Source organism: Ruegeria sp. YTSC106, assembly GCF_059609765.1.
In genome coordinates this window covers 1-115,343 of the sequence record NZ_JBXWMI010000001.1, presented here as the reverse complement: position 1 = coordinate 115,343, position 115,343 = coordinate 1, and the positions used below count along the sequence as shown (strand labels likewise).

The 115,343-nt window shown below is 57.5% G+C and carries 103 protein-coding genes and 1 pseudogene (1 of these 104 running past the window's edge); 63 read left to right on the top strand and 41 right to left on the bottom strand.

What is annotated here, in order from left to right; translation table 11 throughout:
* Both AC2FEB_RS00520 and AC2FEB_RS00515 read right to left on the bottom strand, forming a co-directional pair.
* Positions 1–1,784, bottom strand: partial view of a TRAP transporter permease gene (locus AC2FEB_RS00520; protein ID WP_299898210.1) — the 5' portion only. Its footprint begins 430 nt before the window's first position; only the first 1,784 of its 2,214 coding nucleotides appear in the window; its start codon is at positions 1,782–1,784; its stop codon lies off the left edge, out of view.
* A 79-nt stretch (positions 1,785–1,863) separates the two neighbouring features.
* Complete coding sequence (locus AC2FEB_RS00515) at positions 1,864–2,871, bottom strand: TAXI family TRAP transporter solute-binding subunit (protein WP_496670758.1); 1,008 nt, start codon at positions 2,869–2,871, stop codon at positions 1,864–1,866.
* Between the two features lie 129 nt (positions 2,872–3,000).
* Here AC2FEB_RS00515 and AC2FEB_RS00510 point away from each other — a divergent pair, with 129 nt between their 5' ends.
* A complete protein-coding gene (locus tag AC2FEB_RS00510) occupies positions 3,001–3,945 on the top strand; it encodes a LysR family transcriptional regulator (protein ID WP_496670761.1) in 945 nt (314 codons plus the stop codon).
* A 44-nt stretch (positions 3,946–3,989) separates the two neighbouring features.
* Here the strand turns inward: AC2FEB_RS00510 and AC2FEB_RS00505 are convergent, their stop codons facing one another.
* From AC2FEB_RS00505 to AC2FEB_RS00490, 4 genes are all read right to left on the bottom strand, one after another.
* Positions 3,990–6,203 (bottom strand): hybrid sensor histidine kinase/response regulator, encoded by a 2,214-nt coding sequence (locus tag AC2FEB_RS00505; protein ID WP_496670763.1) that lies wholly within the window; start codon positions 6,201–6,203, stop codon positions 3,990–3,992.
* A gap of 3 nt (positions 6,204–6,206) precedes the next feature.
* Positions 6,207–7,376 carry an FIST N-terminal domain-containing protein gene (locus AC2FEB_RS00500; protein WP_117873359.1) on the bottom strand — a complete coding sequence of 390 codons (1,170 nt, stop codon included), beginning with the start codon at positions 7,374–7,376 and terminating at the stop codon, positions 6,207–6,209.
* 46 nt (positions 7,377–7,422) lie between these two features.
* Positions 7,423–8,106 carry a response regulator gene (locus AC2FEB_RS00495; RefSeq protein ID WP_496670767.1) on the bottom strand — a complete coding sequence of 228 codons (684 nt, stop codon included), beginning with the start codon at positions 8,104–8,106 and terminating at the stop codon, positions 7,423–7,425.
* 141 nt (positions 8,107–8,247) lie between these two features.
* On the bottom strand, positions 8,248–10,014 hold the full coding sequence (locus AC2FEB_RS00490; RefSeq protein WP_496670769.1) for a PQQ-dependent methanol/ethanol family dehydrogenase: 1,767 nt from the start codon (positions 10,012–10,014) through the stop codon (positions 8,248–8,250).
* 175 nt (positions 10,015–10,189) lie between these two features.
* On the opposite strand from AC2FEB_RS00490, the gene AC2FEB_RS00485 reads away from it, so the two are divergent.
* Positions 10,190–10,744 (top strand): hypothetical protein, encoded by a 555-nt coding sequence (locus AC2FEB_RS00485; protein ID WP_496670772.1) that lies wholly within the window; start codon positions 10,190–10,192, stop codon positions 10,742–10,744.
* A 2-nt stretch (positions 10,745–10,746) separates the two neighbouring features.
* On the opposite strand, the gene AC2FEB_RS00480 is transcribed toward AC2FEB_RS00485, so the two are convergent.
* The 6 genes and pseudogenes from AC2FEB_RS00480 to AC2FEB_RS00455 all read right to left on the bottom strand — a co-directional run bounded on the left by AC2FEB_RS00480 (position 10,747) and on the right by AC2FEB_RS00455 (position 15,152).
* Positions 10,747–11,142: a c-type cytochrome gene (locus tag AC2FEB_RS00480; RefSeq protein ID WP_496670775.1), complete on the bottom strand. Its 396-nt coding sequence runs from the start codon at positions 11,140–11,142 to the stop codon at positions 10,747–10,749.
* Between the two features lie 121 nt (positions 11,143–11,263).
* Positions 11,264–11,803, bottom strand: a complete 540-nt coding sequence (locus AC2FEB_RS00475; RefSeq protein WP_496670778.1) for a sel1 repeat family protein — start codon at positions 11,801–11,803, stop codon at positions 11,264–11,266.
* Positions 11,804–12,358: 555 nt separating this feature from the next.
* A pseudogene (locus tag AC2FEB_RS00470) lies at positions 12,359–12,448 on the bottom strand (ABC transporter ATP-binding protein); the annotation flags it as partial.
* 110 nt (positions 12,449–12,558) lie between these two features.
* Positions 12,559–13,002 (bottom strand): cupredoxin domain-containing protein, encoded by a 444-nt coding sequence (locus AC2FEB_RS00465; RefSeq protein WP_496670780.1) that lies wholly within the window; start codon positions 13,000–13,002, stop codon positions 12,559–12,561.
* Between the two features lie 21 nt (positions 13,003–13,023).
* Positions 13,024–13,986, bottom strand: a complete 963-nt coding sequence (locus AC2FEB_RS00460) for a YVTN family beta-propeller repeat protein (RefSeq protein ID WP_496670782.1) — start codon at positions 13,984–13,986, stop codon at positions 13,024–13,026.
* Between the two features lie 2 nt (positions 13,987–13,988).
* Entirely contained in the window at positions 13,989–15,152 is a 1,164-nt protein-coding gene (locus AC2FEB_RS00455) for an ABC transporter substrate-binding protein (protein ID WP_496670784.1), read from the bottom strand.
* A gap of 163 nt (positions 15,153–15,315) precedes the next feature.
* On the opposite strand from AC2FEB_RS00455, the gene pedF reads away from it, so the two are divergent.
* The 6 genes from pedF to AC2FEB_RS00425 all read left to right on the top strand — a co-directional run bounded on the left by pedF (position 15,316) and on the right by AC2FEB_RS00425 (position 21,346).
* Positions 15,316–15,996 (top strand): cytochrome c-550 PedF, encoded by a 681-nt coding sequence (gene pedF / locus AC2FEB_RS00450; protein ID WP_117873375.1) that lies wholly within the window; start codon positions 15,316–15,318, stop codon positions 15,994–15,996.
* A gap of 78 nt (positions 15,997–16,074) precedes the next feature.
* On the top strand, positions 16,075–16,911 hold the full coding sequence (locus tag AC2FEB_RS00445) for a substrate-binding periplasmic protein (RefSeq protein WP_496670787.1): 837 nt from the start codon (positions 16,075–16,077) through the stop codon (positions 16,909–16,911).
* A 71-nt stretch (positions 16,912–16,982) separates the two neighbouring features.
* Positions 16,983–17,507 (top strand): SRPBCC family protein, encoded by a 525-nt coding sequence (locus AC2FEB_RS00440; protein WP_496670790.1) that lies wholly within the window; start codon positions 16,983–16,985, stop codon positions 17,505–17,507.
* 28 nt (positions 17,508–17,535) lie between these two features.
* Positions 17,536–18,018 carry a (2Fe-2S)-binding protein gene (locus AC2FEB_RS00435; RefSeq protein WP_117873381.1) on the top strand — a complete coding sequence of 161 codons (483 nt, stop codon included), beginning with the start codon at positions 17,536–17,538 and terminating at the stop codon, positions 18,016–18,018.
* 80 nt (positions 18,019–18,098) lie between these two features.
* On the top strand, positions 18,099–20,459 hold the full coding sequence (locus tag AC2FEB_RS00430) for a xanthine dehydrogenase family protein molybdopterin-binding subunit (protein ID WP_496670792.1): 2,361 nt from the start codon (positions 18,099–18,101) through the stop codon (positions 20,457–20,459).
* A gap of 95 nt (positions 20,460–20,554) precedes the next feature.
* Entirely contained in the window at positions 20,555–21,346 is a 792-nt protein-coding gene (locus tag AC2FEB_RS00425) for an FAD binding domain-containing protein (protein WP_496670795.1), read from the top strand.
* 46 nt (positions 21,347–21,392) lie between these two features.
* Here the strand turns inward: AC2FEB_RS00425 and AC2FEB_RS00420 are convergent, their stop codons facing one another.
* The 4 genes from AC2FEB_RS00420 to AC2FEB_RS00405 all read right to left on the bottom strand — a co-directional run bounded on the left by AC2FEB_RS00420 (position 21,393) and on the right by AC2FEB_RS00405 (position 27,928).
* Complete coding sequence (locus AC2FEB_RS00420) at positions 21,393–22,280, bottom strand: FAD:protein FMN transferase (RefSeq protein WP_496670797.1); 888 nt, start codon at positions 22,278–22,280, stop codon at positions 21,393–21,395.
* Positions 22,277–24,316, bottom strand: a complete 2,040-nt coding sequence (locus tag AC2FEB_RS00415; RefSeq protein WP_496670800.1) for a 4Fe-4S binding protein — start codon at positions 24,314–24,316, stop codon at positions 22,277–22,279. Before AC2FEB_RS00415 ends, AC2FEB_RS00420 begins: the two co-directional genes overlap by 4 nt.
* Before the next feature lie 417 nt (positions 24,317–24,733).
* Positions 24,734–26,560 carry a BCCT family transporter gene (locus AC2FEB_RS00410; RefSeq protein WP_496670802.1) on the bottom strand — a complete coding sequence of 609 codons (1,827 nt, stop codon included), beginning with the start codon at positions 26,558–26,560 and terminating at the stop codon, positions 24,734–24,736.
* 423 nt (positions 26,561–26,983) lie between these two features.
* Positions 26,984–27,928, bottom strand: a complete 945-nt coding sequence (locus AC2FEB_RS00405) for a PDR/VanB family oxidoreductase (protein ID WP_496883781.1) — start codon at positions 27,926–27,928, stop codon at positions 26,984–26,986.
* Positions 27,929–28,069: 141 nt separating this feature from the next.
* Between AC2FEB_RS00405 and AC2FEB_RS00400 the strand changes: the two genes are divergently transcribed.
* From AC2FEB_RS00400 to AC2FEB_RS00385, 4 genes are all read left to right on the top strand, one after another.
* On the top strand, positions 28,070–28,975 hold the full coding sequence (locus AC2FEB_RS00400) for a LysR substrate-binding domain-containing protein (RefSeq protein ID WP_496670807.1): 906 nt from the start codon (positions 28,070–28,072) through the stop codon (positions 28,973–28,975).
* Between the two features lie 102 nt (positions 28,976–29,077).
* Entirely contained in the window at positions 29,078–30,235 is a 1,158-nt protein-coding gene (locus tag AC2FEB_RS00395; RefSeq protein WP_299898249.1) for an aromatic ring-hydroxylating oxygenase subunit alpha, read from the top strand.
* Between the two features lie 210 nt (positions 30,236–30,445).
* Positions 30,446–30,685 (top strand): hypothetical protein, encoded by a 240-nt coding sequence (locus AC2FEB_RS00390; protein WP_117873399.1) that lies wholly within the window; start codon positions 30,446–30,448, stop codon positions 30,683–30,685.
* A 45-nt stretch (positions 30,686–30,730) separates the two neighbouring features.
* Complete coding sequence (locus AC2FEB_RS00385; RefSeq protein ID WP_496670810.1) at positions 30,731–31,762, top strand: GlxA family transcriptional regulator; 1,032 nt, start codon at positions 30,731–30,733, stop codon at positions 31,760–31,762.
* On the opposite strand, the gene AC2FEB_RS00380 is transcribed toward AC2FEB_RS00385, so the two are convergent.
* From AC2FEB_RS00380 to AC2FEB_RS00335, 10 genes are all read right to left on the bottom strand, one after another.
* Complete coding sequence (locus AC2FEB_RS00380) at positions 31,721–32,284, bottom strand: sarcosine oxidase subunit gamma (RefSeq protein ID WP_496670813.1); 564 nt, start codon at positions 32,282–32,284, stop codon at positions 31,721–31,723. The two genes, AC2FEB_RS00385 and AC2FEB_RS00380, sit on opposite strands and share 42 nt — an antisense overlap.
* A complete protein-coding gene (locus AC2FEB_RS00375) occupies positions 32,277–35,231 on the bottom strand; it encodes a sarcosine oxidase subunit alpha family protein (RefSeq protein WP_496670816.1) in 2,955 nt (984 codons plus the stop codon). The genes AC2FEB_RS00380 and AC2FEB_RS00375 overlap by 8 nt, the downstream gene beginning before the upstream one ends.
* The gene (locus tag AC2FEB_RS00370; protein ID WP_117873407.1) at positions 35,228–35,515 is read right to left on the bottom strand and encodes a sarcosine oxidase subunit delta; all 288 of its coding nucleotides are present in this window, start codon (positions 35,513–35,515) and stop codon (positions 35,228–35,230) included. Before AC2FEB_RS00370 ends, AC2FEB_RS00375 begins: the two co-directional genes overlap by 4 nt.
* A 12-nt stretch (positions 35,516–35,527) precedes the next feature.
* Complete coding sequence (locus AC2FEB_RS00365) at positions 35,528–36,778, bottom strand: sarcosine oxidase subunit beta family protein (RefSeq protein WP_496670820.1); 1,251 nt, start codon at positions 36,776–36,778, stop codon at positions 35,528–35,530.
* Positions 36,779–37,066: 288 nt separating this feature from the next.
* Complete coding sequence (locus AC2FEB_RS00360; RefSeq protein ID WP_496883780.1) at positions 37,067–38,311, bottom strand: molybdopterin molybdotransferase MoeA; 1,245 nt, start codon at positions 38,309–38,311, stop codon at positions 37,067–37,069.
* Positions 38,304–38,534 carry a hypothetical protein gene (locus AC2FEB_RS00355; RefSeq protein WP_496670824.1) on the bottom strand — a complete coding sequence of 77 codons (231 nt, stop codon included), beginning with the start codon at positions 38,532–38,534 and terminating at the stop codon, positions 38,304–38,306. Before AC2FEB_RS00355 ends, AC2FEB_RS00360 begins: the two co-directional genes overlap by 8 nt.
* Positions 38,535–38,549: 15 nt before the next feature.
* Complete coding sequence (locus AC2FEB_RS00350; RefSeq protein ID WP_299898264.1) at positions 38,550–38,699, bottom strand: hypothetical protein; 150 nt, start codon at positions 38,697–38,699, stop codon at positions 38,550–38,552.
* A 182-nt stretch (positions 38,700–38,881) separates the two neighbouring features.
* The gene (locus AC2FEB_RS00345; RefSeq protein ID WP_117873415.1) at positions 38,882–40,312 is read right to left on the bottom strand and encodes an NAD-dependent succinate-semialdehyde dehydrogenase; all 1,431 of its coding nucleotides are present in this window, start codon (positions 40,310–40,312) and stop codon (positions 38,882–38,884) included.
* Between the two features lie 81 nt (positions 40,313–40,393).
* Positions 40,394–41,359 carry a LysR substrate-binding domain-containing protein gene (locus AC2FEB_RS00340; RefSeq protein ID WP_496670991.1) on the bottom strand — a complete coding sequence of 322 codons (966 nt, stop codon included), beginning with the start codon at positions 41,357–41,359 and terminating at the stop codon, positions 40,394–40,396.
* 2 nt (positions 41,360–41,361) lie between these two features.
* Positions 41,362–42,135: an aspartate dehydrogenase gene (locus AC2FEB_RS00335; protein ID WP_496670827.1), complete on the bottom strand. Its 774-nt coding sequence runs from the start codon at positions 42,133–42,135 to the stop codon at positions 41,362–41,364.
* Between the two features lie 147 nt (positions 42,136–42,282).
* Here AC2FEB_RS00335 and AC2FEB_RS00330 point away from each other — a divergent pair, with 147 nt between their 5' ends.
* From AC2FEB_RS00330 to AC2FEB_RS00295, 8 genes are all read left to right on the top strand, one after another.
* Positions 42,283–43,236, top strand: coding sequence for a dihydrodipicolinate synthase family protein (locus AC2FEB_RS00330; RefSeq protein ID WP_496670829.1), 954 nt, complete (start codon positions 42,283–42,285; stop codon positions 43,234–43,236).
* Between the two features lie 105 nt (positions 43,237–43,341).
* Positions 43,342–43,884, top strand: coding sequence for a 3-hydroxyanthranilate 3,4-dioxygenase (locus AC2FEB_RS00325; RefSeq protein WP_496670832.1), 543 nt, complete (start codon positions 43,342–43,344; stop codon positions 43,882–43,884).
* A 22-nt stretch (positions 43,885–43,906) separates the two neighbouring features.
* Positions 43,907–44,881, top strand: coding sequence for a TRAP transporter substrate-binding protein (locus AC2FEB_RS00320; RefSeq protein ID WP_496670834.1), 975 nt, complete (start codon positions 43,907–43,909; stop codon positions 44,879–44,881).
* Between the two features lie 63 nt (positions 44,882–44,944).
* Positions 44,945–45,478, top strand: a complete 534-nt coding sequence (locus AC2FEB_RS00315) for a TRAP transporter small permease (RefSeq protein ID WP_496670837.1) — start codon at positions 44,945–44,947, stop codon at positions 45,476–45,478.
* The gene (locus tag AC2FEB_RS00310; RefSeq protein ID WP_496670839.1) at positions 45,475–46,734 is read left to right on the top strand and encodes a TRAP transporter large permease; all 1,260 of its coding nucleotides are present in this window, start codon (positions 45,475–45,477) and stop codon (positions 46,732–46,734) included. Before AC2FEB_RS00315 ends, AC2FEB_RS00310 begins: the two co-directional genes overlap by 4 nt.
* Before the next feature lie 121 nt (positions 46,735–46,855).
* Positions 46,856–47,404 (top strand): thioredoxin family protein, encoded by a 549-nt coding sequence (locus AC2FEB_RS00305; RefSeq protein ID WP_496670841.1) that lies wholly within the window; start codon positions 46,856–46,858, stop codon positions 47,402–47,404.
* Between the two features lie 3 nt (positions 47,405–47,407).
* On the top strand, positions 47,408–47,785 hold the full coding sequence (locus AC2FEB_RS00300) for a VOC family protein (protein ID WP_496670844.1): 378 nt from the start codon (positions 47,408–47,410) through the stop codon (positions 47,783–47,785).
* Between the two features lie 187 nt (positions 47,786–47,972).
* The gene (locus AC2FEB_RS00295; RefSeq protein ID WP_496670846.1) at positions 47,973–51,293 is read left to right on the top strand and encodes an ATP-binding protein; all 3,321 of its coding nucleotides are present in this window, start codon (positions 47,973–47,975) and stop codon (positions 51,291–51,293) included.
* Between the two features lie 86 nt (positions 51,294–51,379).
* Here AC2FEB_RS00295 and AC2FEB_RS00290 read toward each other — a convergent pair whose 3' ends face one another.
* Together AC2FEB_RS00290 and AC2FEB_RS00285 are read right to left on the bottom strand one after the other, a co-directional pair.
* Entirely contained in the window at positions 51,380–52,387 is a 1,008-nt protein-coding gene (locus AC2FEB_RS00290; protein WP_496670848.1) for a D-cysteine desulfhydrase family protein, read from the bottom strand.
* 226 nt (positions 52,388–52,613) lie between these two features.
* On the bottom strand, positions 52,614–53,306 hold the full coding sequence (locus AC2FEB_RS00285; protein WP_117873440.1) for a Crp/Fnr family transcriptional regulator: 693 nt from the start codon (positions 53,304–53,306) through the stop codon (positions 52,614–52,616).
* 187 nt (positions 53,307–53,493) lie between these two features.
* On the opposite strand from AC2FEB_RS00285, the gene hemA reads away from it, so the two are divergent.
* Positions 53,494–54,717, top strand: coding sequence for a 5-aminolevulinate synthase (hemA, locus tag AC2FEB_RS00280; RefSeq protein ID WP_496670851.1), 1,224 nt, complete (start codon positions 53,494–53,496; stop codon positions 54,715–54,717).
* A gap of 54 nt (positions 54,718–54,771) precedes the next feature.
* On the opposite strand, the gene AC2FEB_RS00275 is transcribed toward hemA, so the two are convergent.
* Genes AC2FEB_RS00275 through AC2FEB_RS00250 form a run of 6 tightly spaced genes read right to left on the bottom strand, consistent with a single transcriptional unit; the run spans position 54,772 to position 60,189 of the window.
* Positions 54,772–55,059 (bottom strand): cytochrome C oxidase subunit IV family protein, encoded by a 288-nt coding sequence (locus tag AC2FEB_RS00275; protein ID WP_117873444.1) that lies wholly within the window; start codon positions 55,057–55,059, stop codon positions 54,772–54,774.
* A gap of 5 nt (positions 55,060–55,064) precedes the next feature.
* The gene (locus AC2FEB_RS00270; protein ID WP_496670854.1) at positions 55,065–55,613 is read right to left on the bottom strand and encodes a cytochrome c oxidase subunit 3; all 549 of its coding nucleotides are present in this window, start codon (positions 55,611–55,613) and stop codon (positions 55,065–55,067) included.
* Complete coding sequence (locus tag AC2FEB_RS00265) at positions 55,610–57,532, bottom strand: nitric oxide reductase activation protein NorD (protein WP_496670857.1); 1,923 nt, start codon at positions 57,530–57,532, stop codon at positions 55,610–55,612. Before AC2FEB_RS00265 ends, AC2FEB_RS00270 begins: the two co-directional genes overlap by 4 nt.
* Positions 57,533–57,540: 8 nt before the next feature.
* On the bottom strand, positions 57,541–58,350 hold the full coding sequence (locus tag AC2FEB_RS00260) for a CbbQ/NirQ/NorQ/GpvN family protein (RefSeq protein ID WP_496670860.1): 810 nt from the start codon (positions 58,348–58,350) through the stop codon (positions 57,541–57,543).
* A gap of 5 nt (positions 58,351–58,355) precedes the next feature.
* The gene (locus AC2FEB_RS00255; RefSeq protein WP_171169762.1) at positions 58,356–59,723 is read right to left on the bottom strand and encodes a cbb3-type cytochrome c oxidase subunit I; all 1,368 of its coding nucleotides are present in this window, start codon (positions 59,721–59,723) and stop codon (positions 58,356–58,358) included.
* A 16-nt stretch (positions 59,724–59,739) separates the two neighbouring features.
* On the bottom strand, positions 59,740–60,189 hold the full coding sequence (locus AC2FEB_RS00250) for a c-type cytochrome (protein WP_117873455.1): 450 nt from the start codon (positions 60,187–60,189) through the stop codon (positions 59,740–59,742).
* A gap of 325 nt (positions 60,190–60,514) precedes the next feature.
* Here AC2FEB_RS00250 and AC2FEB_RS00245 point away from each other — a divergent pair, with 325 nt between their 5' ends.
* Entirely contained in the window at positions 60,515–61,627 is a 1,113-nt protein-coding gene (locus tag AC2FEB_RS00245) for a Hint domain-containing protein (RefSeq protein ID WP_496670863.1), read from the top strand.
* An 18-nt stretch (positions 61,628–61,645) separates the two neighbouring features.
* Here AC2FEB_RS00245 and AC2FEB_RS00240 read toward each other — a convergent pair whose 3' ends face one another.
* Positions 61,646–62,842 carry an NnrS family protein gene (locus AC2FEB_RS00240; protein WP_496670866.1) on the bottom strand — a complete coding sequence of 399 codons (1,197 nt, stop codon included), beginning with the start codon at positions 62,840–62,842 and terminating at the stop codon, positions 61,646–61,648.
* A 246-nt stretch (positions 62,843–63,088) separates the two neighbouring features.
* Here AC2FEB_RS00240 and AC2FEB_RS00235 point away from each other — a divergent pair, with 246 nt between their 5' ends.
* The 28 genes from AC2FEB_RS00235 (at position 63,089) to AC2FEB_RS00100 (ending at position 90,130) form a co-directional block, all read left to right on the top strand.
* Complete coding sequence (locus tag AC2FEB_RS00235) at positions 63,089–64,765, top strand: cytochrome D1 domain-containing protein (protein ID WP_496670869.1); 1,677 nt, start codon at positions 63,089–63,091, stop codon at positions 64,763–64,765.
* 124 nt (positions 64,766–64,889) lie between these two features.
* Positions 64,890–66,674, top strand: a complete 1,785-nt coding sequence (locus AC2FEB_RS00230; RefSeq protein ID WP_496670871.1) for a NapC/NirT family cytochrome c — start codon at positions 64,890–64,892, stop codon at positions 66,672–66,674.
* Between the two features lie 53 nt (positions 66,675–66,727).
* Entirely contained in the window at positions 66,728–67,129 is a 402-nt protein-coding gene (locus tag AC2FEB_RS00225; RefSeq protein ID WP_496670874.1) for a cupredoxin domain-containing protein, read from the top strand.
* A gap of 198 nt (positions 67,130–67,327) precedes the next feature.
* Positions 67,328–68,089, top strand: coding sequence for a uroporphyrinogen-III C-methyltransferase (gene cobA, locus AC2FEB_RS00220; RefSeq protein WP_496670876.1), 762 nt, complete (start codon positions 67,328–67,330; stop codon positions 68,087–68,089).
* Positions 68,082–68,465, top strand: a complete 384-nt coding sequence (locus tag AC2FEB_RS00215) for a c-type cytochrome (protein ID WP_496670877.1) — start codon at positions 68,082–68,084, stop codon at positions 68,463–68,465. Before cobA ends, AC2FEB_RS00215 begins: the two co-directional genes overlap by 8 nt.
* The gene (locus AC2FEB_RS00210; protein WP_496670879.1) at positions 68,462–69,607 is read left to right on the top strand and encodes a cytochrome D1 domain-containing protein; all 1,146 of its coding nucleotides are present in this window, start codon (positions 68,462–68,464) and stop codon (positions 69,605–69,607) included. Before AC2FEB_RS00215 ends, AC2FEB_RS00210 begins: the two co-directional genes overlap by 4 nt.
* Positions 69,608–69,610: 3 nt before the next feature.
* Positions 69,611–70,600: a siroheme decarboxylase subunit beta gene (gene ahbB, locus AC2FEB_RS00205; protein ID WP_117873474.1), complete on the top strand. Its 990-nt coding sequence runs from the start codon at positions 69,611–69,613 to the stop codon at positions 70,598–70,600.
* Positions 70,597–71,046 carry an Lrp/AsnC family transcriptional regulator gene (locus AC2FEB_RS00200; protein ID WP_496670882.1) on the top strand — a complete coding sequence of 150 codons (450 nt, stop codon included), beginning with the start codon at positions 70,597–70,599 and terminating at the stop codon, positions 71,044–71,046. The genes ahbB (AC2FEB_RS00205) and AC2FEB_RS00200 overlap by 4 nt, the downstream gene beginning before the upstream one ends.
* The gene (ahbB, locus tag AC2FEB_RS00195; RefSeq protein ID WP_117873478.1) at positions 71,043–71,525 is read left to right on the top strand and encodes a siroheme decarboxylase subunit beta; all 483 of its coding nucleotides are present in this window, start codon (positions 71,043–71,045) and stop codon (positions 71,523–71,525) included. The genes AC2FEB_RS00200 and ahbB (AC2FEB_RS00195) overlap by 4 nt, the downstream gene beginning before the upstream one ends.
* Positions 71,526–71,528: 3 nt before the next feature.
* Positions 71,529–72,743 (top strand): heme d1 biosynthesis radical SAM protein NirJ, encoded by a 1,215-nt coding sequence (gene nirJ / locus AC2FEB_RS00190; protein ID WP_496670885.1) that lies wholly within the window; start codon positions 71,529–71,531, stop codon positions 72,741–72,743.
* Positions 72,718–74,271, top strand: coding sequence for a cytochrome D1 domain-containing protein (locus AC2FEB_RS00185; RefSeq protein WP_496670888.1), 1,554 nt, complete (start codon positions 72,718–72,720; stop codon positions 74,269–74,271). Before nirJ ends, AC2FEB_RS00185 begins: the two co-directional genes overlap by 26 nt.
* On the top strand, positions 74,228–74,491 hold the full coding sequence (locus AC2FEB_RS00180; RefSeq protein WP_171169778.1) for a hypothetical protein: 264 nt from the start codon (positions 74,228–74,230) through the stop codon (positions 74,489–74,491). Before AC2FEB_RS00185 ends, AC2FEB_RS00180 begins: the two co-directional genes overlap by 44 nt.
* Before the next feature lie 89 nt (positions 74,492–74,580).
* Positions 74,581–75,045: a DUF2946 family protein gene (locus AC2FEB_RS00175; protein ID WP_496670893.1), complete on the top strand. Its 465-nt coding sequence runs from the start codon at positions 74,581–74,583 to the stop codon at positions 75,043–75,045.
* A gap of 44 nt (positions 75,046–75,089) precedes the next feature.
* Complete coding sequence (locus tag AC2FEB_RS00170) at positions 75,090–77,213, top strand: 4Fe-4S binding protein (RefSeq protein ID WP_496670994.1); 2,124 nt, start codon at positions 75,090–75,092, stop codon at positions 77,211–77,213.
* A 14-nt stretch (positions 77,214–77,227) separates the two neighbouring features.
* Positions 77,228–79,135 carry a TAT-dependent nitrous-oxide reductase gene (nosZ, locus tag AC2FEB_RS00165; protein ID WP_496883779.1) on the top strand — a complete coding sequence of 636 codons (1,908 nt, stop codon included), beginning with the start codon at positions 77,228–77,230 and terminating at the stop codon, positions 79,133–79,135.
* A 3-nt stretch (positions 79,136–79,138) separates the two neighbouring features.
* A complete protein-coding gene (locus AC2FEB_RS00160) occupies positions 79,139–80,395 on the top strand; it encodes a nitrous oxide reductase family maturation protein NosD (RefSeq protein ID WP_496670895.1) in 1,257 nt (418 codons plus the stop codon).
* Positions 80,385–81,278 (top strand): ABC transporter ATP-binding protein, encoded by an 894-nt coding sequence (locus AC2FEB_RS00155; RefSeq protein ID WP_496718138.1) that lies wholly within the window; start codon positions 80,385–80,387, stop codon positions 81,276–81,278. The genes AC2FEB_RS00160 and AC2FEB_RS00155 overlap by 11 nt, the downstream gene beginning before the upstream one ends.
* Positions 81,275–82,096 (top strand): ABC transporter permease, encoded by an 822-nt coding sequence (locus AC2FEB_RS00150; protein WP_299898324.1) that lies wholly within the window; start codon positions 81,275–81,277, stop codon positions 82,094–82,096. The genes AC2FEB_RS00155 and AC2FEB_RS00150 overlap by 4 nt, the downstream gene beginning before the upstream one ends.
* On the top strand, positions 82,093–82,608 hold the full coding sequence (locus AC2FEB_RS00145; protein ID WP_117873496.1) for a nitrous oxide reductase accessory protein NosL: 516 nt from the start codon (positions 82,093–82,095) through the stop codon (positions 82,606–82,608). Before AC2FEB_RS00150 ends, AC2FEB_RS00145 begins: the two co-directional genes overlap by 4 nt.
* Entirely contained in the window at positions 82,605–83,501 is an 897-nt protein-coding gene (locus tag AC2FEB_RS00140; RefSeq protein ID WP_496670902.1) for an FAD:protein FMN transferase, read from the top strand. The genes AC2FEB_RS00145 and AC2FEB_RS00140 overlap by 4 nt, the downstream gene beginning before the upstream one ends.
* A gap of 131 nt (positions 83,502–83,632) precedes the next feature.
* Positions 83,633–84,148: a ferredoxin-type protein NapF gene (gene napF, locus AC2FEB_RS00135; protein WP_117873500.1), complete on the top strand. Its 516-nt coding sequence runs from the start codon at positions 83,633–83,635 to the stop codon at positions 84,146–84,148.
* A complete protein-coding gene (locus AC2FEB_RS00130; RefSeq protein WP_117873502.1) occupies positions 84,145–84,438 on the top strand; it encodes a chaperone NapD in 294 nt (97 codons plus the stop codon). Before napF ends, AC2FEB_RS00130 begins: the two co-directional genes overlap by 4 nt.
* Positions 84,435–86,927, top strand: a complete 2,493-nt coding sequence (gene napA / locus AC2FEB_RS00125) for a nitrate reductase catalytic subunit NapA (protein ID WP_117873503.1) — start codon at positions 84,435–84,437, stop codon at positions 86,925–86,927. Before AC2FEB_RS00130 ends, napA begins: the two co-directional genes overlap by 4 nt.
* A 27-nt stretch (positions 86,928–86,954) precedes the next feature.
* Positions 86,955–87,773: a ferredoxin-type protein NapG gene (gene napG / locus AC2FEB_RS00120; RefSeq protein WP_496670907.1), complete on the top strand. Its 819-nt coding sequence runs from the start codon at positions 86,955–86,957 to the stop codon at positions 87,771–87,773.
* Positions 87,770–88,687, top strand: a complete 918-nt coding sequence (gene napH / locus AC2FEB_RS00115) for a quinol dehydrogenase ferredoxin subunit NapH (protein WP_496670910.1) — start codon at positions 87,770–87,772, stop codon at positions 88,685–88,687. Before napG ends, napH begins: the two co-directional genes overlap by 4 nt.
* A gap of 12 nt (positions 88,688–88,699) precedes the next feature.
* Positions 88,700–89,137: a nitrate reductase cytochrome c-type subunit gene (locus tag AC2FEB_RS00110; RefSeq protein ID WP_496670913.1), complete on the top strand. Its 438-nt coding sequence runs from the start codon at positions 88,700–88,702 to the stop codon at positions 89,135–89,137.
* 29 nt (positions 89,138–89,166) lie between these two features.
* Positions 89,167–89,859 carry a NapC/NirT family cytochrome c gene (locus AC2FEB_RS00105; protein WP_496670915.1) on the top strand — a complete coding sequence of 231 codons (693 nt, stop codon included), beginning with the start codon at positions 89,167–89,169 and terminating at the stop codon, positions 89,857–89,859.
* Between the two features lie 13 nt (positions 89,860–89,872).
* Positions 89,873–90,130, top strand: a complete 258-nt coding sequence (locus AC2FEB_RS00100) for a hypothetical protein (protein WP_299898336.1) — start codon at positions 89,873–89,875, stop codon at positions 90,128–90,130.
* Between the two features lie 70 nt (positions 90,131–90,200).
* On the opposite strand, the gene AC2FEB_RS00095 is transcribed toward AC2FEB_RS00100, so the two are convergent.
* A complete protein-coding gene (locus AC2FEB_RS00095; protein WP_496670918.1) occupies positions 90,201–90,983 on the bottom strand; it encodes a DeoR/GlpR family DNA-binding transcription regulator in 783 nt (260 codons plus the stop codon).
* 150 nt (positions 90,984–91,133) lie between these two features.
* On the opposite strand from AC2FEB_RS00095, the gene AC2FEB_RS00090 reads away from it, so the two are divergent.
* From AC2FEB_RS00090 to AC2FEB_RS00060, 7 genes are all read left to right on the top strand, one after another.
* Positions 91,134–93,557: a GcvT family protein gene (locus tag AC2FEB_RS00090; RefSeq protein WP_496883778.1), complete on the top strand. Its 2,424-nt coding sequence runs from the start codon at positions 91,134–91,136 to the stop codon at positions 93,555–93,557.
* 11 nt (positions 93,558–93,568) lie between these two features.
* Positions 93,569–94,501: a phosphotransferase gene (locus AC2FEB_RS00085; protein WP_496670922.1), complete on the top strand. Its 933-nt coding sequence runs from the start codon at positions 93,569–93,571 to the stop codon at positions 94,499–94,501.
* Positions 94,502–95,244: 743 nt separating this feature from the next.
* Entirely contained in the window at positions 95,245–98,445 is a 3,201-nt protein-coding gene (locus AC2FEB_RS00080) for an adenylate/guanylate cyclase domain-containing protein (RefSeq protein ID WP_496883777.1), read from the top strand.
* Between the two features lie 54 nt (positions 98,446–98,499).
* Complete coding sequence (locus AC2FEB_RS00075; protein WP_496670927.1) at positions 98,500–99,381, top strand: encapsulin; 882 nt, start codon at positions 98,500–98,502, stop codon at positions 99,379–99,381.
* A 14-nt stretch (positions 99,382–99,395) separates the two neighbouring features.
* Entirely contained in the window at positions 99,396–100,223 is an 828-nt protein-coding gene (locus AC2FEB_RS00070; protein WP_496883776.1) for a DUF3237 domain-containing protein, read from the top strand.
* Complete coding sequence (locus AC2FEB_RS00065; protein WP_496670932.1) at positions 100,216–102,339, top strand: hydroxysqualene dehydroxylase; 2,124 nt, start codon at positions 100,216–100,218, stop codon at positions 102,337–102,339. Before AC2FEB_RS00070 ends, AC2FEB_RS00065 begins: the two co-directional genes overlap by 8 nt.
* Before the next feature lie 4 nt (positions 102,340–102,343).
* Positions 102,344–103,414, top strand: a complete 1,071-nt coding sequence (locus AC2FEB_RS00060; RefSeq protein ID WP_496670935.1) for a polyprenyl synthetase family protein — start codon at positions 102,344–102,346, stop codon at positions 103,412–103,414.
* Here the strand turns inward: AC2FEB_RS00060 and AC2FEB_RS00055 are convergent.
* From AC2FEB_RS00055 to AC2FEB_RS00040, 4 genes are all read right to left on the bottom strand, one after another.
* Positions 103,405–103,875 (bottom strand): hypothetical protein, encoded by a 471-nt coding sequence (locus tag AC2FEB_RS00055; protein WP_496670936.1) that lies wholly within the window; start codon positions 103,873–103,875, stop codon positions 103,405–103,407. The genes AC2FEB_RS00060 and AC2FEB_RS00055 overlap by 10 nt on opposite strands.
* A gap of 62 nt (positions 103,876–103,937) precedes the next feature.
* Positions 103,938–104,717: a carnitinyl-CoA dehydratase gene (locus AC2FEB_RS00050; RefSeq protein ID WP_496670939.1), complete on the bottom strand. Its 780-nt coding sequence runs from the start codon at positions 104,715–104,717 to the stop codon at positions 103,938–103,940.
* 3 nt (positions 104,718–104,720) lie between these two features.
* Positions 104,721–106,736 carry an acetate--CoA ligase family protein gene (locus tag AC2FEB_RS00045; protein ID WP_496670942.1) on the bottom strand — a complete coding sequence of 672 codons (2,016 nt, stop codon included), beginning with the start codon at positions 106,734–106,736 and terminating at the stop codon, positions 104,721–104,723.
* 2 nt (positions 106,737–106,738) lie between these two features.
* Positions 106,739–107,899 carry an acyl-CoA dehydrogenase family protein gene (locus AC2FEB_RS00040; RefSeq protein WP_496670945.1) on the bottom strand — a complete coding sequence of 387 codons (1,161 nt, stop codon included), beginning with the start codon at positions 107,897–107,899 and terminating at the stop codon, positions 106,739–106,741.
* 80 nt (positions 107,900–107,979) lie between these two features.
* Between AC2FEB_RS00040 and AC2FEB_RS00035 the strand changes: the two genes are divergently transcribed.
* On the top strand, positions 107,980–108,927 hold the full coding sequence (locus AC2FEB_RS00035; RefSeq protein WP_496670948.1) for a GlxA family transcriptional regulator: 948 nt from the start codon (positions 107,980–107,982) through the stop codon (positions 108,925–108,927).
* 56 nt (positions 108,928–108,983) lie between these two features.
* Here the strand turns inward: AC2FEB_RS00035 and AC2FEB_RS00030 are convergent, their stop codons facing one another.
* Entirely contained in the window at positions 108,984–109,586 is a 603-nt protein-coding gene (locus tag AC2FEB_RS00030; RefSeq protein WP_299898349.1) for a helix-turn-helix domain-containing protein, read from the bottom strand.
* Between the two features lie 146 nt (positions 109,587–109,732).
* On the opposite strand from AC2FEB_RS00030, the gene glyA reads away from it, so the two are divergent.
* The 5 genes from glyA to AC2FEB_RS00005 all read left to right on the top strand — a co-directional run bounded on the left by glyA (position 109,733) and on the right by AC2FEB_RS00005 (position 115,239).
* Positions 109,733–110,986, top strand: coding sequence for a serine hydroxymethyltransferase (gene glyA, locus AC2FEB_RS00025; RefSeq protein WP_496670952.1), 1,254 nt, complete (start codon positions 109,733–109,735; stop codon positions 110,984–110,986).
* An 11-nt stretch (positions 110,987–110,997) separates the two neighbouring features.
* Positions 110,998–112,380 (top strand): dihydrolipoyl dehydrogenase, encoded by a 1,383-nt coding sequence (gene lpdA / locus AC2FEB_RS00020; RefSeq protein ID WP_496670954.1) that lies wholly within the window; start codon positions 110,998–111,000, stop codon positions 112,378–112,380.
* Between the two features lie 14 nt (positions 112,381–112,394).
* Complete coding sequence (gene lipA, locus AC2FEB_RS00015; RefSeq protein ID WP_117873543.1) at positions 112,395–113,339, top strand: lipoyl synthase; 945 nt, start codon at positions 112,395–112,397, stop codon at positions 113,337–113,339.
* 25 nt (positions 113,340–113,364) lie between these two features.
* Positions 113,365–114,738 carry an alanine/glycine:cation symporter family protein gene (locus AC2FEB_RS00010; protein WP_117873545.1) on the top strand — a complete coding sequence of 458 codons (1,374 nt, stop codon included), beginning with the start codon at positions 113,365–113,367 and terminating at the stop codon, positions 114,736–114,738.
* Between the two features lie 78 nt (positions 114,739–114,816).
* A complete protein-coding gene (locus AC2FEB_RS00005) occupies positions 114,817–115,239 on the top strand; it encodes a universal stress protein (RefSeq protein WP_117873547.1) in 423 nt (140 codons plus the stop codon).
* Positions 115,240–115,343: the final 104 nt, after the last annotated feature.

Sequence of the window (115,343 nt, the reverse complement as noted above, 5' to 3'; positions counted from 1 at the left end):
ACGAACAGATGGCTTGCGATGGGCGGAACGCCAAGCTGGGCCAACGCAGGCTGCGCGACCGAAACGAGCATGATGTACAGCGCCGTGGTTGGAATGCCGGCGCCCATCAGAATGCAGACGATGGCAATGAAAACCAGCGAGATAAACAGTTGCAAGTCTTCCATCGCAAACAGTTGGAAACTGCCGAATGAGATCATGTTATAGAGATCTGCCGCCAGGTTCCCCGCACCTTGTGTCACCATGAATCCGATGCGGAAACCGATACCGGTGGTGTTGATCACCCCTACAACGATACCCACCGCAGCCGCCGCAGCGCCCACAGCCAGAGAGTATTTCACACCCAGTTCAACCGCCTGCAGCATCTCGGGCACTTCGATACGTTTCTGCGGGTTAAGCGTGGCGATCACCGACAGCCCACACAGGATTGCCGTCATGGTCAGGTCAAAGCCTCCATCCGAGAACTTCCACAGGACGAACCCAAGGAAGGCTGCTGCATAGATCAGTGTCGGAGGTTGCTTGATCCGCGACATGCCCGCGATGACAGCAAGCGAAATGCCACAGAAGGCCGACATAAATGGCGTGTAGCCGGTGAAAAGGACCACCAGCAGGCCGATCAACGGCACGATGTTGGCCCAGCCTTCAGTCCAGACAGCCTTGAGCTGCGGCAACTGTTCTTTCGCCAGACCCTGAAGGTTCAGCTTGCGCGCCATCAGATGCACTACGGCGAAAACACCCACGTAATGCAGAAGTGCCGGAAATATCGCAGCGATCACGATGGTGGTATAAGGCACCTCGAGAAACTCAGCCATGATGAAGGCCGCAGCCCCCATGATGGGTGGTGTGATCTGGCCGCCAGCCGAGGACGCGGCCTCGACGCCGCCCGCAAAATGGCCGGGGTATCCAAGGCGCTTCATGTTGGGAATGGTCAACGCGCCGGTCGAAACGGTGTTGGCCACCGAAGAGCCCGAGATCGTGCCGAAGAAGGCCGAGGATACCACCGATACTTTGGCCGGACCGCCCGTATAGCGACCCGCCAAAATTGTAGCGTTGTCGATGAACAATTGCCCCAGCCCAGTTCGCTGAGCGATCACGCCGAACAAGACAAAATGGAACACGATGGTCGATACGACCCAAAGCGTTACACCATAGATACCTTCCTGCGGAAAATACATCGATGATACGAAGGTTTTGAAGTTCACACCCGGGTGCTGCAACAGCCCGGGAAAATAGGGGCCCAGCAATGCGTAAGAGATGAATACGCAGATGATCAGAGGCAGGACCCAGCCCAACGTGCGGCGTGCAATGTCCAGTACCAGCAGGATGATCACGACCCCGAGAATCACATCATAGTTGTTCGGGTTGCCCATGCGGAAGGTCTGCTCCTCGATCCCCAGAAACGGAATGCCGCGCCAGGCGAAGCCCACGTATAGTGCGGCGATGATGCCAAGCATCATGAATACCAGGTCATAGAGAGGGATATTGCCGACGCGGAATCGGCTGATTTTGAGCGCATAGAGGCTTTTCACCCCGATAATCGGGATTGTGGCGTAGACCAGAATGAACAGCAGGGCCAGATAGATGCCCATATGCCAATGGTCGGCAGGCAAACCGAACCCAGCCGTGAAGAATTCGTAGAACGCAAAAATCAGGGCGACCACGCGCAGCACCTTGCCTGCGGTGGGCGTGACCTGCCGGACAGCGGCACCCTCGTCGAACTGTTCTTCGATTGCCGCAAGTTCCTCGGCCGTCAGTTCGTGGTCATCAAGTTTCTGGGTCTCGGACATGATGGCCCCCCGATTTCGCATAATTCCAGAGTGCGGTGCCCCGACCGGGGCACCGACGACAGGTTTCAGTCAGGTGGGGCTATTGAAGAAGACCGGCTTCTTTATAGAATTTCTCAGCACCCGGATGCAGCGGAACACCCAGTGCCTCGACGCCATCGAGGGCAGTATCAGGCGTGATCTGCTTGCCCTTTGCGTGGCCGTTGTCCAGCAGCTTGCGGGTATTATCGTTCCACATGGCTTTGGTCAGCTGATAAACCAGATCTTCGGACAGGTCCGATGACACAACCAGCATAGCGCTGACCGCTGGGGTTTTGGTTTCAGTGTCAATACCCTCATAGACGCCACCCGGAATGGCCGAGGGGATATAGGCAGGGATAATCTCGTTAATCTTTGCCAAATCTTCATCGTTGAAAGAATGCAGGTTCATCCCTTTGGTCGAAGACAGTTGCACCATTGCGGCAACCGGCCAGCCCGCCGCGTAGAAATAGGCGTCCAGTTGGCCATCGGCCAGACGTTCGGCACTCTGACTGTTGTTCAACTCGGCCTCATCCATGTTGTCACGGTTGACGCCCCAGGCTTCCAGCATTTGCAACACAGCGACCTGCGTTCCCGAACCAGCTTGCGCGATACCGACGCGCTTGCCTTTGAGATCACTCAGATCGTTGATGGTCTGACCCGCGGGAAGAACCAGGTGCAGGTCTTCGGGGAACAGGTTTGCGACGATGCGCAGATTCGGGTGGGGTTTGCCTTCAAACTTTCCCTCACCCAGATACATCGAACGGGTTACATCAGCCGCGGCCAGGCCGGCCTCAAGCTCGCCGTTTTGCACGGCGGCATTGTTGAAGACTGATGCGGTTGTTGACTGTGCGATCGCGATCAACCCGGGCACGCCGCATTGTCCGCCCTCTTCACAGGGGCGTGAGCCCGGAGGGGCCGAAATCCCGTTGGCGATGGTCCCGCCGATCGGGAAATAAGTGCCGCCTGCACCACCGGTGCCGATGCGGAAAAAAGTTGGATCCTGTGCAAACGCTGGTGCAGCCAGTGCGCCAGCCAAAGCCAAACCCGTCAGGCATTTCAAAAATCTCATCGTAAGCTCCCAGTTTTGGATCATTGGATTCGGTTTGTCCGAACTCTGATCCAATCAGCCTATGGAGTTTTATCATAAATACAAATTTGTTATATTTAACAAAACGAAAGTTTACCTTATGTATTGAGCATGAACCTTGCTCAATTGACAGTTTTTCGTGAGGTGATGGAAACCGGGTCCATATCTCAGACCGCAAAGAAGCTGAACCGGACACAACCCGCGATCAGCCTGGCAATCAAGAACCTGGAAAGAAGTCTTGGACTGACCTTGTTCGAACGAAAAGGTCGGCGTTTGATCCCGGTGCCCGAGGCGCACTACCTGTTGGCGGAAACCACTGGGATACTGGACAGATTATCAACGGTTTCCAGCACGATGCACGGGCTTCTTAAAGGAAGCTCAGGCAATCTGAATATTGCTGCAATGCCGGGACCGTCCATTTTTGCCTTTCCGAATTTCATCAGCCGCTCGGTTGGCGGGAACCCGGCCATCCGGGTTACGCTGTCGACCCGCAGTTCGCCCCAAATAATGGAACTTGCAGGCACCCAGAACATCGATTTCGGGTTTGCCGATTTCGAGCATCCGATCGGAAAGAAACCACAATTCACGGCAGAAATCATAAGTGGAGATTGCTTTTGCGCAATGGATCGAGACAATCCGCTGGCTCAAAAAAAGACCCTGACGATTTCAGACCTCGATAGCGTGCCAATGGGTGGGCTGTACGACACACACCCTTTTCAAAAGAAAGTGCAGCGTGCTTTTCAGATGGTTTCTGCGTCTTACAAACCAAGCGTGACATGCCAGTATTTTCTGCCGCTCATACCCTTTGTCGGATCGGGACAATGCTGCACTATAGTCGATCCTTTGACCGTTGCGACAGAACGAAATCTAAACATCTCAAATGGCCGTGTCGTATTCCTGCCTTTCAAGGACCCGCTCAGATATGAATATGCGATCCTTACGCCGGATCATCGCCCCCCTTCACAGTTGGCGTTGAAAATAAAGGCGGGCTGGAAGGCGGAAGTTGTGTCTATGCTGGTTCAGACCAAGGCCAATCCGCGGACAGAAGATATCTGAAAGAAACGTGGCTGACCTGCAACTCAACCGACAACTGGAAAAACTCACGCGTCGCGTACCATGGAGGCTTCCAGAGTTGATTTGAGCAGTTGTGGATCGATTGGCTTGTATAGAAGGGGCAACTTTGCTTGCTTGCATTGCTCGACAAGCTCAGGTGATCGATTGGCTGTAATAATACAGCCAGGCAGATGCCCAAATTCATCTGTCAGGGCGCGCATGGCGTCCGTCCCTGTTTTCCCGTTGTTCAATTGATAATCTGCGACGACAAAGTCTGGAAGGATGCCTATCTCGCGCAGAAGACTGATTGCTTCGTTTTCGCTTTCGCATTCAAGAACTTCGACGCCCCAGGATTCGATGGTCATAGTTAAAGCGTTGCGCAGATTTTCATCGTTTTCGATCAACAAAGCGATGGCGTTGCCGGGCACATTGAAACTTGGTTTTTGTATCGCTGAAGAGCCGAGGGAAATCTCTGGCTTCGCTTTCGTCAAAGGTATCTCGACCGAAAAGCCCGTCCCCTTTCCGACTTCGGAATGAAGATGGATGGGGTGCTGTAGCAACCCACAGGCCCGCTCAACAATCGCAAGACCCAACCCCATGCCTTCGGCAGCGCTGGCATCCGAATGCAGGCGCTGAAATTCCTGAAACACAATATCTCTTTGATCTGATGCTATGCCGATGCCCGTGTCCCAGACCTCCAGGGCAATTGCGTTTTTGCGATGCCTGACACCGACAAGAACTTTTCCGGTCTCGGTGTACCGGATCGCGTTTGACAACAGGTTCTGCAATATCCGCCGAAGATAACTGGCATCGCTTGTGACCAAAGCCTTCGTGTCGACAAAACGCAATTTCAGACCTTTGGCTTGGGCGACGGGCCGAAAAGCGTCCTCCATTTGTGAAAAAAGCTCGCCTACCGACACCGTAGACAGATGCGCCGTGGCTCGACCGGAATCCAGCTTAGATATATCCAGCAAGGCTTCCAGAATGTGTTCGACACTGTTCAGTGCACTTTCGGCTTTTGCTGCGACGCTCCGGGCGGAGTCTTTGTCCAAGCCGCTGCCCAGTGACGCAACATAAAGTTTTGCCGCAGACAGAGGTTGCAGCAGGTCGTGGCTGGCGGCTGCCACAAAGCGCGATTTTGATGCATTCGCCCGCTCGGCCTCATTTAGCGCATCCGCAAGTTCCATTGTGCGCGACGCCACACGCTGTTCTAGCATTTCCTTGGCTTCGTACAAAGCTTCAGCAGACTTTCGTTCTGCAGTCACATCAGTAAAGGAGATCACAAATCCCCGGTCAGGCATTTCCTGGGCAAAAACAGACAGTATTTTTGATCGCCCCCGATGCATCTGGAATTGAAGAGGGCGGCGAGAAGTCTGCCGGCTGACCCAATTCAGCAGATCCGCCTCGGTAATTCCTTTCTCAAAGCTGATGTTGTCGCTGAGGCGATTGGACAGGGTTTCAAATCGTGTGCCCATCTGAAACTGCGTGATCGGTATGGCCAAAAGCTCGCTTGCGCGGGTGTTCCATCCGATCATGCGGTGCTTGTTGTCAAATATGCAGACGCCCTGATCGATATGCTCAAGCGTTGCGCGGATCAGCCTTGCCTTGTCGTCAAGAATGCGAACCCTTTCCTGCCGCTCGATCCGCATGATGTCTGTTACGTCGGTTTGCAGGATCACAGTACCACCGTCTGGCGTGCGGTGTTCAGACACTTGAGACCATCGATTGCCGGCAAGACGAACATTGAACACCACGTGGTCATCTGCGTGGCGATCCAAGCGGCTTTTGGCCCAGTCCTGGGAAGTCATTGTCTCTGGCAGGGACAGGAACCCGGATTGGCTGACCAATTCTACATACTCGGTAAACCGCAAGCCGGGGCTCAGCTGTTCCTGAATGTCAGGCATATGCAGCCCAAACCGGCTGTTGCACAGCACCAGTTCTTCGTTGCGATTGAACAGAGCAAACCCTTCCTGCACCGTTTCGATCGCGTTCGCCAAATCCGCCCGCGCCGCTTCGGTTTCCTTGTTGGCCTGCGCCAACCTGGCGTTGGAGTCATTCAGAAGCTCAAGCGCGCGTTCAAGCTCATCCGTTCGGGCGCGAACTTCTTGCTCCAGAACCGCTGCGCGCTGAAACTGTGCATAAGCCGCGCCCGAGGCGTCGGTGGATTCCTCGACACGCCGCATGAGGGCCTCGACGATTTTCCTCAGCTTTTCGTTCTGACGATCAAGCGTATCCGAGGGATCTGTGAGATGCTCGATCATGCCTTACTCTTTCTCGGGCGGGTAAATAGCAACGCCGGTCAGGGTCTGGTTCACATGGATCGAATTGTATTGTTCTCCGTAGGTCGAGAAACCGACCACGTGATTGCGGGACAGGATGTTCGAGATCTCGTGCGTCTTCTGCTTTTCCTGAGCCTCCAGCCGACGAAGAATGCAGTCACAGCCCAGAATGGTGTCGGGTTGCTGTTTGTCGGTCAGTAGCCCGATTTCTTCCTGCAGGTGTTCGACCATGTCTCGGGGTTCTGCCAGAGTCAGAACCAGCCCCTCGTCAATAGCCGAGAAAAAGACGAGATCCCCGTTACCCGCCACCTGCTGAATTGCGCGAACATGGTGTTTTCCACCGATTTGCACAACGACAGGATGGGCCGCAAAGGTAAATGTCGTCAATTGTTCCGGGTCTTTGCCGAGAATACGGGCATATTCGCGCGCAGCGGGTTCGGCATTGATTTCCTGAACGATGCGTTTGGCCGGGTCCGCCTTGGTCACCACCATGCGGCGGGCGGTGGGGACGAGGTGATCGGTTTTGAACACCTTTATCGGACACCGCGTGCGAACCTGGGTCAGTATGGCGGCATTGCTCCGTGCCTGCCCCTGATGCAGAACATAGGTGCGCCCGAATTGGGTTCCATCCCCCGCCGATCCACCGAACAATGGTACCGGCCCAAGCCCTACCGCCAATTCCGACGTCAGCTCATCTTCTTTTGTCGACAACCCGTCGATCATCAGGAAGGTGAATTCATGATCCCACTCCGGCGCGTTTTCCATCATCGCGTTTCTGTTGTGGATCATCTCTTTGATGATGCTGTCGGCGTCGAACTTGTTCAAGTCCGGAACAAGAACCGTGCATATTTCGAAATGGGATCGTGGCAGGCCGATCGCGACGATCTGGTCTTCACAGTAACCACTATCCGCCAACTCTCCTGCGGTGGTGCAACCAACTACCGGGGTTGGAGCAAAGGCGTGCGCGGCTTCCACAATCACGGCGGATGCATCTGCGTTCGGGCTGACAAAAAGTATGACAAGCGCTAGCGGATCATCACCCAGCTGGCGTTCGAGCGTCTCGATTGACTGCCCGGTGTCGTGTTGTGCAAAAGCCGTTTTAACGATGCCTGGCGCACGGGCTTGGGCTGTCGCCCACCCGACTGCTTGGTCCATCGTGCCTCCTCCCTAAAAGCGCGACGATGACATGAGAGTATGACGCTTAGCCTTGGTCTTGCAAGACACTGGCAAAGGACGCCTTCTTAGCGATCAGAACCGCCTGTGTGCGGCTTTGTACACCCAGTTTTCGCATTATTGCGGTCACATGTGCCTTGACCGTGGTTTCAGCAATCGACAGGTCATAGGCGATTTGCTTGTTCAGTTTGCCTTCGCAGATCAGTTGCAGGATGCGCGCCTGCTGATTTGTCAGCGTTACAAGGCGATTTACCGCGTCGCTGTGTTCGTCCTCTTCCGTTCCGTCAATCAAAACGCAGCCTTCAGGCACAAAGACATCGCCGGAATGAACTGTCTCGAATGCAGTGCGGAACACGTCTCGCTGACTGTGCTTGGGGACATAGCCTGATGCACCGGCCTGTATCACCTGACTGACGACGCGGGTGTCGGTCAGCGATGACACGACAATTACCGGAGCATTTGCTGCCGCCTTCAAGCGGATAAGGCCATCCAGCCCGTCCACATCCGGCAGGTTGAGATCCAGCATAACGGCGTCAGGTTTCAGTCCACTTGCCAGCAGATCCATCGCGCCCTCCAGCCGGTCTGCCGTGTGGATTTCTCCAATCTGTGCCACACTTTGCAAAGTCATCGACAAGGCGTCGCAAAACAAAGGATGGTCATCAACGATCAGCACTTTTTCGAAATCGTTTCTTGCGGCGGATTCAGCAAGCATTGGGTATAGCCTTTTGCATTCAAATGGTCTCCAGCCTAACCAATCCTAGCAACGAAAGAAATCCACGCATACTGGCGGAAGGTCGTATAAAAACGCGCGCCCAGATCAGGGGCGCGCGTCAGAGCTTTGTATCGTCCTGGGTCAGTTAGCCGAAGCCAGTTCCTTCGGCAGGCGGAAGGTCCACAAGGTGCCACCCTGGTTCAGGTAGTTGACCTTCTTGGCCACCTCACCACCCCAGAGCGGAACCGCGCCGCCCCAGCCGGAAATGATCGAGACATACTGTTCGCCGTCCTGTTCCCACGTAACGGGTTGGCCGACGATGCCCGAGCCGGTCTGGAACGACCACAGTTTTTCACCGGTTTCGTCATCCAGCGCGATGAACTCACCTTCGGGCGTGCCGAAGAACACCAGCCCGCCAGCCGTCGTCATCACACCTGACCACAGCGGCGCATCGTTCTTGTATTCCCATTTCCATTCCCCGGTATCCGGATCAATCGCCTTGAGCGAGCCGATGTGATCTTCGTAGTTTGGCTTGATTGTAAAGCCTGCGCCCAGATAGGCGGCACCCTTTTTGTAGGAGATCGGCTCATTCCAGATATCCATGCCCCATTCGTTCGATGGCACATAGAAGTTACCGGTACGCTGCGAGAAGGCCATCGGCATCCAGTTTTTGCCGCCAAGGAAAGAAGGCGACGCAAAGATCACTTCACCCTTCTTGCCATCAGCCGCTGTCGCCGGATCGCCAGGGCGGTTGTCTTCGACAAAGATCGGGCGGCCGGCCTCATCAATGCCTGACGACCATGTGATATCCTTGACAAAAGGATTGGCTGAAACAAAGGCGCCATCTTCGCGGTTCAGAACATAGAAATACCCGTTGCGATCAGCGGTGGCGAAACGCTTGTTTCCTTCACGGTCGGTATAGGCCACGACCTCATTTACACCGTCATAGTCCCAACCTTCGCGTGGCGTCGTTTGGAAGTGCCACTTGATGTCGCCGGTTTTCGGATCGATTCCAATGCGGCTGGCCGCATAAAGGTTGTCTCCGGTATTTCCTTCCGTCGGCGTACCCGCGTTACGCAGCCACGAGTTCCACGGTGCCGGGTTTCCGGCCCCGAAAACAAGCGTATCCGTGTCCGCGTCATAGGAACCGCCCAGCCAGGTCGCGCCACCGCCGGTTTTCCACATGTCGCCGGGCCATGTTGCATTTAGCTCGCCTGTCATGGTGCTTTCTTCACCGTTCAGCGTACCCATATGGCCTTCGATGACCGGGCGTTCCCACACCAGATCGCCGGTGTCCACGTCACGGGCCTGCACGGTGCCAACGATGCCGAATTCACCACCGGAATTTCCGGTAATCACCAGCCCGTCGACGATCAGCGGAGCAGCTGTGTAAGAGTACCCCGCCTTGTAGTCAGCGATTTTGTCGCGCCACACAACGTCACCGGTGTCTTTGTTCAGGGCCACAATCCGGGCATCAAGCGTCCCGAATATCACCTTGTCACCGTAAATGGCGGCACCGCGATTCACCACGTCGCAGCACGGGAGAATGCCTTCGGGCAAACGCGCATCGTATTGCCAAACCTCTTTGCCGGTCTCGAGATCAATCGCATACAGGCGCGAATACGAACCGGTGATATACATCATGCCGTCATAGATCAGCGGCTGGGTTTCCTGCCCGCGCTGCTTTTCACCACCAAGGCTGAATGCCCAGGCAGGCAACAGGTTCTTGACGTTGTCCTTGTTCAGCATGTCCAGCGGGCTATAGCGCTGCAAGTGGCGCCCCATGCCGTTTGTTACGACCTGGGTCGTAATAGTCTGGTCGTTGGCCAGATCGTCCTCAGTAACTTCTGCATGGGCCACGCCCGCTGCAATCACACTTGCGACCGTCGCCATTATAAACCGGTTCATCGGTGTCCTCCCTAGACTTGTGTCTTCCCTCCACGCCGAATCCCCGACAGATCGGAGCTGTGGGCGTGAGTATTATTCGCAAGGGGGTCTTTCGGCGAAATTGCACAATGGTCGTAGGGAGGGAGTCACGGATTTCAACTAGTGTGGTGCGTGTTTTTGGGGCTCGGAGGAAACAATGCAGAAAGTTCTTGCAGGGCTTATCGTATTGGGGTGGTCCGCCTGTCTGCCGGCCAGCGCTGACCCACTAAGCGGAAAAAAGCAGGTATTTTTGATCGGCAATGGGGCGGGCAAAACCCTTGTCGGGAACATCAGCTTTAGCCCGGAAGGCACCTTTTCTGCTTACAAAATCGACCTTGCCATTGGACCGTTCACCGAACACTTCCTGTCCATGCGTCCGTTTCGATGCCTGGAAGGACCGGACAAACACTGGTGCCATGTCCCTTATCCCTACGCTCTGCAACGTAAGGTGTCTGTAGTTGATCTGACCGATCTGGAATACGACCTTTTGTTTATCCACAAAGGTGCAACCGAATACGGCATCAATATGTGGAACGGCGTTTACTATCAGCTCCGGATCGATGGTGATCGACTGGTCGGAGAGTTGCACGAAATGGATATGGGTCTGCTGGCGGTCCCGCCGGCTGAGGGTGAACTGAGGCCGGTCACAGATAAGGACATTCACCAAGCCGAACCGGACAGCCATTGGCTGCCGCGGCTTGTCATCGAATAGCTCTACTGAGCCGAGATACTGCCCAGATACGCCAAAATAAAGTCCTGAACCGTGCGATCTTCGATCCCGACATGGCGCATTTTTGTGCCAGGCATGAACCCGTCGTTATCTTCCATCCATGCCCGCAACGCTGCGGGCGTCCAGACGATCCCGGACCCGGCCAGTGCTTCGGAATAATCATACCCTTCGACGGTTCCGGCGGCCCGACCCAAGATATTGTCCAGTGGAGGCCCATAGCTGGGGTCAGTGGAATCAGGGGCGTGGCAGCGTCTGCATTCTGAGTAAAACAGCGTTTCTCCGGCTTCGACCTTGACCTTATCAAAAGTGCTTTCGGCAAAAACAGGATATGGTGAGACTGCAAATGCGGCCAAACCGAGGGAAAGGATGATGTGTTTCATGTGATCCTCCGACATTTGTGCAAGGATACATGCCGCACATCATTGGGCGGCTTGACTCACATCAAGAAATTCGCCGCCGAGCCTTATCCTTTGGTCGTAGAAATCTGACAAAAACGAGGATTCAGAATAGAGGCGCGTATTTCCACTCATCCGCATCAGGGGTTACTTCGTTCGGGTCGTAGCCCGAGTCCTGCAAGCGTTTGGCGATTTTCAATCCGTCCCGAGCAGCCGCGTCGACATAGGCGCGCCCGAGCCTTTCGTCTTTCACAACGCCATGTCCACGCAGCAGATTGAGACCGAAGTTGAACTTGCCCACCGGGTCCCCCAGGTCAGCCGCGCGTTTGTCCCATGCCGCGGCCGCGTCAGGGTCGTAGGGACCACCCAGCCCGTTATTGTCCAACTGACCCATCCACGTCATTGCGCCGGTATAACCTGCCTCAGCACAGGTTCTGAACAGGGTACGTGCCATATCATGACGGCCGGACTTCGTCATGTAATAGCCTGACGCACAGGATGTCATATCGGTGACGCCGTTTTCGATATTGCTCATGACTTTGCCCCACCCGGTGTCTTGCGGATTAAGCGTGCCGTATTCGTCCTCAACCGTCTGGGCTGAGACGGCTGTGGACAAAAGCAGTGCAACAGTGGCGGTGCGGAACATGATCAAACCCTCCATCTGGCCACCACAATAGCCGACCGGGTTCGGAAATTCACGCCTGCGATGGTCGTAGACGCGATAATCCTTTGAGCGCTTGATCCCGCGTGACGGGTCGTATCCCCACAGTGACCACCAAAGAAAAACTACTCCGGCAAAGATCGCCCCTTAAAACGCCTATGCATTGAATTGCCCGTAAGGGCGGCTCGACAGCATGGGTGAAGGGATAGAACGCGCAAATATCGCGCGATAAAACTGAACTTTTTGACATTTTCCAAAGTGCATTAATCGCGGAAGACAGATTAACCGCGGAAGACAGACAGAACATCGGCAAGATGAGGAAGTTCATCACACCCGCGAAGTTTTCAAGCTGTTTGATAACGGATGAACGCGCAAAGCTTCGCGAATGAGGATAGCGCCTAGTGCGATCAATCCGGCCTTCGTGTCGGCGCACCGATTTTCAACAGGACCCCTTGCTGCAACGGCATTCCTTTTTTGACCTCTTCACAGGCGTCTGCTGAGGAAGGCGGCCGCGATCCTGACCAGCGCCAGCCTCGGCTGCTATGTGATGTCAAAGCCAGCGATTTCGATCGATCCCTGCGTTGTAGTAAACAGCCGCGTGAGGAGGGAAAACCGTGTCGCCTTACCTGCACCGTTAGGCCCCTACAGCGCGTAAACCCGCCTTACGGGACGTGAATACTTACGTCTTCAAGCGCGTTTTTCACCAAAGGTGTAACTGACGTTTTGGACCGAAAGCCCTGTCACTTAATGGTTATTTCGAGTCGCTGTGTTTCCCCGGTGCTTCCCGGCACCTTCAGATGGTAACTGCCTGGCTTAAGCGCGACAAAGCCTATTTCCATCTCGCCTGCTTCGTCGAACTCGATGGAATCAAGTCCCAGAGGACGGATCTCCAGACCTTCGACGACGATTTCGTCGATCCAGATCGCCCGGAAGAATTCAGAGCCGGTGATCGCCAACTCCTGACTACCGTCACCGTGAATCTCGAATTCGTAATACGTGCCGGACTTCAATTCCCAAGGGGCATCAGCCAGAGGCACACCTGCAGACAGAGTAATTGGCGATAAGTCTTCTTTGTTTTTAGCTGAGAGAATGCCAGCCAGACCAAAGCCTTTGTCATCCTGGGCCAGCGCCAAATTGGGTAGCGCCACGGCCAGCACGGCAATTGAGCGGGCAAAATGCTTCATTTTCGGGTCTCCTGAAAGTGCTTAATTCGTCGGGCGGAAAGCTGCACCCCAAGGGAAGCGCCCGACCTTGATCGTTTTGATGGGTTCACGTTTGGCGACGTCTATAACGGTGACATCCCCGGACACGCCGTTTGTGGTGAACAAAAGCGACTTGTCCGCGTTGAATTCCATGTGCCAGACGCGGCGCCCGACCAGGATGTAATCTTCGACCTCGAAAGTTTCCGAGTTAACGGCAGCCACGTGGTTCGACGGACCCAGAGCAACAAAGGCGGTTTCATCCCCGTTCGATAATTCAAAGCCCACTGGCTGGACCCGATCAGGGTGGACACCATCCACCTTGAACTCGATTTTGGCCTTCTCGGCCTGTGTCGCCACATCAAAAACAGTGATTGTGCCGCCGATTTCAGAGCTGACCCAAAGCTCGGTTCCATCTTTGACGAATTCAGCGTGGCGAGGGCGTGAGTCGACCAGAGTGTTGGCGAACAACTCCTGTGTTTCGGTATCAATCCAATGAGCCATATTGGTGGTTTCGGAAGTGGTGATGGCGATCTTTCCATCGGGTGAAACCGCCATTCCTTCCGGTTCGATACCCACGTCAATCTGGGCAATCACGCTCCGCGACACCGTATCGACGACAGTTGTGATCGCGTCATCTTCGTTGGCTATGTACAGATGCCGATCATTGGGATGCAAAACGAACTGTTCAGGGTCTTCGCCCGACGGCAGATCATGAAGGATTTCTCCGGTTTCGGGGTCCATTACCTGCACCGAATCGCTGTCTGACGCACAGATGTAAAGAACGGAGTAGTCCTTGGAAAACGTGATCCCTCGTGGTCGTTCACCGGTTTCAAGGGTGCGGATCACTTCAAACGTTTCGATGTCGATCACACTGAGCGTGTCGTCTTTTTCGTTGCTTACCCAGATTTCATCTGCGGCTGCCGGAGCGCAAAATGCTGTTGCAGCCAAAAGGGTGGCTACCTTCATCTTCATTCCTCCTTAAAGGCCGTGCACTGGCTTTCGGGCTCATCAATGCCAAGCGTATCCAGTTCCGTTCGTTGATGCAGGAAACCCTCGAGCGGTGCGAGGGCCACGACAGCCCGTTCTGTCACCAAAGGGATTGGTTGGCGCAACTGGCCATTCCAGGCACGAAAGTTCATCGCCCGGCCCTTGAAACCCGCCAATTCAAATCTATCCGACAGAATGTATTCCCGCAGAACAGCAGGATCGCCAGATTGTGTTCGGGTCACGGCCTCGCCCAATGACCGAAATGCAGCCCATGCCGCGTAGTCGATTGACCTCATCGGTCGTCCTGTTTGATCGGCGAACCGGCTCTGCAACTGAACCGCCCCCCATTGCTCGACCACGGGCGACCACGTCACCGGTCGCAACCCTTCCGAACCTGCAACCGGTCTTGGTTCCCACGTGTTGAACGGTATGTAACGGGCAAAGTCGTTCAGTTCATCAGCTACCAGCAAGACATCGTAATCCCCGAAATCCTGAGTAAAAACTGGAACTTCCTGGGCCGCATTACGTCTCAGGTCAGCATCAAAACGCCAGGTCTTTTCTGCACGAAGTTCCAGTCCGAACTTGGTCAGCGACTGTCTGAAGGCGTCTGCAAAGGCCACGTCCGACAAGTGCTCTCCGGTGATCAGAACCAGATCGTCCCAGCGCCTTTTGACCAAAAACTGTGCCAGTGCGTCCGTGCGCATCGCGTCAGACGGCATAGTGTGCAGCAGGTTGGCGCGGCAGGTGGTATCTCTTAAGTCGCGATCAGGTGCAGACGCGTTGAACAAGATGGCTTCGGCAGCCTCCGGAAGGTCAGCCACAGCCAGTTGCGCCCGCGCCGGAGCGTCCAAAATCAAGAAGCCTGTCTGGGACAGGGCCTGACGCGCTGCGGCCAGCCAATCACCGTCTTGAGGGACCGTCATAACTGTCAGTTCGTACTTGTGACCCAGAAACTTGGCCGTCGTCAGATTGTCTGTCAGTGCCAGTTCCGCACCTGCCGCACCAAGGTCTTCAGGTATTTGATCAAGGTTGGACAAAACCGGTGGGCGCTCAACCTGTTGCTGCAGGTAGACAACAGAAACGGCAACCTCAGCCGCGGCCACCATTGGTAACAAAACAAGAGTTGCAAAGACGCGAAAAAACATGGCCGTGTTTGCTCCTCCTCCGATGCTGCTCCACTAAAATGGGTCCTTGGGTGGCATGCCATTCGACCTTAGTCGCAAGCATTGGCTCATCTGCAACCAAGGTCGAATTTCATGGCGTTTGTCCCTGGGCTATGACCGGGGTAAGCATCAGAAGGAGGAGACGATGCGTCTTGTTTTTTTTAACACAGCGCTGGCTGCCCTGACCGCAGGCGGTATGGCGTTTGCGCACGGAGATGTCGCCCCGCAACCTGTGAATACAGATGCCTTACCGGATGTGGGTGAGGAATGGTTGATCGAAAACCCCTATCGCGATCAGGGTGAGGACGTTTGGCAAGCCGCCATCGAAATAGGCGATTCCGGATACAATCAAAACTGCGCGCGCTGCCATGGGTTGGGCGTGGTTTCCGGCGGTTTGGCACCTGATCTGCGCTACCTCGAGGCTGAAGAATACGGCGACGAATGGTATATGGAGCGGTTCCGCGAAGGGTATACTCAGAACGGGATCACTAAGATGCCGGCCTTCGGAGAGTTATTGGGGCAAAAGGCCGCCTGGGCCATTCGCACCTATATCGAAACGCGACCCGATGACGGCGCGCTGGACGATCATAGTGACCGCCTGAAGGAAATCCGCGACCTGCTGGCCTCTATGGCCGATGGCGGTGAAGGCGATGCCGCTGCCCTTCAGTCTGAGCTCAACGAGATTGCAAGCACCATAGAAACAGGATCGGGTGCCCCTGTGGCTGACAGCGTGGCCTTCCGTGCCGCTGTTCTTATCTCGGGCGACAGTCCTGATTTCGCGGAAGCAGCAGAACAACTGACAATTGGATTGTCTGCCGCGCAATAGGGCGGCAGACTGAGGCACATGATCGGACGCTCACTTTTTCTCTCCCTGTTGGCTGCCACCCTTTCAACCGGGATGGCTATGGCTAGATGCGAGGATCATGTGCCTCAACCCAAACCACAAAACGCCAGCCGGGATATCGTTGGCGCCGATCTCGATACCATTGTCGAGCGTGGCTATATCGAATTCGCCGCCTATGACGATTTCCCACCATGGTCCTATGAGAAGGACGGCAGGATACAGGGCGTGGACATCGACATAGGCAGGTTGATTGCCGAGGAGCTGGATGTTGAAGCGCGTTTCAATCTGGTGGCTGCCGGAGATAACCTTGAGGCCGACCTACGCAACTGGATCTGGAAGGGACCCCTGATCAACGGGCGGGTCGCAAATGTGATGTTGCACGTTCCGTATGACAGCGAATTCGCCTGCCGGGTCGAACAGGTGGTTTTCACCGGGCAATACCATGACGAGGAAATCGCCATCGCATATAGCCGCGATGCCTATCCAGACGACCCGCCAGTTCCTGCGTATTTCCGGTTCGACACCGTCGCAGTAGAGAATGATTCGATTGCTGATTTCTATTTGTCGGCATTTCCTGGCGGTCAATTGGCCCAAAACTTGCACAGATATCCTACCGCTGCTGAGGCAATGCAGGCGCTTGCCGTCGGCGAGACAATGGCGGCCATGGGACCACGTGCCCAACTTGAAGCCGGACTGACCCCGGCGCTGGACATCCATGCCCCACCCCTGCCCGGCTTCGCAGTCAGCTCATGGACCAGCGGTGTGGCAGTTCATTTCGCTTACCGCGGTCTCAGCTATGCTGTTGATGATGCCATCAATGCAGCATTGCAGGACGGGCGCATCGCCGAAATCTTCGAACGTCATGGTCTTACGCATTTGCCCCCGGCGCTGCGGTGACTACACCCAAGGTCTTATAGGCATGGCGGTGAACACCGCGTAGCGTAACAAAAATTACTGGGAGAAGTGAAATGGAACTTAGTGACAGCCGCGTCATCGCCGCGCCGCGATCCAAGGTCTGGGACTCGCTTTTGTCGGCAGAGGTTCTGAAAGAATGCGTGCCGGGATGTCAGGAGATGACAGGCTCGGTCGAAGACGGGTTCGAGGCCACCGTCGTGCAAAAAGTAGGCCCGGTCAAAGCGACGTTCAAAGGCTCTGTGACCCTTTCTGATCTCGTGGCGCTTGAAAGCGTGCAGTTATCGGGTGAAGGTAAGGGAGGAGCCGCCGGATTTGCCAAGGGCGCGGCCGACGTCACGTTGTCGGATGTCCCGGAAGGTACGCTGCTGACCTACAAGGTTGATGCGCGCGTCGGCGGTAAACTGGCTCAGTTGGGGGGGCGAGTCATTGATGGGGTTGCCAGAAAAATGGCCGACCAGTTCTTTGAGAACTTCCAGAATGCGGTCGAACCTCAGGATGCACCCGAGCCCGAACCCTCGGATGAGGAAGAGGCCGGGGAAGAAAAGAAAGGTTGGTTCAAGCGCGTGTTAGGCGGTTGAACCTTTGGAATTCAGGGAGGAGAAAGTCATGAAGATTTCCATGACCGTGAACGGCAAAGCTGTGAGCGGAGAAGTCGAAGGCCGGACATTGCTGTCCGGTTTTCTGCGCGATCATCTGTCTTTGACGGGGACGCATGTAGGATGCGACACCGCGCAGTGTGGCGCATGCGTGGTACATGTGAATGGCGAGGCGGTGAAGTCGTGCAACATGCTGGCTGCTGAAGCAGATGGCGCTGATGTCGGAACTATTGAAGGTCAGGCATCGCCGGATGGTTCGCTGAACGTTATCCAACAGGCCTTTCAGGATCACCACGGCCTTCAGTGCGGATTCTGCACGCCGGGCATGGTGATGAGTGCGGCAGCGCTGCTGAAAGAGAACCCACGCCCGACCGAGGCCGAAATCCGGAAGTATCTGGAAGGCAATCTGTGCCGCTGCACAGGGTACCATAACATCGTCAAAGCAATCATGGCCGCATCCGGTCAGGACGTTGGCAGCATAGCTGCAGAATGATGCCGCTACGGGCGTGATCGTTACGCCCGTGGGATGAGTAAGGGATGCTACAGCATCCGTTTATGGGAGGAGAACAAGCAATGCCCAAAGACAGTGGCATCGGAGCCAGTTCCAAGCGGCGTGAAGACGTACGCTTTCTGACCGGAGCAGGCAATTACACCGACGACATCAACGTACATGGCCAGGCCTATGTACATTTTCTGCGGTCCGACATCGCACATGGCCGTATCAAATCCCTGGATACATCGGCAGCCGAAGGGATGCCGGGCGTGGTCAAGGTTTTTACCGGCAAGGATTTTGAAGGCGTGGGCGGGATGCCCTGCGGCTGGGAAGTGACCGACAAGCACGGCGCGCCGATGCAGGAGCCGCCTCACCCCATTCTGGCGCAGGGCAAAGTACGCCATGTGGGTGATCCCATTGCTGCCGTTGTGGCCGACAGTCTGGAACAGGCACGCGACGCGGCTGAGGCAATCGATGTGGACATCGAAGAGCTTCCTGCCGTGATCGACATGAAAGCCGCCGCGCAAGAGGGTGCGACGCTGGTCCATGACGATCTGAAGAACAACGTCTGCTATGACTGGCAGCTGGGTGAAGCGGACGACGCCAAGGTGAATGAGGTGTTTGCCAACGCGGCCCACGTCACCACTCTGGATCTGGTGAACAACCGGTTGGTTGCCAACCCGATGGAACCGCGCGTCGCTGTAGGCGAATACAAGCGTGGCACGGATGAATATACGCTGTTCACCACGTCGCAGAACCCGCATGTGATCCGCCTGCTGATGTGCGCCTTTGTTCTGGGCCTACCCGAGCACAAGGTGCGTGTAGTGGCCCCGGATGTGGGCGGTGGCTTTGGCACCAAGATCTTCCACTATGCGGAAGAGGCATTCTGCACCTTCGCTGCCAAGGCCTGCAATCGCCCGGTCAAATGGACATCGAGCCGGTCCGAGGCGTTCATGTCCGATGCCCATGGCCGTGACCATGTCAGCAAGATCGAGCTGGCACTGGATGCCGACAACAATTTCGTAGGGCTGCGCACCAACACATACGCCAATCTGGGTGCATACCTGTCGACATTCTCCAGTTCGGTTCCGACCTGGCTGCACGGCACGCTGATGGCAGGAAACTACAAGACGCCGGTCATTCAGGTGAACGTGAAGGCGATGTTTACCAATACGGTGCCGGTGGACGCCTATCGCGGTGCAGGCCGCCCCGAGGCGACGTACCAGCTGGAGCGAGTGGTCGATAAAGCCGCACGCGAACTGGGTGTCGATCCGATCGCTCTGCGCCGGCAGAACTTCATCACTCAGTTCCCCTACGACACGCCGGTAGCGCTGACCTACGACACCGGGGATTACAACGGAACGATGGACAAGCTTGAGGCCGCCGCCGATCTGGCAGGTTTTGCAGCGCGACGGGCGCAAAGCGAAGCCAAGGGCAAGCTTCGGGGCCTGGGCATCAACTGCTATATCGAGGCTTGCGGCATTGCGCCGTCGAACATCGTCGGCATGCTGGGGGCCCGGGCGGGTCTTTATGATGCCGCGACCGTTCGGGTGAACGCCACCGGTTCGATCAGTGTCATGGTCGGCGCGCACAGCCACGGTCAGGGCCATGAGACGGCCTTCCCGCAGGTTGTGGCAGACATGATCGGCATCGACGAATCGATGGTCGAGATCGTGCATGGCGATACGTCCAAGATTCCGTTTGGCATGGGCACCTATGGCTCGCGTTCGCTCGCGGTTTGTGGTTCGGCGATGGTCAAGGCGACCGAAAAGGTGATCGACAAGGCCAAAAAGATCGCCGCCCACCTGCTAGAAGCGTCCGAGGCAGATATCGAGCTGAAGGACGGTCAGTTCAGCGTTGCGGGTACTGATAAATCAGTGGCCTGGGGTGATGTGACTCTGACAGCTTATGTCCCGCACAACTATCCGCTGGAGGTAGAGCCCGGGTTGGAAGAAACTGCTTTCTATGACCCGGCCAACTTTACCTTCCCATCCGGGGCCTATGCCTGCGAAGTCGAGGTTGATCCCGAGACCGGCAAAGTCAGCATCGAAGCCTTCACAGCCGCAGATGACTTCGGCAACATCGTTAACCCGATGATCGTGGATGGTCAGGTGCACGGTGGTATCGGTCAGGGTATCGGTCAGGCGCTTCTGGAAAACTGCGCCTACGATGAAAACGGTCAGCTTCTAAGCGCGTCCTTCATGGACTACGCGATGCCGCGTGCGGATGACGTGCCATTCTACGGTGTCGATCATTCCAGCCAGACACCCTGTACGCACAACCCATTGGGCGTGAAGGGCTGCGGCGAAGCCGGCGCGATTGGCTCGCCTCCTGCAGTGGTGAACGCGGTTATTAATGCGCTGAACTCGGGGGGCAAGGCGGTGGACCACATCGACATGCCGGTAAGCCCGTCGCGCGTCTGGGCGGCGATGAACAGCTGAGAGGAGAGGGCGGACCGGGGGCCAGCCCCCGGACCCCCGAGATATTTTTAGCCAGATGAAGGGCGGATCCGAGCCTTTCGGAAAGGAAAAACGAAATGTACAGTTTCGAGTTTGAGAAACCCTCGACCATTGCTGATGCGGTTGCCGCACTGACGGCCGAAGATGCGCAGGCGTTGGGAGGCGGACAGACGCTGATCCCCACGTTGAAGCAACGGTTGGCGGCCCCCTCCAAGTTGGTGTCGATGAGCGGAATTCCCGAGATGCAAGGCGTTTGCGTCGAGGATGATGGATCGGTGTCGATCGGTGGGGCGACATCGCACGCCGTGGTGGCTCGCGAGGCTGCAGGAGTGCATCCTGCGCTTGCCGCGCTGGCCGGTCAGATTGGCGATCCGGCGGTGCGCAATCGCGGGACCATTGGCGGTTCGGTTGCCAACAATGACCCTGCGGCCTGTTATCCTGCAGGCGTGTTGGGATCAGGGGCAACTGTTGTGACCAATACACGCCAGATCGCAGCCGATGACTATTTCCAGGGAATGTTCACGACAGCGCTGGATGAAGGAGAGATCATCACGTCGATCCGTTTCCCGGTACCGCAAGCGGCGAGCTATCAAAAGTTCCTGCAGCCGGCGTCGCGTTTTGCGCTTGTCGGGGTCTACCTGGCTCGCTTCGCAGACGGAGTACGCGTCGCTGTAACCGGCGCGAGCGAGGACGGAGTTTTCCGGTGGTCCGAGGCTGAACAGGCGCTGAACAAAGAATTTCGCCCTGATGCCCTTATGGACCTGCGCGTGAACCCAGCAAACATGATTGCGGATCTGCATGGGAGCAAAGAATACCGAGCACATCTCGTTTCGGTCCTGACCAAACGCGCGGTTGCAGACTGCCTATAATCCACTCTCAAAGAACTCGAAAAGCCTCGGTGTAATCCGGGGCTTTTTATCCTTGCAACTTGACCACTTTTCCACTGGGGCGAACACAGATCGCGATGTAATCGCCGGCTGCTCGCGCGAGGGTCGCTGCAATTTCAGACTCTGAGGCGTAACAGAATGCTGTTGAAAGCGCATCTGCTGCCGCAGCATCCGGCGCCTGGATACTGACCGTTGACCAAAGCGGTGCGTATTCGCCCATCGGGTCGATGATGTGAGCGCCTCCAGACCGCAGGCGCATGACGCCGGGACTGGACGTAGCGATGGCGCGGTCTTTCAAATGCGTTACTTCGACAAGTCCGTGCACTGGATCCGAGACGCCCAGCAGCCACTGACGACCACTTGCAAAATACTCTCCGATATTGACCAGGACCTTTTCCCACCCGGCCTTGCGCAAGGCGTGTACGACCAGATCGGTGGCGAAACCTTGAGCGATTCCATTCAGGGTAAGCGCTTGACCTTGACCCAGCTGCACTCGGTTCTTGGATAGACGTACGCGATCCCATCCAATCAGCGCTCGAGCGTTTTGAACTTCTTTCACTGAAGTCGCTTGCCAAAGTGGCTGAACCGTCGGATCAAAGCGACCATTCGTGAGGTCGTAAGCCGCATTGCACGCTTGCAAGAGAGACACGAAAGCGGGATCGGGGCTTTTGAGATGCCCTGTTCGGTTGAGTTCAGATAGGGCGGAGTCCGGGCGGTACAGGCTGAACAACGTTTCGCATTTTCCCAAAATGGATCGCAGACTGGCAATGGCGTGTTTTGCCTCCACAGGGTCGGCATCCAGTGTCAGACCGATATCGGCCCCCATGGCGTAGCCCCGCCAACGGGTAGGCAGCGCATGAGATGGAGATGCCAATGCAGCAGCAGAAATGGCCAGGAAGCGGCGGCGATTGATCATTCGGCAGCGACCTCTCTTGTGCGACGACGAGCCGCGACGATCAGAGGAACACAGCGGTTGCGGTCATCGTGTATGGCGACGCAGTCGAGACACTGAAAACACTCATCATACTGGATTTGACCGGTTTGCTTGATCGCGCCATATTTACATTTGACCTTGCACAGCTGACAGGGTGACCCGCATTCGGCACGGCGCTCGATCCAGTCGCGGCCGCGAAGCAATCCGCCTAGCGCAAGGAACGCGCCCAAAGGGCAGACATATCGGCAAAAGCCCTTGAACAAAACCATACTCAATACCAGCCAGAAGACGGCGTAGGCGACGTAATACCATTCCCGGACAAAGAATGTCGTGATTGCCGTTTTGAATGGCTCAACCTCTGCCGCCTTGTCGACCTGATCAGGCGCAGCAAGCACAACCACCAGCAACGCCATTAGAACCGCGTATTTTAGCCACTTCAAACGGTTGTCCCATTTTGGCGTTGGTTCGAATTGGCGTATGCGCAGAGCTTTGCCGAGATGATGCGCGAATTCCTGAAGAGCGCCGAAAGGGCAGAGCCACCCGCAAAACAATCCCCTGCCCCATACGATCAGACCTGCAAGTGTCACCATCCAGATCAGCAACGAGAACGGATCATAGAGCAGGAAGGTGAAACTGCCGCCGTCCAGGGCAGTGCGCAAAGCTCCTAAAACCGTGACGATCGACAATTGCCCCTGGCCCCACCAACCAACGAATATCGTGACAAAGGCCAGAACAGCAAGACGTATGGGAGTAAACAGTGGCTGGGCGGCCAAAGCATTCATTCGTAGTACCAAACCGGCCAACAGAACAGTCAGAAACAGGCTCAGAATGATCAGATCGGATTGGCGATTTCGCAGCGCTTCAAGCCAGGGCGGTGCCGGTGCAATCTGCTCTGGTCGATCAAAGAACTTCTCAGGAGTGACGTGTGCAACCTCCAAAGTGACAGAACCAGTTTCAGGCTGGAACATGCCATGTTCGCGAACCGAAAGAACCTTTAGCACCCATTCCCGGGAAGGGTCGAAGCCCAAGCGCCGGTCAGTGCGCAAGATCATGGCGACACCATCGGGTATGTCGTCGGCCAACTCGACCAACAGATCAGCGTCCCGCAGAGCGACAGGCAAACCGCCCTGTTCTGCCGAAACCCAGTCGGGTGATGTATTGCGGACGAAATCTTCGCTGACCAAACCATGGCGTGCCGTTTCGATCACAAGGATCGGTTCGTCATTGTCCGAGATTTCCATGAAGCGCTGTAACTCTTCATAACTGTCTTGGGACAAGACAGCGCGAGCGATGGACTTCGGACCCACATCTACAACCCAGAGGTCCAGATAAGGGTCGTCGGGGTTGTCCTGCGCCTCGGGATCGTCGTCTTCCCACAGGGTGCCATCGAACAGAGCGTCAACTTCCGCATTGGTGTAAACCTTGCGTGTCGCGATGCCTTGACCGACCAGATCCTGCCAGTTGAGTTCCTCTTCATAATCTGGATTCGGAAATGCAGGCGGTGCACTTGCCAATCCCTGCATTTTCTCGCGCGCGACGGCCAAAGCCGCGCCCATGACGGTTTCATGCGCGATCCGCACACTTGCTGTCGCCTTTGTAACCCCGTCCAAATAGACCAATGAGGATCCGCGTGCTGCATCGCCGTACGGGTTTCCGACAACGATCGAATCCGATATCGAAAGGCCCCCATATTGTTCGAAAAATTTATGGAACGGGGCCTCTCCCAGCCCTGAGACAAATATCGGCTCGTTATGTTCGATCAACTGCACGTCCAGAAAACGCCCTTCAAGATCCAGCACGATCAGAATATTGATCGGCGCGCCGGAAAAACCGGGCAGCGGTACTAAAGGTTCCGACTCAAAGACGTACCCCGCTTCGGCCCCACCGGAGTTCAGCAGGCTGTAGACGCCGTTTTCGTTCAACGCCTCTCCCAAGGAGAACGGCGCACGGATGTAGGGCTCCATATCTTCACGCGACAATGGTTCGGCCAAAACCGCCAGGCTGCTGAACAGCAGCATCAGACTTCCCAGGAGCACGCGCATGGTCGAAAGACTAACTTTCCGTCCTGCAATGGGACATTCGACGAAAGTCCTAAGTGCCTGCGCGGCCACCCTCGGGCAGCCCTGCGTTCAATGCTGGCCGTTAAAGCGATTGATTGCCGCAGCCCTGCCAAAGTTGCGAGCACAAGGAACCCGACTTCAGCAGGTGTCACCGGCCCCGGTCTGCAAAAAAGTCACCACGGCACCAAGAGCGAATAAAAGCTCCGGATATGTAGCTGTCCGATGAAGAGCTGAACTTGGTTCATAGCTCAGTCCAGCACATCTTCGACCTCGGGGTGATATTGGGTTTCTTTTACTTCAAAAGGTACGCTCTGCCAAAAAAGAACAGGCCGCCCGGTTAGGACGGCCTGACCCGGTTTTTTCTTAAGCCTATGCTTACTCGGTTGCCTGCGTGCTGCTGGCAGAGTGCTTGTCACGCTGACTGTCGCGGAACAGCGCTTTGGCCAGCGATACGCACATCAGGCCCATCACCATTGTGAACGGAAGCGCACCGATGATCATGGCATTGCGCAGCGCGTCCATCGGGTTGTTTTCACCCGCCGCCAGGATCAGCGCGCCGATCACTGCCGTCAGGATCACACCCCAGATGATGCGGTGCTTGACACCGGTTTCCTGGCTACCACCCGACATGATGGTGTTCATGACCAGAATGCCCGAGTCCGCCGACGTCACCAGGAAGGTCATGATCAGGATCACGCACATGACGTTCAGCATGGACAGCAGCCCACCATCGATCATGTAGGACAGGGTTACGAACAGCTTGTTGGTGTTCGATGCACCGATGATCGCTCCTTCCGCCGCGCCTGCCAGTTCCAGATCGATCGCAGTGCCGCCCAGAACGGTCATCCAGGCAAAGCACACCAGCGCAGGTGCGAACACGCAGCCCAGGATGAACTCGCGAACGCTGCGACCCTTGGAGATGCGCGCCAGAAACAGACCCACGAAGGGCGAGAATGCGATCCACCATGCCCAGTAGAAGGTGGTCCAGCCTGCCTGCCAGCCAAACTGACGTCCTTGCTCACCCGCAGCATATGCCGCGGCCAAGGTTGCTTCGTCCAACTCGGCTGCCGCACCTTCCAGACCGCTTTTGAAGCCGTCAAAACTGCCCCATGCGTTGGTTGCGCCCCCCATCAGGTCTGCGGCGTGTGCTTGCGCTTCAGCCGGCAGGGCCGCTGCGAATGCTTCGGCCGACAGCGGGCCATAGGCATTAAAGCTGAGCGACAGGAACTGCAGGATATAATCGACCATCGCAGTTCCGTAGGTGGTCAAGGCAAAGACAAACGAACCGAAGACCACGAAAGTGCCCAGCAAGATGATCGACAGCACCAAGTTCAGGTTCGACAGGTACTTAACACCACGGCCGACACCAGAAACAGCCGAAATGATCGACAGGCACATGATGACCACCAAACCTGAGATCAGACCAACCTTGCTGGGGGTCGGCACCTCTCCGCCCAGATCCATGATCCACTGGATACCAGTGATGGCATAGAGGCCGTCGATGAACTGGCTGACGCCAAAACCGATGGTTACGGACACGCCGAGGATCGTTGCAACAACGCCCAAAACGTCGACCACATGGCCGAAAAAGCCGTTGACGAAGCGACCAAACAGCGGAGTCAACGCCGAGCGGATCGTCAGAGGCATGTCGCGTGTATAAGCGTAGTAGGCCAGCGACAGACCAGTCACCACGTAGATTGCCCAGGCGTGGAAGCCATAATGCAGGAAAGTGAAACGGTAGGCCGATTGCAGTGCTTCGGGCGTGTTACCTTCGACATCACCAGAAACGACAACCGGATTCGAGCCCCAAAGACCCAGCGGTTCTGCTGTCGCAAAGACCATGAGACCGACACCCAGACCGGCACCGAACATCATAGAAAACCATGAGAAGTTGGAGAACTCAGGCTTTTCCCCTGGCGTTCCCATGACCCGACGACCCGTGGAAGGAATAATCGCAACAACGGCAAGGAAAAGGAAGAAAAACCCGACAATGATGATGTAGAAGCTGTTGAAGACTTCAAGCAACTGGCTGTTCAGGCTTCCCAGTGTGCTGTTTGCATTCGCAGGGAAAACCAGGGCCCAAAGGACCAGCCCGACCATGATGGCCTTACTGATCAGGGCAATTGGGACGCTGTAGTTTTCATAGAATCCGGAATTAGCCGTTTCTATTTCAACGTCCGTGAAAGGTTCAGGTATCGACATATCGCGCGTTCCTCCTTGAGTGTCGTTTTTGTTCTTTAGAAAACAGTGCTGGAAGACACCGCGCTGCACGGTGTGGACCATCATGCACGATGCACAAACTGATGATGAGTTGTGTTCAGCCCAGGTGTGGGCTTGCAGTAAAAACGCGTGCTCCCATTACGTTCCTTACTGCAGATCTCCTCCCGATTATTCGCTGCCAGCCGACATCCCTGGTCCTAGTGATAAGTCAGCATGTCTTTGAACATGATCGCAGCGTCGTAAGTGGTTATTGGGCTTCCAACTGCGAAACACCTATAGCATGGGTTAAGTGTTCTAATTTGAAAATCCGACACTTCGATTACGTGAAACGACTATAAAACTCACTCGTTTTCTATGTTAGCGAGAACAGTGCGATGCTATGAATTGCGGTGGTTATCATACTGTCTATAGCTTCAGGACCAGTTTCTCGGACTTGGCCCGCGATACACAGGTGCACAGGAACTCGTGGCTTTCCTGTTCTTGCGGTGTGAGTATTCCGTCGCGGTGGTCGACCTTTCCTGACACCACGTCAACAATGCAGGACCCGCACAACCCTTCGGAACAGCCGAAATCGACCTGCACGCCGTTGTTTTGCAATACTTCGAGAATGGTCTCCTCTTTGCCGACCGGGTAGATCGCGCCGGTTGACTGAATTTCGACCTGGAATTCGGCGTTTGTGTCGTGCTCGATATCAGATGCGGCTGCAAATCTTTCAAAATGGATTGCACCGCCGCGCAAGGATGCACTTGCTTCAAGAACAGCATTCAGCATCGGTTCAGGTCCGCAGGTATACACATCCGCACCCATCGGCATCGATTGCATGACCGATGCCAAATCAAACTGACCGTCGGTGTCATCGCAGTGCAAATGATACCATTCATCCAATCCAAGCGTTCGGAACTGCGAATCCATCGCGGCATATTCCCTTGACCGTACCAGGTAATAGACCCGAAAATCCTGCCCTCGGTTCATCAATTCCCGCGCCATTGCCACCAGCGGCGTCGCCCCAATGCCGCCTGCAATCAACGTGACGTGCCGATCATGGCTTTCGAGTTTGAAGTGATTTCGCGGCCCGCCGATTTCGACCATCGACCCATCTTGCAACGCGTGCATCGCCACCGAGCCGCCACGCCCTGCGTCGTCACGTTTGACGGCGACATTGATCAAGCGACCGTCTTGGCTCCAGCTCCACAGTGAATACTGCCGCACCAGATCATCGGCCAGATGAACATCGACATGTGCCCCGGGTTGAAGGCCCGTGAAGCGGCTGTTTTCGACCTCAAAGCAAAAATCGGACGTGTCCGGGCTCAGCTGTGTTTTGCGCACGAGGCGAGCAACTTGTGTATCCATCACACGTCCTGTTCGTTCTTGATCGAATTCGATCCTGTATCAGACGGCAAACAGCAGGAAAAAAACATAGATTTCAATTGCAAATTTTCTCACATTCGGATGAATGGAACTCACCTCTATCCCTTGAGTAACGCAGCAGCCATGTCACGACGCCACTACAATCTTCCTCCGCTCACGACATTGTCGGCCTTTGAGGCCGCTGCCCGGCATCTCAGCTTCAAAGAAGCTGCAGGTGAACTGTCCGTTACGCCGGGTGCTGTCAGCCACCAGATAAAAGCGCTGGAAGGCGAATTGGGTTCAGCGTTGTTTGTCAGAAAGCACCGGGGCGTGGAACTGACCGAGGATGGTCAGGACCTGTTCGAAGTTCTCGGTTCGTCGTTCCGGCAGGTATCGAAGGTGCTTGAAAAGATACGAAGCGGTGATTCAGAGAATCCGGTGACGGTCGGGTCCACTACCGCTGTGGCGGCATTGTGGCTTTCTCCTTCGGTCATCCGGTTCTGGCAGGACTATCCGTACGTCAAAGTGAACCAGATGGCGCAGGACAAGCCATTCTCGGACAGACCGGATATCGACTTTTTCATCCGCTATGGCCGTGACGTGAACTCGCAGCTGAACCATACCAAACTGTACCGTGATACTTTGACGCCAGTCTGTAGTCCCGAGATGGCCTTGGAACTGAAGGGGGCAAGCCTGGAAGATCTGGTCGAGCGTCGCCTGATCCACCTTGAAACGCAGGACAACACCTGGACCACCTGGCCATCTTGGTTTCACGACGTTGGATACACCGGAGTTGTACCGGTGCAGTCGCGCGTGAACAGCTATGCGTTGGCGTTGCAGTTGGCCCGCAAAGGGGCTGGACTTGCATTGGGGTGGAAACGCTTGATCCAACCCATGTTGACCTCGGGAAAACTTGTTGCGCTGGAAGAATTCAGCATACCCGCCCCGAACAATTTTTATCTCGTCGGTCGCCCGGACGACCAACTGACAGAAGGTGCCCTGGCCTTGAAAAACTGGTTGCTGGATGAATTGTCCGGGAGTTCGGTTTAGTTTGCCTCAATCGGTCATTAGGTTTTTTGATATTGAATGAAGCTGGCTCGACCGGCCAATGGGGTAACGTTTAACGCATTCCGAATTACTCAGGAGCAACCGATGAACAAGCATTCAAGGCTTTCGTCTGTTCTGACCCCGGTAAACACCGCCAAGGGTCTGCCGAACGAGCATTATGTCGATCCCGCTGTCTTCGCCGAGGAACGGGATGCGGTCCTGTTTGCGAACTGGTCTGGCATCGGTTTCGGCAAGGACATTCCCGAAGCGGGTGATGCCTATCCGATCGACTTTCTTGGCACGCCGCTTCTGATGGTGCGCGACCGTGACGGACAGATAGGTGTTTTCCAGAACACCTGTCGTCATCGCGGAATGATTTTGGTCGACAAGCCGCAGAAAATCCGTGGCGCGATCCGTTGCCCCTATCACAGCTGGTGCTATGGCCTGAATGGCGAGTTGCGCACTGCGCCGCATGTCGGCGGCCCCGGACGGAACACGCATGAAGATCTGGACTTCGCCGAACTGGGCCTGATCCGCATTCGTTCTTATGTCTGGCGTGACGTTATCTTCGTCAATGTGGATGGCAAAGCCCCGGAATTCGAAGAGGTCCATGGCGAGTTGATGGAACGCTGGAAAGATTTCGATCAGCCGATGTATCATGGCGGTGCCGGCGCGTCTGTCCGGCTGGAGCTGGAGTCGAACTGGAAACTGGCGGTCGAGAACTTCTGCGAAAGCTATCACTTGCCTTGGGTTCACCCGGGTCTTAACAGCTATTCGCGCCTAGAAGACCACTACAACATCAATGAACTGGGCAAGTATTCGGGTCAGGGCACTTATGTTTATCGTCAGTTCGAAGGTCAGAACGGCGAGAAACTGGATGACTTCCAGAACCTGAGCGAACAGTGGCACGAAGGTGCGGAATACATCGTCGTGTACCCAAACACCCTGCTGGGTGTTCAGCGCGACCATGGCTTTGCCTTCATCATCGATCCGATCACCCATGAGAGGTCGAATGAGAGGATCGAGTTGTACTACACCAAAAAACCGGAAGACGCACCCGAGCACGAAGCGTTGCGCGCAAAGAACGCGCAGCTTTGGAAAACCGTTTTCGAAGAGGATGTGTTCGTGGTTGAGGGCATGCAGAAGGGCCGTCATGGTGTCAAATTCGACGGCGGCCGCTTCTCGCCTGCGATGGATGGTCCAACGCATTGTTTTCACCACTGGGTGGCAACACAGATCGAACAGGCCCGCGAAGAGGCATAGGCGACTTTCTACAGTACAGTCTGGCCCGATCCCAGGTGGTGGCGCACATGCCGAGGGCGGGTCAGATCTCTAACAGAAAGTGTTTGCTGGCGAACTCTCGACCCTGTTTGGTGGCGTTGGAAAATCCGGTTTCAGGCGCGAGAAAGGACTGAAAGCGTTGTATAAATACATGCGCACCAAAAACATCGCGATATCGCTGAAAGGCTGACCTTGGATCTTCAAGAACTCGATGACCAACTGCTGCAGGCCCATGCGGATAGCGATCTGCCGGCGCTGATCCGACTGTACCACGAAGCGGCCAGCCAGGCCGAACAACGTCGGGATCATGACGCGGCCTGTTTCTATCTGACACATGCGTTCGTATTTGCACTGGAATACGGATCCCCCGAAGCGGATGAACTGAACCGCAAACTATACGAACGCGGTCGCGCCCATCGTTTGGCGTTCTGATGAAACCGGTATAACTGGGTTATTGCGGTGGCAAAGAGACAAAGCATGACTCATTTCACATTTCTATGCCTTGAAGACTTCCCGGTTGCTGCCCTGTCCATGGCCATCGACCCGTTACGCGTGGCCAATGAGATCAGCCGCAGGGATGGTCTTGGCTGGACCGTCGTATCAGAAGATGGGCAACCGGTCATGTCCAGCTCACGCCTCAGCTTCAATCCCGACAAGGCATTGTCCGAGGTGGATGAGACAGATGTGGTATTGGTCTTTGCCGGGGCGTCAACCCGGTTCAGGGATCGCAAGGCGTCAGGCGGAGCGCTGCGACGGCTTTTGTCCCATGGCGTGCGGATCGGTTCCGTCAGCGGTTCACTTTTTGCGCTGGCGGAAGAGAGGTTCTTCGATGGTTACAGCTGTAGCGCGCATTTCTGCTATACCGCTGCTTTGAAAGAACAATTTGACAGAGTGACCCTGTGTGACACGCTCTATACCATAGATCGCAACCGAATGTCGTTTGCCGGAACTTCGGCGGTGTTTGAATTTATGCTGGGCGTAATTTCGGATGAGGTATCCGATGCGGTTGCCGTCGAAACGGCCTGCTGGTTTCAATACGCGACTTTGCGTGATGCAGGTACTTTGCAGGTTCTGCCGGGGTATAGCAAAGATCAAACCCGGAATGGCCTGCCACGCCCGGTTCGGCGGGCCATCGAGTTGTTCGCAAACAATATCGAAAACAAGATCTCAATCGAGCAGGTCTCGAAACTCGTTGGTATGTCCATGCGGCAATTGGAACGGCATTTCAAAAAAGAAACCGGAATCAGCCCCGGTGGGTATTATCGCAGATTGCGGCTGGATGCGGCGCGGCAGAAGCTGCTTTATACCGACCAGTCCCTGCAGGAAATCGCGCTGTCGGTCGGGTATGACAGCGCCAGTTCATTCTCAAGCAATTACCGGCGGGAATTCGGCCTGCCTCCAACACAAGAGCGCAAGGAAAGAAGCCGCGGTGCAAGACACGCGGCCTTGTCCTTTGGTCAACGTCCGTCAAAGGGCTTTGGCCACCTCGGTCAGCATGTGGTGAACTGAAATCGCGTAGCTGCGTGGCGCGTAGATCGAGAAATCCGTTCCTGCCTCATTACAACGCAACAGGCATCCCACATGATGGATTGCAGTGCGGTTGAAGGCTCCGGCCTGCATCTGCTCGACATCCAGAACCGTCAAGCGTTGCAGTAGGTCGATGGCACCCTGCCCGGTCATGTCGATGCGTGTAAACACGTCCGACTGATCGGTCACGGACGCTATGCCAGCGAACTCGACCGCCATCCTCCGGGCCAGCTCCAATGGGCCTGTGTATGTTTCTTCGCACAGGTACTGATCCGGGCCCAACCAGTGCAGACTGCTGGTTTCGCTCTGTTCCCATTGCCCCGCGTCAGGCGCCGGGACTCCACAAACGGTTTGAAGCCTGGCCTTCACAGCTTCTTCTTGTCCCAGTCTTGCCGAAACGGATGCCAGTGCCACATCCTCTCGTTCTTGAAAGGTCAGAGGTCCGACCACGTCCCGTTTTGGTTCGGTGCCGCCAATGGCGGTCTTGGCAACAAAATCACGCACGGAGCCGTTCTCCTTCGGGGTCAACGAAATGCGCGCTGACAAGCGTCGCTTTGATGTTGGTGTCATCCACCGGGCTGACAATCTGCACGGTGTCGCCCAATCGCTGCGCCCCGCGTTTTACAAAGGCCAGGCCGATGCTGCTGGACAGGTGCGGCGAATAGGCAGCCGAAGTGACATAGCCCAAATCATTTTCCGGCAGGTGTGGCGCACCGTCGTCAAACACATGGCCGCCTGCCAGCACGGTATCGGCGTTTCTGACCGGCTGGATGCCGACCAAAGCCAGACCATCCGGGTCTGAAAGAGCCTCTCGCCCGCTGAGGGTCGCACCGATACTGTCCTTCTTGGTTGAGACCATGCGCCCCATGCCCAGATTGTGGGCGCTAGTGGTTCCGTTCAGTTCGTTTCCGGTGGCGTGCCCCTTTTCAATCCGCAGAACGCCAAGCGCTTCGGTGCCATACGGGGATACGCCCAAGGATTCTCCAAGCGCCATCAAATGTCGTATCAGCGCGTCACCGTACCGGGTTGGCACAGCCAGTTCATAGGCCAGTTCGCCCGAGAACGAGATGCGGAACAACCGCGCCGGGATACCCCCGGCAATGGTCACCTCTCGACACGCCATGAACGGGAAGCCTTCGTTGCAGACGTCAATACCATCATCGACAGCCTTGTGCACCAACTCGCGTGATTTCGGGCCCGCTATGGCAAATTGCGCCCAAGCGTCGGTGGTCGAGATCATCTGCACATCCAAGTCCGGGAACAGACATTGATGCACGAATTCCATGTGGCGATAGACGGCCACAGCGTTGGCGGTTGTGGTGGTGACCACAAAGTGATCCTCGGCCAGGCGGGCGGCGGTGCCGTCATCCATGGCTATGCCGTCTTCGCGCAGCATCAGACCATAGCGGGTTTTGCCCACCGGCAGTTTGGCGAAGCCGTTGCAATAGATCTTGTTGAGGAATTCCGCGGCATCCGCGCCCTGCACGTCGATTTTGCCCAGCGTGGTCACGTCGCAAACGCCGACACCGTTGCGTACTGCCAGAACCTCGCGGTCCACCGACTCGCGCCAATGGGTTTCACCAGCCTTGGGGAACCATTGCGCGCGCATCCAGGGGCCCACCTCGACGAATACCGCGCCCTGTTCTTCAGCCCATTGGTGGCTGGGCGTCAGTCGCGTAGGTTTGAACTCTTTCCCGACCGAGCGCCCGGCCCAGGCGCCCATCGCCACAGGCGTGTAAGGTGGCCGGAAGATGGTTGTGCCGGTTTCGGGAATGCTCTTGCCGGTGATCTCGGCCATCACGGCCAGCGCGCCGACATTCGCGGTTTTGCCCTGATCGGTCGCCATGCCAAGAGTTGTATAGCGTTTCAGATGCTCGACACTGCGAAACCCTTCCTGTTCGGCCAGTTTGACGTCCTTTACGGTCACGTCATTCTGGAAATCCAGCCAGGCGCGGCCTTTGCCGGGCACGTTCCAGAACGGGGTGATACGGATCGCATCATCCTCAGCTTCCGGCAGGTCGACCGGGCAGGCCGTAATCCCCAATCCGTCCAGCGCCGCAAGTGCCGCATTGGTGCCCGAGGCGATCGCCCCGTGGCTGGTCAGGTTGCCAGCGGCGGCACCGGCGACAACCATACCCTTCGGCAACTCGGCCGGCGGGATGAAGGCTGCAAGCGGTTCGAACCATTGCGGGCGACCGCGTTGGTGGCATGTCAGTTGCACATTCGGGTTCCATCCACCCGAAACGCCCAGACCGCTGACTTCAATCGGGCGGGTCTGACCATCGGCCATCTGCACGGTGATCGATTTCAGCCCCAGACGCCCCTGCGCGCCGATGACTTGCGCACCCGCCAGCAATTCACATTCGGCGATGCGCGGAGCATCGCGGCGCGGGTCGATAACAGCGACAACCTTGATCCCGGCTTTGATCAGATCCTGCGCGGCGCGGTGTCCTTCATCGTTGTTGGTGAAGATCGCCACGCGCTTGCCCGGTGTCACAGCCCAGCGGATTGCATAGGCCCGCATCGCGCCCGCCAGCATTATGCCCGGTCGGTCGTTGTTTTCGAAAGCAATCGGACGTTCGGTAGAGCCGGCACAAAGCACCGAGTGCTTCGCGTAAATGCGCCACAGAATCTGGCGTGGTTTCCCCGCTTCGGGCACTGCAAGGTGATCCGAGAAGCGCTCAAGCGCTCCGTGAATGCCGTGATCATAGGCGCCGAACACAGTGGTGCGCGTCAGAAGGCGCACATTGTCCATCGACGCCAGCTCTCCCAGTGTCTGCGCGACCCAATCCGCATTCGAAATACCCTCGAACCGGTTACAGTCAGACAACAGACGCCCACCCATCCGGCTGTCCTCATCGGCCAGAATGACCCGCGCGCCAGACCGCGCCGCCGTCAAGGCTGCGATCAGGCCAGAAGGACCGGCTCCGATAACCAGTACGTCGCAATGCAAATAGCCTTTGTCGTAGATGTCCGGGTCAGCTTCTTTCGTCAGGCTGCCCAGACCGGCCGCCTTGCGGATCATCGGCTCATAGAGCTTTTCCCAGAACGCCTTGGGCCACATGAAGGTCTTGTAATAGAAACCCGCCGTCAAAAACGGTGAGAACCGGTCATTGATTGACAGCGCGTCGAAGGCGAGCGAGGGCCAGCGGTTCTGCGATGTCGCCTCGAGCCCGTCGAACAATTCAATTGTGGTCGCGCGTGTGTTCGGTTCCTGCCGGTTGCCTGTGCGCAGCTCAACCAGCGCGTTGGGTTCTTCCGAGCCCGAGGCCAGCACACCGCGTGGGCGGTGGTATTTGAACGAGCGGCCAACCAACCGTACGTCATTGGCCAGCAGAGCCGAGGCCAGCGTGTCGCCCTGATAACCTTCGTAGGATCTGCCATCGAAGGTAAAGCGCAGCTTTTTGGACCGGTCGATCAGACCGCCCTGCAAACGATTGTTCTGGGTCATTTTCCCCGCCCCGTCTTGCGGGCTACATCCCGCGCCAGTTCTGTTGCCAGAATTTCATGGGTCAGCGTGTTGCGTGTCACAACAAGCCACGAGCGGTCGCCCTGCTCGTGAAACCACAACTCACGATGGGTTCCTGCGGGGTTGTCGCGCAGGTAGAGATAGTCGTGAAACTCTGCGGCAGCCGAGTCTGATTGCCAGTCGGGCCGATTGATCAGGCTCGCGTCACCCAGATAGGTGAATTCGGATGCGTCTCGCGGGCCAAGCAATGGATGATTTATGATCATGTCCGGGCCTCCTCAGTGCAGGTTGGGCTGTGCGCCCACGCCTTTTTCGTCAATCATCCGTCCGGTTTTGAACCGGTCCAGACGATAGGCAGTTGCAACTTCATGCGGTCGGTCGGTGGCCATAAGATGCGCGAAACAAAAACCAGATGCTGGCGTTGCCTTGAAACCGCCGTAGCACCAGCCACCATTGAAATAGAGCCCGTCAATTCCGGTGTGATCTATGAACGGCGAGCCATCCATCGACATATCCATCACACCGCCCCACATCCGCAGCAGGCGCGCGCGGCCAATCATCGGCATCAGGGACATGCCACCTTCGGCCACATCCTCAACCACAGGCAGGTTGCCGCGTTGGGCGTAGGTGTTATAGCCATCGATATCGCCACCAAAGACCAGCCCGCCCTTGTCCGATTGGCTGACATAGAAATGTCCGGCGCCATAAGTTATCACCCCGTCAAGAACCGGTTTCAGCCCTTCGGTCACAAAAGCCTGTAGCACGTGGCTTTCGATCGGCAGACGCATTCCCGCCTGAGCCATCACGCGGCCGGAAGAACCGGCCACCGCCACGCCCACCTTCTTGGCGCCGATATATCCCCGTGTGGTTTCAACACCCAGCAGTTTTCCGTTTTCGATGCGGAACCCGGTGACTTCGCAATTCTGGATGATGTCGACACCCCGTTGATCCGCGGCACGGGCATAGCCCCAGGCCACACCGTCATGACGCGCCGTGCCGCCACGACGGTGCAAAAGACCGCCCTTGATCGGAAAGCGCGCATCGTCAAAGTTCAGGAACGGATACATCGCGCGAACGCCGTCCGTATCCAGAAGTTCGGCCCCAGAACCGGTGAACATCATTGCATTGCCACGGCGGCGATACGCGTCACGCTGCGCATCCGTGTGACAAAGGTTCAGAATACCGCGCTGGCTGACCATCGCATTGTAGTTCAGGTCCTGCTCCAGGTTCTCCCACAGTTTCAGCGACAGTTCATAGAAAGGCTGGTTGCCCTCCAACAGGTAATTGGCGCGAATGATCGTCGTGTTCCGCCCCACGTTACCGCCGCCGATCCAGCCTTTTTCCAGAACGGCCACTCTTGCGGCGTTGTGTTCCTTGGCCAGATAGTATGCCGTAGCAAGGCCATGACCGCCGCCGCCAATCACGATGAAGTCATAGCTTGATTGAGGTTCGGGATCGCGCCATGCCGGTGTCCAGCCCCGGTGCCCGTTCAAAACCTGCCGCATGATCGCGAGTGCCGAATACCGCATATGGATGAGTCCTTAACCCTTTGTGCGTCGATGCATCTTGAGCCACCTGAACGGACTCAGTCACGGCGTAATCCGTCACAGAGTTTATCAGTTGCGACAATTTTCAGGCTCGTGTTCGGTTAGACTGTTGGACGACTGAGCAAATTACCAATGCATGGGTCACGGGCCCGTGCAGCCATCGCGCGAAGATCAACGTTCCGTGCGAAGCCGCCCGGCCATCGTCCGGTTGTCTTCCGTGATTCCGGGGTTGTTGTTACAACGCCATAGGCACCGCCGCGTGTGTGGGGATCAAAACCGCAACAATTCAAGCGTGTGCCCTGCGGGCAGGTCCTCGGCCTCTGCCGGTATGATCACCAACCCGTCTGCCTGCGCCAGCAAAGCCACACGGCCACTGTAGGATGGTGCCATAAGACGCAACCTCGGAAGGCCATCCGGCGAGGTGCCGTCAATCTGGACCGGTCGATATTCCTGCCGGCCCGCGTGACGATGCAAGGGTTCGGCCAGCACCGCCTGCACAGGTGTCTGAGGCATGTGACGCAGACCCGCGCGGCGCGCGATCATCTGCGATCCGATTATCTGCCATGTCACGTAAGCCGAAACCGGGTTGCCTGGCAGACCAACATAGAGAGCACGTCCGCGCCGCCCGAACATGACCGGTTTCCCTGGCTTCATCGCGACTTTCATGACATCGGTTTCGCCGCCGATCTCGCTGAACAGTCGGGGCATGTGATCTTCATCCCCTACGGACACTCCCCCGGTTGTAACGATCATATCCGAGGTATCGCATGCCTCGCGCAGAACCCGTCCAAGACGGGCCGGGTCATCTTCGACCGGCCCCCGGTCGTTCAGTTCGATCCAGGGTTTTTGCAACAACGCCAGCAGCATATAACGGTTCGAGTTGTAGATTTGGCCGAGGCCAAGGGGTTCGCCCGGTTGGCGCAGCTCGCTGCCTGTCGAAAAGATCGTAACCTTCAGTTTTCGGAACACCAAGACCTCGCCGTACCCGGCGGATGCCAGGGCTGCCACCTCACGCGGTCCAATTTCGCAACCGCGCTGCAGAATCGGATCCCCAGCAAAAAGATCTTCCCCCGCACGCCGGATATTCTGGCCGGGTTTGGGGCGGCGGCTGAATCGAACCCTGTCGATCACGAGATCGCAATCTTCCTGCATCAGCACAGCATCGAAGTCAGGCGGCACAGGAGCCCCCGTAAAGATGCGCAAAGCGCTGCCTTCGGGTGCATCATGGTCACCGCGGTCGCCCGCAGCCACGCGTCCGGCCACGGGAAGTTCGAATACCGGTCCGTCGCCCAGATCTCTGGTGCGGATGGCATAGCCATCCATGGCAGAGTTGTCGAAGGCGGGCATGTCGACCTTACTGGTGCAATCCTCGGCCAGAACCCGGCCTATCGCCTGTTTCAGCGGCAAAGTCTCGGTTTCAGTAAGAGGATCGGCCACAGAAAGACCGCGCTCAAGGGCGTGATCTACACTCAGATACACGTTGGCGTGGCGGTCACATGCACATCCATCAGCCATGTTGATCCTCCAAATATGCAAAGAAGTCTTGGAGCCCTGTAACCCCGGCAGGGATTTGCGGTGACCTCAGCTCAAACCGAAAGGCGTGGATTGGTGTGTCCGCCTTCGGGTCGATGCTCTGATGTATTACAGCGGCCTCGGAGATAACCTTGGCCGATGCAGCGTGGGCAAAGACCCAGAGTCCGGCAAGGATTGCTGCAGTGTGTTTCAGCGAAGCATTCATCTGTCCCTCCGGAGTTCAGGCCGCCCGGCAGGAATCCCCCAGCAGGTCAGCCAGAACGCTGATCATCACCGGCAAAAGGGAGCGATGGTTTTTGTCGCACAGTCCGGCTAGAAATTCCCGGCCAATGGACATCACGTCAGGCGTACTGTCATTGACATAGGTCATGACCCGCTGTTCGGGGCCTTTGTCAGCAAGGGCACTATGGCCGCCTCTGTTGCTTCCACAGGTTCTGAAATCACAACCGAAGCCGCGCACTGTTCGTTGCGTTGCCCTTTGGTCGGTTTCGAAAGAAAAAGCCTGGCACGGCCATGAAAAAGTGAACGAGCACGAGGATCGGGATCTCTTTTTCAGATGATCTTAGCCGAATGCCAGACGTTCTTGACCGTCATGTAATTCTCAAGGCCTTCGGTTCCGCCTTCCCGACCATAGCCACTGGATTTCACGCCTCCAAAGGGTGTTTCAGGCATGGATGCTTCAAGTGTGTTGATCGACAGATTGCCGACCTCGACCTCGTCGATCAGACGGTCGATATAATCCGCCCGGTTGGTGAAAGCGTATCCGGCCAGACCGTAGGGAACTGAATTCGCCAGATCGATTGCCTCATCCAGCGAAGCCACCGAATTGATCACGGCAACCGGTCCAAACGGCTCCTCGCGCATGATCCGCGCCGTTTCGGGAACGTTCAATAGCACCGTGGGTTCAAAGAAATATCCCCGTTCACCAAGCCGCGATCCGCCGGTAGCAAGCGTTGCCCCCTGTGCCACCGCGTCTTCAACCAGTTCTGTCAAAGCCGGCACGCGCCGGTCGTTGGCCGTTGGGCCCATTTCAACCGTTGCTTCAAGCCCATTGCCGACGACTGTGGCTTTAGCCCGCGCGGTAAACCCAGCCGCATAGGCGTCAAATATACTCTCATGCGCGAAGAAACGGGTTGGCGACGTGCAGACCTGACCGGTATTGCGCGTTTTGCGCACCGCGCTTGAAACAGCCGCTGATTGCACATCCGTATCTTCGCAAACAATGACCGGCGCATGGCCGCCCAACTCCATAAGCACTCGGGTGTCATGCCGGGCCGCCAAAGTGGTCAAATGGCGCCCAACGGTTGTCGAGCCTGTGAAGGCCACCAAGCGAACGGGGTCCTGCGGGATCAGGTGGCCGGATATCTCGGACGGTTCACCGAACACTAAATTCAGAACCCCCGGAGGCAGACCGGCATCTTCGAACGCTTTTGCTATGTGTAAAGCTCCGGCTGGCGTTTCTTCCGCAGCCTTCAGGATCACCGAACAGCCAGAGGCCAAAGCACCGGCGATTTTCCGGGCAGGTTGGCTCATGGGGAAGTTCCACGGCGAGAACGCGGCGACAACGCCAACAGGCTGGTGATGAACTGCAAACTTGTGACCCTGAGCGGCCGGAATGATCCTCCCATAGGTCCGCATCGCCTCGCCCGCATCCCATTCAAAGAACTCGGCACCGCGAATGACCTCCAGCCGGGCCTGCTTTAGGGGTTTGCCATGTTCCAGAGTGATGGAATGCGCGATTTCTTCCTGTCGCTGACGCATGAGGGCTGCCGCCCGCAGGATCGTATCCGCACGCTCACGCGGCGGTGTACGGCGCCACAGTCGAAAGCCTTCGACGGCCGCTTGCAGCGCGTCGTCCAGGTCTTTCACCGATGCGCAAGGCAATCGACCGAGTTCTTCCTCGGTCGCCGGGTTGACAACCGGGATATCGCGACCGGTTTTTCGCCACGTGCCGCCGATGAAAAGCTTGAGCTCTGGATACATGAAATCGGGGCCTCCGTTTGCCTTGATTTTTGATCGCTCGATGCCTCGTATTACTTCAAGCGCATTGCGCGAATACGGATATCAATTTGGCGAATATCTGGTCTGTCTGCTCTGCGCCGCGCGATGCAGAGCCGTTTTGAAAGCTCGCCCCGCAGGCGACAGATCGTCGTCCGCACGGAAGGACACCCCTATTGGCCCTTGCCCAAACGGAACCACCCAGGCGAGCTGGGCAAGATGCCCATTTTCGATATCCTGGGCGACGACCTCGGCAGGCATTAGGCCGATCAGGTCACGTGATTGCAGCAGCGCCCGGTTCGTCAGATAGGACACGGATTCAATCGCGACCGGTGGCACATATTGCTGCTGACCGACAAAAAAATGATCCGCCTGACGTCGCAACGTTGTCTCTTGCGGGGGGAGGATCCAGCCAAACGGTTTGGTTTGCGCAAAGGTCACGGCGTCCCGGCCCGCCAGTGGGTGCCGAGGGCCTACAATGGCCAATATCCGATCCTCGAACAGTTTTTCCTGCCGAATCTTGTCACGATGCCGGTGCGACGGCAGACGTCCTACAATCAAGTCGATCTCACCCGACAGAAGCCGAGGCATAAGTACCTCGTTGGTCCCTTCGCTGATCTTGACCGCGACGTTCGGGCGGTCTTCCAGCAGCAGTTCAATGGCGGCAGGTAGCAGGCTGGTGGACGCCGCAAGCAACGTGCCCACCACGACACGGCCGGAGTTTCCTTCGTTCAGATCGTCCAGTTCCTGCGCGGCATTTGAAACCTGTGCAAATATCAGTTTCCCGTGACGTATGAGAGTTTCGCCAAAAACGGTTGGCACAACTCCTCGATTGGTGCGTGTGAACAGTTTGACTTCAAAGTCCAGCTCAAGATCCTGAATCATCTTGGTTGCTGCTGGTTGAGATATTCCCAACTCCCGCGCGGCATTCTGAATGTTTCCATGCGCGCCCACCGCGACTAGCAGACGCAGTTGTCGCAGTTTCAGACGGGTCAAGGCGCGGTCCACGATGCGAGAATGACGCCCCACCATGGCTACAGCACAATCGGCTTGCAAAGCTGATCCAGCTTGGACAGCACGCTCATGGCCGCAAGCGCCGAGCTTCGCGGGTTGTCGGGCAGCGCGGTTCCGCTGATCCTAAACTGAAAAGTGCCAAAATCACCTTCGGCCTCAACCTCGTGAATGTTCTTGTGGATCGTCGGATCGGCGATCAGACGAACCTGTGTGCTGTCGAATCCCACACCTGCCAAGGCGACGGCAGCGGCGACATTTGCGTTCTTGGGGTAAGCCAAAGCCGCCTCTCGCGCGGAACCCTGAAAATGAGTTTCAGCCGCGGTGATACTGCTGAGGTCAAGACTGTGTTCAGCAAGTGATCCTTTCCACCCCGCCGGCGGCTTGCGCCCCACATATGTAACGGATTTGAGCGGACCGACCGCTGCGGCGCTGAGGCAGTCCAGCCCGCCTATGGCACCGCTTGCCAGATGCAGCCGAGCCCCACCCTTTCGCGCGGCCCTGTCCAGCCGGCCACTGACCTGCTGATCCGCAAGTGCCCCGGCAGAGACACTGATGATATCCAGCCCTCGCGCCAGAATTTCCGGACCCAACCCGGCCAATGCCTCGTGCCCCGCGCAATCCAGAACCACTTCGATTCCGGCCGGCAGGTCATCAACCGAACCGACTGACATAGGCGATTTTGGATCAACGCGCTGTGGCCTGACCAGAATGGCCGCCAACTCATGCCCATGTTCTGGCAACATGCGCTGCACATATTGCGCGATTGCGCCGGTTCCAATGACTGCGATCTTCATGTCTCGACCCTAGACCAGCATTGAAAAAATCTGAATTGGTAAGTTGGTGATATATGTTTTTCAGATAGCCATTTCTCTAAAATAGCGCTGGATCGACCCGCTCAGTGTGCTTTTCTTCATATCAATGCCACTGGGACCACGGTGAAAATGAAGTACTCAAAACACGACGCGAAGGCCTATGCCCGCGAACATATGGCTGGGATATGGGCAGCTGCATTGAACCCGTTCAATGATGACCTGTCTCTGGATGAATCGGGACTGCGCGCCAACATCCGCCATTGGATCGATGACCTGGACATCCAGGGCCTGTTCGTCGCCGGCAAACAGGGCGAATTTTTTTCAATGAGCATCGAAGAGCGCAAGCGTAACTTCGAAATCGCGGTCGACGAATGCGCAGGCGAAGCCGGTGTAATCGTCTCGGTCTCGGACCAGAACATGAATACTGCGTTGGACCTGGCGCATTACGCCCAGAATTGCGGTGCAGATTACATCGTTCTTCACGCCCCGGTTCTGAGTTTCGTACAGGATCGTGGCGAGGTCTTGTATCAGTACTACAAGCGCTTCTGCGATGAGCTGGATATCGGCATCGCCATGTGGAGCCATCCTGACAGCGGCTATTTGATGCAACCTGAAGAATGCGCCCGCATTGCTGATTTGCCGAATATCGTAGCCATTAAGTATTCGGTTCCGCGTGAGATGTACGTGAAGCTGACCCATATGGTGGGCGACAGGATCCACGTCTCGACTTCGGCCGAACATGAATGGCTGGACAACATACTGGAACTGGACTGGAAGCTGTATCTCTGCTCCTCTCCGCCCTACCAACTGCAAAGCACGGTCGATCGGAGAATGAACGAATACACACGTCTGGCCTTTGCGGGACAGGCGGATGAAGCGCGGCGTGTCTTTGACAGTCTGAACCCAGTCCGCAATGCGATGAAACGCGCCCGTCCTGCGGGCAAACCCACTGCATTCGGAAAATACTGGCAAGAGTTGTTGGGTCAGGTCGGTGGCCGTGTGCGCCCGCCGATGCTGGAACTGACCGACGCGGAAAAAGCGATCATTCGCAAAGCATTTGATGAAAGCGGGCTGCGCGTCTGAGCCGGGTGAGGCCTAGCAGTATAAGGAAATCGGATAGCGAGATGCTGAAAATTTCTTTGCGGTTATGGAAAAACGCGGCAAACTTTCCAGGATAGGGAGTGGGACATGTCAAAACTGAAAGCGTTCAACTTTAAGACCTGGATCGACGAGCATCGCCATCTGCTCAAGCCGCCCGTAGGGAATCGTCAGGTTTGGGAAAATGCCGATCTGATGGTTACCGTTGTAGGTGGGCCAAACAAGCGAACCGATTACCACGATGATCCGGTTGAAGAATTCTTCTACCAGCTTGAAGGCGACATGGTGCTGAAAATCTATGACGGAGAGGAGTTCTATGATGTTCCGATCCGTGAAGGTGAAGTTTTCCTGCTGCCTCCGCATGTGCGCCATTCACCTCAGCGACCGCAGGAAGGCTCAATCGGGCTTGTGATCGAACCCAAACGCCAGACCGGAGAGCTGGATGCCATCGAATGGTATTGTTTTGAGTGCGGTTCGCTGGTGCATCGTGCGGAAATGCAGCTAAAGTCCATCGTTGATGACCTGCCTCCGGTTTATCAGAAGTTCTATGCCTCGGAAGAAGACCGCACCTGCCCGAACTGTCAGGCGGTGCACCCGGGCAAGGAACCGCCCAAGGGTTGGGTCACGTTATAAACAAGATCAAACAGGGGAAGTCATGAAACATATTGTAAAAATCGCCGCCTCTGCGGCTGTGCTGGCCATTGCGTCTGTTGCCGCTCAGGCAGAGGAGTTCCGGCTGGGTCTGATCACACCGCCACCACATATTTGGACAAAGGCCGCCGAAGCGTTTGGCACTGACCTAAACGAGGCAAGCGACGGCGCGCATTCAGTGTCGGTTTTCCCGGCCCGCCAGTTGGGCAATGAGGCCGAAATGCTGCAGCAATTGCAGACCGGCGCGTTGGACATGGCCTTCATGACAGTGGCGGAGGTTTCGAACCGAGCGCCTGAATTGGGCGCATTCTACGCCCCCTATCTGGCAGATGACATTGGTCATGCGGGGCGCATCCTGCGGTCTGACACGGCCAAATCCATGCTGGAACCCCTGCCGGGTCAGGTTGGTGTTGTGGGCTTGGGATATGGGATGGCCGGGCTACGCCAGATTGTCAGTCGCGGTGAGGTTTCTTCCGCCGACGATCTTTCGGGCCTGAAACTGCGGATCACGCCCTTCACGCCGATCCTGGATTTCTACAATGCGGTGGGGGCAGCGCCCACGCCAATGCCATTGCCTGCGGTCTATGATGCCTTGGCGAACGGTCAGGTCGATGCCATAGACATGGATGCCGAGCTGATCTGGGTTCTGAAATATTATGAGCACGCCGACACGATCGTGCAATCGGATCATATGATGTTCCCAATGGTCGGGCTGGTTTCGGCCAAGGTTTGGGCCGGATTGTCTGAAGAAGACCGCGCGATGATTGCGGAACTGATGGCCAAACATGTCGACAGCACCATCGACGCGTATGTCGAAAATGATGCCAAATGGCTGGAACAGATCGAGGGAACAGGCAAGGCCTATAAAAAGGTCGATGCCTCGTTCTTTGGCGACGCGATTGAAGAATGGAACGGGATCTGGTCCGAGAAAACCTCTTCCCTTGACGCTTTGCGGCAGACTGCGGCAGAAACAAAATAACGAAAACGACATGACGAAAAGGGCGCAGGTCGATCCTGCGCCCTTTCTCACGGGAGAACAGCGATGTTGTATCGGCTGTCGGCCGGCTTGGCGCGGGTCGAATTGTGGTGTGCCGCCTTTCTGGCGGTCTGCATAACGCTTTTGATTTTGTTGAATGTTGTAACACGCACCGCCGGAAACGCCCTGTTCTGGGTCGATGAGCTGGCGATATACGCCATGGTCTGGATGACATTTCTGGGGGCGTCAGCCGCGTTGCATCATCGCAGTTCGGTGTCGATTTCCATTGTTTCCGACAATGTGCCTGATCACGCGAAACGGATGATCCGCAAGAGTGTGGACGTGGTCGTGTTCGCCTTTTCCCTTGCGATGCTGTGGTTTTGCTGGCGCTGGTTCCTTCCGCTGGACATCGCCCAAAGCGGCTTTGACACCGAGGCCTTTCAAGGTCAGACATTCAATTTCATCTATGCCGAGCCGACACTGACCCTTGGCCTGCCGAAATATCTGTTCTGGTTGGTGATGTGGCTCTTTGCGCTTGGCGCGACGCTGCATTCTACCATGCATCTGCTAAGCGCTTCGGGGCAGGGGTCGCGGCCATGAGCCCCATCATCTTTCTGGTCACTCTGCTTCTGTCTGTGCCTGTGGCGATCGTGTTGGCCGTCACGGCCATCTGGTACATCTGGGAAAGCGGTAACACGGTTCTTTACGACAGTTTCGCGCAGAAGATGTTTGGAGGTCTTGAAAACTACGGCCTTCTGGCCATTCCGCTGTTCATGTTGACGGGCGAGTTGATGAACGAAGGCGGTATGACCCGGCGCCTTGTCGCATTGGCGCGGGTCTTTGTCGGCGGGTTTCGCGGTGGTCTGGCGTATATCAACCTGCTTGCCAACATGTTCATGGCAGCGATCATCGGCTCTGCAACAGCGCAGATTGCAGTCATGTCGCGCGCTATGGTTCCTGCGATGGAAGAGGAAGGCTATGACAAGGGGTTTGCCGCTGCCACTACTGCCGCAGGCGGGCTTCTGGCTCCGGTCATACCGCCGTCGATGATGTTTGTCATCTTCGGCGTACTGGCACAGATCCCGATTGGTGACATGTTCATTGCCGGGATTCTGCCCGGTTTTATCTTGGCTGCTTCATTCGCTTTGGTCATTACCTTGATTGGGTGGCGGCAGCAGTTCCCGAAAGGGAACTGGATGACACGCAGCGAAACCATCAAGGCCGTGATCAGCGCCGCCCCTGCCCTGCTGATCCCGATGTCGATCATAGGTGGTATTCTGTTCGGGATCGCCACACCGACCGAATCCGCCGCAATCGCATCCCTGATCGCGTTTTTGGTGGGCTGGTTGGTTTACGGGGACCTGAAGCCGGGCAACCTGGCACAGATGTTCAAACGCACGGCGGCCAATGCCTCGATGATCCTGTTCATGATCTCGGCAGCCAGCGTGTTCGGCTGGGTCATAATCTATGAGGAAATACCACAGCAACTGGCTGGGCTGATTACCTCCGTCACTTCGGACCCGTTCGTGTTCTTGCTGATAGTGAATCTGGCGCTTTTGCTGGTTGGAATGGTGATCGATGGCATCGCCGCGATTATCCTGATCACTCCGATCCTGCTGCCAATTGCAACCGGTTCATACGATATCAGCCCCTATCAATTTGGCATTGTTGCCTGCCTGAACCTTGTGCTTGGGCTGATGACACCCCCGGTCGGGATCGGATTGTACATCGCCTCATCCATGAGCGGCACATCGCCCGGCTCAATCCTGAAATCGCTTTGGCCATTCCTGATCGCGGTAACTTTGGTTTTGCTTCTGCTCAGCTATTTTCCAAGCCTGTCAACGCTGCTGATCTGATTTGGATACGTTTTCCGGTCGTAATCAGTTGAAAATTTAGCGCCGGAAATCACGCTCTACTTATCGGTTCCTGTCAGCTAAGCTGGCGGGAACACGTCAACAGGTCACAAAAAAGGTTTTCATGCTGCTCGACACTCCTATCTGCGATTTCGGCTGGCAGGCCCCGGATTTCACGCTCAGGGACCCGAATGGTCATTCTTTCACCATGTCCGATCACCTGCAAAACGGATTGCTGATCGCCTTTATCTGCAACCACTGCCCTTATGTCAAAACAATCACTGACCGGCTTGCACAGGACACGGGCCTGTTGATGTCGAAAGGGATTGGGGTATTGGCGGTCATGTCAAACGACTATCGGGAGTATCCCGAAGATACACCGCAGAAAATGCTGGAATTCGCGAGGGAAAATGGGTTCAACTTTCCCTATCTCGTAGACGAAGGTCAAACCATAGGAAAGGCCTATGGTGCTGTTTGCACACCCGATTTCTTTGGGCTGAATGCGGATGGAAGACTGCAATACCGTGGCCGTCTGGACAATCTGGGCCGCAGCCAGACAGGCGAGCGCGAACCGGAGCTGGTCAATGCCATGCTGCAGATTGCACAGACCGGGCAAGGTCCCCGGCATCAGAGTCCGTCAATGGGATGTTCGATCAAATGGACGCGAGGCTAGGTCATGGGGATCGCTACGCTGGATCATGTCAACCTGCGCACTACACGTTTGGAGGAGATGATCGAATGGTACAGAAAAGTGCTGGGGATGCAGGTCGGCCCACGCCCGCCCTTCCCCTTTCCCGGAGCCTGGCTTTATGTCGGTGGACACGCTTACGTGCATCTTGTTGGTGTCGAGATCGAAGCCGCGGGATCGGAGGCCGAGCTGAAGCTCGAGCATTTCGCCTTTTCGGCAAACGGGTTGGACAGTTTCGAAGCTCACCTCAAAGTAAACGATGTTCTCTATCGCCGTGCGGTTCTGACGGCAGTCAATATAGTGCAGTTGAATGTCTGGGATCCGGACGGCAATCATGTCCACATCGATTTTCCGGCTGACGAATAAGGGCGAAAGTCGCCGATATTTTTGGCCAGTAAACAGTTTCTCTCTCAATTTGAAGACTTGACCCGAATTGCTGGGTCGTCCTTGATAGGGTTAGATTTCTCCCGACTACTCCCGGGTAAATTGTACTGGCTAAAAAGAAATGGGGACTGCATGGCATCGCGCCACCGCCGACATGCATGGCAGTCGAATGACTGATACTAAGGACTGGCTGGCCAGACACGGCTTGTCCAAATATGTCGATGCCTTTTCACGGCACGAGATCGAGCTGGGCGATCTGTCGGAACTGAGTGACGATGACCTTGTCACAATTGGCCTGCCCCTAGGACCAAGGCGCCGCTTTCTGAAAGCCATTCGGGAAGAAAACCAAGGGCCCGCAGCAACACAACGCGCAAGTCAGGTACCCAACATCGTTGCCGAGCGTAGACAGCTGACGGTCATGTTCATCGATCTTGTTGGGTCGACGGCTATATCGCAGAAGCTGGACCCCGAAGATCTGGCCGAAGTTCTGAGACTGTTCAAGGAAACCTGCGCTGCTGCAGTTGCGGCTTTTGATGGTCATATCGCTAGTTACTATGGCGATGGCATCATGGTGTTTTTTGGTTTTCCGCATGCGCATGAAGACGATCCGGAACGTGCCATTCATGCAGGTCTTCGAATTATTCGCGAAATTCCGGAAATCCGCACGCATGCACATCTTGAAGTCCGCATCGGGATCGCGACCGGCCTGGTTGTCGTCGGTGACCTGCGGGGAGAGAAGATGTTCGAAGACGGCACGGCCATGGGCGAGACCCCGAACCTGGCCGCACGGCTTCAATCGATGGCGGATCCGGGTACAATGATTGTGGCGCCGACGACCCAGGAACTGGCGGGTGAAGCTTTCGAATATGTGCGCCGCGGCACTTTTCAATTGAAAGGCTTTGCCAAAGAGGTCGAAGCTTGGCAGGTCACCGGCACGCGCCAGACTGTCAGCCGCTTCCTTGCGGCAGACGACGCCCGGATGAGTTCATTGGTCGGGCGCACGCAGGAGCACGAAACCCTTCAAAGCAAGTGGAGGCTGGCCTGCCAGGGCCATGGTCAGGTGGTGTCGGTCTCGGGCGAGGCGGGTATAGGAAAGTCCAGGCTGATCGAAGAGCTTCGCCGCAAGATCCCGGGTCCAGACCATCAGCAGCTACGCTTTCAGTGTTCACCCTTCCATGATGCAAGTGCGCTGTACCCGATCATTCGCCAGCTTGAAAATGCAGCCGAACTTCGGGCTAATGACGGCGCGGACGAAAAGTTGGAAAAGATTTCCAGCATCCTGGGCGATCCTTCTGAAGGGTCACTGAAACTGGCTGCGACACTATTGTCGGTCCCGTTTGAAGACAGGCTTGGCCCGCTGGATCTGACCCCTGAGCAGATCATGAAGCAGACGCTGGAAATGCTGGTCAATCATATGATCAACTCGGCGCAGGAAACCCCGACCCTCTTGCTGTTTGAAGATGCGCATTGGATCGACCCAACGACAATGACACTGCTTGACCGGCTTGTGAACCGGATTGGGGACGCGCGCCTGCTGATGGTAATGAGTTATCGTACGGGCTTTGATCCGGGCTGGCCACAATCACACAACCTGATGCACGTCGCGCTCCAACAACTGGACTTCGTGCAGGTCAAAGAGATCGTGAACGATATTGCCAAAGGCAAAACCGTCCCGGACGAAGTTTACCATCTGATCGCCGCCAGATCCAACGGTGTCCCGCTTTTCGTGGAAGAGGTGACAAAGGATTTGCTGGAATCCGATCTTCTGACTGAACGTGCTGATGCCTATACGCTGGACCGGTCCACGCCATCGCCTCCTGTACCGAAAACACTGCACGACGCGTTGATGGCACGCCTTGACCGACTGAGCTCAGCCAAGGAAGTCGCACAGATTGGTGCTGTCATTGGCCCGCAATTCTCTTATCCGATGATTGCAAGCGTTTCCCGTTTTAACGAACGGGCGTTACGTTCCGGCCTGGATTCGCTCGTGGATGCCGGGATCGTGATTGTCTCAGCTTCAGAGCCCGAGGAAACGTTCAGTTACCGCCACGCTCTCATTCGCGACACCGCTTACAACAGCCTGCTGAAACGGGAGAGGAGAACGCTTCATGCTCGTGTGGTCGAAGCACTGAACTCTTCGTCAGTGCATGACAATTTCGCCGAACCGGAAATTCTGGCTCATCACTACACGATGGCAGATATGCCGGATGAAGCGATTGAACAATGGTATCAGGCCGGACAACGTGCCGTTGAACGCTCGGCCGGGATCGAAGCGGCCACTCAGCTAGGTCGTGCCATCGCGTTGCTGGAACAGCAGGATGACTCGGTTGACCGCGACCGCAAGGAAACCAAAATACAAACGTTGCGGGCTGGCGTTCTTCGCTCGACCGCTGGCATCGCGGCCGACGAAACGGGGGCGGTATATGCCCGGATCCGCGACTTGTGTAATCGGCTGGGCGAAACCGAACAATTGTTTCCCGTGCTCAATGGACTCTATGCGTATCATCTGGTCCGCGGTGAATACGACCTTGCCAAGGACGTCGCGGCGCAGTTGCTGGAACTGGCCAATCTGACCGAAGAAACGCACCACACGATGATTGCCCACCGGGCCATGGGTGCCGTCTTGTTGCATATCGGGCACCAGGACACCGCCTATGATCACCTACGGCAGGCATTGCATTTGTATGATCCTCAGCAGCACAGCCGCCTTGCCTATGTCTATGGAACGGATCATGCTGCCATTACATCGTGCTTTTTAAGCATAACAGTCTGGTTGCGCGGGGAACCTGATCGCGCACTTGAGATCCAGCATCAGGCAGTCGCAACCGCACAGGAACTGGATCACGCGCATAGTCTGGCCCAGACCCTGACGTATCTTTGTATGCTGCACCTGTTGCGGCGTGAACCGGAACAAGTTTACGACGTTGCCGCTCGCCTTGAAGAACTGGCAACCAAACACACCTTCCCCTTCATGAAATTGACGGCGAATGTCTGGCGTTGCTGGGCAGACGCGCAGATCACGCCTGGCCCAGAAACGATCCGTGCAATGCGTGAGGCGTCCGAAGCCTGGTGGGCCAGCGGGGCTGGAAACTACAAGCCGGTGTTCCTGACGGCCCTTGCCGAAGCGTCATTGACAGCGGGCGAACCGATGGCAGCGCAGCGCCTGCTGGATGAAGCACGTGAACAGCAGGTACTGACCCATGAAGGGTGGGCTCAAGCGGAAACAGATCGGATACAGGCGTTGGTGCGGTCCACGGACAATGCTGCTGACGATCTGTTCATGGACGCTCTGAAAACCGCACGCGAACAGCAGGCAAGGATGTTCGAACTGCGAACAGCCGTGGATTACGTGCAAACTTGCGGCCACTTTGACTGCACACCGGCCTCGCCCCCTGATCTTCGAGACATACTGGGAAAGATTGTCGGTGGCACACAGACCCGCGATGTTGCGCAGGCCATGTCTTTGCTCGATCAAGTGAAACTATCGTAGATAACCTTTGTCGGCCTTTTCGACGGGCAATAACCTTCCGTCCATCCCATCGCCCTGAAAGTAAGGGCGCTCAAAAGGTAGTTGCATCAACTCGATTGCAACTCATCCTGATATCCAAACAACGCCGGTTGGCCGCCTGTGTGCAGCAGAACTACTTTCTGGCCTTTGCGGATGACGCCTTGTTCAAGCAACCCTAAAAGCCCTGCAAAGGTTTTGGCAGAATAAACGGGATCCAGAAGGATGCCCTCAACGCGCGCCATGAGGGTCAGTGCTTCGCGGGCTGCCCGACCAATCCGCCCATATCCAGGTGCCAGGGCGCCGTCCCAAGTATAGATGTCTCCCGTAACCAAAACAGGGTCGAAACCCATCATGGTTGCTAATCGCCCCAAGACCTTTTGCAGACGCGCTTTCTGCTGGTTCTGATCGCGGCGAACGCATATGCCGTAAACAGGTGCAGACTGCCCGACCAAACGCAATCCGGCCAGGAACCCCCCATGTGTAGACCCGCTGCCAGACGGCACCACCGCTGCGTCGAAATCGCAGATCTGCGCATGCAACTCGGCTGCCCCTGCCACATAACCCAACGCCCCCAACGGAGGGTGATCGACGCCCAGATGGATCACATACGGTTTTCGCCCCTCAGCAACCAGTTGGTCGGCGCGTTCGTGAAGAGCGTTGTCGGCACCTGCCTCGTCCTCACCCCTGGGGTAGCTCATATGTTCGGCCCCCAGAAGCTGGGCCAGAAGAACATTTCCGGATCGATGGTAACATTCTCCCATATTCGCCACACGTTCTTCCAGTTGAAGGATGGATGACATTCCCAGTTTTGCTGAGGCTGCGGCTGCCGTGCGTACAAAATTGGATTGAACCGCGCCCGTGATCAGGATGGTGTCGGCCCTCTGCTGAAGTGCCTCACCCAAATAAAATTCCAGCTGACGGGTCTTGTTGCCACCGAAGCTGAGCCCGGTCAGGTCGTCTCGTTTGATCCACAGATCCAGCCCCAGTTGGTCAGAAAGACGCTCAAGCCGTTCTACCGGGGTGACCGATGTCATCAACTTCGCGCGGGGAAAGCTTGAAAGCGCCTCGTCAATCATAAACCCTGTGCCCCTTCATATTCATGCAAGCGACTCGTGCCGATGGTTGGCACTGCTGACAAAGATAAAGAGGACACTGCCAGCGCGGAAGACAACTGATCAAGCCAAAAGGCTGATCGCGCGCAAAAGCGCTTGACTGAGAAGCCCCCATTTGAACGGTGCCAGCTTTGGATCCTATGTATTCCGCGAAACTACAATTTCGATGGACTTGGCCGCCGGTGGAAATTTACTTCTCACTCGGATCGCTTTCAGCGTAGTTCCGCAAGTCATCCATGTCAGCGATATCCGCGTGGTTCCTGTCGATCTTGACACCAACAGGTTTCAATCGCGAAAACGCGCGGCTCAGGCTTTCAGGCTTCATTCCCAGACGTCCGGCGATCAGCATCTTGTCGTAAGGCAGTTCCACCTCGCACTGACCGGAATCCCGATCGCACAGATTCAACAGAAACTCTGCAACACGTTGCGCCCCGGTCTGCGCCTTCAATTGCTCCAGCTGGGACACCAGAGCATGCAGATGCGTGAACGTGGCAGCCAGAATTGACACCCCGATTTCCGGGTCTTCCTTCATCAGTGACAACAGCACCGGGCTGGGGATGTGCATCACTTCACAGGCTGAAACGGCTTCGGCTGAAACGGGATATGGCACATTACGCAGCGCAACGGCCTCACCAAAGCTTTCTCCACGGGTGAAAACGCTCACCACCGCCTCCGCCCCGGTCGGAGAGATACGGAACAGCTTGACCCATCCGGCCAGCACGACGTGTACAGCCTTGGCTTCTTCCTCTTGCAGAAAGATCGTCTCGCCACGGTCATACTGCCGCCAAATCGCCTGCCTCAGCAAAGTATCCACATGCTGATCCGGCAGGCTGCGCAGAAGCAGAGACTGCCGCGCAATCGCCTTTTGTGCCTCGTGTGGCATGAAGGCACTCCCTTCTTCATCCAGTCCGGGCGATGGCCCGGGTAATCATCCCCAATGCCCTGCTATGCCAAAGCCGGCGTGTCAGGGCCAGCCTTTTTCTTGAAGATCAACTTGACAATTGTCATGTCGTGGCGCCCATCGCTGCCCTAGGGTCGGTTCACAGCCAGTTATCCGGGGAGCATGTCAGATGGATTTCGAGCGATTTTTCAGCCAGAGCCTCGACGCTTTGAAAGATGAAGGGAACTATCGGGTTTTCATCGACTTGCAGCGACGCTGCGGAGCTTTCCCGAATGCACGCCAGACCGATGGAGCAATCCAGCGGGATGTACGCATCTGGTGCTCGAATGACTACTTGGGTATGGGACAACACGCGTCGGTCATCAACGCCATGCACGATGCGCTGGAGCGTTGTGGCGCCGGTGCAGGCGGGACGCGGAATATTTCGGGCACTACGCACGACCACGTCTTGCTTGAGACAGAATTGGCAGACCTCCACGGCAAAGAGTCCGCTTTGCTGTTCACCTCGGGCTACGTGTCAAACTGGGCCGCTCTGGGGACGCTGGCTGCGAAGATCCCCGGTCTGATTGTTTTCTCTGATGCGCTGAACCATGCCTCGATGATCGAAGGCATCCGCCACTCACGGGCGCAGAAGGTAATCTGGAAACATAACGACCTTGAAGACCTGGAGGCCAAGCTGGCCGCCGCAGACCCGAACGCGCCCAAGATGATCGCCTTTGAATCCGTGTATTCCATGGATGGTGATATCGCGCCGATCAAGGAAATCTGCGACTTGGCCGACAAATACGGCGCGATGACCTATCTGGACGAAGTTCACGCCGTCGGCCTCTATGGCCCACGCGGCGGTGGCATTGCCGAGCGCGAGGGCCTGATGGATCGCCTGACCGTGATTGAAGGTACGTTGGGGAAGGCCTTTGGCGTGGTTGGTGGGTACATCGCAGCGTCGGCAGCTCTGTGTGATTTCGTTCGCAGCTTTGCCAGCGGCTTCATCTTCACCACTGCCTTGCCGCCTTCGATCGCAGCCGGTGCTGCAGCATCTATCCGGCATCTGAAGCAGTCAAGCGCAGAGCGTGATCTGCAAAAAGCCCGTGTGGATCAGGTGCGCGCCCGTCTGGATGCGGAAGGAATTCCGCATCTGCCGAACCCCAGCCATATCATCCCGGTGATGGTAGGAGACCCGGTGAAGTGCAAGTTTATCTCGGATACGCTTCTTGAAGAATTCGGCATCTACATCCAGCCGATCAACTATCCCACTGTTCCTAAAGGAACCGAACGCTTACGGATCACGCCGTCCCCGGTTCACACAGATGAGGATATTGATCATCTGGTTGGTGCCTTGTCGGCGCTGTGGCAACGCTGTCAGATTGCGCGGATACCACAGGCCGCTCAGTAACCAAGGCCCCCTTTGCTTGAATACTGCCGCCTCTCGGGGCGGCATTTTTTTGTCTCAGACCAGATAGAGCGCAAAAATCACTGCGGAAAAACCCACCAGTACCATAGTGAACCCGCGCAGCCAGCTTTGGCTGTTCTCCAAATCCAAGTAGTGTTTCAGGATCACGCGAGCTTTGATCAACGCCAACAACACGATACCGCCAGCAATGACTGCGGTTGGCGCGCCAATCAGAGTAAGCAGCGCAGATCCGGCGCTGAGGGCCAACAGCCCAAGCCACGCTTGGGTCAGGGGGCTCAGCGACCTCTGGCGGGAATTTTTGGCCAAAGATGAAGGTTGGACCATCTGTTTTATCCCAGCAGATAGATCACTGGGAACAGCATGATCCAGATCAGGTCGACCATGTGCCAGAATTGCGCGCCAGCTTCTATGTTGCCAGGGTCATCACGCCACGCCACCAGCAACAGAATTCCAACCCCGGCTAGTACGTGCGCAGCATGAAAGCCGGTCAGCAAGTAATAAAACAGAAAGAATGGGTGCGTTTCGTAACCAATCCCCTGGGACGCCTTGTCGGCATACTCCGTACCCTTAATGATCAGGAACACGACACCCAGAAGCGCGGCAAGGATCAACGCCAAACGGGCCAGCGAACGCTGCATGTTTCGCCGCCATTGCAACGCCTGTGCAGCCAGATAGCCAGATGTCACCAAAACCGCTGTGTTCAATGCCGCGCCGGTGCGATGCAGATGCGACTGCGCCTCTGCAAAACCAGCCGGATCGGTCAGGCGCACGCCCAGGAAGGCGATCATCCCCGCGCCAAAAACCAGCAGCTCCGAAATGATGAGAACCCACATCAGGAACTCGCCCGGTAGTTCGTCGATCAGAGAGGCATCACTCATGCGCCGACCAACTGGCGGTAGATTTGCGGCAGCGCCATGGTCAGGCGATGCGGATCAGGAATGACCGCGAAACCACCCTGCCCGAACATCCGCGGAAACCAGCTTTTGCCTGTTCTATCGATGGTGACGCCGAACACTGACTGTCCGGCGCGACGCGCCTCACGGACGGCCATGCAGGTGTCTTCGATGCCGTGGCGCCCCTCGTAGTGATCCAGATCGTTTGGTTTACCGTCCGTTATGACCAGCAGCAATCGGCGCTTGCGGGACTGGCTTGCCAGGTCTGCTGAACAGTGCCGGATTGCCGCGCCCAACCTTGTGTAATGTCCGGGGCGCAGCGACGCGATGCGCTGTTCAACTTTGGTTCCCATCTGCTCGTCAAACCGTTTGCAACACTGCACATAGACGCGCTGACGCTTGAGGGAACTAAACGCATGAATGGCGAAATCGTCACCACACGCGTTCAGGCCCCAGGCCAATGCGCCCAGCGCCTCGCGTTCGATATCGATCACGGCGCGACCAGTGACGGCGCTTTCAGTCGAGCGGCTGACGTCCAGCAGGATCGAGACCGCCAGATCACGGGCCTCGGGACGGGATTGCATCCAGACGCGTTCCGTCCCTTCACCATTTGCGCAGCGGTCAACCTGCGCCCGAACGGCGGCTTCCACATCCAGCTGGTCTCCGTCCAGATGGCCCCGAGTCATCACACGCCCCGGGCGCAGCGCCTCGAATTGGCGCTTGACGGCACGAATGCGGCGTGCAGTTGCCGGATCCTTGCCAAACTCGGCGGCATCGTCGCGGATATCGGCATCCGAAAGCAGAACGTTCACATGATCCGGCAGATACTGACCCGTCCGCACATCCCATTCGGGATATAGAATGCGACCTGACAGACGTTCGCGGTTGACGTCCTCGGGCGCCAAATCAAGGTGAAGCTTCAACTTGGTAGGTGGCGCTTTTGAAATCTGGCCAAGACCGATCTCTTCCTGATCGTCAGCCGCCTTCTTGGCGTTGTCGGGATCGTCGTCATCGATGCGACGGTTGATATTCAGGAATTCGGCCCAGCTAAGGATGGCTTCGAACTTGTGCAGAATGAAACTGTCGCTGCGCTCGGCCTGATCTGATTTGCGGCGCCGGGCGCGGTGTGTCTTTTCGCCGGATTCCTCTGGCGGGCCTTCAGTATCGGGGTTTTCAACCTCGTTGTGTTCCGAGAACCCAACTGCCCGCAATTCCGGCCACAGGGGAACCGGGCGCATCGGCTGATAGCCGCGCGGAGCGATCAGGTCGTCGTCAAGTGCCAGAAGTTGCTCGGCCTGATCCGACAAGGGTTTGGGATCGCCCAGCATATGACGGATCAGTTCTTCGACCGCAGCCTCGGCAGGCGGCAGACTGGGGATGTCGCGCTGATACAGCACGCCCTTGCAAAGCTCAGTATAAAGCGGACGCAAGCCAAGCGCGTCGTCCAGAGTCGCCTCGACCATGTGCCGGGCGGCAATCAAGGCACGCAGGTCGGCAAGCAGTGGATCGTCTTCATCAATTCGGGTTCCGGCATGGGCAGCGGCGGCGGCCAACCAGACATAGAGCGCGCCATTAGCTTCGCGCGCCGGGAATACGGCCAGACGGTCGGGCAAGCGCAAAACCTCTCCATCAAACGAGGCGCGCGACATCAATTCCACTTCGGTTGCAAGTTTGCGGCGCCAACTCAGGCGATGACGCGAAACCTCGGGTGAGACCGGGCGCAATTCAACGCCCGGACTACCCCCGAGCCCCCGAAAGAGGACTGCCAGCCGCCCCGCGACCTCAGAAAGGTCGACCGCGGCTCCAACATGCACCTGGGGTGCATCGAGGCGGCTGGCAAGGGTGTGCCACAGTTTCCCGATCGTTTCTTCGGGTTCCCATGGCTCAAAGTCGATCCTGACCATCGCCGGCCTCACCCAAAGACGGCGGTGACAAGATCGAGGAGCCCGCGTTTGATATCCTCGTCATCGGTGAGAGGTTCGATCATGGCGGCAAGGATGGCGCGGTCAGTGGACATGCCCTGCGCGATCAGCGTCGCAGCATAGACGACCAGCCGGGTGGATACACCTTCCTCGAGGTCCTGACCCTTGAGCCCGCGCAACTTGCCCGCCAGCCGCACCAGCGGCTTGCAGCGTTCCAGCGGCAGGCCGCTTTCCTCCGCGACCACCTCGGCCTCCAACTCGGGCGAGGGAAAGTCGAATTCCAACGAGATGAACCGTTGCCGGGTCGAGGGTTTGAGGGTTTTCAGGATGTTTTGGTAGCCGGGGTTGTACGAAGCCACCAGCATGAAGCCGGGCGCGGCCTCAAGTTCTTCGCTGGTTCGGTCGATCGGCAAGATGCGCCGGTCGTCGGTCAGTGGGTGCAGAACGACAGTGACGTCCTTGCGGGCTTCGACAACCTCGTCAAGATAGCAGATCGCGCCTTCGCGCACCGCGCGGGTCAGGGGGCCATCGACCCAAACGGTTTCTCCGCCCTTCAGTAGATAGCGTCCGATCAGGTCGGCGGCGGCGAGATCGTCGTGGCACGCCACGGTATAGAGCGGGCGGCCAAGTTTCGCAGCCATATGGGCCACAAACCGGGTCTTGCCGCAGCCCGTCGGTCCTTTCAGCAAGACCGGCAGGTCGTTGTTGTAGGCGGCGGTGAACACATCGCATTCATCACCTTGGGCGAGGTAGAAGGGGGCGTTTGCCGCCCCCTCTTTCAGGTTCATGGAGCCATCCATATCCATCACTCCGCAGGGGTTTCGGCTGCGCCGGGTTCAATGACCTCTTTCCGGGGAACCCAGATCGAGTAGATGAACAGCAACGCTCCAAGAACCACGACCACACCGGAGCCAAGACGCATCCAGTAGAAGATCGCGATTTGGTCTTGCACGTCCATGAAGTAGTCACCGACCACACGCTGCATGTGCGTCTGCACGGTTCCACCGAAGGTCAGGACGAAGGTCATGAAGACCATGCCGCTGGTCATCAGCCAGAACGAACCCATATTCAGAACCTGATTATAGGGATCACGGTTCTTGAGGATCGGCATCGCGTAGCTGAAGATAGCCAGATTGAGGCAGACATAGGCTCCGTAGAAGGCCAGGTGCCCGTGTGCCGCGGTGATCTGCGTACCGTGGGTGTAGTAGTTCACCCCGTGCAGCGTGTGCAGGAAGCCCCAGACACCGGCGCCGAAGAAGGCCAGCGTGGCACAGCCCAGCGACCACAGCAGCGCGGCCTTGTTGGGGTGGTCCCGACGGCCCTTCCAGACCATGACGAAGGCAAAGGCCATCATCGCGAAGAACGGGATCACCTCGAGGCTCGAGAAGATCGACCCGATCCACTGCCAGTATGCAGGTGTGCCGATCCAGTAGTAGTGGTGGCCGGTGCCGAGGATGCCCGAGAACAGCGCGGCGGCGACGATGACATAGAGCCATTTTTCGACCACCTCACGGTCAACACCGGTCAGCTTCAGCATCAGGTAGGCCAGGATCGAGGCCATGATCAGCTCCCACACACCTTCGACCCACAGGTGGACGACATACCACCAGTATTGCTTGTCCAGCGACAGGTTGCCCGGGTTGTAGAAGGCAAACAGGAATAGCAGCGCCAGACCCCAAAGGCCCAACAGCAGGATATTTGTGATCGCGGTTTTCTTACCTTTCAGCACTGTCATCGACACGTTGTAAAGGAAGATCAGCGCGGCCACGACGATGCCGGCCTTGACCCATTTGGGCTGCTCAAGGAACTCGCGCCCCTCCTTGCCCAGCAGCCAGTTGCCTTCGAACAGGTTGAAGACGTAGGTCACAACCACGCCCAACGTCCCGACCACAAGGATGATCAACTGCAGATAAGCCAGCTTGGGCGAATGTATCTCGCGCTCGGCCTCTTCCGGGATCAGGAAATAGGCGGCCCCGAAAAAGCCCAGAATAAGCCAGACGATCAGAGAGTTGGTGTGCAGCATCCGCACGATGTTGAACGGCAGAAGCTCACTCAGGAAATTGGGGAATACATAGATGAAACCGGCCAGAAGGCCGCCAATCACCTGTATCGCGAACAACGCCATGGCTACCGCAAAGTAGGCATAGGCGATTTTTTGGGATTCGTATTTCATTGCTCCGTTCCCTTTCTCAGCCTGCCTCGTTGGGCGGCCAGCCCTGTGCGTCGATATTGTCCGTCCAGATCAGGAAGTTGGTCAGGTCACGGATCTCTTCGTCGCTGAGGTTGAAATTGGGCATTTGTCGACGACCGGGAATGCCGGTCGGTTGTGCTTCCATCCAGCCCTTAAGGGATTCAAAGGCTGATTCCGGGTCGTCCAGCACGCCCCAGCGTGTCATCACGTTGCCGACTTCGGGGGCAAAGTAGGCCCCTTCACCCAGAATCGAATGACAGTTCACACAGGCGTGTTTTTCCCAGACATGTTTACCCCGAACCACACTATCATCGAGTTTCGCGGCATTTTCGGAATTGACGATATACCAGTGGGAGTGGGCCGAAAGGGCCAAAAAGATGAGAATGAAGAACAGTGACCCGCCATAAAAAATATTGCGGGCCATGCTCTTTGTCATGACGTCTCGCATCGCGCTCTCCTTTGCGCAGATTAGCTAGTGAGAGCAACATGCCGGGCGGGAGCCGGCGATGCCTTAACGAAAGTCAAGGCCTGTCACGAGATCAACCGGACGGTTCAGAATTGAGCGATTTGGACCCGCTGATCGTCAGGAGAAAATGACCTGCCAATCAATTTGCGAACAGCATTTCTTTTTGAGTGTTCTCTCCATTGTATGGCCTTTAAATTGACGCAAGTTTTTGCCAAGCAGTATGAAAGGAAGGAGAGTCATCGCACTTTCCTTACTGTGGGTAAGATTTCCGGTGCCTCGGTAGCGCCAATGGTTAAAAGGTACGAGTATGGCAAACTATTCCTATATTGGTTACGCCCCCGGGGTCATTACGGTCGATTTTAATTTTGGCCCCGACTTCATTACGCTTGACCCCAATTTCGATCCCGCAACAGACCGTCGTGTATTTGATGTCACCGATGCAGCTGGCGGAACGATCCTGAACGGGGCGAACCCTCTGCCCGATACTGGCACTGTGTTCAATGGTGACCGCTTCAATAACGAAAACGGTGACGACGCCACGCAAACTGGTGTGGTGACCAACCTGAACGGATCGACTACTTTTGCCAACGGAGACATCTACCTTGAAGAATCCTACTCCCTGACCAATCCAGCAGGCGGGACGATTGACGTGTTTCGGGTCGAAGTTGAAGGCACATTGGTTGGCTACATCACGTCCGAGCCTCTGGTTCCGGGTCTGACCTATACATTCCAAGCTTCGAACGTTACTCCGACCAACGCCCCTGACACTACGGATCCCTCCGCGATTGTCGATGTACCGTGCTTTGTGGCGGGAACACGGATCATGGCCCCGACCGGTCCAACACCAGTCGAGGATCTGAAAGTTGGCGATGTGGTTTTGACCGCAGACAATGGGCCGCAACACATACGTTGGATTGGCACGCGACATCTGGACCAAGCGGCGCTTCGCACCCGTCTGAGGCTGAAGCCCATCCGGATCGAGGCCGGTTCACTGGGCGATCAGTTGCCCCAGCGCGATCTGTTCGTGTCACCGCAACACCGTATGCTGGTCCGGTCCCCGATTGCCGTCAGATTGTTCGACGCCGAAGAAGTTCTTGTTCCTGCTCACATTCTTGTGGGCGTTCCTGGCATTTCGGTCGCCGAAGACACTTGTGCGGTGACCTATGTCCATCTTTTGTTCGACCGTCATGAAATCATCTATGCAGAAGGCGCACCTTCCGAAAGCCTGCTCACCGGCGCGCAGGCCCTGTCCAGTGTTCACCCTGACGCGCGGTCAGAAATTCTTGAACTGTTCCCTGAATTGGGTCAGCGCAATTACGTTCCGCCGGCCGCACGACGGATACCGGATAAAGGGAAACGTGCCCGTGCGCTGATCCGTCGCCATATCAAAAACGAGCGGCCTCTGATCGCTGGAAGATAAGTTCAGTCTGAATAAGCTTCAGGTTTGTTTCACGGCACGGGGGCCCGTCAGGGCAGGCCACATGGCAAACAGGTACAGTCCTGTTGCGGCGATCCAAAACCCGTCTGCGGTCAGCATCGCTGTCATGTAACCTCCCGCCAGTCCGGACCCCAGCCAACGCACAAGCGCAGCACCCGCCATCAAGCCATAGGCAATCGCCATGGGCTTTGGCGCGACAAGGGGACGACCGCTGTGGCCCAAGGCGGCGCGACTCATGACGGCAAGGGTCATGCCGCCAACGCAACCGATGCCCAGAACGTGGAGCGCGCCGATCTCATTTCCCATTCCATTGGCTGCCAACCCCCAAAGAATCAGACCCAAGGCCAGCATCCCGAGGCCCAGATGCAGGGCGATCAGGATCGGTTGACGCAAAGCCCATCCGGTTCTCCAACGCGCCATGCGCATCATTTGAACACCACCCATCGCCAGGGCAACGCTTCCCGCAAGAGGCCCAACATCAAGTGCAAGCACAAGCAGGGGCAGCAGCAGTGCCAGAATCATCGTCGCCCTGTCCAACCAGGCCACAGATACCGGCCACGATGCTTCGGGTTGACCAGCTCTCTTCATTGCATTGCGGGTAAAAGCTGGCGTAATCCGGCCGCCCAGGATCGCAATCATCGAACACAAGGTCAAAAGCCCGGCCCGGATGCCGGTGTTCAGTGTATCCACCGTGACCCCCATCCATTCCAAGTGAACCATTACATTCGAGGCCAGAAGCAAAACCAGAAGATACAGAAACACCACATTCTGAGGCTTGGGCCGACGGACCAGTTGACTGGCAATCTTCAGCGCCAGAATGGGAACAAAACTCAGGTCCACGATCGCGACGACCATGGGTGACAACGCTCCGGAAAACCAGACCGTCAGGCGCCCGGCCATCCAGATCAATGCGACTAGCGTGATAAAACGGGCCCGCGCCTCGGGCGCACCAGTCCAGTTCGGCACGGCGGTCAGAAAGAAGCCGCCCAGAGCGGCCGTTGCATATCCAAAAATCATCTCATGAGCGTGCCACATGACCGGGGGCATGGCGTAGCTTTGTTCCATGTAAGGCATCAGCCCGTCCAGCGACGCCAACCACACGCCCCACGCGACCCCTGCAAACACACCATAAAGACCCGCCGAGAGGAAAAAGACCCGGAACCCTTCACTGAAAACACGTGCGATTACAGCTGTCATGCCTGCTCTCCATAGCTTTTCCCGCCGTTGAGCAATGTGTAGTTCCTTCACGACGCGGCGCCCTTAACCGAAATCAAGACAAGGCTTAAAGATGCGATAAAAACACAAGATTTATTGAGGGGTTTTGACCTGAGTTTTCTGCCCAAAGTGCCCAGACTTCGCCCTTCCCGTTGACTTTGGTCAAGGATGACATCCTCGTGATGTTTCACTCTCGGCGGTGCCTCACCACGCATATGGAGAGTGATCATGTCACTTGGAATCAGCTACAACAAAACCGGCCGCGCCTTCGGGGTCGGATTGGCAATGTTGTTGGGCAGCGTCGCTGCTCCGACATTCGCCGAAGAGCCAACATTAAGCGATGAAGCCTTTGAGGCTTCCAAGCAGCTTTACTTTGAACAATGCGCAGGTTGTCACGGCGTTCTGCGTAAAGGCGCTACAGGCAAAAGCCTTGAACCGCATTGGAAAAAGACCGCGGCCGACGGTACCGTAACCGAAGGCGGCACCCTGCAATTGGGCCAGGAACGTCTTGAGAAGATCATCGCCTGGGGGACCGAGGGCGGTATGAACAACTTCTCGGACATCATGACCGAGCAGGAAATCAAGGATATGGCGACCTATATCCAGATGGAGGCCCCAAAGCCGCCGGAAATGTCGCTGGAACAGATGATGGCGACCCGCAAGGTCTATGTCGAGGAAGAGGATTATCCGACCGAGCCCCTTCATGGCCGCAACTGGGAAAACTTCTTTGTCGTCATCGAACGTGACGTGGGCAAGGTGGCCGTGATCGACGGTGACACCAAAGAGGTGCTGACCCATATCCCGACCGGTTATGCGGTGCACGTTCTGAAAGCATCCGAGCACCATGCGCTGGAAGAGCCGGAACAGCCCGGGCGCTTCTGGTACACCATGGGACGCGACGGCAAGATGACCAAGATCGACCTCTGGCAGACGCCGGACAAGATGTTGGTTTCCGAGGTCAAGATTGCCTATGACGCGCGCGACGTTGCCGTATCCGGCGATGGCAAATATGTCATCGGTGGGGGCTACTGGCCGCCGCACTTTGCAATCGTTGATGCCCAGACCATGGAACCGGTCAAGGTCGTTTCGACCCGCGGTGTGAACGTCGACGGTGACTATGTGGAAGAGGCCCGCGTGGCCGCGATCTATACCACTCCGAACGAGCCCACCTGGATTGTCGCGGTGAAAGAGCTGGGGCAACTGTGGCAGGTCGATTATACCGATCTGGACAATCTGCGGATCGATAAGATCGACAGCGCCAAATTCCTGCATGACGGGTTCTTTGACCCGACAGGCCGGTATTTCCAGATCGCCGCAAACGCGTCGAACAAGATGGTGGTTGTCGATACCGAAACCCACAAGCTTGAGGCGATGATCGACACAGCCGCATTGCCGCACCCAGGTCCGGGGGCCAACTGGGTTGACCCGAACTGTGGCCCGGTTGCTGGTACGACCCACCTTGGCGTTGGCACCGTGACAGTCTGGGGTAACGACCCCGAGAACCGTCCGGACGATGCCTGGAAGGTCTGCTACGAAGTGGAAACCGACGGCCCCGGCCTGTTTGTCCGCACCCACCCGAATTCGGATTACATCTGGGCTGACCAGACCAAGCATCCCGAACCGGAAGTGCAGCAATCCGTGCAGGTCATCTCGAAAGAGACCGGCGAGATCGTGAAAACGATCCAGATTACCGAGGACGAAGGCAGCGCCGCTGTTCACTTCGAATTCAATGCTGACGGTACCGAGGTCTGGGTTTCCAAATGGAACCTGTCGGACTCGAAAGAACCCAATGGTCAGATCGTGATCTTCGACGCCAAGACGCTGGAAGAAATTGGTCGCATCGAAGGGCTTTATGCCCCGACCGGCAAGTTCAACGTCTACAACCGTTCGAACCACGTCACCTGACGCGTTCGCAACCATCACCGGAAAGGGCGGGCCCCTCGCCCGCCCTTTCCTCGTTTGAGACATCAGCCAAACTCACCGGCCTGCCACCCAAGGCCAGACAAGACAGCCAAAACGGAGCCCGGATATGACCTCCGAACCGGATAAGAAAAAACCGATCTGGCGCCGGTATTTCCTGTGGGGAATGCCTGTGGCCGGTATCGCCGCGGCCTTTGCCGCCGGCATCATCTTCTGGGGCGGGTTCAACACTGCCATGGAAGCCACCAACACCAAGGATTTCTGTATCTCGTGCCATGAGATGCGCGATTTCGTCTATGAGGAATATACCGGCACGATCCACGATGTGAACCGCTCGGGCGTGGGCGCTGTCTGTTCCGACTGCCACGTGCCCAAGGACTGGACGCACAAGATGATCCGCAAGATCAAGGCGTCAAAAGAGCTCTATGGCAAGATGGTCGGTACCATCAACACCCGCGAAAAGTTCGAGGCCAAGCGTGTGCATCTGGCGATGAACGAGTGGGAACGGATGAAGGCGACCGACTCGCGCGAATGCCGCAACTGCCACGACTTTGAGTCGATGATGCCCGAGTTCCAGAAACCCCGCGCGCGTCAGCAGCACCTGAACGCGATGGAGATCGGCCAGACCTGTATCGACTGTCATAAGGGGATCGCCCACTCGGACGCCCGCGACCGGGCCGAAGAAGAATATCTGGAACAGCTTGAGGCCCCGAACCCGGCCTTTATCCGCCCGATTCCGCTCGAATACATGGCCAGTCTTGAGCGGATCGAAGCTAAGGAAGCTGCAGAAGCCGAGGCGGAAAAAGCAGCCAAGAAAGCTCAGCAGGAGGCGGTCCAGGCACAAATCGCAGCAGCAGTTGACGCGGCTGTGGCCGAAGAGCGCGCCAATGCCTCTGGCGATGCTGCCGCAGCGCCTGCAGGTGGTGGTGGCAATGTCGGTTCAGATATCGACTGGAATGCCGTCGCCGCTGCGGATCTGAAACTGTTCTACCCCGGTCAGGCCTCGTTCGAATGGGTGCAGAATGGTAAATTCCACGGTGGGGCGCGTCCTCTGACCAAAGGTGGAGATCAGTGTACAACCTGCCACGCCAAGGAACTGGACACGATCGGCAACAAGATCGTTGCTGGTGGCGAACTGGAGCCAACACCGATCCCCGGCAAGCGCGGTATCATCGACGCAACCGTTCAGGCGGCCCATGACGACGAGAACCTGTACATTCGTCTTCAATGGCCTGATGCGGGTCACAACCCTGCCCCGTTCGTCGATGGCGGCAAGATGGATCCAGACAACCAGATCAAGGTTGCCATGATGATCACCGGCACCGGTATCGAGCTGGGCGATCAGGTGGGTTGCTGGGCCTCGTGCCACGCTGACAACACGTATATGCCTTTTGCGCCCGAAGCGGATGCGATTGCTGCAAACGCAGAAGTTGCCGGTCGCCTCAGCACACAGGACAGCGTAACCAAATACATCAGCGAAAGTCGCACGGATGTTGAGGTCAAAGGCCGCCGTGGCAAAGCTCTGGGTGGCTGGGACAAGTTGCAGGCCGCAGAACAGATCGAGCAGTATCTGGCCGACGGCACCTATCTTGATCTGATGCGTGTCTACGCTGACGGCAGCGCCACCAACGGCTATCTGCTAGAGCAGCGCGTGGTCAATGATGGTGAAATCGCCGCGTCGGCTGAACTGTCCGGCGGCATGTGGACCGTGGTCTTTACCCGCCCACTGAACTCAGGGACGCCCGGTGATGTGCCGCTGGAAGCAGGCCAGACCTATACCGTCGGCTTTGCCATCCACGACGACTTCGCTGCTGCAAGGTTCCACCACGTGACGCTGAACACCAGCCTGGCACTGGATGACGACAGCGCGTTCATCAACGTGGTCAAACAATAACGGTTCGGGGCCGGTTCATCCGGCCCCACCATTTTGGAAAGGAGACACGGACCATGAAACCCCAACGCCTTCTTCCTGTGCTGTTGCTTCTGGCCGCGCCCGCTTGGGCGGACGAGACCGCCGAAATCTGTGCCGAGGCTGAAGAGCGCTACGTCGAGCTGTTCGGAGAACCCTCGTCCGCTGTCGAGGACGCTGAAGTGGTACTTATGTATGAATACAATTTTTGCCCGTCCGAGTTGACGGTTAAGGCAGGCACAACTGTCCGGTGGGTGAATGTCGACAAACGCACCAGCCACTCAGTTCTGTTGAAAGACGGAAGCAAACCTGAAAGTGATCGCCTGTTCCCGGAGGAATCAGTTGAGCTGACCTTCCTCACGCCAGGCCCACAGGACTATCTGTGCGGCCCGCACTGGGAGACACAGAACATGATCGGAATGATCACCGTCGAACCCTGAAGCAAGGCACAATACAGGCAAGATGAAGGAGCGCGGAGGCAAATCCCGCGCTCCTTAACTTATGTCAAGGAGGTTGGTTATCGAATGGGCCAGTCTTCCCTCAAGACCCGCCCGGCTCACCCAGCAACGTCTTGCAAACGCAACGGATCTGCATGGGACACCGGGTTACGAAGACTTTCAGACCAAGCGAGTTTGCACATGAGCGGTAAGGTATTTCTGATTGGCGCAGGCCCCGGCGATCCCGAACTGATGACCCTGCGCGCACTGCGGATGCTGCAAGAAGCGGACGTAGTGGTTTATGACAGGCTGGTGTCAGCCGACATTCTGAATTTACACGCGGAAGGCGCACGGCTGATCCCTGTCGGCAAAGCCCCCAAATGCCACACCGTTCCGCAGGACCGCATCAACGAAATACTGCTCGAAGAGGCCAGCGCTGGTCACACGGTTGCACGGCTGAAGGGCGGCGACCCCATGATCTTTGGTCGCGGCTCGGAAGAGGCTGCTTACCTGATTGCCCGCAGTGTTGCTGTCGAGTACGCACCGGGCATTACGGCAGCCCAGGGGGCGTCTTGTTCGACGGGTGTGCCGCTGACCCATCGCGGGCTGGCAACCTCGGTTCAATATGTTACCGGGCACAGGCAGGCCGACAAAGTGCTGGATCTGGACTGGAAACGTCTTGCCGATCCGGACTCGACATTGGTGGTTTATATGGGCGTTGCCAATATCGGTCAGATCGCCATGGGGCTGATGACCGAAAACCTGCCGGGCTCGACACCGGTTTTGGCAGTGGGCAAGGCCACAACACCTGATGAGCGTCGTCTTGTGTCACGGCTTGACCAACTGGCCACGGATGTGCGCGCAGCCGAGCTGAAGGCGCCGACGCTGTTTATCATTGGCAAGGTGGTTTCGCTCTATGCCGAACAGCCTTTGACCGAGCTTCTGGAACAGGCCCATGGCTAAGCTGGGCAGAAGAGACCGAGGGATTGACCCAACACGTGCCGGCAGATCGCCGGGGCGGTCGGGATGGACTGGGCGAACCTGCCTGACCATTGCGGTTCTGGCCGCGACCTCCGCCTTCGCGGCTGATGTCATCGACCCCGACACCCTGAAAAGACTTGTGCATCAGGATTGCGGTTCCTGTCACGGCTTGTCCCTGAAGGGCGGCCTTGGTCCTGACCTGCGCAGTGAAACACTGGGCCACTACGACGCGGATGTTTTGACCAGCGTCATCCTTGACGGCATCCCTGACACCGCGATGCCCCCATGGCGGCCTCTGATCAGTGAAGAAGAAGCCGAGTGGATCGCCCGTTACCTGCTGGAACAGGAGTCACAATGAAACGCTTCATCCTTGGCCTTGCAGCCACATTGATGATGTCCACAGCTCAGGCTGAACCAACCGCGACAGGCGATCTTGGCCTCGTCATCGAACGTGCCAAGGGCTCGGTTCTGCTGGTGGATCAATCCGACCGTGCAGCTCTGGCCCGGATTGAGGGGTTGGGCGATCTGTCTCATGCATCTCTGGTCTATTCGCCCGATGAACGGTTTGCCTATGTGTTTGGCCGCGACGGAGGACTGACCAAGATCGACATCGTGACCCGTCAGGTCGTGAACCGCGTCGTGCAGGCCGGAAACGCCATTGGAGGAGCGATTTCGGACGATGGTAAGCTTGTGGCTGTTTCGAACTATGAACCCGGTGGCGTGCGCGTCTTTGATGCGGACACTCTGGAGATGGTCGCTGACATCCCGACCGATAGCAAAACCATCGGCCTGGTCGATGCGCCGGGTCGGCGGTTCGTTTTCACGATGTGGGACACTGGGGAAACCTGGATAGCCGATTTCGCAAAGGGCGCACCAGAGATCACCAAAATCCCGGACATGGGCAAGAACCCCTATGACGCGCTGATTACCGCCAATGGCCGCACCTATATCACCGGCCTGTTTGGCGAGGACGGCCTGACCGCGCTTGATCTGTGGTCCGAATCCCCCGAGCCGATCCGCGTTCTGCCCGATTACGGGCGTGGGCAGGAAGAAATGCCGGTCTACAAGATGCCCCATCTGGAAGGCTGGGCGTTGACCGGGAGCGAGTTTGTTCTGCCCGCCGTTGGCCATCACGAGGTTCTCTGGATCGACGCGGAAACCTTGACCGAAACCGGGCGCACCAAAACCCATGGCCAGCCGGTTTTCGCCATGGCACGTCCCGACGGGCGGCAGGTTTGGGTCAATTTCGCCCACCCGTTGAACGATACGATTCAGGTGATCGACAGCGTCAGCAAAGAGATCATCCACGAATTCAAACCCGGCCCGGCCGTATTGCACATGGAGTTTACGCCGCGCGGGCATGAGGTCTGGATCAGCGTGCGCGACGCCAACAAGGTCATGGTCTACGACACGCATAGCTTTGAAAAACTGCGCGAGATCGATGCAGACAGCCCGTCCGGCATTTTCTTCACTGCTCGCGCCCACAGAACAGGGCTGTAACCGATGCGACATATTACGGACCCGATCGACCGCCGTCTGCTGGACGAGTTTCAACGCGATTTTCCAGTTGCTGAGAGACCGTTTCAGGTGTTGGGTAACGCTCTCGGGCTGGACGAGGCCGAAGTCATTCATCGCCTGTCCCGAATGCGCGCCACAGGCCGCATTACACGGGTTGGTGCAACCATCACGCCCGGCGCGGTGACGGCCAGCACCTTGGCTGCCGTGTCGGCTCCGGAAGATCGGTTGGAGGAGGTCGCCGCCCAGATCGATGCTGAACCCGGCGTGAACCACAATTATCAACGTGAAGACGCGTGGAACCTGTGGTTTGTCGCGACCGGGCCGGATCGCGCGCATGTCAACAATACCCTTGCGCGGATCAGTCGATCCACCGGATTGCAAGTGCTGGACTTGCGGCTGGTGCGTCCTTTCAACGTGGATCTTGGGTTTCGCATGACTGGAGGCACAAAGAACGTGCCCACAGCGCGAAAGGTCGATGCATCTGTCATGCGCGAGGGCGATCGTTGCCTGCTACAGTCTCTGAGTTCCGGGCTATCTTTGGTCTCAGAACCCTACGCCGCTCTGGCTCGTTCGCTGAAACGGGATGTCATCGACGTGATGGAGCGGGTCGAAGCCTTGCATGCCGCCGGAATAATCTCGCGGCTCGGCGTCATCGTGCGTCACCGGGCACTTGGCTGGTCGGCCAATGCGATGGTGGTCTGGGATCTGCCGGCAGAGCGGATCGACACCGCTGGTCCCGCTTTGGCCGCTTACCCAGGGGTGACTTTGTGCTATGAGCGTAATCCGGTGCCCGATGTCTGGCCATATCGCCTGTATTCCATGATCCATGCCAGAACCCGAAGCGAGGCCTTGGAAACATTGGCGGGTGCGATTGCACTGACCGAACTGGCCGGAGCACGGCACAAAGTTCTTTTCTCAACCCGCTGTTTCAAGCAGACCGGAGCGCTGATTCAGGCCAAGGAGGCTGCCGCATGACGCTGGACCAAACGGATCGGGCGATCCTGAATCGCGTGCAAGATGATCTGCCACTGACCTCGCATCCTTACGCAACCGTGGCCGCAGAGCTGGGCCTGTCCGAGGCGGATTTGCTGACGCGTCTGAGCCGCATGAAAGAAGACCGCGTCATCACGCGCTTCGGTCCATTTTTCGACGCCGCGGCCATGGGTGGGGCTTTCTGCCTTTGTGCAATGGCCGTTCCAGCCAAAGATTTCAAAACCGTCCTGACCAAAGTCAATGCACATCCCGAGGTGGCCCATAATTATGAACGTACGCACCGGCTGAACATGTGGTTCGTGCTGGCCACCGAAACACCCGAGGGGATCGAGGCCGCCGCCGATGCCATCGAATGGGAAACGGGGATCTGCGTTCTACGTTTCCCCAAACTTCAGGAATTCTTTATCGGGTTTCGGGTAGCGGCATGATCGACGCAACAGACAGACAGATTATCGAGGCGCTGCAGGGGGGCTTACCCCTGACCCCGGCCCCGTATGTTCAGGTTGCCCACGAGCTGGGGCTGCAGGAAGATGATTTGCTTGAGAGACTGTCATCCCTCAAAGCGCGCGGAGTGATCCGACGGATCGCCGCAGCCCCCAACCACTATAAGCTGGGCATGACATCGAACGGCATGACCGTCTGGGATGTACAGGATGACCTGATCGGCGAACTGGGCGCTCATATCGGGGCCCTGCCCTTCGTCACCCATTGTTATGAACGGCCTCGTGCCCTGCCCGACTGGCCCTACAACCTGTTCGCCATGGTCCACGGCCAGTCGCGCGACGAGGTCGAAGACAAACGCGGCCAGATCGCCGCGATTCTGGGATCGGCCTGCCGGGGCAGCGACATCCTCTATTCCACGCGCATCCTGAAAAAGACCGGGCTGCGCCTGAGACAGAAAGGTTGATACATGTTCCGCCTGACCGAATACATGCATCAGCTGGTCAAACCGACTCCGGTGCGCAAACGTCGCCCCGGCGCGGTAAAGCCGGTTGTGATCTGGAATTTGACGCGGCGCTGTAACCTGAAGTGCCGCCATTGCTACACCGTCTCGGCGGATGTCGCGTTCCCGGGTGAGCTCAGCCATGAGCAAGCCATGGTAACCCTTGAGGATCTGGGCCAATTTCGCGTCCCGGCCCTGATCCTCTCGGGTGGGGAACCGCTGGATCGGTTCGATTTCTTCGACATCGCAAAACGGGCCCGTGATCTGGTGCCAATGCTGGCCTTGTCGACCAACGGCACCCGGATCTACGACGAAACGGCCGATATGATAGCGGATGTCGGATTCAACTACGTCGGCATCTCGCTGGACGGGATTGGAGCGACGAATGACTGGTTCCGTGGCGTCGAGGGCGCTTTTGCTGACGCCCTGCGCGGCGTGCGCGAATGCAAAAAGCGCGGTATCAAGGTCGGCCTGCGGTTCTGCCTGACCGAAGGCACGCAACATCACTTGCCTGACTTGCTGACACTGTGTGACGATGAAGGTGTCGACAAGTTCTACCTGTCTCACCTTGTCTATGCGGGGCGCGGCGACAAGAACCGGGGTGAAGACGCCGAACATCAGCGCACCCGCAAGGGTCTGGACCTGTTGCTGGAACGCGCCTGGGAGGCCGCATCGGGCGGTCGTCCGTTGGATATCGTGACGGGGAACAATGACGCCGACGCGGGATATTTCCTGAACTGGATTCGCGCGCATTTCAACGCCGAAAAAGCGGCACATGTGCGCGAGCACCTGGCCGCGTGGGGCGGAAACTCGAGTGGTTTGGGTGTCGCCAATATCGACAATCTTGGCCGGGTCCACCCGGACACTTATTGGTCCGATTACACAGTCGGCAACGTAAAGACCAAATCGTTTTCCGAACTCTGGACCAGCGATGATCCGATGCTTGCCATGCTCCGCACCCGCCCACGCCCGCTGAAGGGGCGCTGTGGAGCCTGCGAACTCAAGGACGTGTGCGGCGGCAATACCCGCATCCGCGCCTTGCAATTGACCGGTGATCCATGGGCCGAGGATCCAGCCTGTTACCTGACCAACCAGGAAATCGGTGTGGATACCGCAGGTGAGCGCCTTCAGGTCACACCGTTCCGGGGGAAAAGCCATGATCCGGCGCATCAGTTCTTTTAAGACACTCACGGTCAGCACATTATGGTCCGTACTTCTGGCAGGAACCGCATGGGCGGATGCCCCTTCGGACTACGCTGAACATTGTGCTTCATGCCACGGCGAAAACCGTCTGGGCGGAGTTGGCCCCGCGCTGATCCCGGAAACACTCAAGCGCATGCGGGGCCCGCGGGTAGCTGCCGTGATTGCCGAAGGTCGCACGGCGACACAAATGCCCGCATTCTCGCACGAGCTGGATGCTCTGCAAATCGAGGAACTGGCAGGCTGGTTGAAATCGCCGTTGGAATCCGATCCGGAATGGGACGAGGCTGAGATTATGGCCAGCCGGACGCTGGACGAGGAATATGTGCCGGTGGATACACCCGTCTGGGACAGCGACCCAATGAACATCACGCTGGTCGTCGAGACCGGGGATCACCATGTCAGCGTTCTGGACGGGGATACGTTCGAAGTGCTGGACCGGTTCGAAACTCCTTTCGCCGTTCATGGCGGACCGAAATTCAGCCCGGATGGGCGTTACGTCTTCATCATGTCCCGCGATGGGTGGGTTCAGAAGTACGACATTTGGGCACTGAAACAGGTGGGCCGTGTACGTGCCGGCCTGAACAGCCGCAATATCGCCATGTCCGGCGATGGCAAATGGGTGGCTGTGGCGAACTACCTGCCCAACAGCCTGACAGTGTTGTCCACCGAAGACCTTTCAGTCGCAAAGGTCATCGAGGTCAAAAGCAAGAAGGGCCTGCCCAGCCGCGTTTCCGCTGTCTACCAGGCCCCTCCGCGGGAAAGCTTTGTTCTTGCGCTGAAGGATGTGCCCGAGATTTGGGAAGTGTTCTACGGCGCCAATCCCCCGCAATCCGGGCTTGGTCATGACTTCCGCATCGAAGGCCAGTTCAAGAACCCCGACCCCTTCCCGGTGCGCAAGATCACTACGCCTGACTACCTTGACGATTTCTTCTTCGACCAGAGTTATGAATATGTCATGGGAGCGTCCCGCGATGGCAAGGGCGGACAAGTGATTGATCTGGTGATCGGGCACAAGGTGGCCGATCTGGATTTGCCCGGAATGCCACATCTGGGCTCGGGGATCACATGGAAACACGGCGATACGACCGTGATGGCCACGCCGCACCTGACAGACGGCGCCGTGTCGGTGATCGACATGGAAAGCTGGGAAACCGTCAAACGGATCAAGACCGAGGGCCCCGGGTTCTTCATGCGCAGCCATGAGAATTCGCCTTATGTCTGGGCCGACGTTTTCTTCGGCCCCAACAAGGACGCAATGCATGTCATCGACAAGCAAAGCCTTGAAATCGTAAAGACCCTGCGCCCCGCTCCCGGAAAAACCGTGGCCCATGTCGAGTTTACCAGGGATGGCAGCCACGCACTGGTTTCGATCTGGGAAGATGACGGCGCCGTAATCGTCTATGACGCGCAGACGCTGGAAGAGGTCCGCCGCCTGCCGATGCGCAAACCTTCGGGGAAATACAATGTCTGGAACAAGATCACCTTCTCGGAAGGAACCAGCCACTGAGGGGAAATGGCCGGTTTGGAAACTGGCCATTCTGCTGTATCCGGCCACGGCGTTAACCGTGGCCATCAACCTGTTTTTGCTCGGCCTTATCCTGCACAGCGTCGGGTTCGGTGCAATCGAACCGGTTCCGGCAATCCTCTGGTCGATTCCGCTGGGCATTCCTGCGGCATGGTTGGCCGGTCGGTGGTTGCGCGGATTGATGGACGAGGCCGACGGGTAGGTGCAATTTGTCAGGCACCTGACCTAAGTCAAGTCTCCACCTGAGAGAATCCCCTACGGTTCAGAAAAGAACGCCGAGCTGGATTCTCAATGCCTACCTTCCGCCCCCCGCATAGCCTGTTTGATCGCGTGTCCCGCGCGGTGTGCGGTTTGGTGGGTATTTTCCTTTTGCTTTTGCAGATGCTTGGCCCGGTGCTGGCGAGTCCCGGGGACAGCATGTGGATCGAGATCTGCTCGGAGGCAGGGGCGGTCTGGGTTGAAGTGGACCTTGAGGAAGGCACTGATGACCCGACCGCACCTTGCCCGAAATGCGCCGATTGCGCGCTGTGCGCGGTGACAACGGCAGCGCCGCTGCCTGACCAGCCATCGCTGACGCAATCGGGAAATGTACGGATCGTACCCGCTGCAATCGAGGATCTGTGCACTTTGTACAACTCAAGGCGACTGTGGCCCGAAACCCGAGGGCCCCCGTTTGCTACCCAAGAAGAATCTGAACGCGCCCTGCGCGCGTCCGTGGCGCCCACCCTAGCAATCGGAGGTGCGCCGTGGTCGTAAGACACGCAATCCATTTCCTGCTGGCTTTCACCCTGTCCTGCCTGATGGCGATCAGCGCCCATGCCGACAGCCTGGCCAGTTTCCTGCCCGACATCGAACCTGCCGATCTGGCCCCCGGTGCCGATGCCTTTGGCCCGGTGCGCGATGACGTCAAGGTCGCCCCCGTCCTGAAGGGCGGCGAGACCGTTGCCTGGGCATTCCTGACCTCGGACTTTGTTGGCACGACGGGTTATTCAGGCAAACCGATCCACGTCGTTGCCGCCATCGATAACGATGCTGTGTTGACCGGAGTGCAATTGGTCAAGCACTCGGAACCCATCGTGCTGATCGGCATCCCCAATTCCCGCATGGTTGAATTGACCGAAGGCTATGCCGGCCTTGACCTGAAGGTTGAAGCTGAAACCGGGGGTGAGGGGCACGACCTCGACATCATCTCGGGCGCGACCGTCACGATCATGGTGATCGACGACAGCCTTGTGCGTGGCGGCATCAAGGTGGCGCGTGCGTTGGGTCTGGGCGGCTTGTCGCCGTTGCAGGCCGATGGGCCAAAGCGCGAAGTCGATATGGCGCAGAATGCGGTCCATGACTGGTCGACCCTGTCGGGTGACGGCTCGATCCGGCGGTTGACGCTGGATGTCGGGCAGGTCAATGCCGCCTTCGAGGCCACCGGCGACCAGCGCGCGATCAAACGCCCCGAGCCGGGCGAACCGGATGACACCTTCATCGACATGCATATGGCGCTTGTCTCGGTTCCGTCGATCGGAAAATCACTGCTAGGCGACGCCGAATACCAGAACCTTGTGAACTGGTTGGACGAGGGCGAACAGGCCATTCTGGTGCTAGGTCGCGGTACTTACAGCTTCAAGGGGTCGGGCTATGTGCGCGGCGGGATTTTCGATCGAATTCAGTTGATCCAGGGCGACAACTCGGTCCGGTTCTTCGACAAACAGCAAGTACGCCTTGGCAAGGTTGCAGCCCCTGATGCACCCAGTTTCACTGAGCTGGATATCTTCAAGATTCCCGCCGATGCCGAGTTCGACCCGACAGAGCCGTTCCGCCTGCAACTGCTGGTTCAGCGTGCCGTGGGAGCAGTTGAGAAAACCTTTCTGACATTCGATCTGGGCTACAAACTGCCTGACCATTACCTGCTGCCCGTTGCAGCCTCAACGGTTGTAGAGGATGCAACCGGCGAAGCCGCCGCCAAAGCTGCCCTGTGGCAGCGCATCTGGAAGGATCGCACTGTCGAAATTGGCGTTCTTGGCGTCATGCTTCTGGTGCTGACTGCGACGTTTTTCTTCCAATTCCACGCGACGATGAATGCACGGGTCTTCTACTGGTTCCGCATCGGTTATCTGACCATGACCCTGTTCTTCATCGGCTGGTACGCCAACGCGCAGCTGAGCGTGGTGAACCTGATGGCGCTGGCGGGCAGCTTGCGCACCGGGTTCTCCTGGGATGCGTTCCTGCTGGACCCGCTGGTCTTTATCCAGTGGTTCGCTGTCGCTGCCGCGCTGCTGTTCTGGGGGCGTGGCGCCTATTGCGGCTGGTTGTGCCCGTTTGGTGCGTTGCAGGAGCTGACCAACAAGATCGCCCGCGCGCTGAAAGTACCGCAATGGACTCTGCCCTGGGGACTGAACGAGCGCCTGTGGCCTGCAAAATACATGATCTTCCTCGGTCTCTTCGGCCTCAGCTTTGTCTCGATCCCGTTGGCCGAGAAATACGCCGAGGTCGAGCCGTTCAAAACGGCGATCATTCTGAAATTCATGCGCGACTGGCCTTTCGTGGTCTTTGCGCTGGCCCTGCTGGGAATCGGGCTGTTCATCGAACGGTTCTATTGCCGCTATCTCTGCCCGCTGGGCGGAGCACTGGCGATCCCTGCCCGTATCCGCATGTTCGACTGGCTGCGCCGCTACAAGGATTGTGGCACGCCCTGTCAAACCTGCGCCAATGAATGCCCCGTTCAGGCGATCCATCCCACCGGTGAGATCAATCCGAACGAGTGCGTCACCTGCCTGCATTGTCAGGTGCTCTACCAGTCCGAGGACAAATGTCCCGTCGTTATCCGCCAACTGAAACGGCGGGCCAAGACAGGGTCGGTCCAACCAAAGACCCCCCTCGGACAACCACCGGCGAACCATCCGAACGCCAAACCGCAATCCGTTTCCTAAAAGGAGGAACGAACATGTCGGAACATGACAACAAACTAACCGTCACACGCCGCGGGATGCTGGGTGCAACTGCAACCGGCGCCGTGCTGGCCGGGACTGGTCTGGGCTCGACCCTGATGACCGCAAAACAGGCGAGCGCTGCGGCCAATGCCAATCTCGAACCCGGCGAGCTGGATGAGTATTACGGTTTCTGGTCTTCGGGTCAGACCGGTGAATTGCGCATCCTGGGCTTCCCGTCCATGCGCGAACTGATGCGGGTGCCGGTGTTCAACCGCTGCTCGGCCACGGGCTGGGGTCAGACCAACGAGTCACTGAAGATTATGACCGAAGGGTTGCTGCCTGAAACCAAGGAGTTTCTCGCCAAGCGTGGCATGAAAACTTATGACAACGGCGACCTTCACCACCCGCATATGTCGTTCACCGACGGCACCTATGACGGCCGTTACCTGTTCATGAACGACAAGGCCAACACCCGCGTCGCCCGTGTGCGCTGTGACGTGATGAAATGCGACAAGATCACCGAGATCCCGAACGCCAAGGCGATCCACGGTCTGCGTCCGCAGAAATTCCCGCGCACCGGCTATGTCTTTGCCAATGGTGAAGATGAAACGCCGCTGGTCAACGATGGCAGCGTGCTGGACGATCCGTCGCAATACGTCAACATCTTTACCGCGTTGGACGGCGACACCATGGAAGTCGCCTGGCAGGTGATCGTGTCCGGCAACCTCGACAACACCGACTGCGACTATCAGGGTAAATACGCCTATTCGACCTCGTACAACTCGGAAATGGGCATGAACCTGGCCGAGATGACCGAGAACGAATTGGACCACGTCGTTGTCTTCAACCTTGCGGAAATCGAAAAAGGCATCGAAGCCGGCGATTATCAGGAGCTGAAGGGCGTCAAGGTTCTGGACGGACGTAAGGGTCAGAACAAGAAATACACCCGCTACATCCCGATTCCGAATTCGCCACATGGCATCAACACCGCGCCAGACGGCAAGCACGTCTGCATCAACGGTAAACTGTCGCCGACCGTGTCGATCATGGACGTCGCCAAGCTGGACGCGCTGTTCGAAAGCGATGCCGACCCGCGGTCCTGCATCGTTGGTGAACCGCAGTTGGGTCTTGGCCCACTTCACACCGCCTATGATGGTCAGGGCAACGCCTTCACCACGCTGTTCCTGGACAGCCAGATCGTGAAGTGGAACATCGACAAGGCCATCCGCGCCTACAATGGCGAGGACGTGGACCCGATCATCTCGAAGGTCGACGTGCATTATCAGCCGGGTCACAACTCTACCTCCATGGGCGAAACCAAGGATGCCGATGGCAAGTGGCTGATTTCGATGAACAAGTTTTCGAAAGACCGCTTCCTGAACGTTGGTCCTCTTAAGCCCGAGAACGAACAGCTGATCGACATTTCGTCGGATGAGATGAAAGTGGTGCATGACGGCCCGACCTTTGCCGAACCGCACGATTCGATCATTGTACGCAGCGACATCGTAAACCCGGTCAACGTCTGGGATCGCAACGACGTCACGTGGGAAGACGCCCGCAAACAGGCCGAGGCCGATCGCATCGATCTGGAAGAAGGCGCTGAAGAACCGATCCGGGACGGCAACAAGGTGCGGGTCTACATGACCTCGCAGGCGCCGACTTTCAGCCTCGAGAAGTTCACCGTCAAACAAGGTGACGAGGTGACGGTTTACATCACCAACCTCGATGACGTGGACGACGTGACCCACGGCTTCTGCCTGGGCAACTACGGTATCGCTATGGAAGTGGCGCCGCTGGCTACCGCCTCGGTCACCTTCACTGCCGACCGTCCGGGCGTGCACTGGTTCTACTGCCAGTGGTTCTGCCATGCGCTGCACATGGAAATGCGCGGCCGGATGCTGGTCGAACCGCAAGGAGCCTGACCCATGCGCTGGTCCCTGCTCATACCGCTCCTGCTCGGCTCGCCCCTTTGGGCGGCGGATTGGGATGTGCCCAACCGGGCGGGGGCCATCAATGAAATACTGGCGCAGGCGGCGGATGGAGACACCCTCCGCCTGAGCCCCGGTGTCTATGCCGAGCATCTCGTCCTGGACCGGCCCGTCATCATCGACGGGCAGGACCAGGCCACCATTGACGGGCAAGGCACCGGCAGCGTCATCACCGTGACTGGCCCGGGCGTGACCGTGCGCGGTCTGACTGTGATCGGCTCGGGCTCAAGCCATGACGGGATCGACAGCGGAATCCAACTGACCAAGACGGCCCGCGCGCCGGTGGTCGAGAATAATGTTCTGCTGGGCAATCTTTATGGCGTCGACATTCATGGTGCCAAGGGCAGTATCGTGCGTGGAAACCGGATCGAAGGACGTTTGGACCAGCGGATGAATGACCGCGGCAATGGCGTCTATGTCTGGAATGCGCCGGGCGCGGTGGTCGAGGGCAATGACATCCGCTATGGGCGCGACGGAATCTTCGTGAACTCGTCCAAGAAGAACACCTTTAAAGGCAACCTGTTCCGCGACCTCCGGTTCGCAGTGCACTACATGTATGCCGACAATTCAGTGGTCAGCGACAATGTCTCGATCGGTAACGATCTGGGCTATGCGGTTATGTTCACGACAAATGTGAAGGTCGCAGACAACGTCTCGATCGGTGACCGTGAACATGGCGTGATGCTGAACTACGCCAACAAGAGTGAGATCACCGGAAACGTGGTGATCGGTGCCAAGGAAAAGTGCACTTTCCTTTATAACTCCAACAAGAACGAGTTCACCGACAACTGGTTCCAGGGATGCGGCATCGGAATCCATTTCACCGCCGGCAGCGAACGCAACCGGATCGTCGGCAACGCCTTTGTCGGCAACCGGACACAGGTAAAATACGTCTCGACCAAATGGGTCGAGTGGTCGGAAGACGGCCGCGGCAATTACTGGTCCGATTTTGCCGCCTATGATGTGGATGGCAACGGCATCGCCGATGCCCCCTATCGCCCAAATGACTCGATGGACCATGTGCTGTGGACCCAACCCGCAGCCAAACTGCTGCTCGGCTCTCCCGCCGTGCAGCTGGTGCGCTGGTCGCAATCCGCTTTTCCGGCACTGTTGCCCGGTGGCGTGATGGACAGCAATCCATTGATGCAACCCCCTGAACCCCCAGCTATGAAAAAGGTGCCTCATGACGGATAAGGCCCTGACTATTGACCATGTCAGCAAGGATCGAGGGCAAACCCGCGTTCTTGACGATATCACCCTGTCTCTTGCCCCCGGCCAGCGCGTTGCGCTGCTGGGCCATAACGGCGCAGGCAAGTCGACCCTGATCAAATCCATCCTTGGCCTGACGCCGATCCATCGCGGAGCCATTCGGATCGGGAACGCCACCCCCGGTAGCGCTCAGGCACGGTGCGAGACGGCTTATCTGCCCGAAGCGGTGTCGTTTCATCCCGCATTGACCGGGCGCGAGCAATTGACCCTTTTCGCAAAACTGTCCGGGACCAAGGCCGATGTGCCCAGCTTACTGGATCGTGTCGGCCTGAGCGACGCTTTGGACCGTCGGATCGGAACCTATTCCAAAGGAATGCGGCAACGTCTGGGTCTGGCGCAGGTGCTGTTGGGCCAACCGAAAGTGGCTTTGCTGGATGAGCCGACAAGCGGGCTGGACCCGATTTCTCGGCAAGATCTTTATGCCATCATCGACGAGTTGGCCGCCCAAGGCACCGCCGTCCTGATTGCCAGCCACGCACTGACCGAGGTCGAGGCCCGCACCGACCGTATCGCCATCATGCGAAAGGGTCGGATGGTGGCCGATGACACGCTGAACAATCTGTCGGCGCTAGCCGGTCTTCCGATCCGTCTGAAAGTGCGTGCTAGCGCCAACGCCGATGCCTTGGCTGCTGAACTGGGTGGCAACCGGATCAACGGTGCGTTGGTGGAACTGCTCTGCACCCCCGCTGACAAGATGGAGGCTTTGCGCCGCATCGCCGGAATGGGCGACGCGGTCGCGGATGTGGAAATGACCCCGCCCAAGCTTGAAGATCTTTATCGTCACTACGCGCAGGAGGGACTGCAATGACCCGCTTTCTCGCCATCACCCGCACCGAAATGCTGATCCTGCGCCGCAACCGCTGGTTGCTGGTCGCTACGCTTATCATGGTGCTGTTCGCATTGGCGTTGACCTTTGCGGGCAGCGCGCCAACTGGCACGCTGGGCGTTGACATGCTGACCGTTTCGGTTGCGTCGATGACCACGCTGTCGGTCTACCTCGCGCCCCTTCTGGCGTTGATGATCTCGTTCGACGCCATCGCCGGAGACGTGGACCGGGGCAGCCTGTCTCTGTTGTTGTCCTATCCGGCAGGGCGCGGAGAAATCCTGTTGGGCAAGTTCACCGCACATCTGTCTGCGCTGGCGTTCGCCATGACGGTTGGTTTCGGGACCGCTGGCGCAGTGGCTGCCTTCTTTGGCGGTGCCGGGCCGGAAAGCCTTATGGCTTTGGTCCGTCTCATTCTCACGTCCATCCTTCTGGGCGCCGTGTTTCTGGCGCTGGGATACCTGCTGTCTGCTATGGCTAAGGGGGCTACGGCGGCGGCGGGTCTGTCGGCCGGGCTCTGGCTGGTTTTTGTTGTCCTCTATGATCTGGGCCTGTTGGGGGCTGTCGTCATGGACAAGGGCGGCACCTTTACCCAATCCGTCTTTCCATGGGTGATGGTGGCCAACCCGGCCGACGCATTCCGTCTGTGGAACATCGCTGCGACCGAAGGAGTCGCGATGGCTTCGGGCATGACCGGGGCCGCGCAGGCCCTGCCTGTGTGGGCCGCGCCGGCATCTTTGTTGATCTGGCCAGTGATTGGCTTTGCCCTCGCGCGACTGGCATTCCGGAGGGTCGAGCCATGAAACCCCTCGTCCTGATTGCGTTGATCGCGCTGGCGGCCTGCAAGGAAGAACTGGCCGAAGCCCCCGACCCGGTCGACCTGACCCCTGATGCGCTGAGTTATTTCTGCCAGATGAACATAGCCGAACATGGCGGCCCCAAGGGGCAGATCCATCTGAAGGGATACCCCGCACCGCTGTTTTTTGCGCAGGTGCGAGACATGGTGGCATATCTCAAAAGCCCTGAACGAGATGCCGACATCACAGCCGTCTATGTCAGCAACATGGGCATTGCACCAAGCTGGCGACAGCCGGGTATCTCGAACTGGATCGCCGCGGATGGCGCGACCTTTGTTGTTGGCGCCAATGTGGCGGGCGGCATGGGTGCGCGTGAAGTGGTGCCATTTGCCGATCCTGCTGATGCAAAGGCATTCATTGAAATTTACGGCGGGACCGCACTGGGCCTGCCGGACATCCCGGATACCGAAGTGCTTGGCCCCGTCGATCTGGAACTGCCGTTGGAGACCCCCGTATGACCGCCCTGTCGCGCCGCCGATTTCTGATCATTTCAGCCGCTTGTGCTGCGGCCACACCGGCCACGGCCTCTGACGCGCGTTGGCACGGCACCGCGCTGGGTGCCGCTGCAAGTCTGCGTTTGGTCGGGATGACGGATGTTGAAGCTGCACCCATCATAGCGGCCGTTGAGACCGAGATTGCCCGGCTGGAAGATATCTTCAGCCTGTATCGCCCGCAATCGCAGCTCAGCCGGTTGAACCACGATGGTGTTCTGACGGCGCCTGCTCCTGAATTGTTGAACGTGCTGAGTCTCAGCACAGCGCTGCATCAGGCATCGGGTGGCGCATTTGATCCGAGCATTCAACCCGTGTGGAGGGCATTGGCTGCGGGCGCGCGCGCTGACGATCTGGTTGATGTTCAGCGGGCAATAGGCTGGGAAAAGGTAATTTTCGATGCCTCGACCATTCGCCTGCCCATGCCCGGAAGATCCGCGCTGACGCTGAACGGTATTGCGCAGGGCGCGATCACTGATCGGATCGCCGCACTGCTGCGTGGCTTTGGTCTGAGTGATGTTCTGGTGGATATGGGGGAAATTGCTGCTCTGGGCGCGCGTGGCGACGGTGCGCCCTGGAAAGTTGGGCTGGCAACACCGGATCACACGGTTCTGAAGCGGATCGCGCTGCGCGACCGTGCCGTGGCGACATCGTCTTCGCTGGCCACTCAACTGAGCCCCGGTCTTGGGCACATCATCACCCCGGACGGGCCAGCAAACCGTGAAAGAACGGTTTCGGTTTCTGCCCCGGAAGCGGCAATTGCGGATGGGCTGTCCACTGCACTTTGCGCGGCATCAGCCGACAAAGCGAGTGAGATCGTAGTACGTTTCCCCGACGCCCGTATCGAACTGAACGTATGACGAAGGATTACGTTTCTCAGGCAGATCAAGAAAAATTCGCGAAAAGTATGATATAGGTCAATTCGTACGCTGCTTCAGGCAGCTAGGAAGTAAAGACGCGAACCTATCTATCCAAATACGAGTCGCCAGCTATGAGCCAGATGACGAGCAGACGCGCTTTTCTAAGCGCGCGTGTCCTGCGGGAGGACCGCGATGCGATCCGTCCGCCGGGGGCAGTCGCAACTGGCTTCGGAGATTTGTGCACGCGTTGCGAAGATTGCGCCGGGGCTTGTCCCGAAGACATCATCAGTTTCGACGACAGCGGCTTTCCCGTTCTGGACCTTTCCGCAGGCGGTTGCACCATGTGTGGTGACTGCGCTGACATTTGCCCGACCCCTGCGTTGCTGCCCGAGCGTGTTTCCGAATGGCCATGGCGCGCACGGATCGACGCCGCAAGCTGCCTGTCGATGAACGGGGTGAGTTGCCGCTTATGTCAGGACAATTGCGAACAGGATGCCATCCGCTTTCGCCTGCAACTGGGCGGACGCGCTGAACCGGCGCTTGAAACTGAAACCTGCATCGGTTGCGGCAGTTGTTCCGCCGCCTGTCCCGCCGGGGCCATCGCGATGCATCGCCCCGCCCCTCAACACCCGGAGGTGACCCAATGAATATCTGTGGCTGTCTAGTCCACATCGCCCCCGATTACACCGACGCCGCTCGCGCGGCGATGACCGGAACCCAAGGCGTCGAGCTTCATGCCGAAGCCGAGGATGGCCGGTTTGTTGTTGTTGTCGAGGATACGGCCGACCGGCTGGCCTCGGACACCATCATGGATCTGCACCAGATCCCCGGCGTGATCTCACTGTCACTGACTTATCACCATTTCGAAGATCTCGCGGAGACGGCTCCGCGTCCTGATGCTCCAAGCCAACCGTCCAGCAGGAGGCCCATGCAATGACCATCTCTGAATCCCGTCGTACATTCCTGAAAGCGACCGCAGCGGCAGCCACTGCCTCGGCTGCGGGCATTCCCATGGCCGCAGGTCAGGCCAACGCCCAGGTCGGCGCGCCCGATATTCGCTGGGACAAGGCTGCCTGCCGGTTCTGCGGCACAGGCTGTTCCGTTCTGGTGGGCACTAAAGACGGTCGTGTGGTGGCCACGCAAGGTGACCCAGACGCACCAGTGAACCGGGGACTGAACTGTATCAAGGGCTATTTCCTGTCCAAGATCATGTATGGCAAAGACCGCCTGACCACGCCGCTTTTGCGCAAGACCAACGGCGCCTATGATAAGAATGGCGAGTTCGAGCCGGTCAGCTGGGATGAAGCTTTTGATGTGATGGCCGCCAAATGGAAAGAGGCCCTTGCCAAGAAAGGCCCGACCAGCGTGGGGATGTTTGGTTCGGGTCAGTGGACGGTCTGGGAAGGCTATGCCGCTGCCAAGATGATGAAGGCCGGGTTCCGGTCGAACAACATTGATCCAAATGCGCGTCATTGCATGGCTTCGGCTGTGGTTGGTTTCATGCGCACCTTCGGCATCGATGAACCGATGGGGTGCTATGACGACTTCGAGCACGCCGATACGTTTGTGCTGTGGGGCTCGAACATGGCCGAGATGCACCCGATCCTGTGGTCGCGCCTGACCGACACCCGCCTGACCAAGTCGGGTTGCGAAGTGCATGTGCTGTCGACTTTCGAGCACCGCTCGTTCGAGCTTGCCGACAATGGCATGGTGTTCAAACCGCAAACTGATCTGGCGATCCTGAACTATATCGCCAATTACATCATCCAGAATGGTGCAGTGAACGAAGAGTTCGTCAAGAACCATGTCAACATCACCAAAACAGCAACCGATATCGGCTATGGTCTGCGCGACAACAACCCATTGCAGCAAGAAGCCGAAAACCCGAACTCGGGCAAGATGGAACCAATAAGCTTCGAAGAATATGCCGAGGCCGTTTCGGAATACACGCTGGAATACACTTCGGAACTGTCCGGTGTCCCGGCTGAAAAACTGGAGCGTCTTGCCAAACAATATGCCGACCCGGACCGCAAGGTCATGAGTCTGTGGACTATGGGTTTCAACCAGCACACCCGTGGGTCCTGGGTAAACTCTCTAATGTACAACGTGCACCTGCTGGTGGGCAAGATTTCGGAACCTGGCAACTCGCCCTTCTCGCTGACCGGTCAGCCGTCGGCCTGCGGCACAGCGCGAGAGGTCGGTACTTTTGCTCACCGTCTGCCCGCCGACATGGTCGTCATGAATGACAAGCACCGCGAGATCTGCGAAACCTCCTGGAATGTGCCTGCGGGCACCATTCCGCCCAAGCCCGGCTTTCACGCCGTGCTGCAACACCGCAAGCTGAAGGATGGCGATCTGAACGCCTATTGGGTTCAGTGCACCAACAACATGCAGGCTGCGCCGAACATCAACGAGGAAGGCTATCCCGGCTATCGCAACCCGGAAAACTTCATCACTGTTTCAGACCCCTACCCGACGGTCACTGCGGTTTCCGCTGACCTGATCCTGCCCACCGCCATGTGGGTCGAGAAGGAAGGCGCCTATGGCAACGCCGAGCGCCGCACCCAGTTCTGGCGACAACAGGTCAAGGCCCCGGGCGAGGCCAAATCGGACCTGTGGCAGGTGATGGAGTTCTCGAAGCGCTTCACCGTCGAAGAGGTCTGGGGCGAAGAATTGCTGGCCACCATGCCGGAACACCGTGGCAAGACCATGTATGACGTCCTGTTTGCCAATGGCAGCGTCGACAAGTTCCCGCTGTCGGAGACCGCCGAGGGCTTTGATAACGATGAATCCGAACATTTCGGCTTTTACGTTCAGAAGGGTCTGTTCGAGGAATATGCCGACTTCGGACGCGGGCACGCGCACGATCTGGCACCGTTTGAAACCTATCACCAAGCCCGTGGCCTGCGCTGGCCGGTCGTCGACGGCAAGGAAACGCTTTACCGCTTCCGCGAAGGCTATGACCCATATGTATCGGCGGGCACCGGTGTGGAGTTCTATGGCCACAAAGACGGCAAGGCCAAGATCATTTTTGCGCCGTATGAACCTGCTCCGGAAGAGCCCGACGCGGAATTTGATCTGTGGTTGTGCACCGGTCGCGTGCTGGAGCATTGGCACTCGGGCTCGATGACACGCCGGGTTCCTGAGCTGCACCGCGCTTATCCATCCGCTGTCGTCTACATGCATCCGCAGGACGCCAAGGATCGCGGATTGCGCCGGGGCCAGGAGATTGTTCTGTCAACCCGTCGCGGCGAGGTCACCAGCCGGGTTGAAACCCGGGGTCGGAACAAGGTGCCACGCGGTCTGGTCTTCATGCCCTGGTTCGACGAAAGCCAGTTGACCAACAAGCTGACGCTGGACGCGACCTGCCCACTGTCGAAAGAGACCGATTTCAAGAAGTGCGCCTGTAAAGTCGAGCGCGCGTAACCAGAAAGGATCGTACGGGTCGTTCCCATGTCTCTTGTCGATAAACCCCTTTCGCCGCAGCGGCGCCGGTTCCTTCAGGACTCGGCGCGGGCGGCGGGCGGCTGCGTGGTCGCAGGATCGCTGCTGGCCTATCTGGCCCGCGACGCCCGCGCCCTGCCTGCCGATGCCTTGCGCCCACCCGGCGCATTGCCGGAGAAGGAGTTCCTGTCGGCCTGTATCCGTTGCGGTTTATGCGTGCGGGACTGCCCATACGACACCCTGAAACTGGCCGAACTTGGCTCGGAAGCGGTGGCAACGGGAACTCCATTCTTCACCGCCCGGGATGTTCCCTGTGAAATGTGCGACGACATTCCGTGTGTCGCCGCATGTCCGACCGGGGCACTGGACCCCGGGCTGGACAATATCGACGACGCCGAGATGGGGGTTGCCGTACTGGTCGATCAGGAAAACTGCCTGAATTTCCTCGGTCTGCGTTGCGACGTCTGTTATCGCGTCTGCCCCGTCATTGACGAGGCGATCACTTTGGAGACGGCGCATAATACCCGGTCGGGCCATCATGCGTTATTCATTCCCACCGTCCATGCCGACCACTGTACAGGTTGCGGCATGTGCGAAAAAAGCTGTGTTCTGCCCGAGGCCGCCATCAAGGTTCTGCCTGCCCGACTGGCGCGCGGCAGTTCGGCAGAGCATTACCGTAAGGGGTGGGAGGAAAAAGCCGCCAAAGGTGCACCAGTGGTCGAGGGGATCATCGATCTGCCTGACCGTTTGCCCGGACCGGGAACCGACAATCTTGCCGCGCCCGGCGGATTTGCGCCGGAATATGATCTGCCTGGGGTGGGACAATGAGTGCTCGCACACATATGCCCGTAGGTCAGGAGGCCGTTGAAGGCAAAGGGTGGATCGGGGCGCATCGTTTTTTGCTGATGCGTCGTGCAAGTCAGCTGTTCTTTCTGGTTCTGTTTCTGCTGGGCCCATGGTTCGGCATCTGGATCGTGGAGGGCACTTTGGCGGGGTCACTGACGCTTGGCGTGTTGCCGTTGACCGATCCGTTCATCTTGTTGCAAAGCTTCGTTGCAGGCCATTGGCCCGCGATTACTGCGCTGATCGGTGGGCTGATCGTTCTGGTGATCTATGCCCTGATCGGTGGGCGTGCCTATTGTTCCTGGGTCTGCCCCATAAACCCGGTGACGGACGCGGCCAACTGGGTGCACCGCAAACTGGACCTGCCGAAAGGCTGGCAACCCAAGCGCGTCACTCGGCTGTGGATTCTGGCAACCGTCCTGCTGGTCTCGGGCCTGAACGGCGTGATCGCGTGGGAGTTGGTCAACCCGATCACCATGCTGCATCGCGGGCTGGTATTCGGCATGGGCTTTGTCTGGGCCATGATCGCGGCCATCTTCGTCTTTGACGTTTTCGTCTCACGCCATGGCTGGTGCGGCCATCTATGCCCCGTGGGCGCGTTCTACGGGCTAATCGGGTCCAAAAGCCTGCTGCGGGTCAGTGCGGCCAATCGCACGGCCTGCGACGACTGTATGGATTGCTATGCGGTCTGTCCTGAAAATCAGGTGATCTCGCCCGCGCTGAAAGGCAAGCCGGGAAGCTCGCCCCTGATCCTGTCACCCGACTGCACAAACTGCGGACGCTGCATCGATGTCTGCGCAGTCGACGTCTTTAACTTTACTCACCGGTTCGACGACCATGTCGTTCAACCTTCCGATCCAGTTGCCGCGCCTGAGCCGCGCGCCGCCAGACCTATCTAGGGGAGTGCCAAGATGAAAAGATCAATCGTTACAGGCGGAATTGCCCTTCTACCCGTATTGTTGCTGAGCGGATGGGCCCTTGCGCAATCCGCACAGGTAGAATCCCTGCGCGGGGCCGAGATTGACGAACCGGTGCCACTGGATCAGATCCACCGCAACGTCGAAGGGCGGCAGCAGCGCAATTATCGCCAGCAGCCGCCGTTGATCCCGCATTCGGTCGAACAATACCAGATCGACATTCGCACCAACCAATGTCTGTCCTGTCATGACTGGACCAAGGCGGGCGAGCGCAACGCACCGACCCTGTCGATGACCCACTATCTAGATCGCGATGGCAACGAGCTGGATCAGATTGCCGGAACCCGGTACTTCTGCAATCAGTGCCACGTTCCACAGGCAGACGCACCGCCACTGGTCGACAACGTGTTCCAGCCCTCCGCCAGCAACTGATCCAACGCAAGACTGAAAGGAGCACCGACATGGCAGACTCCCCTGAAAAACGCGGCTTGCTTGGTCGCCTCTGGAACGCGATCTGGACACCGACAGTGATGTTCAGCTCGGGCTTTCTGATCCTCGCCGGCTTTCTGGCCGGTATCCTGTTCTGGGGTGGATTTCACTGGACGCTGGAACTGACCAACACCGAAGAGTTCTGTGTGTCCTGCCACACGATGGAAACGAACCTAGGCGAGTACCGGGAGACGATCCACTATAACAACCACTCCGGTGTACGTGCGATCTGCTCGGATTGCCATGTTCCGGATGAGTGGAGCCACAAGATCAAAGCCAAGATCATGGCCGTGAAAGACGTCTATCATGAACTGGCGGGCACGATCAGCACACCCGAAAAATATGAGGAACACCGTCTGGCGATGGCGTCGGCCGTGTGGAAGAAGATGAAAGCGTCTGACAGCCGCGAGTGCCGCAACTGTCACAACTTTGACTACATGGACTTCACCATTCAGGAAACACGCGCCGCGTCGGAACACCAACGCGCCATAGACAGCGGTATGACCTGTATCGATTGCCACCAGGGCATTGCGCACAACCTGCCACCCAACTACCTGGAAACATACGAGAAGGTGACTGCTGCACTGGACGGTGAAGTTGTGCAGGAGCACGCGACTGCCGTGGGTGACGACATCCGCGATTTCCTGAACAACAGCTCAAATTGATGTGGGGGCAGAGATGTTAGAGTTACTTGGAACCATTGGCAGCAACATCCTTGGTTTGCCCGGCATACTCGGTCTGGCCCTCGGCATGATGACCCGCAAGTTGTGGCTGGGCGCGACATTGGGCGGTGCAGTTGGCGTATTTGAAACGCTGGTTTTTGCAGGCTTCCAGTTTGCGCATGTAGAGCCACTGGAACTGATCATCTCGATTGTGGTCGGCATCTGTGCAGGAAGCTTGGGCACTGCCATTCGCATCAAAGGCGCAACGGCCTGAAACTCAGCCGGTTTCACCACTTCGGTGGAACCGGCTTGTCCCGTCGGGCCGGGGCAGAATTGTCACAAAATCAAGGACTGCCTGCTTGTGCTTTCACGCCCGCTATCACCAATTCCGCATCTCCGGGTAAGGAGCGGAAGGATGCGGGCAATTTGCGATCGGTGATAAGCACGTCCTTCTCGGTCAGCCCAGGCAGGCGTAATGCCGGGCTGGTCTGGGCCTCGTTGAATTTTGTAGAATCAACAGCCATGAAGGTCTGGTCAGCGATATCAGACATCGCACGGGCCATGTCAGCCTCGCATTGGTCATAGACCATGAAGCCTTTGCTTGGATGCACCAGCGATGCCGACAATATGGCCGTCCGGGCCGAGAATCCTGCAATAACGTCATATGCGGCGCGGTCAAAGGCGGCCCCGTCGTGGTTACGCAACTGTGTTCCCGCCATGAAGACCCTGTTGCCCTCTTCCATCGATAACGTGGCAGCGATGAAGGCCGAATTTGTCACCACCGTGAGGTTTTTCCGCGCGCGAAGTGCTTGAGCTATGAAGCCCGAGGTCGAACCCGTGTCGATGGCGATGGCCGAACCGTCCGGTATCCGCCCTGCAACGGCATCGGCTATCGCGACTTTGGCGGCGCGGTTCTTCGTCATGCGGGCCAGAAACGGTGGATCCAGCACATTTTGAGTGCTGACCAATGCACCATGCACCTTGGACAGGCTGCCTTTGGCGACCATCGGCTTCACGATTCGCCTTACGGTCTGGTCCGACACCTGGAGAATGCGCGCCAGTTCCATGACCGAAATTCGCCCATGCAGGTTTACCGTGCTGAGAATCTCTTGCTCGTATTTCGACATAAAGCGCCGCGTTATTTGTTGATTTCATCAGGTTACTTGTAAGGTTGACGCTGTTCAAGCGACTTACTTCAACACTATTCAAACTATTTTGTTGATTTATGTTGTTTTTGGATTTTTGATGAAAGCATATCAATTGAAGTGAGTTGGCGCATGACAACGCATTCGGTCAGACATCTCATCATTGGCGGGGGCATCATCGGATGCTCAATCGCGTATCATCTCGCACGGTCCGGTGAGACAGATGTTGTTCTTCTGGAAAGGGCGTCCCTGACCGAGGGGGCCACCTGGCATGCGGCGGGGCTTGTCGGGCAGTTGAGGTCATCACGCAACACGACGCGGATGCTGAAACGGTCCGTGGCGCTGTATGATCGTCTGGCCGAAGAAACCGGGATGGAGTTCGACTGGAAGAAGGTTGGAAGCCTGCGCCTGGCGGCAACCAAAGAGCGGCTTCTGGAAGCCAAGCGTCTAGCGACAATGGCCCGCAGCTTTGATCTGGAGATGGAGATAATCTCGGCGGCCGAGGCCAAAACGCTGTTTCCCTATATCGACGCGAAGGGATTGGAAGGCGCGGCCTTTATCGCCTCGGACGGTCATGTCGATCCCGCAGGCTTATGTCAGGCAATCGCGTCCGGTGCCCGGATGCACGGTGCCCAGATCCGCCAATCCGTGCAGGTTACCGATTTTGAAATCCACAACAATCGCATCGCCAAAGTGATGACATCAGAAGGGGACTATGAAGCGGAAACCGTCGTTCTGGCCGCCGGAATGTGGAGCCGCGAGCTTGCCGCGAAACTCGGGGTCGTTGTCCCGGCCTGCGCCGTCGAGCATCAATACATCGTAACAGAACCCCTGCCCGACCCCGATCTTGTAAAACGCCTGCCAACCCTGCGGGATCCCGAGCGGCTGGTGTATTACAAGCCTGACGCGGGCGGAAGACTAGTGATCGGCGGGTATGAGGACAACACGCTGCCGTTCGGCGACAGGGGCATTCCGGGCGCGTTTGTCCGGCAGTTGTTGCCCGACAACCTGGAGCGGTTTGGGCCCCTTGCCGAACTGGCAGGTCGGGTTACACCGGTTGTCAACACCGTTGGAATCCGGCAGGTCATCAACGGCCCCATCCCTTATTCCGCAGATGGCGATTTTGTCATGGGATGGGCGCCCGAGCTGGGAAACCTGATGCTGGCGACCGGATTTCTGTACGGCATCGCGGCAGGTGGTGGCGCGGGAGAGATGATCGCGGAGTGGATTGTTGAAGGCCGCCCGAGCCTTGATCTGTGGCCTCTGGACGTTCGCCGGTTCAGTCCGCATCACGCCACGCGCGCCTTCATGTATCCCCGCGCTGTCGAACATTACGCGCATCATTACAAGATGCGATATCCGGGACAGGAGGCGGAAACGGCCAGAAACCTGCGCCTGTCGCCACTGCATGAGCGGTTGAAGCAACATGGGGCGGTGTTCGGGTCAAAGAATGGATGGGAGCGGCCGCTCTGGTTCGCTCCTGTCGGTGTAGAGCCGGTGGATCAGTTGGATTTCCTGTCGCCGGGTTGGAAAGCCTATGCCGAGCAGGAACACAAGGCCGCGCGCGACGGTGTAGTTCTGATCGATCAAACCAGTTTCTCAAAGTTCGAACTGATCGGTCTTGGCGCGCTGGAAGCCCTTCAAAACCTCGCCGTTTCTAACATGGACAAGCCGGATGGCACGGTGATCTACACCCAATTGTGCAATGATCGCGGCGGCGTTGAAGCCGATATCACCGTCACCCGATTGGGGCGGGAACACTTTTATATCGTGACCGGGTCCGGATTCGGCGTGCATGACGCGGACTGGATCCGACGTCACCTGCCCCGCGACGGGTGCGCGCAGCTGATCGAAATGACATCGGCACGCGCCGTCATCAACATCTGCGGCCCCAAAGCGCGGGATGTGATGCAGACCGTTGCGGAAGAAGACGTCTCGAACCTTGCGTTTCCCTTTGCAACGGCCCGAGAGATCACTCTGGGAACGGCAAAGGTCCGCGCGATCCGTATAGGCTATGTGGGAGAGCTGGGATGGGAGCTGCATATTCCAACCGAGTTCGCCCTGCATGTTTACGACCTATTGTGGTATGCCGGTCAGAACCAAGGCATCCGCGACATCGGCTACCGCACGATCGAGTCCTTGCGGCTGGAAAAAGGCTATCTTTACTGGAGTACTGACATCACCCCAGACTATTCACCAATCGAAGCAGGCCTTGGCTCGCGGGTACATTTGAAGTCCAAAGAGGACTTCATCGGACGGTCGGCGTTGGAGGCGCAGAAAGTGAACGGTCCTGACCGGCAGCTCTGTACATTCATCACTGAAGAACGGCTGCCGGTCACCGGAGGGGAAACCATACTGCAGTCCGGCAAGACAGTCTCGCTGGCATGCAGCGGTGGATATGGGTTTACCGTCGGCAAGACCATCCTCTACGGTTATCTGCCTGCGGGACTGGCTGGTGGGTCAGATTTCGAAGTGGAGGTGTTCGGGGAACGCCACGCCATCCGCCGCGTGGACGGGCCGCTTTATGATCCAGCAAACGGCCGGTTGAAAGCCTGAGGGAATGAGCGATGCAGAATGAACCAAAAAATGAGATTATTCAGGTCCTTCGCAACGTGGCGGGGTTCGAAACCCTTGTTGAGGCGGACATTCACACCCAGCGGCTGGGTGGGTTGACCAATCTGGTCTATCGCGTCGAAGGCGGGCCAAGGACGGTGGTTGTGCGTATCCCCGGTGAAGGCACCGAAGCCTATATCGACCGCGCGGTCGAAATCCACAACGCACGGGTGGCGGCAAAAGCCGGGGTCGGCCCCGAAGTTCTGTGGGCAGACGCGTCATCTGGCGTGATGATCAGTGATTGCGTGACCGACATCGTCACGATGACACCCGAGATGTTTGCGACGCGCCCGGGGTCTGCTGCCCGCGCGGGAAAGGCCCTGAAGCAGCTTCATGGCGCCCTTGAGCCGTTCAAGTTTCGGTTTGAGCTGTTTTCGATGATCAGCGAATACATGAAGGTGCTTGCGGACAAAAACGCCACCCTGCCAGAAGGTTACGCGGACGTCGTGGCAGAAGCGGCTCCGATCCGCGCGTTGCTGCGTGACAAACCCGGGACATTGGTCCCCAGTCATTGCGACCCGCTGTGCGAAAACTTTCTGGATGACGGCCAGCGCATGTGGATCGTCGATTATGAGTATTCAGGCATGAACGACGCCCTATGGGATCTGGGTGATCTGTCCGTCGAGGCCGGGTTGAGCGACGAGCAGGAACTCGAGATGTTGACGGCCTATTTCGGAAACCCGCCCAGCGATGCGCAGATCGGGCGTATGGTGATCTACAAAGCCATGTGCGATCTGCTGTGGACGCTGTGGGGATTGATCCAGCACGCGGATGAAAACCCGGCCGAAGATTTCTGGGCCTATGCCACCAACCGGTTCGAACGGTGCAAGGCCCTGATGCTGGCTCCGTCCTTTGCGGCCCATGCGAGAGCCGTGGCGCAAGAATAGAAGGTTGCCCGCTGGCACATCAAACTTGGAAACCGGTTGTGACTTTGCCTGTCTCCTAGCTTTGGATCGCATCCGCCGACGCTTTAATGCCGGCAAAGGTCGGTCTGAGTTCAATTCAGGGTGACGACGGGACGTGGATTTTTTCTTGCGAAGTGGATTGGTTCCGGGTTCGCAGCTTCCTTATGCACGGCTTCGGAATACCTTCCTGCAAACCATTAAGAAGCCGCTTGGAAAGGCGCATGTCGGGTGGCTGTGTCCTTGACCTGAGCGCGCTGGATGTGATGCGAACCTGATGCAGGGCGTTTTGATGAGCAGACACGAACGCAACGCCATTTGAGTTTTATGACATGCAATCGTGAGTGTCCGATTTGCCGTTGGAACGAGGCAGAAAACGCTGCGAAACGAGGCGGTTCTGCCAGATATTTAATGTCGGCAACAGCGCTTGCGCAAATACGGCAACCTTGACGTGACGTCAGGCATATGACGACAATCTTGATAGTCCGGTCGTTCCGAGCCCTTGCGGGTATGATCAATTGGAAGCTGGAACCCGATGATTTGGAAGGAAAAACACGTGACGGTGTGATAATTCTGACGTATATCGGTCTATCAATGTAACAAGTTAACTGTGCGGCCTACGCCAAACATGGATTCAGCACAAAATCCTCTCTACTTTTGGATTATACATATACATTATGTATTAAGGGGAAAATCAGGGGGATAGATATGGACGGAGTCGCAAGACAATGACGCGAGTCCTTGAGGCATCACCACGCATTTCAAAAGTCCTTTATCTGGCAGATCTGAATGACTATGCCACTCTGTTTCAGAGAGAGGGCGTGGATGACGACATTCTGGACGAGTTGACTGATCCGGAACTGCGTGATCTCGGGTTGACGGTTGGTGAAAGGAAGCGGTTTCGGAAGGCGCAGGCCAGGCTGAAATCACAGGAAGCTTCGACGCGGCCCGAAGTTCAGTCGAATGCCGAGCGCCGGCATCTCACTTTGGTTTTCTGCGATCTTGTGGGGTCGACACGGCTGGCTCAGCGATATGACCCGGAAGACCTGATGCAGATCATGAACCTGTATCTGGATACGGCGATCGGCACCTTGAAACAACACGGCTGCCACCTGGCCTATCGGCAGGGCGACGGCATCATGGTGTATTTCGGATACCCGAAGGCCATGGAAGATGACGCCGAGCGTGCTGTGCGGGCGGTATTGGAAACCATTGAAGCCGTTCAGAATCTTGAAAACGAGTTTGGAGAAAAGCTCGACCTGCGGGCGGGTATTGCGACCGGTATGGTTGTTGTGGGAGTCGTTTCCTCGAAAAGCCTGGGATCTCAGGACTTTCTGGTAGGTGAAACGGCGAATCTTGCGTCCCGTCTTCAGGGGTTGGCCGAACCGGGTGAAGTGATCATTTCTTCCGAGACCTGGCGGCTGACCCAAGGTGCCTTTGAATTCGAACCACGTGGCAGCCATGAGCTGAAAGGCTTTGACAATCAGCGCAACGTGTACCGCGTGGTGTCGGAAATCATTTCCTCCAGCCGGTTCGACGCGCGGGTGGGTCAATCTGCGGTCGATCTTGTGGCCCGGCAGGACGATCTTTCGACTCTGACCCAACTTTGGAGCGAGGCGCAGGAAGGCTCAGGCAGGCTGGCGCTTGTCGGGGGTGCGGCAGGTATCGGCAAATCAAGGCTGATCAAATCGCTGTCTGAAAAGATCGGGGTCAAGCCCTTTACGTTGCAGTGCATCCCTCACCTGACCAGTCTTCCCCTGCATCCTATTGTAGGAGAGTTGAGGCGCGTTTCAGGTGATAAATCAAATGACAGCATCACATCTTCGATTTCCGACTTCGTGCAAACGGCCTCTCGTCTGAGTGAAGCCGATTTGCCCGTTCTTCTTGATCTGGCGGGTGTGGAGACCGGCGCCCCGACAGAGTCGGATCCGTTGAAGAAAGCGCGCAAGTCTCTTGACGTGATGCTGCGCAGTCTGGGCAGCCTGTGCGACAGGCGCGGTACTTTGTTGTTGGTGGTTGAGGACGTTCACTGGGCCGATGCTACCACATTGGACGTCCTGGATGCGCTTGCGTCAGCTTTGAGCAACTTTCCGGTACTGGTGGTTCTGTCCCATCGACCTGAATACGAACCTCCGGAACATTTCGAGAGCCGAGCCGCACGCATTAATCTGTCTCCGCTTGGCAACACCGAAGCATCCGAACTGGTTCGGCGCGTGGCTGAGCCATACAGTTTGCCTGTCATCCTGATCAGGCAGATTATCGAGAAGGCGGATGGCGTGCCGCTGTACATCGAAGAAATGACAAAGGCGGTTTTGGACCAGCTTCCCCAGGACGCCCCGATCAATGCCGAGGTTCTGGATGCGCTGAGCGTCCCGGCCACCCTTCAGGACTCGCTGATGTCGCGTCTTGACCGGATGGAAAATGCCAAGCCGGTCGCCCAGCTCGGATCGGTTATCGGACGCAGTTTCAACGCTCAGATGATACACGCGGTCGCGCATGCAGATATGGATGTAGAAAGCGCCCTCATGCAGCTTATGGCGGCTGGCGTCGTGCTGATTACCAGCGCTTCAGGGTCGGCCACATACACGTTCAACCACGCGCTGGTTCAGGATACGGCCTATAATTCGTTGCTGCGGGAAGACCGGCAGAAGGTGCATCTGAAAATTGCCCGGGCCTTGCTGGACGGTCACCAAGCATTCGGCAGTCCGGCCCCCGATACCGTCGCGCATCATTGCGATCTTGGCGGATTGAAGGATGAAGCCGTTGCGAATTGGGTCACTGCAGGTGAACTGGCATTGTCCCGGCTGGCGAACCTGCCTGCGATTTCCGCTTTCCGGGCCGCCCTGCGCAACATCGGAACCATGGCGGCCAACGCAGATCGCGATGGATTCGAGCTTCGGGTTCAGATGAATATTCTGCCCGCCTATATGGCGATCTACGGGTGGTCGGCCGACCAGGTCGGAGAAACTGCTGCCCGGGCAATGGAACTGGCCCAGTCTTTGGGCGACGGTGAAACCCTGTTCGCCGCAACCTTCTGCCGCTGGACCAACTTCTTTGTTGGCGGTCAGATGAACCGAGCGATGGAAATGGGACAAGCACTGGATATGATGGCAGGCATGTCCGCTGACCCCGTCGCCAACGTTCTTGCGGCGCGGGCCCTGAGCTTTACTCACTACTTCCGTGGGGAATTTTCTGAATGCGAACAACAGCTTGAGCGCGCATTAGCCCTGATCACACCCGAGCTGGATATGGCCATGATGCCCATGACCCAGTCTTCCACGACCGCCTCTTTGCTGGCCATTCAGGGATGCCTGCTGTGGCAGCAGGGGAAATTCGAAAAGGCCGAAGCCGCGCGTCTGGAAGCCATCGAGGTCAGCAGGGCGCTGAATCATGCACCCAACCTTGTCTACGTCATGGGCGCCTGCAGCATGTTCCTGCCCTATGCGGGTGAATGGGACCGGCTTGATGTGACGATGAAGGAAGCCAGAAAAGTCGCGGATGAGGAAGGGTTTCTTTACCTTCACGCGATGCAGGACATCTACATGGGTCTCGCGCAAGCCGGGAAAGGCGATATCGCAGGTGTTCCGGAACGCATCGAGGCATGCATGAACCTGATCTCCAAATCTGGTGGAAACTTTACTTTTCCTCAGAATCAGATTGTTCTGTCTGAGTTAATGATAGATCACGGAGATATTGATCTGGCTTTGGACCGGCTCGAAACCGTTTGCATTCCCGGTTGGGAACGTGGGGAGATGCTGAACAAACCTGAATATCACCGTGTGCGAGCAAAGGCTTTTGCCGCAAAGGGGGATTTGGACGCTGCAATTGGCGAGGCGAAACAAGCGCTTTCGCTTGCCCAAGATTGCCGCGGTGTCGTTCAGGAGCAGCGGGCGCGCAATCAGCTGGACAGATTGAGCGAAACAAAATGAGAACAATATTGACTGCCCCGCCGAATTGGGCAGCAGCAGCGAGAGGGATTTGAAATGACCGATGCATTGGATTGGAATGAAGATCAGTGGAGCGCCGTGAACAAGGCCGTCCATGACGAGGCACTGCGCGCCCGGGTGGCAGCCAGTTTCCTACCCCTATACGGACCGCTGCCCGCGGACACGCAATCTGTTCCGCTGAACAAGCTCAGTCTGGTCGACAACTCATCTGGTGCATCCAAAGAACGTCTTGACGTGAACGATTATGACACACTGCGCCTTACAACCGTATCGGTGAACGTGTACCTGAAAGGTGCACAGGTGGCTGATCCGGAACTGGCCGCAGCTCAGATCATGTTCCGCCGAGCGGCCGCTGTTGTGGCCCGGGTAGAGGACGACATCATTTTCAACGGTCAACCCGGTACCGGACAAGCCCCCAAACACGCTGGCGGCGCGGGCACCTCACTGCCGCAGATCTATACGATCAGCGGCGGTGGCAAATATCCGGGATTGCTTGAAGCGGGCGAAAGCAAAACCAATTCCGCGACCAAAAAGGGCTATACCGGAACCGATGTTTTCGAGGCCGTCGTCGCGGGCATCAGCACGCTGGAAACGCATGGCTATCTGGGCCCCTATGCCTGTGTGATGGGCAATGGTCTGTTTCGGGCAGCTACCACTCCGCTGCCGAACTCGATGGTACTGCCTCGTGACAGCATCCTCCCGTTCCTGGACGGGCCGTTGCTGCGTTCCAGCACCCTGCCCCCGAATAAGGCAGTGCTTGTGTCCCTGCTGGGTGCACCGGTTGAAATCGTCGTGCCCTCGGATATCGCCGTGAAGTATCTGCAAACCTCTGCCGAAGGAGAGCATATCTTCCGCGTGCAGCAGAAATTCCATCTCAGGATCAAGGAAGCTGAGGCCATCTGCACCATCACGTGCTAACCGGAGATCGGGTCGTGCGCGAGTTTACAGATCGGGGCGTCACGCTGCGTTGGTCCGAGGCGATCAACGCAGACGGTATCAATCGGGTACTGGTGGAAGCAGGTCCCGCAGTGTCGTCGCATGACACGGTACGTCTGATCTGTTCGGAAAACGGAGGCCCCGAACGCGCCATTCGCGGGTGGCCCGTGTTACGAGACCCGCAAACCGGGTTTCAACAATTCACAGCCACTTTGCCGTCGGTGATAAAGGAAAAATCCTTGTCCTGGCGTCCGGTGCTGACCTCGGGTGGTCGCGAGTACGACCCTGGACCCGAAGAAGCGCCTGAAGCAGCTCCCCCACCAACACTCGCGAAACCTTCGGCACAGTCACCCGTTCTGGAGCATGTCGCCAAATTCGTCGTGCCGTTCACCAGCAATTTTTCCCCTTCGGGCGAAACACCGGACGGAATCTGGCTACACTTCGCGATCAAAGAGGGGGGTACCGTCGAAGGCCCACATTTGAAAGGAACGATCGAACCGATTGGCGGAGATTGGATGCGCGTGCGTTCCGATGGTGTGGGACTGCTTCATGCAAAGGCGCTTATCAAACCGTCCATGGGGAATGCTCCGATCCTGTTCGAAGATACGGGTGTGTGTGACTTCGGCCCGGACGGTTATGCGGCCTTGGCCAAGGGCAATCTGCCCGCTTCGGCCCCGGTACGGCTTGCTCCGCGTTACCTGACCTCAAACCCGCATTACAGCTGGATGAATCGGTTGCAGGGTTTTGGCATTGGCGAAGCCAGCCTGTCAGACATTACCCTGCGCTTTGACGTTTATTCCGCGAAAGGAACTTCCGATGCCTGAAAAGGTTGTCATTCTTGGAGGCGGCGTGGCCGGAATGAGCGCCGCGCACGAACTGATTGAACGCGGGTTCGAGGTAGAAGTCCACGAACGCCAGTTGATCCCGGGTGGCAAGGCCCGCAGCATCCCAGTGATGAAGGGTGAAGGGGACCATGGTTCGAAAGCAAATCACATCAAGGCGCTTGAAAGATGGGCTGAGATGGATGGGGCCAGTTATCCGCCCGGCGTGAAACGCCCCTGGCTGCCCGGCGAACATGGATTTCGGTTCTTTCCGAACTTTTATCGGCATATCACGGACACGATGGCCCGTACGCCGTATTACGACAAGGGGACATGCTTTGACAATCTGGTCCCCACCACTCAGGTTCTGGTCAGCCAGTTCGATAAACCCGGCATCATTGTCCCGGAACGGTTTCCCCGCACTCTCAAGGATGTCTCAGATGCCTTCAAGACGATTGCCTTCGCGCTCTCGCCGAGGGACCAGATTGCGTATGAGGATGTCGAGCATTTTGTCGCCTGCATGTGGCGGATCGCAAGCTCCTGCAAGGAACGCCGGTTCGACGAATATGAACGGATCGGCTGGTGGGATTTCATCGGCGCGCAAGACCGTTCCGAAGCCTATCAAAAGTTCCTTGCCATCGGCCTGACCCGTTCATTGGTGGCCGCCAAGGCCACGACAGCCAGCACGAAGACAGTGGGGGACATTGCGATTCAGCTTCAGCTGGGCATTGCCACGCCCGAGCCACACTGCAACAGGCTGCTGAACGGGCCCACCAATCTCGTCTGGATTCAACCGTGGCTGGATTACCTGAAAAGCAAGGGGGTCGTTTACAAGTTTGACTCCAAAGTTACGGGCATCGAGTGCCGGAACGGGCGGATTATCGGCGCGACAGTCGAACAGGACGGAGAAGAAAAACAAGTCACCGGGGACTGGTTTATCAGCGCGATGCCGATTGAACGCATTGCTCCACTTGTGACCCCGGAAATGATGGCGCTCGACCCGGCCGTCGCCAAGTTGTCTCTGCTGGCCGAGGACGTACAGTGGATGAACGGCATTCAGTTCTATCTGACCAAGGAAGTTGAACTGACCCACGGCCACGTCATCTTCATTGACAGCCCATGGGCTTTGACCGCTGTGTCGCAAAAACAGTTCTGGCACCAGATTGATTTCGACAACTGGGCTGAAGGAAAGACCAAAGGCCTGCTGTCGATCGACATTTCCGAATGGGACAAACCCGGTCTGAACGGGAAGACAGCGCGTAATTGCAGCCGGGAAGAGATTGCAAGCGAGGTTTGGGAACAGGTCAAGCGCGGCATCAACGTGGATGGCCAAACCGTTTTGCGGGACGAGGATATGCATTACTGGTTCCTCGATCCCGATATCGTTCAAGACCCGAACGACCCCAAGCGTCAAAGCAATGTCGAACCCTTGCTGGTCAACCGTATCAACAGCTGGCGCTTGCGCCCGGATGCGGCCACGCTCATCCCGAATTTCTTCCTGGCGTCGGACTATGTCCGCACTTTCACCGACCTTGCCACGATGGAAGGGGCGAACGAGGCCGCGCGCCGTGCCGTCAACGCCATCCTTCAGCGCAGTGGATCGGATGCACAACCCTGCCAGATCTGGGATCTGCACGAGCCCGATATCCTCAAACCGCTGCGTGCCTATGATTACGCCCGGTATCAGGCTGGCCTTCCGTGGGACAACCGGTTCGCTGTTGCGGTCGAAGCCGCGCTGAAAATGGGTCAGGACACGGCAGGAGTTGATCGTGGCGGTGATGGCCCCCTTGCCGCCATAGGAGAACCGGCAACGGAATATTCAAAACCCGGCGGCGTCACCGAGGACCCAGCCATTGCCGAAGCGCTTAGAATGATTTGCCCGCCGAAAGAGCTGTACGACCTCATCGCGAATTACGAACCCACCACGGATCTTCCAATCCCGGGGGATGAGCTTGCCGAAGATGTCGCGTATGATCTGGGTCGGGACAGCGGTCAATCAGATGCCTTGTCCAGGGCGATACCAATTTCGGATGCACCGCTCTCTGCTTTTGGCGCCGGTCCGGAACGATCCGGCACGCCGGAAAACAAAAGTCGCGTGATCATCACCCAGAAGGGCTGAGCCTGTGAAATCCGGAACCGCGCATTTGGATCCTGCGGCGAAACAGGATTTTCTTGAAACGCTGACCTCATACGGGGATCAGGCGCGCGAAACGCTGTTGGGCTTGTTGCCGACGGGTGAGCCTCAGGCCTATCTGTATGGTCCGATGCGCGATTATATCGAAACCTCGGGCAAGGGTCTGAGGCCTGCGCTGTTACTGGCTACATGCGAAGCCTTCGGTGGAAACAGCGAGAATGCGAGGGTCTCGGCCGCAGTTCTTGAGTTGCTGCACAATGCCTTTCTGATCCATGACGACATCGAAGATCAAAGCGATTTCCGGCGCGGGCGCGAATGTATGCACAAGCGGCTTGGGGTTCCACTGGCGATCAATACCGGCGACGGGATGCAATCGCTGGCCCTGCGCCTGCTGCGTCAGAACCTGGGACCGTTGGGCCCGGAAACCGGTATGCGCGTGGTTGATGAGTTCGACCATCTGTTGCAGCAATCCATCGAAGGTCAGGCGTTGGAGCTTGGCTGGATACGAGACAATCGACTGAATGTCGATGCATCCGACTATCTGAGGATGTGTCTGAAAAAGACCTGCTGGTACAGTTTCATTCACCCGATGCGCATCGGGGCCCTGATTGCGCGGCCACATGATGTCGAGTCCGGCGCGCTTAATCTGGATGATTTCAATGCCTTTGGCTTTTTCCTGGGTGCAGCGTTTCAGATTCAAGATGACGTTTTAAATCTCGTCGGCTCTCAGGACAGTTACGGCAAGGAAATTGGCGGCGACATCTATGAAGGCAAACGCACGCTGATGCTGGGCCAGCTTGGACTGAAGGCGGATGAACCTGAACAGGCACGGTTGGCCGAGATGTTGTCAAACCCGCGCGATACCCGGTCGACGCAAGATGTCACCTGGGTGCTGGAACGCATGACCCACTATGGCAGTATCCGCTATGCACAGGACGCGGCGAATGATCTGCTGGCTTCAGCCCGGAGTGAGTTCGCGCAGGTATTCGCGGGGACCAAAGACGGGCCGCGCGCGTTTCTTGGACAGTTCATGGACTATCTCGTGACCCGTCAGGTCTGAGCGCCCGCCACCTCGAAAACCACCACAAGCGAGGTCTGGTCCGTTCCTGTACAGGCGATCCGGCCATGATATTCACCGGGTTCGGTGAGATCGGGTATAGTGACGGCAACAGCAACATCCGTTGCTTCCCCAGGGTCAAGCTGGATTTGTGGCGGGATCACACTGATGCGATTCGCCGGCAGAATGTCGCCGTTCGGATTGGTCAGATCGCCTGGTTCGAACTGCATCTGAACAGGGGCCGCGCCTTCCGGTGCCTCAAAGGACAGCAGAATGGTGGCGGTACTGCCGGGATGGCAGGTTTTGCGGCACATGAAGGGACCGTCCAGATGCTGCTGCGGGCCCCGTTCCCTGTCAAGCACACGGCGTGCTATATCTGAAATCGGTTGATTGTCGGGCTGCGGCGCAATCGGGCTGACCGCACGAGATGCACTAACATATGGTTTTCGTTCGAAATACGGCATGCCTAACTGTGCACGTGTGGTGCGGATCAGTAAATGGCAAATTCACGTTCTGCGATCAGAGTTCACTTCCCTTTCCAGACCGGATCCCTTTTTTCGGCGAAAGCGCGCGCGCCTTCCAGCTGATCTTCACTGGCATAGAGAACGTCCACAGTACTTAGCTGACGCCTGGTTATGCGGTTCATGGCATCCTGAAACTTGGCATCTTCGGCATCACGTACGATTTCCTTGATCGCGGCGTAAACCAGAGGTGGCCCCGAGGCCAACAGCCGGGCCAGCTCCCAGGCGCGGTCCATCAGTTGATCTGCCGCGATGATCTCGTTCACCAGACCCCAGCGATTGGCTTCTTCGGCGTCGAACCACCGGCCGGTAAGCAGCAGCTCCATCGCGATGTGATAAGGGATACGCTTGGGCAGTTTGACGCTGGCCGCATCCGCGACAGTCCCCGAGCGGATTTCCGGCAGGGCGAATGTGGCATGATCTGCGGCAAGGATCACGTCCGCTGACAGGGCCAGCTCCAGCCCGCCGCCACAGGCGATGCCGTTGACGGCTGCGATCACGGGTTTGTTCAGGTCGCGCAGCTCTTGCAAGCCGCCGAACCCTCCGACGCCGTAGTCCCCGTCCACAGCATCACCGTCGGCCGCTGCTTTCAGGTCCCAGCCCGGACAAAAGAATTTCTCTCCTCCGCCCGTCAGAATGGCCACGCGCAGCTCCGGATCGTCGCGAAACTCGGCGAACACCTCACCCATTCTGCGGCTGGTGACAAGATCGATGGCATTGGCCTTGGGCCGGTCCAGTGTCACCTCAAGGATCGTTCCGTCGCGGCGGGTTTTGATCGGGTCCATATCTCAGGCCTTTCTTATCAGAGCATCCACGGCAACGGCCTTGTCCGGCGTGCACAGGAGCGGGTTAATCTCGACCTCGCCAAGCGTGTCGGCGTTTTGCATGACATAGGCCTGAACAGCCTCGACTGCGGCAATGATTGCATCCATATCAGCAGCCCGTTGGCCGCGATAGCCCGCCAGCAACGGGACGATTTTCAATTTGCCGAGCGCGGCGCGGATGTCTTCGGACGCGCTGGGTACCAGCATTGACGCCGTGTCGCGCAGGACTTCGGTCAGCACCCCCCCCGCCCCCAATGTCAGGACAAACCCATGCGCGGGGTCACGGACGATACCGACCAGAAGTTCGGCGACGGTTCCGGTGATCATCTCTTCGATCAGGATATCTTCGGTGCCGATGTCAGCGGCCACACTGGCCACGTCTTTGGTTTGAATGCCCAGCCGAACAGCGGCGTGTTCGGATTTATGCGCAAGCCCAACACCTTTCACGGCAAAGGGGGCTTCCATGTCCTGCGCTGCTGCGAGGGCTGCCGCTGGCCCGGAAACCGTGCAGGTTCGGGGGATATGCAGGCCGCATTCAGCCAGCGCCTGCTTCGATTCGCCTTCGGTCAGGGTTTGGGTCGCCTCAGCCGTTCCCGGCAACCAGACGGGATGCGTGGCAGGGGCCGAGACCTGACCCGCCGCCCGGGTTGCCGCCAGTGCCTCGCGCAGACCCATGAACGGAATTACACCACCGGCCATCAGGTCCTGCGCGACGTCTTCAGGCAGATTTTCGGGCAACGTCGCGACGATTGCAAACCTAGCACCGGTTTCAGCGCGCACTCTCAACGCAGCTCGGGTCGCGCAACTCCAGTCAGTCGGATCCGTCGTCGGATAGTCAACGATCGAGAACGTCAGGTCGATGTCTTCACCCGTCATACCCGACCATGCCTGTGCCATCGCCTCTTCGTCACGCCAGATATAGGTGTGGTAATCCAGCGGGTTATTCAGAGCGACCATGGGGCCGAGAGCGTCACGCAGACGGGCCCTTTTGTCATAGCTCAACTGCGGGAAACGCAGGCCCGTACCGACGGCCATATCTGCGATCAGGCTGGCCTCACCCCCTGAGCAACTGATCGAAGCGATGCTGCCACCCGGCAGCGGTCCATAGCAGTGCAACAGTTTCAGCGTTTCAAGAAAGTCGGGCAACGCGGACAAACGCGGGATTCCGAGCCGGTCCAGAAGGGCCTGTGCGCCCGCATCGCTGCCCGCAAGAGACGCGGTATGCGAAATGGTGGCCGCCTGCGCCTGTTCCGATGCGCCCACTTTGAGGGCGACCAGCGGGATGCCCTTCGAATAGGCCTTGGCGGCCAACGCCTCCCATTCCCGGACGTCCTTGAACCCTTCGATATGCAATCCCACGGCGGTTACGCGCGGATCGTCGATCAAGGCCGAGGCAGTTTCGGCCTGGCTGGTCTGGGCCATGTTTCCACAGGCCATCATATAGGCAATCGGCAACCCGCGTTTCTGCATGGTCAGATTGATCGAGATGTTTGAACTTTGCGTCAGGATCGCTACGCCCTTGTCAACCGGGGTCGCCCCGTGCTGGTCCGGCCACAACAGGGCACCGTCCAGCGCGTTGATGAAGCCATAGCAGTTCGGGCCAAGAATGGGCATGTCACCGGCTGCACCGACCAGTTGATCCTGCAAGCCCCCGCCGGTGTCATCTTCGGCAACGGCCTCGGAAAAGCCCGAGGCAAAGCACACCGCCCCGCCTGCGCCCATACTGGACAGGACACGAACGGCCTCGATGGTGGCGTGGCGGTTGATACCGATGAAAACCGCATCCGGGGCTTCGGGCAGGTCCTCGATGTGGCCAAAAACCCTGTGGCCCGCAATTTCCGACGCTTTGGGATGCACCGGCCAGATTGGACCGGCATAGCCCATGCGTTCGGATTGCAGAATAACCTGCTGACACCACGCGCCGCCGCCGATGACGGCGATGGTCTTCGGGCGCAGCAGCCGGGTCAGGTCTTTGTTCATGGTCAGGCGCCCAAGGGGCGTAGAAGATCTCGGCTGATGATGTGGCGCTGAATTTCGCTGGTGCCGTCCCAGATGCGCTCAACCCGGGCATCGCGCCAGAACCGTTCGATCGGGAAATCATCCATCAAACCCATCCCGCCGAAGATTTGCAGTGTGGTATCCGTCACCCGCGCCAGCGTTTCCGAGGCATAGAGCTTGGCCGAGGCAATCTCGCGGTTCGATGGCAGGTTTTGATCCAGACGCCACGCGGCGGCGAGTGTCAGCCAGTCGGCGGCGTCGATCTCGGTGATCATGTCGGCGATCTGGAAGCCGACGCCCTGAAACTTGCCGATGGGCTGGCCGAACTGCTTACGCTCGGCCGCATAGTTCAGCGCATAGTCAAAGCAGCGCCGTGCGCGACCGACCGAGAACGCCGCGACCGTCAGACGGGTTGCGTATAGCCATTCGTTCATCACGGCAAAACCGCCATCAACCTCGCCCAGGACCTGCGCGTCAAGCAATCGGCAATTGTCGAAATACAGGATGTAGTTCTTGTAGCCCTTGTGGCTGACCGAGTTATAGCCCTCGCGCACTTCAAACCCCGGAGTGCCGCGATCCACCAAAAAAGTGGTGATGCGTTTTTTCGGGCCTTTGGGGGTTTCGTCCACGCCGGTCGCGATGAAGACGATGAAGAAATCCGCGTGTTCCGCGCCCGAGATGAAATGTTTCGATCCGTTGACAACCCAATCGCCGCCATCGCGCACCGCCTGGCATTTCATACCACGCACATCCGAACCCGCATCCGGTTCGGTCATCGCCAGGGCGTCCATCTTGTCGCCACGTACGGCAGGCAGAAGATAACGTTCACGCTGTTCGTCGTTGCAGGCCATCAGGATGTTCTGCGGGCGACCAAAGAAATGTGTCAGTGCCATTGACCCACGGCCAAGCTCGCGCTCAACCAAGGTGAAATCCAGATGAGACAGGCCCGCACCACCGACTTCTTCGGGAAAGTTGCAGGCATAAAAACCCAGATCGATACATTTCTGCTTAATCTGCTCGCCCAGCTCGGGAGGTACGGTTCCCGAGCGCTCGACCGCGTCTTCATGCGGGTAGATTTCGTTTTCAACAAAGCTGCGGACCGTCGAGACGATCATTTCCTGTTCTTCTGTCAGACCAAACTGCATGGCGCGTGTTCCCTGGATCGGTGGTTGACCAACCAAACGCCATCACTCATGGTCACGACATGCAGAATTGATACAAGATCATGCCAAATTCGAAAATTTTAACGCGACAATACAACATTCTGCTCTTCAACGGGTTTTCGAACCATTGCCTTGCAAACATGGTCGAACCGCTCAGGGCTGCGAACAACCTGTCGAGGCAGGTTTTGTATTCGTGGTGTTTCTGTTCCATTGACGGAGACCCCGTTCAAAGTTCCAGCGGCCTTGTCGTTACACCGAATGGTGCAATCTCTGATCAGCAAGGCGATGTTCTGGTCGTCATGCCGTCTTACGGGTATCGCAAGCTGGACACACGATCGACCACACGCACCGTGCTGGCTGCAGCCAAAAAACACCGCCAAGTGGCCGGATTGGATACCGGAAGCTGGCTGCTGGCCCGCGCCGGTTTGCTGGATGAGCACCGGGCGACCATACACTGGGACGAGCTTTCCCGGTTCGAAGAGAGTTTTCCGGCCGTGGATGCGGTGCAGGAACGTTTTGTCATCGATGGCAACAGGTTGACCTGTTCCGGGGCCATGGCCGCGTTCGATCTGGCCTCGGCCCTTATCCGCCGGGATCACGGGCCTCTTTTGTCCATGGAAGTCGGGTATCTTCTGATGAGCCGAAATGGGCAGGATCATTACCCTTTGCCCCTGAAGTCCGAAGACATATTGGTCAATCGCGCACTGGGTTTCATGCAGGCGAACCTTGAAACACCTCTTTCGATCAGGGAATTGGCCCGCAAGATCGGGTGTTCGCAAAAGCGGATCGAAATGCGCGTTCAGGCGGAGCTTAAAACCACGCCGCAAGCGCTGTATCGTCGGCTGCGGCTGAACCTGGCACGCAATCTGGCAGAAGATACCGAGCAATCCATCGCCGAAATCGCCAGTCGTTGCGGATATGAAAACGCCAGCGCCATGACGCGGGCATTCAAGGCAGAATTCGGCCAGACACCGACTGCGTTTCGCCACCGAAGCCTGTCTGACGGCTGAAAGGGGTGCGCATGGCGATGCCCGCTTTCCTCAAGAACCAAGGAAAACCATGGAAGTTATTCCAGCGAGACCCACAGCACCTTAGCGTCTTCTTCGCTGGTCGAAATACACCCATGCCCCATTCCACTGTCATAGTAGAGTGAGTCGCCGGCCTTCATTGGCAAAGGGCGGTAATGTTCAGACACGAAGATGAGTTCACCGCTGAGCACATACATGAATTCTTCTCCGGAATGTCGGATCCACGTCTCGAATTCCGACAGGTCGCGCGCCTTGATTGTCGCGATATAGGGCAGCATCCGCTTGCTGGTCAGTTCGGGGCAAAGCAGTTCATGCATGTAAGTGGGCGTATTCTTGATTTCCCCCTCGCCTTTCGGAGTGAAATCACGGCGGCCTGAAATGCCGGACTGACCCGACTGAAGAAACAACTGCGGGGTGCTCATATCAAGGGCCTGTGTCAGGCGCCGTACAATGTCAAAACTTGGCTTCGTCTGATTGTTTTCGATCTTGGACAGCGTCGACCGCCCGATACCCGCAGCGCGGCCGGCTTCTTCCAGAGTCCACCCTTTTGCGCGCCGTGCATCGCGGATGGAGCGGCCCAGAGCCTCACCTTCACTCAGATCTTCCTGTCCGGAAACATCATTTCGGCTTTCGTCGCCCATTGAATTCCCCTGTTTTATCAAAGGTTACATGTTTCCCAATATACACGCAACTTCTTGAATAAGAGATTTTTGTTGCCTAATGCGCATTATTTCCCCTATAGGAAACAAAGTTTCGTACTGAGGATTCGGGGCAAAAGGAGGAGACTATGTTCAAAACGTCGCTGATTGAGGCAGATCCCGTCATTGCCGCGTCCATCTCACGTGAGGGAGAGCGTCAGGCGGATCAGATCGAGTTGATCGCCTCGGAGAACATTGTCTCGAAGGCCGTGATCGACGCGCAGGGCTCGGTATTGACCAACAAATACGCCGAAGGCTATCCGGGCCGACGCTATTATGGCGGCTGTGAATATGTCGATGAAGTCGAGGTCGAGGCCATCGAACGTCTCAAGAAACTGTTTGGCTGTGTATATGCCAACGTTCAGCCCCATTCTGGCGCACAGGCCAACGGAGCAGTCAAGCTGGCGCTGCTGAGCCCGGGCGATACCATCCTGGGAATGTCGTTGGATGCGGGCGGCCATCTGACCCACGGCGCGAAACCAGCTCAGTCAGGTAAATGGTTCCGGCCCGTACAGTACGGCCTGACCGATGCAGGATTGATCGATTATGATCAGGTTGCCGATTTGGCGCGGGCGGAAAAGCCCAAGCTGATCATCGCAGGTGCGTCGGCTTACTCGCAAAAGATCGACTTTGCCAGATTCCGTGAAATCGCGGATGACGTTGGCGCCTGGTTGCTGGCCGACATGGCTCATATCGCCGGGTTGGCGGCGACCGGCCTGCACCCCTCGCCTGTAGGACACGCACATGTCGTGACCTCGACCACGCACAAGACCCTGCGCGGGCCTCGTGGTGGCATCATCCTGACCAATGACGAAGCGCTGGCGAAAAAAATCAACTCGGCCGTATTCCCCGGCTTGCAGGGTGGCCCACTGATGCATGTGATCGCGGGCAAGGCGGTTGCCTTTGGCGAGGCACTCAAGCCTGAATTCAAGGAATATATGCAGCGCGTCGTAGACAGCGCATCGGCCTTGGCAAACGTCATGATGGCGCGCGGATGTGACATCGTTTCCGGCGGCACCGAGAACCACCTGATGCTGGTCGACCTGCGCCCGATTGGCGTGACAGGCAAAGACGCCGAAGCGGCACTCGAGCGGGCCGGCTTCACCTGCAACAAGAACAGCGTTCCTGGTGATCCCGAGAAACCCACCATCACCAGCGGTATCCGTCTGGGCACCGCCGCCGGGTGCAGCCGTGGCTTTGGCCCAGAGGAATTCAAGCAGATCGGCCATCTGATCGGGGATGTTCTGGACGCACTCGCGCAGTCCCCTGATGGGAACGAAACCGTCGAAATGAAAACTCGCGAACAGGTTCGCGCGCTCTGTGCAAACCACCCGATCTACTGAAAGTACGCGAAATGAATACCTACGACCTCATCGTTATCGGGGGCGGGCCGGGCGGCTATGTTGCTGCGATCCGCGCGACTCAGTTGGGCCTGAAAGTTGCATGTGTCGAAGGACGCGGCGCACTTGGCGGCACATGCCTGAACGTCGGATGCATCCCCTCCAAAGCGTTGCTGACCTCCTCGGCCAAATATGCCGAAATTGCACATCTCTCCTCCCATGGCATTGCGGTCGAGGGGGCCAGCATCGACGTCAGTGCGATGATGGGGCGCAAGGACAAGATCGTCGGTGATCTGACAAAGGGTATCGCGTTTCTGTTCAAGAAGAACGGTGTCGACCTGATTGAAGGATGGGCCAGCATTCCGGCACCCGGTCAGGTCAAGGTCGCCGATAACGTTTATGAAACAAAGACCATCCTGATCGCGACCGGATCCGAGCCGACCTCACTGCCGGGGATTGAAATTGATGAGCAGGTTGTCCTCAGCTCGACCGGCGCAATTGCGTTGGAGAACGTTCCGGATCATCTGGTGGTCATCGGAGCGGGTGTGATTGGTCTGGAACTTGGTCAGGTCTGGGCGCGTCTCGGCGCCAAAGTCACCGTTGTTGAATATCTGGATCGCATTCTGCCCGGCATTGATGGCGAAATCGCCAAGCTGGCGCAGCGCGCGTTGTCCAAGCGTGGGTTGAAATTCCAGCTGGGTCGTGCCCTCAAATCGGTTGAGAAAACCGCGGCTGGCCTGACCCTGACCGTGGATCGCGTCGGCAAGGACAAGGAGGAGGTGATCGAGGCCGACAAGGTTCTGATCGCCGTCGGACGCCGCCCCGTCACGCGTGGGCTTGGACTGGAAGAATTAGGCGTGTCCGTAAACCCACATGGTTTCATCGAAGTCGATGAAGCATTCCAAACGTCTGTGCCCGGCATCTACGCTATTGGCGACTGTGTGCCCGGTCCGATGCTCGCGCACAAGGCAGAAGAAGACGGCGTTGCCTGTGTCGAGATGCTGACCGGCGAAGCGGGGCACATCGATTACAACACCGTGCCGGGTGTGGTCTACACGGATCCCGAAGTGGCTTCGGTTGGTCAGACCGAAGAAGCGCTGAAAGACGCGGGCGTCGAATACGTTGTCGGCAAATTCGCCTTCATGGCCAACTCGCGGGCGCGAACGACGGGTGAAACAGATGGCGCAGTCAAGGTTCTGGCCGGTTCCGACGGCAAGATTCTCGGAGCCCATATCTGTGGTGCCCATGGCGGCGATCTGATCGCCGAGTTGGTGCTGGCCATGTCCAAAGGCGCCACGGTCGCTGATGTTGCAGCCTCGTGCCATGCACATCCCGCCATGGGTGAGGCGGTCAAAGAAGCATGTCTCGACGCCATGGGCCGTGCAATCCACGCATAACGAGGGACAGCCAGATGACGATCCAGCTCAGAGCACGCCACCCGGAAAAGGCCAAGAAGGCCGACAGCGTCATTCCGCGCAAACCCAGATGGATACGCAAGAAAAAGGGCGACAGCGCCGCGTATTACGAAACGCGACGGCTGATGCGGGATCACAATCTGGCAACGGTCTGCGAAGAAGCTGCCTGCCCCAATATCGGCGAATGCTGGTCCAAGCGTCATGCGACCATGATGATCATGGGTGAGGTCTGTACCCGCGGTTGTTCCTTCTGCAATGTGGCCACCGGTCGTCCCGATGCGCTTGATGCATTCGAACCCGGTCGCGTTGCATCGGCAGTCATGAAACTGGGCCTGCGCCACGTAGTGATCACTTCGGTTGATCGGGATGACTTGGATGATGGTGGGGCACAGCACATCGCCCAGACAATCCGGGCCGTGCGTCATCAGAACCCCGGCACCACGGTCGAGGTCCTGACGCCGGACTTCCTAGGCAAGGGCGACGCCGCCAACATCGTCTTCGAGGCAGCGCCGGACGTCTTCAACCACAACCTGGAAACCGTCCCTCACCTGTATCCGACAGTTCGCCCCGGCGCGCGCTATTATGCCTCGCTGCGGCTGCTGGACGATGCCAAACGTGCAAATCCCGAGATTTTCACCAAGTCGGGCCTGATGGTCGGGCTGGGTGAAACCCTGAACGACGTGCGTCAGGTCATGGATGATCTGCGCGCGGCACATGTCGATTTTCTGACGGTCGGGCAGTATCTGCAACCGACCCCGAAACACCATCCGATTGACCGGTTCTGGTCGCCCGAGGAATTCGCCCAACTGGAACAGATCGCACGTTCCAAGGGCTTTTTGCACGTGTCAGCCACACCGCTGACCCGTTCGTCGTTCCATGCAGACGAAGATTTCACTGCCCTCAAGCAGGCCCGCCAGCGGGCCATCGCGACCGGGGCATAAACCAAACGCAAATGGGAGGGAAACCATGGAAGCGTTAAATTCAATCGTAGGGGCCATCAATGGCGTCGTGTGGGGGCCGTTGATGCTGGTCCTCATTCTTGGCGTCGGCTTCTTCCTGCAGGTGGGGCTGAAATTCATGCCGATCCTGCGCATCGGCACGGGCTTCAGCCTGTTGTTCAAAGGCCGTGAAGGTCAAGGCGAAGGGCAAATCAGCCCGTTCAACGCGCTGATGACCTCGCTGTCGGCGACCATCGGTACAGGCAACATCGCCGGTGTGGCCACTGCTGTCTTCCTGGGCGGTCCAGGCGCCTTGTTCTGGATGTGGATGACCGCCCTGGTGGGCATGGCCACCAAATACGCCGAGGCTGTCTGCGCGGTGAAATACCGTGAGAAAGACGAGCTGGGCAACTATGTCGGTGGTCCGATGTACTACATCAAGAACGGTCTGGGCGCGAAATGGGCCTGGCTGGGTGTTGCATTTGCTCTGTTCGGCGCGGTTGCTGCCTTCGGCATCGGCAACGGCGTGCAGGCCAACGGTGTGGCACAGGTGCTTGAGGCCAACTTTGGCCTGAACACTTCGGTCACCGGCGTTATCCTGATGGTTCTGACCGCAGCCGTGATCCTGGGTGGCATCACCCGCATCGGTGCGGTTGCCGGTAAACTGGTTCCCTTCATGGCGATTGCTTACATTGTCGCCGGTCTGCTGGTCCTGCTGATCAACATCGGAGAGATCGGCAACGCCCTGTCACTGGTCTTTACCCATGCGTTCACCCCGTCCGCCGCAGAAGGTGGATTCGCGGGTGCAGCCGTCTGGGCCGCCATCCGCTTCGGTGTGGCACGTGGTGTGTTTTCGAACGAGGCCGGTCTGGGTTCGGCCCCGATCGCGCACGCCGCTGCCGAAACCAAGGGTCCAGTCAACCAGGGCCTGATCGCGATGCTGGGTACGTTCATCGATACCATCATCGTCTGCTCGATCACCGGTCTGGCCATCATCGCTTCGGGGGCATGGACATCGGGTGAATCCGGTGCGGCGCTGACCAGCCACGCGTTCGAACTGTCGCTGCCGGGTATCGGTGGGTACCTGATCGCCATCGCTCTGTCGATCTTTGCCTTCACCACCATCCTTGGTTGGTCGTTCTACGGCGAAAAATGTGTCGAGTTCCTGCTGGGCGTGAAATCCCTGATGCCCTACCGCGTTCTGTGGATCGTGATGATCTACTTCGGCGCAACCGCGGATCTGGGCTTCATCTGGCTGCTGGCCGATACGCTGAACGCCATGATGGCCATCCCGAACCTGATCGCCCTGGCGCTGCTGAGCCCGATCGTCTTCAAACTGACGAAAGAGTTCTTCGCCTCGGGCGGCAAGTCCGAAGAGCCGGGCGGCACACCTGCCGAATAAGCTCGGCCCGACCAAAACGGGGGGCCATCCCGGCCCCCCGCCTTTGAAACAGAATTTAATATCTCGAGGAGAGACGTGATGGCCACGAAAATCCTGCTGCCCATTGATCACACCGACGACCGCTCGTGGAAGAACGCCCTGCCGCTCGCGCTGGAACAGGCCAAGTTCTACGGTGCTGAACTGCATGCAGTTGCTGTCATCCCCGAGATCATCCAGCTGCCGAACCTGCCCGCCAACTATGGCGCCGGCGCCAAAGACCACGTGCGGGGTGCGGTTCAGGTGATTCTGGATCATGCCAATGCTTCCGACGTGCCGGTTCATGTGGAAGAAGGCAGTGTTTACCGCGAAATCCTGAAGCTTGCCTACAAGGAAGGCTTTGATCTGATCGTCATGGCATCGACCAAGGGCGATTTCCCGAACTACGAGATTGGCCCGAACCTGGCCCGTGTCGTGCGCAATGCGCATTGCACTGTCATGGTCGTTCGCGACCAGTCCCGCTGATTGAAAGGTTGAAGAAATGACCGATTTGAAACGCACGCCCTTGTATGACCTTCACGTTGCTTTGGGTGGTAAGATGGTTGATTTTGCTGGGTGGGAGATGCCTG

What these genes read in the sequence shown, in the direction of transcription:
- AC2FEB_RS00430 (WP_496670792.1), top strand. Translation starts at nt 18,099, where the DNA reads ATGCCCAAAGACAGTGGCATCGGAGCCAGTTCCAAGCGGCGTGAAGAC.
- AC2FEB_RS00105 (WP_496670915.1), top strand. Translation starts at nt 89,167, where the DNA reads ATGGCAGACTCCCCTGAAAAACGCGGCTTGCTTGGTCGCCTCTGGAAC.
- AC2FEB_RS00415 (WP_496670800.1), bottom strand. Translation starts at nt 24,316, where the DNA reads ATGCTGCTGTTCAGCAGCCTGGCGGTTTTGGCCGAACCATTGTCGCGT.
- AC2FEB_RS00080 (WP_496883777.1), top strand. Translation starts at nt 95,245, where the DNA reads ATGACGCGAGTCCTTGAGGCATCACCACGCATTTCAAAAGTCCTTTAT.
- AC2FEB_RS00370 (WP_117873407.1), bottom strand. Translation starts at nt 35,515, where the DNA reads ATGATCATAAATCATCCATTGCTTGGCCCGCGAGACGCATCCGAATTC.
- AC2FEB_RS00435 (WP_117873381.1), top strand. Translation starts at nt 17,536, where the DNA reads ATGAAGATTTCCATGACCGTGAACGGCAAAGCTGTGAGCGGAGAAGTC.
- AC2FEB_RS00095 (WP_496670918.1), bottom strand. Translation starts at nt 90,983, where the DNA reads ATGTCGAAATACGAGCAAGAGATTCTCAGCACGGTAAACCTGCATGGG.
- ahbB (WP_117873478.1), top strand. Translation starts at nt 71,043, where the DNA reads ATGATCGACGCAACAGACAGACAGATTATCGAGGCGCTGCAGGGGGGC.
- AC2FEB_RS00245 (WP_496670863.1), top strand. Translation starts at nt 60,515, where the DNA reads ATGGCAAACTATTCCTATATTGGTTACGCCCCCGGGGTCATTACGGTC.
- AC2FEB_RS00170 (WP_496670994.1), top strand. Translation starts at nt 75,090, where the DNA reads ATGGCGATCAGCGCCCATGCCGACAGCCTGGCCAGTTTCCTGCCCGAC.
- AC2FEB_RS00275 (WP_117873444.1), bottom strand. Translation starts at nt 55,059, where the DNA reads ATGGTCCAACCTTCATCTTTGGCCAAAAATTCCCGCCAGAGGTCGCTG.
- AC2FEB_RS00475 (WP_496670778.1), bottom strand. Translation starts at nt 11,803, where the DNA reads ATGTTCCGCACCGCCACTGTTGCACTGCTTTTGTCCACAGCCGTCTCA.
- AC2FEB_RS00425 (WP_496670795.1), top strand. Translation starts at nt 20,555, where the DNA reads ATGTACAGTTTCGAGTTTGAGAAACCCTCGACCATTGCTGATGCGGTT.
- AC2FEB_RS00500 (WP_117873359.1), bottom strand. Translation starts at nt 7,376, where the DNA reads ATGGACCAAGCAGTCGGGTGGGCGACAGCCCAAGCCCGTGCGCCAGGC.
- AC2FEB_RS00150 (WP_299898324.1), top strand. Translation starts at nt 81,275, where the DNA reads ATGACCCGCTTTCTCGCCATCACCCGCACCGAAATGCTGATCCTGCGC.
- napH (WP_496670910.1), top strand. Translation starts at nt 87,770, where the DNA reads ATGAGTGCTCGCACACATATGCCCGTAGGTCAGGAGGCCGTTGAAGGC.
- cobA (WP_496670876.1), top strand. Translation starts at nt 67,328, where the DNA reads ATGAGCGGTAAGGTATTTCTGATTGGCGCAGGCCCCGGCGATCCCGAA.
- AC2FEB_RS00360 (WP_496883780.1), bottom strand. Translation starts at nt 38,311, where the DNA reads ATGGCTGATGGATGTGCATGTGACCGCCACGCCAACGTGTATCTGAGT.
- AC2FEB_RS00145 (WP_117873496.1), top strand. Translation starts at nt 82,093, where the DNA reads ATGAAACCCCTCGTCCTGATTGCGTTGATCGCGCTGGCGGCCTGCAAG.
- AC2FEB_RS00035 (WP_496670948.1), top strand. Translation starts at nt 107,980, where the DNA reads ATGCCAAATTCGAAAATTTTAACGCGACAATACAACATTCTGCTCTTC.
- AC2FEB_RS00085 (WP_496670922.1), top strand. Translation starts at nt 93,569, where the DNA reads ATGCAGAATGAACCAAAAAATGAGATTATTCAGGTCCTTCGCAACGTG.
- AC2FEB_RS00050 (WP_496670939.1), bottom strand. Translation starts at nt 104,717, where the DNA reads ATGGACCCGATCAAAACCCGCCGCGACGGAACGATCCTTGAGGTGACA.
- AC2FEB_RS00345 (WP_117873415.1), bottom strand. Translation starts at nt 40,312, where the DNA reads ATGTATCCAGAGCTCAAGCTTTTCATCGGCGGCACGTGGCGAAAAACC.
- AC2FEB_RS00110 (WP_496670913.1), top strand. Translation starts at nt 88,700, where the DNA reads ATGAAAAGATCAATCGTTACAGGCGGAATTGCCCTTCTACCCGTATTG.
- AC2FEB_RS00160 (WP_496670895.1), top strand. Translation starts at nt 79,139, where the DNA reads ATGCGCTGGTCCCTGCTCATACCGCTCCTGCTCGGCTCGCCCCTTTGG.
- AC2FEB_RS00140 (WP_496670902.1), top strand. Translation starts at nt 82,605, where the DNA reads ATGACCGCCCTGTCGCGCCGCCGATTTCTGATCATTTCAGCCGCTTGT.
- napG (WP_496670907.1), top strand. Translation starts at nt 86,955, where the DNA reads ATGTCTCTTGTCGATAAACCCCTTTCGCCGCAGCGGCGCCGGTTCCTT.
- AC2FEB_RS00155 (WP_496718138.1), top strand. Translation starts at nt 80,385, where the DNA reads ATGACGGATAAGGCCCTGACTATTGACCATGTCAGCAAGGATCGAGGG.
- pedF (WP_117873375.1), top strand. Translation starts at nt 15,316, where the DNA reads ATGCGTCTTGTTTTTTTTAACACAGCGCTGGCTGCCCTGACCGCAGGC.
- ahbB (WP_117873474.1), top strand. Translation starts at nt 69,611, where the DNA reads ATGCGACATATTACGGACCCGATCGACCGCCGTCTGCTGGACGAGTTT.
- AC2FEB_RS00040 (WP_496670945.1), bottom strand. Translation starts at nt 107,899, where the DNA reads ATGCAGTTTGGTCTGACAGAAGAACAGGAAATGATCGTCTCGACGGTC.
- AC2FEB_RS00130 (WP_117873502.1), top strand. Translation starts at nt 84,145, where the DNA reads ATGAATATCTGTGGCTGTCTAGTCCACATCGCCCCCGATTACACCGAC.
- AC2FEB_RS00265 (WP_496670857.1), bottom strand. Translation starts at nt 57,532, where the DNA reads ATGGTCAGGATCGACTTTGAGCCATGGGAACCCGAAGAAACGATCGGG.
- AC2FEB_RS00385 (WP_496670810.1), top strand. Translation starts at nt 30,731, where the DNA reads ATGACTCATTTCACATTTCTATGCCTTGAAGACTTCCCGGTTGCTGCC.
- AC2FEB_RS00100 (WP_299898336.1), top strand. Translation starts at nt 89,873, where the DNA reads ATGTTAGAGTTACTTGGAACCATTGGCAGCAACATCCTTGGTTTGCCC.
- AC2FEB_RS00010 (WP_117873545.1), top strand. Translation starts at nt 113,365, where the DNA reads ATGGAAGCGTTAAATTCAATCGTAGGGGCCATCAATGGCGTCGTGTGG.
- AC2FEB_RS00240 (WP_496670866.1), bottom strand. Translation starts at nt 62,842, where the DNA reads ATGACAGCTGTAATCGCACGTGTTTTCAGTGAAGGGTTCCGGGTCTTT.
- AC2FEB_RS00230 (WP_496670871.1), top strand. Translation starts at nt 64,890, where the DNA reads ATGACCTCCGAACCGGATAAGAAAAAACCGATCTGGCGCCGGTATTTC.
- napF (WP_117873500.1), top strand. Translation starts at nt 83,633, where the DNA reads ATGAGCCAGATGACGAGCAGACGCGCTTTTCTAAGCGCGCGTGTCCTG.
- AC2FEB_RS00005 (WP_117873547.1), top strand. Translation starts at nt 114,817, where the DNA reads ATGGCCACGAAAATCCTGCTGCCCATTGATCACACCGACGACCGCTCG.
- AC2FEB_RS00300 (WP_496670844.1), top strand. Translation starts at nt 47,408, where the DNA reads ATGGGGATCGCTACGCTGGATCATGTCAACCTGCGCACTACACGTTTG.
- AC2FEB_RS00325 (WP_496670832.1), top strand. Translation starts at nt 43,342, where the DNA reads ATGTCAAAACTGAAAGCGTTCAACTTTAAGACCTGGATCGACGAGCAT.
- AC2FEB_RS00215 (WP_496670877.1), top strand. Translation starts at nt 68,082, where the DNA reads ATGGCTAAGCTGGGCAGAAGAGACCGAGGGATTGACCCAACACGTGCC.
- AC2FEB_RS00375 (WP_496670816.1), bottom strand. Translation starts at nt 35,231, where the DNA reads ATGACCCAGAACAATCGTTTGCAGGGCGGTCTGATCGACCGGTCCAAA.
- AC2FEB_RS00055 (WP_496670936.1), bottom strand. Translation starts at nt 103,875, where the DNA reads ATGCCGTATTTCGAACGAAAACCATATGTTAGTGCATCTCGTGCGGTC.
- AC2FEB_RS00250 (WP_117873455.1), bottom strand. Translation starts at nt 60,189, where the DNA reads ATGCGAGACGTCATGACAAAGAGCATGGCCCGCAATATTTTTTATGGC.
- AC2FEB_RS00420 (WP_496670797.1), bottom strand. Translation starts at nt 22,280, where the DNA reads ATGATCAATCGCCGCCGCTTCCTGGCCATTTCTGCTGCTGCATTGGCA.
- AC2FEB_RS00210 (WP_496670879.1), top strand. Translation starts at nt 68,462, where the DNA reads ATGAAACGCTTCATCCTTGGCCTTGCAGCCACATTGATGATGTCCACA.
- AC2FEB_RS00445 (WP_496670787.1), top strand. Translation starts at nt 16,075, where the DNA reads ATGGCTAGATGCGAGGATCATGTGCCTCAACCCAAACCACAAAACGCC.
- AC2FEB_RS00490 (WP_496670769.1), bottom strand. Translation starts at nt 10,014, where the DNA reads ATGAACCGGTTTATAATGGCGACGGTCGCAAGTGTGATTGCAGCGGGC.
- AC2FEB_RS00355 (WP_496670824.1), bottom strand. Translation starts at nt 38,534, where the DNA reads ATGAATGCTTCGCTGAAACACACTGCAGCAATCCTTGCCGGACTCTGG.
- AC2FEB_RS00235 (WP_496670869.1), top strand. Translation starts at nt 63,089, where the DNA reads ATGTCACTTGGAATCAGCTACAACAAAACCGGCCGCGCCTTCGGGGTC.
- AC2FEB_RS00515 (WP_496670758.1), bottom strand. Translation starts at nt 2,871, where the DNA reads ATGAGATTTTTGAAATGCCTGACGGGTTTGGCTTTGGCTGGCGCACTG.
- AC2FEB_RS00510 (WP_496670761.1), top strand. Translation starts at nt 3,001, where the DNA reads ATGAACCTTGCTCAATTGACAGTTTTTCGTGAGGTGATGGAAACCGGG.
- AC2FEB_RS00305 (WP_496670841.1), top strand. Translation starts at nt 46,856, where the DNA reads ATGCTGCTCGACACTCCTATCTGCGATTTCGGCTGGCAGGCCCCGGAT.
- napA (WP_117873503.1), top strand. Translation starts at nt 84,435, where the DNA reads ATGACCATCTCTGAATCCCGTCGTACATTCCTGAAAGCGACCGCAGCG.
- AC2FEB_RS00455 (WP_496670784.1), bottom strand. Translation starts at nt 15,152, where the DNA reads ATGTTTTTTCGCGTCTTTGCAACTCTTGTTTTGTTACCAATGGTGGCC.
- AC2FEB_RS00285 (WP_117873440.1), bottom strand. Translation starts at nt 53,306, where the DNA reads ATGCCACACGAGGCACAAAAGGCGATTGCGCGGCAGTCTCTGCTTCTG.
- AC2FEB_RS00405 (WP_496883781.1), bottom strand. Translation starts at nt 27,928, where the DNA reads ATGGATACACAAGTTGCTCGCCTCGTGCGCAAAACACAGCTGAGCCCG.
- AC2FEB_RS00315 (WP_496670837.1), top strand. Translation starts at nt 44,945, where the DNA reads ATGTTGTATCGGCTGTCGGCCGGCTTGGCGCGGGTCGAATTGTGGTGT.
- AC2FEB_RS00260 (WP_496670860.1), bottom strand. Translation starts at nt 58,350, where the DNA reads ATGGATGGCTCCATGAACCTGAAAGAGGGGGCGGCAAACGCCCCCTTC.
- AC2FEB_RS00090 (WP_496883778.1), top strand. Translation starts at nt 91,134, where the DNA reads ATGACAACGCATTCGGTCAGACATCTCATCATTGGCGGGGGCATCATC.
- AC2FEB_RS00505 (WP_496670763.1), bottom strand. Translation starts at nt 6,203, where the DNA reads ATGATCGAGCATCTCACAGATCCCTCGGATACGCTTGATCGTCAGAAC.
- AC2FEB_RS00255 (WP_171169762.1), bottom strand. Translation starts at nt 59,723, where the DNA reads ATGAAATACGAATCCCAAAAAATCGCCTATGCCTACTTTGCGGTAGCC.
- AC2FEB_RS00045 (WP_496670942.1), bottom strand. Translation starts at nt 106,736, where the DNA reads ATGAACAAAGACCTGACCCGGCTGCTGCGCCCGAAGACCATCGCCGTC.
- AC2FEB_RS00335 (WP_496670827.1), bottom strand. Translation starts at nt 42,135, where the DNA reads ATGAAGATCGCAGTCATTGGAACCGGCGCAATCGCGCAATATGTGCAG.
- AC2FEB_RS00395 (WP_299898249.1), top strand. Translation starts at nt 29,078, where the DNA reads ATGAACAAGCATTCAAGGCTTTCGTCTGTTCTGACCCCGGTAAACACC.
- nirJ (WP_496670885.1), top strand. Translation starts at nt 71,529, where the DNA reads ATGTTCCGCCTGACCGAATACATGCATCAGCTGGTCAAACCGACTCCG.
- AC2FEB_RS00485 (WP_496670772.1), top strand. Translation starts at nt 10,190, where the DNA reads ATGCAGAAAGTTCTTGCAGGGCTTATCGTATTGGGGTGGTCCGCCTGT.
- AC2FEB_RS00400 (WP_496670807.1), top strand. Translation starts at nt 28,070, where the DNA reads ATGTCACGACGCCACTACAATCTTCCTCCGCTCACGACATTGTCGGCC.
- lipA (WP_117873543.1), top strand. Translation starts at nt 112,395, where the DNA reads ATGACGATCCAGCTCAGAGCACGCCACCCGGAAAAGGCCAAGAAGGCC.
- AC2FEB_RS00310 (WP_496670839.1), top strand. Translation starts at nt 45,475, where the DNA reads ATGAGCCCCATCATCTTTCTGGTCACTCTGCTTCTGTCTGTGCCTGTG.
- AC2FEB_RS00320 (WP_496670834.1), top strand. Translation starts at nt 43,907, where the DNA reads ATGAAACATATTGTAAAAATCGCCGCCTCTGCGGCTGTGCTGGCCATT.
- AC2FEB_RS00075 (WP_496670927.1), top strand. Translation starts at nt 98,500, where the DNA reads ATGACCGATGCATTGGATTGGAATGAAGATCAGTGGAGCGCCGTGAAC.
- hemA (WP_496670851.1), top strand. Translation starts at nt 53,494, where the DNA reads ATGGATTTCGAGCGATTTTTCAGCCAGAGCCTCGACGCTTTGAAAGAT.
- AC2FEB_RS00495 (WP_496670767.1), bottom strand. Translation starts at nt 8,106, where the DNA reads ATGCTTGCTGAATCCGCCGCAAGAAACGATTTCGAAAAAGTGCTGATC.
- AC2FEB_RS00480 (WP_496670775.1), bottom strand. Translation starts at nt 11,142, where the DNA reads ATGAAACACATCATCCTTTCCCTCGGTTTGGCCGCATTTGCAGTCTCA.
- AC2FEB_RS00175 (WP_496670893.1), top strand. Translation starts at nt 74,581, where the DNA reads ATGCCTACCTTCCGCCCCCCGCATAGCCTGTTTGATCGCGTGTCCCGC.
- AC2FEB_RS00290 (WP_496670848.1), bottom strand. Translation starts at nt 52,387, where the DNA reads ATGATTGACGAGGCGCTTTCAAGCTTTCCCCGCGCGAAGTTGATGACA.
- AC2FEB_RS00440 (WP_496670790.1), top strand. Translation starts at nt 16,983, where the DNA reads ATGGAACTTAGTGACAGCCGCGTCATCGCCGCGCCGCGATCCAAGGTC.
- lpdA (WP_496670954.1), top strand. Translation starts at nt 110,998, where the DNA reads ATGAATACCTACGACCTCATCGTTATCGGGGGCGGGCCGGGCGGCTAT.
- AC2FEB_RS00185 (WP_496670888.1), top strand. Translation starts at nt 72,718, where the DNA reads ATGATCCGGCGCATCAGTTCTTTTAAGACACTCACGGTCAGCACATTA.
- AC2FEB_RS00225 (WP_496670874.1), top strand. Translation starts at nt 66,728, where the DNA reads ATGAAACCCCAACGCCTTCTTCCTGTGCTGTTGCTTCTGGCCGCGCCC.
- AC2FEB_RS00350 (WP_299898264.1), bottom strand. Translation starts at nt 38,699, where the DNA reads ATGACCTATGTCAATGACAGTACGCCTGACGTGATGTCCATTGGCCGG.
- AC2FEB_RS00295 (WP_496670846.1), top strand. Translation starts at nt 47,973, where the DNA reads ATGACTGATACTAAGGACTGGCTGGCCAGACACGGCTTGTCCAAATAT.
- AC2FEB_RS00410 (WP_496670802.1), bottom strand. Translation starts at nt 26,560, where the DNA reads ATGTCGATACCTGAACCTTTCACGGACGTTGAAATAGAAACGGCTAAT.
- AC2FEB_RS00030 (WP_299898349.1), bottom strand. Translation starts at nt 109,586, where the DNA reads ATGGGCGACGAAAGCCGAAATGATGTTTCCGGACAGGAAGATCTGAGT.
- AC2FEB_RS00340 (WP_496670991.1), bottom strand. Translation starts at nt 41,359, where the DNA reads ATGGTGGGGCGTCATTCTCGCATCGTGGACCGCGCCTTGACCCGTCTG.
- AC2FEB_RS00180 (WP_171169778.1), top strand. Translation starts at nt 74,228, where the DNA reads ATGTCTGGAACAAGATCACCTTCTCGGAAGGAACCAGCCACTGAGGGG.
- AC2FEB_RS00270 (WP_496670854.1), bottom strand. Translation starts at nt 55,613, where the DNA reads ATGAGTGATGCCTCTCTGATCGACGAACTACCGGGCGAGTTCCTGATG.
- AC2FEB_RS00465 (WP_496670780.1), bottom strand. Translation starts at nt 13,002, where the DNA reads ATGAAGCATTTTGCCCGCTCAATTGCCGTGCTGGCCGTGGCGCTACCC.
- AC2FEB_RS00065 (WP_496670932.1), top strand. Translation starts at nt 100,216, where the DNA reads ATGCCTGAAAAGGTTGTCATTCTTGGAGGCGGCGTGGCCGGAATGAGC.
- AC2FEB_RS00365 (WP_496670820.1), bottom strand. Translation starts at nt 36,778, where the DNA reads ATGCGGTATTCGGCACTCGCGATCATGCGGCAGGTTTTGAACGGGCAC.
- AC2FEB_RS00200 (WP_496670882.1), top strand. Translation starts at nt 70,597, where the DNA reads ATGACGCTGGACCAAACGGATCGGGCGATCCTGAATCGCGTGCAAGAT.
- AC2FEB_RS00330 (WP_496670829.1), top strand. Translation starts at nt 42,283, where the DNA reads ATGAAGTACTCAAAACACGACGCGAAGGCCTATGCCCGCGAACATATG.
- nosZ (WP_496883779.1), top strand. Translation starts at nt 77,228, where the DNA reads ATGTCGGAACATGACAACAAACTAACCGTCACACGCCGCGGGATGCTG.
- AC2FEB_RS00460 (WP_496670782.1), bottom strand. Translation starts at nt 13,986, where the DNA reads ATGAAGGTAGCCACCCTTTTGGCTGCAACAGCATTTTGCGCTCCGGCA.
- glyA (WP_496670952.1), top strand. Translation starts at nt 109,733, where the DNA reads ATGTTCAAAACGTCGCTGATTGAGGCAGATCCCGTCATTGCCGCGTCC.